Here is a 90971-nt window from a genome sequence, read left to right on the forward strand (position 1 = left end):
GTGGGCGGCATCACCACGGAGTTTTTCTGGCAAGGCGACAAGCTGGTGGCCGAGCATCACGCCGAGCGCCATCGCAGCTATATCTACGAACCGGGCAGCTTCCGCCCATTGGCGCTACTGGAAGGCTTTGGACCGGACCACACCCAGCCCTACCACTACCAACTCGACCACCTGGGGACACCGCAGGAACTTACAAACACCGAAGGCGAAATCGTCTGGTCCGCGCACTACCGCGCCTACGGAGAAATCAGCCGTCTCGATGTAGGCAAAATCGACAATCCGCTGCGTTTTCAGGGGCAGTATTTCGATCAGGAAAGCGGGCTGCACTACAACCGGCATCGCTACTACAATCCGGATATTGGTCGCTACCTGACACCGGACCCGGTGAAGTTGGCGGGTGGGATCAATGGGTACCAGTACGTGCCCAATCCTACCGGGTGGGTAGACCCGCTGGGCTTGAATACATGCCCAGGTGGTGATGGGTGTAAACCCAGTGCTAGTGCTCAACCCCATACAGAGGGTGTTAACCACGGAGAACCCGCTTTACCGCAACTGAACCGTGCGGAGCGGCAGGCGAGAATTGATGAACTTTCTGAAGCAAACGCATATAGACGCCTGAGAGAGATCGAACAAGCGTTCCCAAGAGCACATTTTTTGGAGAGGCACGGCGCGCAGACGAGCCTGGCGGCTCAACTTGAAAGAGTAAGATCAGGTAAAAATCCAACAACAGGAGAAATTGAAAGATACATTGGTGGAAACAGACATGGACAGCCAAAAATACCTACTGCTGCCACTCGCTACCTCAGCCACAGGGACCAACTTAACGCCATCTACCGTGCCAAACTCATACTTCGGCGCACAAACCTAGAAACATCTCGAGAACCGATGGATATGGGAAAAATAATTGGCGAAGGATACAAAAAAGATAATTTTGCATATGGAAAACAACGCAAAGCTATAGTAATACTAGATAATCACGGCAATCCAATTACTGCATACGCGGGCTTTTAAAAATGAAACTCACCCCAAAACTATCAATTCTCAGAAGCCTACTATTCACCTATAGCATTGAAAACTATGACGACCCCGAAAAGGAGCATTTCATCGCATCAAAAAATGTTAATGATGAGACAGAACTTACGGAACTCTTTGACAAACTAACCAAGCCTGAATTTCTCTCATATAAACTCGAAGAGCGACAATGGCATATCGACACACTTCTGCACTACCTAAATACCGACGAAAATTTTGATTCTGTTTTTTATCTTTTCGACACCTACTTTAATGACGAAATACTTGACCATCGGCAATTCATGAAAATCTTACTACGCTGCTTGCAAAACTACACCCTAGAGATTGCCGCAAGCGAATTAAAACCCTATAAACCATCCCACTAAAAAAGACAACCCCTATGCAGCTAAGCACACAATTTAAAAGTCACCGAATGCAACTCGCCGTACTAAATGAAGCGACCACAAGAGAGAGTCGCAACCTCCCCCCCTTTACCGGTGAGGATTACTATGGAAACCCAATCGTCCGCATAGAAATGCAAGGTTGCGGAAGAGGATATATACCGAACCCGGCTGACCTGAACAACCCAATATTTGATGAACACATGGACGCCGCGATCGCAAAATTCGATCGCGAAACTAAAAAAATTTATACCGTATTCCCTGTGAGTAACGACCAGTGCTAAAACACCCTTTTCTGGATGTGCCGTACGAACCGAAACTTCGATATTTCCTCGGCCCATTCGACACTTACGATCGTGAAGAAACCTTAGGTGAAGCGTTTTCACACTACAACATCAATCTTGACATCGACAGAGAGCAATTAATCAAAAAATACATAATTGATAATGGCTCAGACTTAACCTATCGACACCGAAAGGTCTTATGCGATCACTTAGAGTCCGCACTCAGTGACGAAACCTATGATTTTTCGCAACTCTTTAGCCAGGCTCCCGGCTATTACTGCACGTTGCCTGAGGGGTGGAGTGATATGGAGAATCCAAGAGGCTTTTTCGAAGATATTTACAGGTTAACCAATGAGTGGTGGAAAGACGATCTCCAAAAAGCCAGCCTCGAAAATCAGTCAACCTGGTGATCACACCGCAACGCCCCTAGCGAGCTTGCTCGCGCTGAGCCGCAAAGCGGCTCCAGTCAGGGCGATGGTTCCTTCAGGTAGATAGGCGATACCAGAGTTGGGGCTGCTACGCAGCCCAACGCGAGCAAGCTCGCTCGCCACAAAAGCTCGTCGCTCCCAATTACTAAGCGCTTTGACAGTTCCACGATCATCCGGTCCAACAAATAAATGCACGGCGTCACGCTCGCCACTTCGGCATATTCGTTACTTGGTTCCGGACCCGCAGGGACTAGGGTGTAAGATAGGAAGTAGCGTAATAATAGGAACTCAAAAAACCATACCACCCTATAATTTTTTAGTCATCATTCGAAAATCCAAGATGCCAGATGGCTACCTTCTACTGACAGGATACCCACTAGAAAAATGAACACACCACTGACAGAACTCCAGCAATTCTTTGGCGCCTACTTCAATCAGGACTGGGCAGAGGACTATTCCTCAGCCGACGAGGTTATTGATTCATTTCTACAAGATTCATCTAGCGATGTAATTATCATCGTGAGGAATGAAATCCTAGAGCTAATAAACTCCTATACAGACGAAGCAGACCTCCAAGAAAATTTGCTACACATACAGTATTGTCATTACTACTACCCATGCCAATGGGCGTCAGGCCCCTTATGGCTGAATCACATAGTCGGAAAATTCGACAACCATCTATTGAAAATTAAAATCCCAACTTGAACAGCAGTTTTTTTCAGAAAAGCAAGGGCGATAGCAACGATTTGTATCTGCACGTTCTCGATAGCAACAACCCACCAAGCCATTTCATTAGTACCTCTCCATCCAAAATTTCGCCACTCAATATAGGACTCGAAAAGGTTTTCTCTACGCGCTAAAAAAACATTCCCGCCCGGGATGTAAACAAAGAACTAGGAAAATTGGCACCTTTTGACACTGAAGCTGAAACTGCCATACAAAGCAAGATCAAAACAGAAGACATCTTGGGTGCGACACCCATGAAGCGAGATGGCAGCTACGTGGGTTACTCGATCCCAAACCCTAATAGAAAGATAAAATGAGAACAAAGAAAATCAAGGCCATAATAAACAACGCAAAACAATACGTTACGTTTAAATATGACTCTAGACAAATAAAACTAACATTTTCAGAGGCGGAAAACTTCGCAAGAGTGTATACAGCTGAAGACATGTATATTTGCCTAGCAAAGATTAGAAAAGATTTCCCTCACATACAGCTCCTTTGTAAAGGTGCCAAAATAAATGTGAGACCCTCTAGTATGGCCTCACAAATGAGCGGTGGATTAGTTGCCTATGAATTAACCCTTGGAAAGCGCCCGACACGAGAAAACCTGGTTCATATATTCGACTATGAAGAGCACAACCTTACTAACGACCCACAAGAACAATACGATTTTTATAAAAAATGGCTAGTATCAATAGGTGCAAATAGAGCTGAATTTCCGCCCTCTGAAAAAGAAAGGACTGATGGTTATCGGCCACTTTATGAGCAAAGTAAGCCTACTTTTAGCATTAAAAATTCCGAGTGACACCTCAATAAACAGCCACAGATAGCGGCACGCATAAAGTGTCATTTACCGACTCACTCAATTAAAGGAAAAAATTAAAACTCTAGAATTAACCATAATTAAAAATTCACGCAGAGAGACGACCACAGTTGAATATTACGGGAGAATTCAACGCTTTCCGCAACCTACTTAGACGGTGTAAAAAACATACACCGGCCTAGACGCCTATATCTGCTTCGGGTTATTGAGGAAGGATTTCAGCGACGTAAAATCCCTCTGTAAAGGCTCTAAGATCAATGTATACCCTTCCGCCATGGCTTCACAAATGTCAAACGGGCTTGTTGCTTACGAAGTAAACATGGGAAACCCAGATGCACAACTCGTCCGCATATTTGATTACGAAGAAAAAGACCTAACGAATGATATTAATGAGCAGATTGCTTACCGTAAAAAATGGGCAGACTCTTTCTAAGCTACACCGATGACCTACACTGCACTTTCAGCAGAGACTGAAATATAATGAAATATCAAAAAATTCATGCAATAAAAAACAATCAAAAAATCGAAATCATCGTAAAATACGACCCCGCAAATTGCCGAATGTGGCTTTCAGAATCTGACAACTTCAAGAAGCTCTACCAAGGCAAAGACTTATATGTCTGCTTAGCAAAAGTCAGAGCAGACTTCCCACACATAACATTTTTATGCAAAGGAGCAAAAATAAATGTCAAGCCATCCAGAATGGCGTCTCAAATGAGTGCAGGTCTTGTCGCATACGAAATGACGTTAGGCAAACAAGCCACCAACGAAAACATAGTCCACTTGTTCGATTATGAGGAGGAGAATCTAACAAATGATCCGCAAGAGCAGATCGATTTTTTTAAACAATGGCTGGCGTCGTTAGGTGCTGAAGACTATGAAAAATTCAACTAAGCCTTTGCAAAATAAGAATGAGAGGACACTTCCCCTCTCATCCCGCGACTTGTGGCTTGCTCGCACTGGGCCACGAAGCGGCCCCAGTAAGGGCAGCGTGTGTCTTCTGCTAGAGCGGCGTCGCAAACTTTAGGGCTGCTACGCAGCCCAACGCAAGCAAGCTCGCTCGCCACAAAAAGCTCGCCAGCCCCGCTCACTTACCGCTTCGAAAGCTCCATGATCATCCTGCTAAGCAGATAAATCCGCGGCGCCACGCTCTCCACCTCGGCATATTCCTCCGGGGTGTGTATGTTGCCGCCCACGATCCCGAACCCATCCAACGTCGGCGTCCCTACCCCAGCCGACAGGCTGGCATCCGCCGCGCCGCCGCTGCCTTCAATGGTCAACTTGCGCCCCAGCTCGCCATAAATCCCTTGGGCAATCGCCACCAATTTGTCCGACTCCGGCGTTTGCGGCATCGGCGGTAGGCCGCGATGCAGGCTCGTGGTCACTTCGGTTTCCGGAATCAGCTTATTGGCTGAAACACGGGCCAGGTCTTTCTCGATCCGGTCAAATTCTTCCGGCAACGCCGCGCGTACGTCGGCCTTGGCGGTGGCTTGGTCGGGGATGACGTTGACGCGGTCGCCGGCGTTGAGCACGGTGAAGTTGATGGTGGTTTTCTTCGCTTCGTCGCCCAACTTGCCCAGTTGCAGGATCTGGTGCGCCACTTCCATGGCTGCGTTGCGCCCCAGCTCCGGGGCGACGCCGGCGTGGGCGGCTTTGCCTTTGACTTCGACCACGGCGGTGGCGCTGCCTTTGCGCCAGACCACCAGGCCATCGGCTGGGCGGCCGGGTTCCAGGTTCAGGGTCACGTCATGGGCCTTGGCGGTTTTGCGGATCAGCTCGGAGGCGACCTCGGAGCCGGTTTCTTCGCTGGCGTCGAGCAGGAAGGTGATTTGCGCGTAGTCCTTGAAGCCTTGGTTTTTCAGGACTTTCAGCGCGTAGATACCGGCCACGATGCCGCCCTTGTCATCCATCACGCCGGGGCCGTAGGCGCGGCCGTCCTTGATGTGGAACGGGCGCGCGGCGGCCGAGCCTTCCTTGAACACGGTGTCCATGTGGGCCATCAGCAGGATCCTGGCCTTGCCGGTGCCCTTGAGGGTGGCGATCACATGGCTGTTGTTGGCCGCCTTGTCCGGTACCTGTTCGATGCTGAAACCCAGTTGCTTCAATTCATCGACGGCGATGTCGCGCACTTGAGTCAGGCCCGGCTCGTAGCCGGAGCCCGAGTCGATATTCACCAGGCGCTCCAGCAGTTTCAGGGCTTGGCCCTTGTACTGTTCGGCATCCGCCTGGAGTTGTTTGTGGGGTTCGGCGCTGTAGGCCGGGGCGGCGAAAGACAAGGCCAGGGTCGCGGCCAGGAGGGTACGGGAGAAGGTGAAGAGCATGGACCGATCCTTGTTTTTTTGTTGGAGGGTGCCGTAACACCCTACCCCACTAGACCGATCGCAACCAACTCCCCTGCACGGAACTGACCCGGTTGCGCCCGCCGCTCTTGGCTTCATACAACGCCTGGTCGGCATCGTTGAGCCAACTGGTGGAATCGGCGTGGCTCGGCTGATACGGCGCCAAGCCAATGCTCAAACTGGCACGCAGCGTCGGGTCTTGGGCGTACGCCAATGCGTTGAAACGATCGCGCAAGGCGTCCATCACCTCGGTGGCACGGTTGAGGGGCATGTCCGGCAGGATCACGCAGAACTCGTCGCCACCGTAACGCCCGGCGAGGTCGGTGGCGCGCAGGTTCTGGCGCAGCACTTTGCTCAGTCGGCGCAGCACGATGTCGCCGGTCACGTGGCCGTAGGTGTCGTTGATGGTTTTGAAGTGATCGATATCGATCAGTGCGATGGCGGCACCGGCCGGGCCTCGGCGGCAGCGTTGAAACTCGATTTCCAGGTGGTCTTTCCAGGCGCCATGGTTAAGCAGGCCAGACAGGCTGTCGGTACGGCTCAGGGCCAGTAATTCACGTTTGTGACGGGCCAGGGTCACGGCCTGACGGTAGCAGATCCAGCCCAGGGCCAGGGGGTATAACATCAGGATCGGCAGGCAGGCGTAGAGCTGGGTGTCGGTGGTCACGGCGATAAACGCCGAGGTGAGTACCAACAACGATAGGCCGATGCCCAACGCCTGCGCCACCCAACCTGCCAGCATGAAGCGCAGCCCACCGATGGCAACGTTGTTCATGGTCATCATCGACAGCGTGGTGACGCTGGGCAGCGGGTTGAAGTGCATGGCCCCGACCCAGAAGCCGCCGCAAAACGAATCGAATAACAGGTTACGCCGTTCGCTGCGCAGGGAGTTGCTCGCGCGGCGTGACCATTGATAGGCAAGGTGCGGCCAGACGAAGGCGTTGATCACCATCCAGGCCCACACCCACAGCGATGGGTGCAGGGGGTACATGGCAAATGCCACACACACGAAACCAAGGGTCAGCCCCAGCACGCGCGATTTATACAACCGTGAAGCAAGCGGAAGTCCGTTTCCTCCGGAGGCTGACATGGTGGGCAGTGATCCTGGACGAGTGCCTGGAGTCTATCAGGGCAACGTCAAATCGCCACTACCCCTTAGAGGCTAATACTTCAGTGCGAAAACCCACGCGCCAGCATCAGCGCCACACCCAACAACAGCACGGCGGTGATGCGCTGCAACAACACCCGCCGCTTGGGGTTCTCCAGCACATGCTTGATGCGCTGGCCGAAATAGCAGTACAGGCAACCGCTGGCAAATTGCAGCAGCAGGAAGGTCAGCCCGAGGATGGCGATATCGGCCGACGAGCTGTGCTCCCCCGACCCGGCAAACTGCGGGAATACGGCACTGAACATGATGATGGTCTTGGGGTTGGAAAACCCGGTCAACAAACCTTTGCCGAACAGGCTGCGCGAGCCCTCGACAGCGCCGGCCTTGTTGATCGATACACCACTGCTGGTCCACTGCTTGTAGGCCAGGTAGAGGATGTAGGCCACGCCGACAAACTGGATGGTCTGGGTAATGGCGAGGTTACCCTTGATCAGTTCCGAAAAACCGACGGCAAAGATCAGGATCGAAATCAGGTAAGACACACTGGCGCCGATCTGCGCCGGGATCGAACTGCGCAGGCCGTCCTTCAAGCCCAGGCTCAACAACAGCAGGGTCATGGGGCCGGGGCTGAAGGTCATGGTGGCGCAAAACAGCAAAAAATAGAGAAACGAAGACAGGGTTAACGCACTTGTCATGGCCAGGGACCTTGGATTGATAAAAACAGCAACAACGGGGCGAGCGCGGCAAACGCCCACCCCTGGGCCATCAGGCGACAGCGATTTCAGTCGTCAGGGATTCGCGGTACATCAGGGCCAGGTCAGCCAGGGCAGCCTTGGCTGTCTGGTTGCGGGTTTCGAATGCCACCAGTCCCTTCCAATTGGTCTCGACGATGGCCTGCACCACGTCGGCGTAGTCGCAGTTGCCGTCGTGGATACCGAAGTGCTGGTCTTGCACGCCATTGTTGTTACTGAAGGAAATGCCCTTGATCAGGTGGTGATACTTGCGCACCACTTCGGCGGGCAGGCCGTTCTCGATGTTGGCGTGGCCGGCATCGAGGAAGAAGTACACGTTTTTGTGGGCTTGCAGGCGCTCGAACACAAAGGCGTATTCCGCTTCATGGGTGAAGATGTAGTGGAACGGCCGGTAGTTGACGTAGTTGGACAGGTTTTCCAGGTAGATATCGGTGCCCTTGGCCTCGGCGTAGCTCGCCAGTTCCTGGACCGACTTGAGGTAATGCTCCAGGGCAACCTTCTTGGCCATCAGCACCATTTTCGGCTCGACGATGCAGCCACCATGAATGATCAACGGTGCGCCCAAGCGGCTGGCGATATCGATTTCTTGCTTCACATACGCCACGGCCGCCACGCGGAACGCCTCGACATCACTGCCCAGCGGCGCCTTGAAGTTGCCGTGGAATACCGGCTTGACGCCGGTGGCTGCGATCTGTGCCTGCAGGCTTTCGATGCGCTCATCGGTCCAGTCATCGACCATTTCGCCAAACAGGCTGCCGTCGATATACCAGTGGGTGCAGTCGCCTTCGATGGCGGTTTGCAGGCCCTTTTCAGCCGCCAGGTATTTCTGGTGGGCAACACCGGTACAGAACGGCACGGTGGCGTTGATCAGTTTGCTTTCCATGGGGCGATTCCTTTCGTTGACGGAATGTCAGGCTTCTAGAGATTCAGGGAGTTCGATGGCCATGAAATCGGCCTTGGACACCCCACAATCAGGGCATGTCCAGTCTTCAGGCACCTCTTCCCAAGGGGTACCAGGTGGGATTCCGTCCTCCGGAATGCCCAATTCTTCTACGTACATAAAACCGCAGGGTGCGCACATATAAGTCTTCATGAGAATGCGAAATCCATTGCTCGCCTGTAGGAAATTTCGCCAACTTTCGGCGAGATGGCGCGCAGTCTAGGGGAGTGCCATTGCACAAGGCAGGTAAAGTAATGCCTAATCCCGCCTAACTTCACCGGTAAAAGCACCTGCAAAGACAAGGACGCTGCATGTTTGTATCCGCGATCGACTTCCAAGACGGCATACCCAAGGTCCAGCAGATCGTCGAGGCGTTCAGCCAGGCCATCGAGAACGGTGAGTGGGCGCCGGGCAGCAAGCTGCCGTCAGTGCGTGAATTGACCCAGACCCTGGGCGTCAGCAAGTTCACCCTCAACGAAGCCCTGGACCGCCTGCGCGGGCGCAACCTGCTCACCTCCAGCCAGGGGCGTGGCTATTTTGTGGCGATGGACACTGCGCGCCCCGCCTCGGTGACGTGGGTCGACCTGTTGCCCCAGGACTTGCTCAGCGTGTTGCGCCGCCCCCTGGTCACTGCCAGCGGTGAGCTGCGCCCCGGCGGCGGGCACTTGCCGGAGGAATGGCTGAACGGCGACGCGATCCGCCAAGCCATGCGCAGCGTGGTGCGCGCGCCTTCGTTGCGCATCGCCGGGCTGGGTACGCCAGCCGGGCTGCTGCCGTTGCGCCAGGCACTGCAACAGAAGTTGCACGCCGAAGGTTTGTCGGTACCGGTGGAGCAAATCATCACCACCCCCAACACCGTGCAGGGCCTGGATATGCTCATGCGCCTGCTGGCCCGGCCCGGCGACACGGTGTTGCTGGATGCGCCGTGCTACTTCAACTTCCACGCCAACCTGGCACTGCACGGCGTCAAGGTGGTCACGATCCAACGCCGCCCCGACGGTTTTGACTTCAGCGCCCTCGAACACCTGCTGGCCGAACACCGCCCCAGCCTGTACCTGACCACCAGCGTGTTGCATAACCCCACCGGCCACTCCTTCAGCCCCAGCCAAGCATTCCGCCTGCTGCAGCTGACCCAGCAATACCACTGCCATATTGTCGAGGATGACCTTTACGGCGACCTGCACCCCAACCCACCTCCCCGCCTGGCCGCCCTCGCCGGGCTGGATCAGGTCACCTACTTGTCGGGGTTCTCCAAGATTCTCAGCGCCAACACCCGCGTCAGCTATGTAGTGGCCGCGCCGCAACTGGCCGCCAACCTGACCAACATGAAGTTGATGAGCGGCGGCGTGACCTCGGAGCTGTTCGAGCAGATCGTCTACCGCATGCTCAGCGAGGGCAGCTATACCAAGCACCGCAAGCGCATGGTCCAGCGCTTGATGGAGGCTGGCGGACGCGTCGAACAATGGCTCAAGCGCTGCGGCTGCGAACAGCCGATGGCTTATGAAGGTGGGATGTTTATCTGGGCACGCCTGCCGCCGGGAGTCGATGGTGAACTGCTGGCCCAAGAGGCGTTGAAACGCAGCATGGTGCTGGCGCCGGGCGCGCTGTTCGGCTACGACCCGGCCCATCGCGACTCGATGCGCTTCAACGTGGCCCACAGTGATGAGCCACGGGTGCAGCGGGTATTCGAGGCGCTGTTGTTGCGCGCTGTCGGCCAGGCGCGTGGCTGAGCGACACCCTGGGCAATCACCCCGGCAGCGGAATCACCCGTAACGGTCGCACCGACTTGTAGGAAAAGCTTGAGTAGATTTCTTTGACACACGGCAAGGTCTGCAAGACCTCCCGGGCAAACTCGCCAAACGACTCCAGGTCCTTGGCGACCACTTCCAGCAAAAAGTCATAGCGCCCCGACACGTTATGGCACGCCACAATTTCCGGGATCGCCAACAGCCGTTGCTCGAACGCCCGGGCAATTTCCTGGGTATGGCTCTCCATCATGATGCTGACAAACGCCGTCACTCCATAGCCCAGTGCCTTGGGCGAAAGGATCGCCTGATAGCCGCTGATGACGCCACTTTCTTCCAGGGTGCGCACCCGGCGCCAGCACGGGGAGGTAGTCAGGGCAACCCGCTCGGCCAGTTCGGCCACGGTCAGGCGGGCATTGCCCTGCAACGCGTTTAACAGGGCTTTGTCGGTACGGTCCAGCTTGATGGGCATAACGTGCCTCTAATCATTATTTTTAGGGGTGTTTGATCCACGAACGCGGATTTTTCCGGCATTTTTTGCAAGGTTCATCTGTGGTTATGAGCATAGCATTGTAGGAAATAAGGAGCGCCAGACATGAACAATAAACACAACACCTTCGGCTTTTCTACCCGCGCCATTCACCACGGCTATGACCCCAGGGACCACCACGGCGCGCTCGTACCGCCGATCTACCTGTCTGCCACTTTCGCCTTTCCTACCGTCGAATACGGCGCCGCCTGCTTTGCCGGTGAAGAGCCCGGCCACTTCTATACGCGCATTTCCAACCCGACCCTGGCGCTGCTCGAATCGCGCATGGCCACCCTGGAAAACGGCGAGGCGGCGGTGGCGTTCAGCTCTGGAATGGGCGCGATTGCCGCGACGTTCTGGACCCTGCTGCGCCCCGGTGATGAGGTCATCGTCAGCCAGACGCTCTACGGCTGTACCTTCGCCCTCCTGCACCATGGCATTGGTGAGTTCGGCATCAAGGTGCGGCACGTGGACCTGACCGATCTGGCCGCCCTGCAAGCGGCGCTCTCCCCGGCCACTCGCATGATCTACTGCGAAACCCCAGCCAACCCCACCCTGCGGCTGGTGGACATTGCCGCCATTGCTCAGCTTGCCCATCAACAACCGAATGTCACCGTGGTGGTCGATAACACCTACTGCACGCCCTACCTGCAACGGCCCCTGGAGCTGGGCGCCGACGTGGTGGTGCACTCGGCGACCAAGTACCTGAGCGGGCATGGCGACATCACGGCAGGCATTGCGGTAAGCAGTCACGCCCTGGCGCAACGCATTCGCCTGCAAGGGCTCAAGGACCTGACCGGCGCCGTCATGTCCCCCCAGGACGCGTCTTTGTTGATGCGTGGCCTCAAGACACTGGCCCTGCGCATGGACCGCCACTGCAGCAACGCCTTGGCGGTGGCGCAAGCCTTGCAGGCGCATCCAGCGGTACAGTGGGTGACCTACCCGGGGCTGCGCTCTTTCCCACAATACGAACTGGCGGCACGCCAAATGAAGCTGCCCGGCGGCATGATTGCCTTTGAGCTCAAGGGCGGGATCGAGACCGGTCGGCGCTTCATGAATGCACTCCAGCTGTTCACCCGTGCCGTCAGCCTGGGCGATGCGGAGTCACTGGCCCAACACCCGGCCAGCATGACGCACTCTACCTACACGCCCGAAGAACGGGCGCAGCACGGTATCAGTGAAGGACTGGTGCGTTTGTCGGTCGGGCTTGAGGATGTCACCGACCTGCTGGCAGATGTGCAACAGGCGCTGGCCAAATGCACCCGCGCCACATCACGCAGCACCGTGATGGCGGCCCATGCCGTGAAATAACGCCTCAACGTAGCGTTATCCTTTCCCACAACGGTGGTCGGACTGGTCCGACCACCGTTGTGCGTTTTTAATCTGTTTTTTACGGATTGGATCCCCATGCTTTTGCCAGGCTGTACTAGCATAGGTGTCGGCGGGAAGCATTATCACTGTAGGTTATTCGCACTGGTTACCTCCTTACATCCCGTCGCGATAAGGCTGAATACCTGCACTCGAAATTCATGGACGAACTGATGAACTCACACCTGTTCCCACATATAGGAAAGGTCATCGCCAGCACCGGCAGCCGCCACTTCCCACGCATGCTGCATGACTTGATCCTCACCCAACTGGCAGTGGACGCCACGCATATCACGCAACTACGCGTCAGTTGCGCAGGCCTCACCCGCCGCAAGATCAGCCCGGTCTACACCGACTCGGTAGTGGCCATGGGTGCAGAGCAACCCGCCGCCCAACTGCACCTCACGCGCCGCAAGGACGATGTGCGCTATGTGCTGTCGGTGTACCGCTCGCACCAATCGGAAAGCTTTTCGCCCCAGGAACGCAACATGTTGCAGGACTTCTCCTCCCTGTTAATGCCCATGGTCGAAAAACACATCACGGCGATCCACCCCGCACGCCAGGGCACTGGGCCAGTGGCGCCGGAAAACCTAGGTATTGAAACCTTGCATCGGCGCATTCAGGAACGCCTGGTGCAGTCGGGGCTGACCCTGTCCAACCGTGAACTGGAAGTGTGTGTGGGCCTGTTGGCCGGGCGCACGGCACCGGAATTGGCAGAGCACCTGGCGCTGAAGGTCAACACTATCGAGAGTTACCTCAAGCGCGCGTCGATCAAGTTGGGGATCAGCGGGCGGCATTCGTTGTTGCGGTGGATGTATGCCACCGACGACAGCAGCAGCGTGTAGCTGACACTCCCCCGTCGGTCTCTACACAATGACCGTCGAACGCCCGCGTAGGGCTGCGCAGCAGCCCCAAAACTGTCTCTGCGGAGTGTCGGTTACACCGTATTCGTCCTTCTTTGGGGGCGCTGCGCGCCCCAACGCGGGACAAGCCCGCTCGCCACCAGGGAATATGCTCATGGGGGCAAGCCCTTCTCCCACATTTGATCCTGGTCGGCCGGTAGGGATCAGTCCCTGGCCAACGCCTCGATCGGGTCCAACCGCGCCGCATTCCTCGCCGGCACAAACCCAAACACAATGCCGATCAACGTCGAACAGGCAAACGCGGTGATGATCGAGCCCAGGGAAAACACCATTTCCCACTCCTTCACAAACAGCGAAAACAGATAGCCGATGGCGTAGGACAGCGAGATCCCGATGATCCCGCCGATCAAACACACCATCACCGCCTCCACCAGGAACTGCTGGCGAATGTCCGATTGCCGCGCTCCCACGGCCATGCGGATACCAATTTCGCGCGTACGCTCGGTGACCGACACCAGCATGATATTCATCACACCGATACCCCCCACCAGCAACGAAATCACCGCAATCAACGACAACAACAGCGCCAGGGAGCGGCTGGTTTTCTGCACCGTCTGCATGATGCTGTCGAGGTTGTTGGTAAAGAAGTCCTTGGTGCCGTGGCGTTGCAGCATGAGTTTATTGACGTTGTCTTCCACCACCTTGCTGGGCTGGCCGTCCTTGATGCGCACGGTGATGCTGTCCAGGTGGCGCTGGCCCAAAAGGCGTCCCGCCGCGGTTTCATAAGGCACCCACACGTTCAGCGCCTTGCTGGCGGCGAACATGTTTTTGTTGTCTGCCGTCACGCCGATCACGGTACACGGCAACTTGCCCACCAGAATCACCTGGCCCAGCGGGTCGATCGTCGGGCCGAACAAACGCTGACGGGTGTTGTGGTCGATGACCACCACCTGCGCCTGACGCCGCGCATCACTTTCGCTGAAGGCGATACCGGCTTCGAACTTCAGGCCCTTGACCTTGAAGTAGCGGTCACTGACCCCGTTGACCTGGGCATCCACATCGATATTGCCAAACCGCAGCAGCAGGTTGCGCCCCACCACGGGCGTGGCGCTGTCCACGTAATACAGCTGGTTCAACGCTTCCACGTCCGAGGGCATCAACGTCTCGATCGCCGACGCGCGACTGTCGCCAAAACTGGTGCCGGAAAAGATATCGATGGTGTTGCTGCCGATCGCCTGGATGTCCTTGAGCACATAGCGCTTGGCGCCTTCACCGATGGCCGATATCGACACCACCGACGTGATGCCGATGACGATACCGAGCATGGTCAGCAACGTGCGCATACGGTGGGAAATCAGCGCCACCCACGCCATGTTGAACGCTTCCTTGAACAACCCCAGGCTCGCCACCAGGCGCCGGGCACCGTTGCGCTTGCTTTCAATCGGCGCCTCGCCGGGCAGCGCCAGGCTAGCACTGGCATTGGCCCTGTCGCTGATGATCTCGCCATCGCACACCTCGACAATGCGCTGGGCATTCGCGGCCACCTTGGGGTCGTGGGTGACGATGATCACCGTATGCCCGGCCGCGTGCAGCTCGGCGAGGATGCGCATCACCTCCTTGCCGCTGTGGGTGTCCAGGGCGCCGGTGGGTTCGTCGGCGAGGATCACTTCGCCGCCGTTCATCAAGGCTCGCGCAATACTGACCCGCTGCTGCTGCCCGCCGGAAAGCTGGCTCGGCCGGTGAGTGATGTGCCCTGACAGGCCCAACCGCGCGAGCAGTTCCCGCGCTCGGCCATGACGCTGAGTCTCTGGCGTACCGGCGTAGATCGCCGGCATTTCCACATTGTGCAAGGCACTCAAATGCGCCAGCAGGTGGTAGCGCTGGAAGATAAACCCGAAGTAGTCGCGACGCAGTTCCGCCAGTTGCTCATCGGCCAGCGAGCGGGTTTCGATACCGTTGATCTTGTAGCTGCCGGCAGTGGCGCAATCCAGGCCACCAAGGATGTTCATCAGGGTGGATTTCCCCGAGCCGGATGCCCCGATGATCGCGACCATTTCCCCGGCATGGATCGTCAGGTCGATCCCCTTGAGCGCGATGAACTCACGTTCGCCGGCCAGGAAACTGCGCGTGATGCCCTTGAGTTCCAACAGTGGCTGGGCCATGGATCAACGCTCCGCCACGACAGGCGTTGCATCGCCGATCACCACGTTGTCACCCTCGGCCAAGCCCTCCAGAATCTGCACCTTGACGTTGTTATTGATCCCCGTGCGCACATCGCGCGACACCGCGTTGCCCTTGGCATCCAGCACCCGCAACGCGTAACGCCCATCGGCATTGCGTGGCCCCAGCGCCGCCACCGGCACCATCAACGCGGCCTGGGCGGTGTCGAGCACGATACGCACCTGCGCAGTCATGGCGATGCGCAGGCGATGGTCGGGGTTGGGCACGTCGAACAGCGCGTTGTAGAACACCGCGCTGTTCTGCTTGGGGGTGCCTGCGGTCTGGGTCTCGAGGAAGTTCTGCGGCGCCGGCTCTGTGCCGCACAGCGTGGCGTAGTAGCGTTTATCCGCTTCGCCGAGGATGGTGAAGTACACCTGCTGGCCGGGGCTGATATGGATCACATCCGCCTCCGACACCTGGGCCTTGACCGTCATGGTGTCCAGGTCGGCCAACTTGAGCAGCACCGGCGCCAGTTGGTTGGCAATCACGGTCTGGCCTTCCTGGGTGACGATCCCCACCACATCGCCATCGATGGGCGCATTGATACGGGTGTAGGCCAGGTTGACCTTGGCGGTGTCGATCTGGATATGCGCGCTCTTGATCTGTGCATCCAGGGACACCAGGTTGGCCTGCTGCACCAGGAAGGTGGACTCGGCATCCTCGAAGTCCTGGCGCGACACCGACCCATCAACCTGCAAGCCCTTGTAGCGTTCATACACCGACTGGGCCTGCTTGAGCTGGGCCGCCGTGGCGCGGCGTTGGGCCTGGAGGTTTTCTTCATCCACCTGGGCTTTGCGCAGGGTGTTTTGCAGGATCAGCGGATCGATCTCCGCCAACCACTGGCCCTTCTTCACCTTGTCGCCGACCTTGACCTTCAGGGACTTCAATTGACCGGAGACCTGGGCCCCGACATCGACCTGCTTGACGCCTTCGAGCAGGCCGGTGGCGAGCACGGCGTTTTCAATATCGCCGCGTTCGGCGGTGGCAGTGAGGTACTGAGGGGCATCGGCGGGCGCTTGCACCGTGTAGACGACCAAGCCGATGGCGATGGCCAAAACCGCGAACATGCCAACCTTGCGCAACTTAGACTTTTGCATAGATGACCCTATGGGCTTCTTGATGGGGTACATATCCATGATTCAGGTAACGGCCACTCAGGGTTCCGTCCCTCTCACATTGCAGGCCGAGTTCGACATCCCAAACCGTAAACCTCACGAAACCACCTCCCCAACCACAACACCTTCCAACCACCACTTCGCCAAACCCTGAACATTCGGCGCCTTGAGCAACGTAAAGTGGTTCCCTTGGCCGTACCAAACCTGCAACCCACTGCCCTGGCGCTGCCACCCTTCGATCATCAGCCCTTGCTCACGGCGGTTGCCGGCCGTATCCAGTGTCGGGTCTTGCGCCAGCACCAACCGAACCACGCCGTTGTAACGCTGCCGTGGCCGATACACCGTACGTAACGCCGCCGCATAAGTGCGCGCCGGGCCATACATCGCATCCGGTGTCGAGCGCACCGGCAACAGCCCGCCCTTCACCATCCCCGCGTGCAGCCAGTGGCGCTGTGCGACCTCATCACGCTGGGCAAACTCAACCGGATCGATCCCCAGCGAGCGCCCTGCCGATACCTGCATGGACTCGATCAACCGCAGCAGCGCCGCCGTCGACGTGTAGGGGCGACCCACCACGCCATTGCCACCGGGTGACTCGCTGTCGATCACCGTCAACGAGGCCACCTCACGGCCCGCCGCCTGCAAGCGCAGCGCCAGCTCCAGCGCCACCCAGCCACCAAACGAATGCCCGACCAGATGCACCGGCCCGCGCGGGCACTCTTGCTCCAACGCGGCCAGGTAACACTGCGCCGCCGCCTCGACCTGGCTGTGGGGCACGGCCTCGCCATCCAACCCACGCGGCTGCAAGCCCAACAGCGGCCAATCACGCCCCAGCGCGTCGCTCAGGCCCACGAACCCGGTCACGCTGTCGCCCGCGCCCGGCACACAGAACACCGGGGCATAGCCCGCGCGCCCACTCTGAATGCGCAGCAACGGTTGGTGTTGCGCTGCCATCACTGCCGAACAGGTGGCCAGGGCCTGCGTCATCGCCTGGCCCAGTACCTGGATGTGCGGTGCCTGCATCATGCTCTGGTGATCCCCCGGCACGTCCACCCGACGCAGTTGCCCGGGCGCCAAGGCGTCGCCCCAGCCCAGGGTTTCACTGCGCCGCGAAAGCTCGGCGGGCCGTTGCTCGGCAGTGAACAGGTGCACCGGAACCGGCAGCGGGAACAGGCTGTAATGGGCCAATGCGTGCCCATGCCCGACCTCCCGCTCGATAAAGCTCAAGAGGTCCGCGTCCGTAGCCGCCGCCATTTGCGCGTATAGCAGACCTTGATCGCGACAGCGTTGCAGCAGACCCGCAAAGTCCAGCTGTCCAACCTCCGCCTCCAGTTGTTCAAGACTCGCCAGCTCATCCACACCTTCCTTTGCTTTCCAATACGCTGTGCACTGCAACAGCAAATGCCGCTTGAGTGCGTGCGGCCCACTCCAGCGCGCCTTGCCCTGGTCGGTCATGCGCGGCACATAGCTGTCGATCAGACCGAGGAACGCCACGGCTTCATCCAACCCCAGCAGTTGCATGGCGATTTCATACGCCAGCACCCCGCCAAACGACCAGCCCGCCACCCGATAAGGGCCGTGGGGCTGAATGTCGCGAATCAGCCCGACCATGCGCGCCGCCAGCCCCTCCATCGTGTCCAGATGCGCCTGGCCAAGCGCCAGGCCCGGCAGGCCATAAATGGGATAGTCGCCAGGCAAGTGCTGGCCCAACGCCGGGAAATACACGTCCATGCCGCTGAACTCATGCACCAGAAACAACGGCGTGTGTGAGCCGCTGCCACGCACGGTCATCACCGTGGTCTCGCGCACCGCGTCGTCACCGCGCTGACGCAGCATCGACGCAACAGAGGCCACGCTGGCATGCTGGAACAGCTCGGCCAACGACACCTGCAACCCCGCCTCTTCCATCAGGTTGACCAGGCGAATCGCCAACAACGAATGCCCACCCAGCTCGAAGAAACTGTCATGCCGGCCCACTTGCGCAAGCTTCAACACGTCGGCCCACAGCGGCGCCAGGGTCTGCTCAAGCCCCTCGGCCGGGGCTTCAAACACGCGGCTGCTCACAGCGTCCAAGGCAGGCACCGGCAACGCTTTACGGTCGACCTTGCCATTGGCCGTCAGCGGCAGATAGTCAAGGGGCACATAGGCGGACGGCACCATGTAATCGGGCAATTGGTCTTGCAGATGAGCCCGCACACGGTCGATGCCGACGGGTTCGCCGGCCCAGGTGAAATACGCCACCAAGCGCTTGTCCCCCGGTACATCCTCGCGCGCCAGCACCACCACCTCTTGAAGGTGCGCAAATGTCGCAAGACGCGCCTCAATTTCACCCAGCTCAATCCGGAAACCGCGGATCTTGACCTGGTCGTCATTACGGCCAATACACTCGAGCAAACCGTCTGCCGTCCAGCGCCCCAGGTCGCCCGTGCGGTACATCAAGGCACCCGGGTTGAACGGGTCTTGCACAAACTGTTCCGCCGTCAGTTCAGGCCGGTTCAAATAGCCCAGCGCGACACCGTCGCCGCCGATGCAGATTTCACCAACCAGCCCCAGCGGCACCGGCTGCAACTGCGCGTCCAGCACATGAATCTGCGTGTTGGAAATCGGCCGCCCCACCGGCACGCTGTCCGCGTCATCGGCAATCGCGCGCACTTCATAGGTGGTGGCGTAGGTGGTGGTTTCAGTCGGCCCATAGCAATGCACCAGGCGTAACGCAGGCGCCTGGGCCAAGAGGCTGCGGAACACTGCCGGGTCGGCCCGTTCGCCGCCACACAACAGGATGCGCAAGCCGGCCAGGGCGCCTGGAATCAACTGCACATACTGGTTGAACAGCGCGGTGGTGACGAACAGCACCGTCGCGCCTCGCAGGGCGACACCGAAGGCAGCCGGGTCGAGCAAGGTGGCGTGGTCGATCACCTGTACCTGGCCGCCATTGAGCAATGGCCCCCATACGTCCATGGTGCTGGCGTCGAACGCCGGGTTCGAGGCAAAGGCCACGCGGTCGCTGGCGTTGAAGTCGGCGTAGCCGTTATTGAGCACCAGGCGCGTGATGCCCCGATGGGGCACCAATACGCCCTTGGGCGTGCCGGTGGAACCGGAGGTGTACATGATGTACGCCACGCTGTCGGAGCCCTGGGACAGATCCGGGTTGTGGCTCGGTTGCGGGGCAACGGCCAGCGTGTCCAGGTCCAGGCGGCGCACCGGGTAGTCGATGGCCACATCGCTGCGGGTCAACAGCCACGCCGCGCCGCTGTCCTGCACCATAAAGCCTTGGCGCTCAGCGGGGGCATTGATGTCCAGCGGCACATACGCGGCGGCGCATTTGAGCACGGCCAATTGGCTGACCAGCAACGTCAACGAGCGCGGCAGCAGGATCGCCACGTTGTCGCCAGTGCGTACCCCCAGGGCCACCAGATGATGAGCCAGACGGTTGGCCTGGGTATTGAGTTCGCCGTAGCTCAACACCTGCTCGGCATGCACCACCGCCACGGCGTCGGGGCGCGCCTGGGCCTGGGCCTCAAACAGACGTTGCACCGTGTGCTCACGCGGGAACGTGCGGGTGGTGGTGTTGAAGTCCTGCAGATGCTGGCATTCGGCCTGCGGCAGGATGGGCAACCGGCCGATACCGATTTCGTTGCTGCTTTCCAGCGCCTGCACCAGGTGCTCCAGGGCGATCGACAGGTAGTCGCACAATCGCTGTGCCCCCTGGCCCATGGCTGTCAGGCTGAACCCTTCCCCCAAGTCATCCACACTCACCGAAATGCCGTAATGGGTATGTTCCTCGGCCTTGAGCAACTCAATACCTTGCCATGCCTGGGCCACGCCACGGCTGTGCGGCGCGCTGTGGCGGTAGTTGAACAGCACGTTGAACAACGGCGTTGTCACTGGCACGCCGCTGCAACGCTGGGCCAGGGCCAAGGGTGCGTGTTCATGGCTGAGCAGTTGGGTCAGCCGTGCATGAGTGGCCCGCAACGCCGTACGTACCGAGTGTTCACCCAGGTCGACCCGCAGCGGCAAGGTGTTGATGAACACGCCCATGGCGCGTTCGGCCCCTTCCCCGCCTTGCAAGCGGCCCAGCATCACCGTGCCAAACACCACCTGTTCACGCCCGGACACCTTGCCCAGCACCTGGGCCCAGGCCAGGTGCATCAGGCTGGCGGCGCTGACGCCCGCCTGGCGAGCTTGAATACGCAGGCGCTGGCTCAAGGCGAGCGCCAGGGCCCGGTGAACCTGTTCATCAGCCCCCAACGCCTGGGCCTCAGTCGGCTCGTCGATCTCACCCAGCATCTCGCGGAAAAACCCCTCGTGGTCGTCACTCCCCAGGCAGACCTGGGCCACGTAGTTGCGATACGGCACGGCCGCGCCCAACTCATCCTGGCGCCCCAACAGGAACGCCTGCATTTCGTGCTGCAGGATCTCCAGGGCCATGTGGTCCATCACCAAATGATGGAACAACAACGTGGCGACTGCGCCCTGAGCTTGCGGCTGGTACACCAGGCGCATCAGCGGCGCTTGCGTCACGTCCAGGCGTTGCGGCAATGGGCCGCTTTCGACGCGCAATGACGCTTCACGCCAAACCACCTGCAGCGGTTCTTCCAGGCCCTCCCAATGAAAGGATGAACGCAGGATGTCATGCCGCTGGATCACCGCCTGCAAGGCCCGGGCAAAGGCGTCCAGCCTCACGACGCTGTCGAAGGCAAACTGGGCTTGCAATACATACCCATCGCCCTCCTGCACCGCGCGATGGTGATAGAGGATGCCGGCTTGCAGCGGCGCCAGCGGGTAGATGTCCTGCACATTGGCTGCGCCACCGGGAATGTGGGCGACGATGCGGTCGATGGCCGCTTGATCCAGCGCGATCAATGGCAGCATGTCCGGGGTGATGTGCACGCAATCGGCGGCAATGCCATTGGCCGGCACCGCAACTTCGCGACCGCCCCCCAGCGCCGCCGCCAGCGCCGACAACGTCGGCTGGCCGAACAGCACTTTCACCTCCGCCGACAAGCCCAGGCGTCGCAGGCGCCCCATCAGGCTGACAGCCAGCAACGAATGGCCGCCCAGCGCGAAGAAGTTGTCGTGGCGGCCCACGCGCTCCACGTTCAGCAGCTCGGCCCACACCGCCGCCAAGGTGATTTCCGTGTCGCCGCGGGGCGCTTCGTACTCGCGCACCACCACCGAATCCAGCCCCGGCGCCGGCAACGCCTTGCGATCGAGTTTGCCGTTGGGGCTCAGCGGTAACGCCTCCAGATGCACGAAGATGGCCGGCACCATGAAGTCCGGCAAGTGTTGCAGCAGATGGGCTCGCAGCCCGTCGATTTCACTGCGGGCACCGGTGTAGTACGCGATCAGGCGCTGCTCGCGGGCAATCACCGCGGCTTCATTGACCGCGGGATGCTCGGTCAAGCGTGCCTGGATTTCCCCCAGCTCGATGCGCAGGCCACGGATCTTCACCTGGTCGTCGTTGCGCCCCAGGTACTCGATATTACCGTCCGGCAAATAACGCCCCACGTCACCGGTGCGGTACAGACGCCCGGGGGTGAAGGGGTCGTTGAGGAAGCGTTCGGCGGTCAGCTCAGGACGGTTCAGGTAGCCTCGCGCCACCTGCACGCCACCGATAAACAATTCGCCCACTACCCCCAGCGGCACGGGCTGCAACTGCCCATCCAACAGGTACATGCGCGTGTTGGCAATCGGCTTGCCGATCGGCGTGTTGTCCAGCGTGACCGGACCGGCGCAATTCCACGCCGTCACATCCACCGCCGCTTCGGTCGGGCCGTAGAGGTTATGCAACTGGCTACCTGGCAACTGCTGCTTGAAGCGGCGCACCAGGCTGCCCGGCAAGGCTTCACCGCTGCACATCACCCGCACCAGCCCGGCCGCCTGGCTGACATCACCGTGGGCGAGGAACACATCCAGCATCGACGGCACGAAGTGCAAGGTGGTGACCCGCTCCGCCTCGATCACCTCGCACAGGTAGGCCGGGTCTTTGTGCCCGGCGGGGCGCGCCATGACCAGGCGTGCTCCGGTGAACAACGGCCAGAAGAATTCCCACACCGATACGTCGAAGCTCAATGGTGTTTTCTGCAACACCGTGTCCAGGGCACTCAACCCGTAGGCGTCCTGCATCCACAGCAGGCGGTTGACCACCCCAGCGTGTTCGTTGATCACGCCTTTGGGCTGGCCGGTGGAGCCAGAGGTGTAGATCACATAGGCCGTCACGCTCGCGACCGCCGGGTTGTCACTCGGCAGGTGCTGCCAGGTCGGTTGGTCCAGATCGACCACCGGCACCTCGCCCAGCAACGCGTGCGTGGTGCCTTGGGCCAGCACCACCGTGGGTGCGCTGTCTTCGAGCATGTAGGCGATGCGCTCCCGCGGGTACGCCGGGTCCAACGGTACATAGGCGGCGCCGGCCTTGAGGATCGCGTACAGGCCAATGACCATCTCCAGGCTGCGCTCCACGCAGATCGCCACCCGCGTCTCCGGCTGCACCCCGAGGGCCAACAGATGATGGGCCAGTTGGTTAGCTCGCGCGTTCAGCTCGGCATAGGTCAAGTGCTGCTCGCCGGCCTTGAGCGCAATCGCGTCCGGCGTGCGCTCAACCTGCGCCTCGAACAGCCCGTGCAGGGTCTGGTCGAGGTTGTAGTTCACCGTGGTGGCGTTGAAGTCGAACAGCAGATGCTGACGCTCGCGCTCATCCACCAGCGGCGCATGTTCCAGCACCGCCTGGTCGTTATCGACCATGGCCTGCAACACGCGGGTGAAGTAGCCGACATAACGCTGCATCGTCGACTCGTCAAACAGCGCCACCGCATATTCCAACGCGCCCACAATGGTGCCTTGCACTTCGCCCAGGTTCAGCGACAGGTCGAACTTGGCAAAATGGCTGTTCTCCACAATGCCTTCCAGGGCCAGGTCGCCCAACGCCAGGGTCGGTGCGCTGCTGTCCTGCCAGCTCAGCAAGGTCTGGAACAGCGGGCTATGGGCCAGGCTGCGCACCGGCCGGGTCATTTCCACCACCTGTTCGAATGGCAGGTCCTGATGGGCCTGGGCTTGCAGGGTGAGTGACTTGACCCGAGCCAGCAACGCCTCGCTGCTCAACTCGCCCGAGGTGTCGATGCGCACTGCCAAGGTGTTGACGAACAGGCCGATCAGCCCCTCCACTTCACTGCGCGCGCGGTTGGCCACGGGCGAGCCGATCACCACGTCCTGTTGCCCACAAAGCCGCGACAGCAGCGAAGCCCAGGCGGTCATCAAGGTCATGTACAGCGTGGTGCCATGGCGTTGGCTCAACGCTTTGAGCCCGGCGGTCAGGCGTTCATCCAGGTGCACGGCGACGCTGCTGCCGGCGTAGTCCTGCTGCGCGGGGCGTGGGCGATCCGTGGGCAAGGTGAGCAACGCCGGTGCGCCGGCCAGGGCTTGTTGCCAGTAGGTGCTCTGGCGGTGCAGCACCTCACCACTCAACCACAATCGCTGCCACACGGCGAAGTCGCCGTACTGGATCGGCAAAGGTGGCAGCGGGTCGGGCTGGCCGTGGCTGAAGGCTTGGTACAGCGCCATCAGTTCGCGGGTCAGTACGCCCATCGACCAGCCATCGGAAACGATATGGTGCAGGGTCAGCAACAGCACATGGTGATCGTCGGCCATGACCACCAGGCGCCCGCGCAGCAACGGGCCACGCTCCAGGTCAAACGGCGCGCTGGCTTCACCGTGGATCAACGCGTCCAGCGCCTGTTGGGGTTGCGGGTGGCGGCGCAGGTCCTGCACTTGCAGGGCCAGGATGTCTTCGGCCGGCACAATCAGCACCTGGGCGTCGTCGCCGTGCTGGGCGAAACGGCTGCGCAAGGTTTCATGCCGCGCAACGATACGTGCCAAAGCACGTTGCAGCGCTTCGACATGCAATTGCCCACGCAGGCGCAGGCCGATGGGAATGTTGTAGGCCGTGTTGGCACCTTCCATCAGGGCCAGGAACCACAGGCGTTGCTGGGCAAACGACAGCGGCACGTCTTCATCGCGATTGGCCGGGAGAATATCCGGCAAGGTGCTGCGGCCAGCCTGCGCGAGCACCGCGGCGACCGCCGCCAGTTCAGCATTGGCAAACAGATCACCGAGCGCCAACTCCATGCCAAGACGCTGGCGCACCTGGGACACCATGCGCATCGCCAGCAACGAGTGGCCGCCCAGCTCAAAGAAGTGATCCCGACGCCCGACGCGGTCGACCTGCAGCACCTCGCCCCAGATCTGCGCCAAGACGCTTTCGATTTCGCCCTGGGGCGCCTCGTATTCACGGGTGAACACCGCCGCCCTGTCCGGCGCGGGCAAGGCTTTGCGGTCGAGCTTGCCATTGGCGGTCAGCGGCAACGCCTCGAGTTTCACGAAGGCCACCGGCACCATGTAGTCCGGCAGGTGCGCCACCAGATGGGCGCGAATGTCACCGACGACCAGCGGGTCGAGCTGCGCGTGCTCGGTGAAATAAGCCACCAGCCGCTCCTCACGCACCAGCACGACGGCTTCCCGAATCCCCGGCAGTTGGTTGAGCTGGGTTTCGATTTCGCCCAGCTCAATGCGCACGCCGCGAATCTTCACTTGGTCGTCGTTGCGCCCCAGGTACTCGAGAGTGCCGTCCGGCAACCAGCGCGCCAGGTCGCCGGTGCGGTACATGCGCCCCGCGTTGAACGGGTCGTGCAGGAACCGTTCGGCGGTCAGCTCGGGACGGTTCAAGTAACCACGCGCCACGCCTTTGCCGCCCACGTACAGCTCACCGGCCACCCCCAGCGGCACCGGGCGCTGCTGTTCGTCAAGCAGGTACACCGTGGCATTGGCGATGGGCTTGCCGATATGCAGCAGCTGGCCGGCTTCGACCTTGCCGGATGTGGCGACCACCGTGGCTTCGGTGGGCCCGTAGTTATTGATCAGATCAAAACGCTGCGCACGCCCGAACTGACGCAGGCGATCGCCGCCGATCAGCAAAGTCCGCAACGTCGGGTGTTCGATGTTCTGGCTGAACGCGTACTCGGCCACTGGCGTCGGCAGGAAGCACACGTCCAGAGGTTGCGCACACCACCAGGCCAGCAACGCGTCGATGTCTTCGGCCCCGTCATTGGCCGGCGGCAAGTGCAGGGTCGCGCCCACACACAGCGCCGGCCAGACTTCCCAGGCCATCGCATCAAAGCCAAAACCTGCCACGCTCGCGGTGTGACGCCCGGCCCGCAGGTCGAACGTGCTGCAATGCCAGTCCACCAGGTTGGCCACGGTGTGGTGCTCCACCATCACGCCTTTGGGCAGGCCGGTGGAGCCGGAGGTGTAGATCACATACGCCAGGTTCGACGCGGTGACCGCCACCTTCGGATTACTCGCCGAATGGTGCTGCCAGGTGTAGCGGTCCAGGTTGATCACCGGCACATCCAGCGTCGGCAGGCGTGCAAGCAACGCGTGCTGGGTCAGCACCGCCACGGGGGCACTGTCACTGAGCAAGTAGCTCAGGCGCTCGGCCGGGTGGGCCGGGTCCACCGGCACATAACATGCCCCGGCCTTGAGGATCGCCAGCAAGCCGGCCAGGGTGTCGAGGCCCCGGCGTGCAACGATGGCCACACGGTCGTCGGGTTTGACCCCCAACGCCAGCAGGTGATGGGCCAGCAGGTTGGCCTGCTGGTTCAGTTCCGCATAGGTCAGCTGCCGCCCCTGGTGCACGGCGGCAACCGCATCCGGCGTGAGGGCCGCCTGGGCTTCAATGCGCCCATGCAAGGTGGTGCCCTGGGGGAAAATCGCCTGGGTGGTGTTGAACTGTTCCAGCAGCAGGCGCTGTTCGGCGGCGGGTACCACCGAGAGTTGGTTCAACGCCGTGTACGGTGCGTGTTCCAGTGCGGTGACCAGATTCTCCAGGGCGGTTTGCAGGTAGGCGCAGACGCGATGTGGGTCGACCAGCGTACTGGCCAGCAGGCTCAAGCCGAACCCCTCGCCCAAGTCATCCACACTCAGGGTCAGCGGGTAATTGGTACGTTCCTCGGCGCTGAGCGCGGCGATGCCCTGCCAGGCCGATACGGCCTCGGCACTGGCGGCCGGTGCGCTGTGCCGGTAGTTGAGCAGCGCACTGAACAGCGGCGTCGGGGCGGTTACGCCGCTGCACCGTTGGGCCAGGGCCAGCGCCGCATGTTCGTGACGCAGCAAGGTGGTCAACCGGGCATGGGTGGCCTTGACCCCGGCGCGTACGTCCTGGCTGTCCACATCCACGCGAAACGGCAGCGTGTTGATGAAGATACCGAGGGCGCGGTCGGTGTCATGACTGCCCTGCAGGCGGCCCATCAATACGGTGCCGAACACCACATGGGCCTTGCCGGCCAACGCCCCGAGCACCTGGGCCCAGCCCATATGGAACAGGCTGGCGGCGCTCACGCCCAACTGCCGGGCTTGCGCACGCAAACGCTGGGCCAGCGCCGGCGCCAATGGCAGGCTGACCTCGGCAATGCCCCGCGCATCCCCCTGCACATCCTGCAACCCGAACGGCAGCGTCGGCTCGCTGATATCACTGAGCATCTGGCGGAAAAAGCCTTCGTGTTCCGTCTCGCTGATCCCCAGCCGAGCCTGCGCCACATAGTTACGAAACGGTACCGCACGCCCCAGCGCCGCGCCCTGCCCCAACAGGCACGCCTGCATTTCATGGCACACCACTTCCAGCGCACTGTGGTCCAGGGCCATGTGATGGAACAACAAGGTCGCGACGAGACGCTGGTTGGCCGGGTCATCGGCGCGCACCAGGCGCAACAGCGGGGCCTGGGTCACGTCGAGACGGTAATGACGGGCCTCGAACAGCCCATGCAACTGCGCGGCGATATCACCGTCAGCCGGGTCCAGTTGCAAGGCTTGCACCGGCAACCGTGCCTGGCGCCACACCACTTGCGACGGTTCTTCCAGGCCGTCCCAGACCACGCCGGTACGCAGGATGTCATGGCGGTCCATCACGGTTTGCAGTGCCTGGGCAAACGCCTCGAAGCGCTCCAGGCTGTCGAACGCAAATTGTGCCTGCATCACGTAGGGGTCGCCCTGTTCGGCGCTGACGTGGTGGAACAGAATGCCTTCCTGCAACGGTGCCAGCGGGTAAATATCCTGGATATTCGCCACACCGCCGTCGACGCTGGCGACGATACGCTCGATCGCCTCCTGACTCAGCCGCGACAACGTCAGCATTGCCGGCGTGATGCGCTCGGCGCCCGCCGGGATGCCGTTGGCCGGCACCTCGACGCTACCGGCTTTGCCGGCCGTGTATTCGCCGGCCCTGATCAGTTCGATCAAGGCCGGTTTGTGCTCGCGCAGCGCGGCGAGTATCGCCGGGTCGCTCAAGGCTTGCTTGTTGCCTTGTACCGACAACTGCTCGCCCTTGAGCGCCAGTTGAACATCCTTGGTTTTCAGTGTCGCCAGCAGCTCAATGATATTCACAGGACGATCTCCATTTGTTCGATCATTGCGGCGTAGCCGGCCAGGCTCGGCTGTTCGAACAACGCCCGCACATCAGCTTCCATGCCTTCCTGGCGCAAGCGCCCGATCAAGCTCACGGCCAGCAGCGAGTGCCCGCCCAGTTCAAAGAAATGGTCATGGCGCCCCACCCGCTCCACGTTGAGCAGTTCGGCCCAGAGCCTGGCCAACAGGATTTCGATATCCCCTTGGGGCGCCTCGTACTCACGCACCACCACCGAATCCATACCCGGCGCCGGCAATGCCTTGCGATCGAGTTTGCCGTTCGGGCTCAGGGGCATTGCATCGAGGTGCACGAACAGCGCGGGCACCATGAAGTCCGGCAGGTGCTGCAAGAGCTGGGCGCGCAGGCTTTCGATATCGGTGTGCACGCCGGTGTAGTAGGCAACCAGCCGCTCTTGGCGGGCGACCACCACCGCTTCCTTGACCGAGGCGTGCTCAAGCAGGCGCGCCTGGATTTCGCCCAGTTCGATGCGCAAGCCACGGATCTTCACCTGGTCATCGTTGCGCCCCAGGTATTCGATCGTGCCGTCGAGCAAGTAGCGGCCGATATCACCGGTGCGGTACAGACGCCCGTGGCTGAACGGGTCGTCGAGGAAGCGTTCAGCGGTCAGCTCAGGACGGTTCAGGTAGCCTCGCGCCACCTGCACGCCACCGATAAACAACTCGCCCACCACACCCAGCGGCACGGGTTGCAACTGCCCATCCAGCAGGTACATGCGCGTGTTGGCAATCGGCTTGCCGATGGGGGTGTTGTCGGGTACTTCGGGGTGTGCGCAGTTCCACGCGGTCACGTCCACCGCCGCCTCGGTCGGGCCGTACAGGTTGTACAAACCACTGGCCGGCAGTTGCTGTTTGAAGCGGCGTACCAGACTGCCCGGCAAGGCTTCACCGCTGCACATCACCCGCACCAGCCCGGCCGCCTGGCTGACCTCACCATGGGCCAGGAAGACGTCGAGCATCGACGGCACAAAGTGCAACGTGGTGATCTGCTCCGCCTCGATGACGTCGCACAGGTAGGCCGGCTCTTTGTGGCCACCCGGACGCGCCATGACCAGGCGCGCGCCGGTCAACAGCGGCCAGAAGAACTCCCACACCGACACGTCGAAGCTGAAAGGGGTTTTCTGCAAGACCGTGTCGTGGGGCTTGAGGCCATAGGCGTCCTGCATCCACAGCAAGCGGTTGACCACCCCAGCGTGTTCGTTGATCACGCCTTTGGGCTGGCCGGTAGAGCCTGAGGTGTAGATCACATAGGCCGTGTGCTGGGCGCTCAGGCCCGACACCTGGGGATTGCTGGCGCTCTGGTGTTGCCAGGTGCGGTGGTCGAGGTCGATCACCGGCACTTCACCCAGCAACGCGCGTGTTGCGCCTTTGGCGAGCACGACCACTGGGGCGCTGTCTTGCAGCATGTAGGCAATGCGTTCCAGCGGATAGGCCGGGTCCAGCGGCACATAACCGCCACCGGCCTTGAGGATTGCGAACAGGCCAATGACCATGTCCAGGCCGCGCTCCAGGCAGATCCCCACCCGCGCATCCGGCTGCACGCCGAGTTCACACAGGTGATGGGCCAGCCGGTTGGCGCGCTCGTTGAGCTGTTGGTACGTGAGGTATTGATCCCCCGACTTCACCGCCACCGCGTCCGGGGTGCGCAGGACCTGGGCTTCAAACAGCCCGTGCAAAGTCTGGTCGAGGTTGTAGTTGACCTCGGTGGCGTTGAACTCGACCAACAGGGTGTGCCGCTCTTGCGCGCCCAGAATCGGCAGCCGATTCAGCGCCAGGTGCGGCGCGTGTTCAAGCGCTTCGACCAAACCGCACAAGGCGTTCTGCATATACCCACACACCCGCTGGGCCTCCACCTGCGCCAAAGCGGTGACCTCATAGCCATCGCCCAAATCATCCACGTTCAGGGTCAATGGGTAGTTGGTGCGCCCGTCATTGACCAGCGTCTGCATGCCTTCCCAGGCCCGCTGCGCCTCAGCGGAACGGGTGGCGTTGCCGCGATGGCGATAGTTGAGCATCGAGCTGAACAGCGGCTGCGGTGCGGCAACGCCACTGCAACGCTGGGCCAGGGCCAGGGACGCGTGTTCGTGCCCGAGCAATTCGGTCAGCCGGGCATGGGTCGCCCGCACAGCGGCACGCGCGCCCTGATCGTCGATATCCAGGCGCAGCGGCAAGGTATTGATAAACACGCCCAGGGCACGGTCGGCGCCCTCGCCGCCTTGCAGGCGGCCGACCAGTACCGTGCCGAACACCACGCTGTGGCGACCCGAGGTGGCCGCCAGCACTTGGCCCCAGGCCAGGTGGAACAGGCTGGCCGCACTCACCCCCAGCAAGCGTGCCTGGGTACGCAGGCGACGGTTGAGGTCACTGTCCAGGTGCAGACGGTGTGCTTCGATGGCACTGCCGTCGCCGCGTACATCCTGCAAACCGAACGGCAGTGTGGGTTCCTCCACATCGCCGAGCATCTGGCGGAAGAACTGTTCGTGTTCCTGTTCGCTGACGCCCAGGCGCGCCTGGGCGACATAGTTGCGATACGGCATCGGTACGGCGGTCGGTGCAGCGTGACCCAACAGGTAGCCCTGCATTTCCCGCAGTACGACGTCGAACGCGGTGTGGTCCAGGGCAATATGGTGATAGAGCAACACCACCACCACACGCTGATTGGCCGGGTCCTGGGCGTACATCAGGCGGATCAGTGGCGCCTGGCTGATGTCCAGGCGATAGCGCCGCGCATCGAAACGCGCATGCAAGCCGGCGAGCACATCGCCCTGCAGGTGCAGTTCCATCACCGTCAGCCGGGCCTTGCGCCACACCACTTGCAGCGGTTGCGCCAGGCCCTCCCAGACCACCCCGGTGCGCAGGATGTCGTGGCGGTCGATCACCTGTTGCAGCGCCTGGGCAAAGGCGTCGAGACGTTCGAGCGTGTCAAACGCCAGTTGCGTTTGCAGCAAGTAGGGGTCGCCCTGCTCAGCGGTGATGTAGTGGTAGAGGATGCCCTCCTGCAACGGCGCCAGAGGGTAGATGTCCTGCACATTGGCAGCGCCACCCGGCACCTGGGCGACCACCTGGTCAATCGTCTCTGGGGGGAGCGTGACCAGCGCCAGCATGTCCGGGGTGATGCGTTGGCAGTCGGCAGGGATACGGTTGGCCGGCACCTGCACTTCGCGACCACTGCCGACGGCGGCGGCCAGCGCGGCGAGGGTCGGCTGGCTGAACAGCACGCGCACGTCAGCACTCAGGCCGACCTGGCGCATGCGTTCGATCAAACTCACCGCCAGCAGCGAATGGCCGCCCAGTTCGAAGAAATGGTCATGGCGGCCGACTTGCTCCACTTGCAGCACCTCGGCCCACAGACGCGCCAGGGTGGTTTCGACCGCGCCTTGAGGCGCTTGGTAGTCGCGGGTCAGCAGCGCCGCCGGGTCGGGGGCCGGCAGGGCCTTGCGGTCCAGTTTGCCGTTGGCTGTCAGCGGCAGCGACTCCAGCCGCACATAGGCGACCGGCACCAGTGCTTGGGGCAGTTGCGCCTGCAATTGCGCGCGCAGGGCCTCGATCTCCAGCGGTTGCCGTTGCGTGAACCACGCCACCAAACGCCCTTCGCGCACCAGCACCACGGCTTCCGCCACGCCCTCCAGGGCCGCGAGGCGGCTTTCGATTTCACCCAGTTCGACACGCACACCGCGCAGTTTGACCTGGTCGTCGTTACGGCCCAGGTAGTCGAGGTTACCATCGGGCAACCAACGCACCAGGTCTCCCGTGCGGTACATGCGCCCGGCGTTGAACGGATCTTGCAGGAAGCGTTCGGCAGTCAGCTCCGGGCGGTTCAGATAACCGCGTGCCACGCCGCTGCCGCCGACATACAACTCACCGGCGACACCGACAGGCACCGGCCGCAACTGCGTATCCAGCACGTAGGCGCGGGCATTGGCGATGGACCGGCCGATATGCAACGCCTGCCCGGCCCGCACGCGGCCGGAGGTGGCAACCACCGTGGCTTCGGTGGGGCCATAGTTATTGATCACGGCAAAGCGCCGCTCCTGGGTGAACTGGCGCAGGCGGTCGCCGCCAATCAGCAGGATGCGCAACGTGGGGTGCTGCAGGTGCTGGCTGAACGCGTACTCGGCCACCGGCGTTGGCAGGAAGCTCACGTCCAACGGCTGCGCCAGCCACCATGCCAGCAGTTCATCAATGTTTTCATTGCCCACGTTGGCAGGCGGCAGGTGCAGGGTCGCCCCCACGCACAAGGCAGGCCAGACTTCCCAGGCCATGGCATCGAAACCGAAACCGGCAACGCTGCTGGTATGGCTGCGCGCATCCAGGCCAAAGGCTTCGCAGTGCCAGTGCACCAGGTTTTCCACCGTCTGGTGTTCCACCATCACGCCCTTGGGCTGGCCGGTGGATCCGGAGGTGTAGATCACATAGGCCAGGTGTGCCGGGGTCAGCTCGGCCAACTGCGGATTGCTGACCGCGTGGTGCTGCCAACTGTCGCCCTGCAGATCGACGACAGCGACCGGCCCGAGCAGGTGGCGTGTGCCGGCCTGGGCCAATACCGCCACCGGAGCGCTGTCCTGCAACAGGTAGGCGATACGCTCGACGGGGTACGCCGGGTCGATCGGCACGTAGCCCGCGCCAGCCTTGAGAATGCCCAACAGTCCTACCAGCATCTGCGGGCCACGGCGGCAGCAGATCGCCACGCGGTCATCCGGCTGCACGCCCAGTTCCAGCAGATGACGGGCCAACTGGTTGGCGCGCTGATTGAGTTGCTGGTAGGTCAGCGAATCACCGTCTTGCTTCACGGCAATCGCCTGGGGTTGGCGCTCGGCCTGAACCTCAAAGGCGCCGTGTACCGTCTGACCGTACGGGAAATCCTGGGCGGTGGCGTTGAACTCGCGCAACAAGGTGTCGCGCTCCGCCGCCGGCAGCACAGGCAGCCGGTTCAATGGGCTGTCCGGGGCACTTTCCAGGGTGGCGACCAACTGCTCCACGGCGTTGTGCATGTAGTCGCACAACCGCTGGGCGCCAACCTGTGGCACGGCCAGCACGCTCAAGCCAAAGCCGGCACCCAGGTCATCCACACTCAAGGTCAGCGGGTAGTTGCTGCGCTCTTCCCCGCCGAGCAGTTGCACGCCTTCCCAGATGCCGTGGCCGTCACGGGCCATTTCGCCAGGAGTGGTATGCCGGTAATTGAGCAAGGCGCTGAACAACGGTGTGGCGGCCGGTACGCCGCTGCAACGTTGCGCCAGTGCCAGTGACGCATGCTCATGCCCCAGCAAGGCGCTCAGGCGTGCATGGGTGGCCTTGACCGCGGCCGCCGCTCCCGCCGCGACATTCACCCGCAACGGCAGCGTGTTGATGAACATGCCCAGCGCCCGGTCCGCGCCCTCGCCGGCCTGCATGCGGCCCATCAACACGGTGCCGAACACCACGTCATCGCGGCCGGCCACCACGCCCATGACCTGCGCCCAGGCCAGGTGCATCAGGCTGGCCGCGCTGACGCCCAATTGCCGCGCCTGCTCACGCACGCGCAGCGCCAATGCCGCGTCCAGGGGCCGTTCGGCCTCTTCGATATCACGGCCATCGCCCTGCACATCTTGCACCGCAAACGGTAGGGTCGGCTCGTCGAGGTCGGCGAGCATCTCGCGGAAGAACTGCTCGTGCTCCGCCACACTCACCCCCAGGCGTGCCTGGGCCACGTAGTTGCGAAACGGTGCGGCGGCGGGCAAGCCCTGCGCCTGCTTGAACAGGAACGCGCGCATTTCCTGGCCCACCACTTCCATGGCGGTGTGGTCCAGCGCCAGGTGATGGAACAGCAGAATCGCCACGACGCGTTGATGGGCCGGGTCCTGGGCATAGACCATGCGCAACAGCGGCGCCTGGGTAATATCCAGGCGGTAGTGACGGGCGTCGAAACGGGCGTGCAGTTGCGCGATGACGTCGCCGTCCGCCGGGTCCAGTGTGACTTCTTGCACCACCAGCCGGGCTTCGCGCCACACCACTTGCACCGGGCTGTCCAGGCCCTCCCAGACCACACTGGTGCGCAGAATGTCGTGGCGCGCGACCACCTGTTGCAGCGCTTCCATAAAACGGTACAGCCGCTCAAGGTTGTCAAACGCCATACGCGATTGCAGCAGGTACGGGTCGCCCTGCTCGGCGCTGATATGGTGATAGAGAATACCTTCCTGCAACGGCGCGAGCGGGTAGATATCCTGCACATTCGCCGCGCCACCGGGCACGGTTGCCACGATGCGGTCGATGGCGGCTTGGTCCAGCTGCACCAGCGTCAACATCGACGGCACGATGTGCGTACAGCCCGGCGCAATGCCATTGGCCGGTACCACGATCTCACGGCCACTGCCGACCGCCGCCGCCAGCGCCGCCAGGCTTGGTTGGCTGAACAGCACGCGGACATCGGCGCTCAGCCCCACTTGGCGCATACGCTCGATCAGGCTGACGGCCAGCAACGAATGCCCACCCAACTCAAAAAAGTGATCGTGACGCCCTACGCGCTCAAGCTTGAGCACGTCTTGCCAGATCTGCGCCAGCAAGGTCTCCACCTCGCCTTCGGGCGCCTCGTAGCCACGGCTGAGCAACGCGCTCTGGTCGGGCACCGGCAGGCCCTTGCGGTCCAGCTTGCCATTGGCGGTCAGCGGCAGCAGCGCCAGCCAGACATAGGCCGAGGGCACCATGTAGTCCGGCAGATGGCCTTGCAGATGGGCACGCAGCGCTTCGATGTCCAGCGGCGCGTCGCTGGTGTAATAGGCGACCAGGCGCTTGTCGCCGGGTTCGTCTTCACGGGCCAGCACCACAGCCTCTTTTACCCCGGCACACGCGGCCAGGCTCGCTTCGATTTCGCCCGGCTCGATGCGAAAACCTCGGATCTTCACTTGCAAGTCGTTGCGCCCCTGGTAGCGCAAGGTGCCGTCGGCCTGCCAGCAGGCCAAGTCGCCGGTGCGGTAGAGCACGCCATCGCCGAAGGGGTTGGGCACAAATTTTTCAGCGGTCAGTTGCGGCTGGTTCAAGTAGCCCTTGGCAACACCCGCGCCGCCGATGTACAGCTCACCGGTCACGCCCAGCGGCAACGGTTGTTGACGGGCATCGAGCACGTAAGCCTGTGCATTGGCGATTGGCCGGCCAATCGGAATACCGCCCTTGCCCACCGCAGTGATTTCAAAGGTGGTGGAGAACGTGGTGGCTTCGGTCGGCCCGTAGCCATTGAGCAGGTGCTGGGGTTTGCCGTGCTTGAGCACGCGGTCAATGACCTGCGGGTCGAGGACATCGCCGCCCACGATCAGGTAACGCAGCTGGCGGAACACCGGCATCAGCGCATCGGCGTACTGGTGGAACAGGCCCGCCGTCATCCACAACACGCTGACGGCCTGCTCCTGCAACAACGCGGCAAACGCGGCCTGGGACAACAGCACCGCCTGTTCGACCACCACCACGCAGCCGCCATTGAGCAACGGCGCCCACACGTCGAGCGTGCTGGCGTCAAACGCCGGGTTGGAGGCGAAGGCAACGCGGTCGTGCTCGTTGAAGTCGGCGTAGCCGTTATTGAGCACCAGGCGCGAGATCGCGCGGTGGGGCACTTGCACGCCTTTGGGCGCGCCGGTCGAGCCGGAGGTGTACAGGATGTAGGCGACGCTTTGCGCGGATTGGACCAGGTCGGGATTGTGCGGCGACAGGGCGTCCAGATTCAGGTCCGCCAGGTTATCCAGCACACGGCGTGCGCCGCTGTCCTGGAGGATGAACGCCTGGCGTTCAGGTGGCGCGTTGACGTCCAGCGGCACGTACACCGCCGCGCATTTGAGGATGGCCAACTGGCAGACCAGCAAATCCAGGGAGCGTGGCAACGCTATCGCCACACTTTCGCCCGGTTGCACGCCTTGCTCGAGCAAGTGATGAGCCAGGCGATTGGCGCGGCGGTTGAGCTCGCGATAACTCACTGTGTGCTCGCCCTGCACCGCCGCCAACGCTTCGGGACGGGCCAATACCTGGGCCTCGAACACTTGATGCACACCGAGCTGCGACGGGTACTGGCGGGCCGTGGCGTTGAAGCCCACCAGCACTTGATGACGCTCGTCGGGCGGCAGGATCGACACCGCTTGCAAAGGCGTGGTCGGCGCTTGTTGCAACGCGCTCACCAGGTTGCGCAGCGCGGTGAGCATGTAATCGCCCACGCGCTGCACATCCAGTTCGGCCACACCTTGCACGGTAAGGGTGAAGCCGGTGCCCAGGTCATCGACGTTGAGCACCAGGGGGTAGTTGCTGCGCTCCTGGGAACTGAGGATCTCAATGCCGGATGCGGCGAACGGGCTGTCTCCCGGCGCCTCACCCGGCGCACTGTGGCGGTAGTTGAGCAAGGTGCTGAACAGCGGCAACGAACCCGGCACGCCGCTGCAACGCTGGGCCAGGGACAGCGAGGCGTGTTCGTGCCCGAGCAGTTGCGCCAGCCGTGCGTGGGTGGCGCGCACGCCGGCTTGCACACCGACCGTGCCGAGGCTGACCCGCAGCGGCAAGGTGTTGATAAACATCCCCAGCGCACGGTCGGCGCCCTCGCCGCCCTGCAGGCGGCCGAGCAGTACCGTGCCGAATACCACGTCTTGCTGGCCGGACACCTGACTCAACACCTGCGCCCAGGCCAGATGCACCAGGCTGGCCGGGCTGACGCCCAGTTGCCGCGCCTGTTCGCGAAGGCCCAGGCTCAGCGCCGGCTCCACTGGTACGTGCGCTTCGACGATACCGCTGCCGTCGCCATTGACGTCCTGCACGCCAAACGCCAACGTCGGCTCGTCGATGTCGCCCAGCATCTCACTGAAAAACGCTTCGTGTTGCGCCTGGCTGACGCCCAGGCGCGCCTGAGCCACATAATTGCGGTACTGCACCGCGTCGGGCAGTTGCACGCGACTGCCGGACAGGCTGGCGCTCATCTCTTCGACCAGCACTTGCAACGCCGTGTGGTCGAGCAGGATATGGTGCAGCAGCAGGATGCCGACGAAGCCGCCGTGCGCTTGGGTGTAGCCCAAATGCATCAGCGACGCCCGCGACAGGTCGAGGCGGTAGTGGCGTGGGTCGAAGCGTTGTTGCAGCTGCGCCAGGGCATCAGTGCCGTGGGTGTCAATACGCTCGACGACCAGCGGTGCCTGGCGCAAGACTACCTGCACCGGCTCATCCAGGCCCTCCCAGAGAATGCTCGTGCGCAGGATGTCGTTGCGCTCGATCACGCTGTGCAGGGCACGGATAAACCCATCCACCGCCGCTTGATCGTTGAAGCGCAACTGCACCTGCAACACGTAGGGGTCGCCCTCGGTGGTCGCCAGATGGTGGTAGAGAATGCCGGCCTGCAGCGGCGCCAGGCCATAGATGTCCTGCACGTTAGCCACACCGCCCGGAACGCTTTGCAGGATATGGTCGATAGCGGCTGGGTCGAGATCGATCAGCGGCAACATGTCCGGCGTGATGCACGCGCTGGTGTCACTGATGAGATTGGCCGGGACTTGTACCTCGTGGCGCCCGCCCACCGCAGCGGCCAGTGCGGCCAGGGTTGGCTGGCCAAACAGCACGCGCACATCGGCACTGAGGTCCACCTGGCGCATGCGCTCGATCAACTTGACCGCCAGCAGCGAATGGCCGCCGAGTGCGAAGAAGTTGTCGTCGCGGCCCACGCGGTCAAGCTTGAGCAGCTCTTGCCAGAGGGTGGCGATGGCGGTTTCCACCGCGCCTTGGGGTGCCGCGTAACCACGTCGGGCCAGGGCGTCGGCATCAGGTGTCGGCAGGGCCTTGCGGTCGAGCTTGCCGTTGGTGGTCAGGGGGAACTCATCCAGCAACACGAAGGCGCTGGGCACCATGTGTTCGGCCAGGCTTAGCAGCAAGTGGTCGCGTAAGGCGGCAACGCTGGGCTCGCCGTCGGTGAGCACGTAAGCCACCAAACGTTTGTCACCCGGTTCGTCTTCACGGGCAATCACCACCGCGTCGCGCACGCCGTTCGCGGCGGCCAGGCGCGCCTGGATTTCGCCCAGTTCGATACGGAAACCACGGATCTTGACCTGGTCATCGTTACGCCCCAGGTACTCGACACTGCCGTCAGCCAGCAGGCGGCCGAGGTCACCGGTCTTGTACATGCGCAGGCCCGTGGCCGGGTCCGCCAGGAAGCGTTCGGCGTTCAGGGCAGCACGGTTCAGGTAACCGCGCGCCACCCCGGCACCTCCCACATATAACTCACCGACCACACCGAACGGCACGGGCTCGCACTGCGCGTCCAATACATACAGCTGCAAGTCGGGAATACGTACGCCAATCGGGCTGACCCCAACCAACTGAGCATCTGCCGCTTCCAGTGCGCGATAGGTCACGTGCACGGTGGTTTCGGTGATGCCGTACATGTTCACCAACTGCGTACCGGCATTGATCGCACGGGCATACCACGGCTTGAGCATGCCCGGTTCCAGGGCCTCACCGCCGAAAATCACCTGGCGCAATGAATGGGCCTGCGCGCTATTGCCCTGGGCCGCGACCAACTGGCGAAACGCGCTCGGCGTCTGGTTGAGGATGCTCACCCCGGCCTCGCAGAGCAGCGTGTAGCACTCGTCCGGCGAGCGGCTGACCAGTTGCGGCACGATCAGCAACTGGCCGCCATGCATCAATGCCCCCCAGATCTCCCACACAGAGAAGTCGAAGGCGAAGGAATGGAACAGCGCCCACACATCGTTTCGGTTGAAGCCAAACCAGTGTTGGGTGGCAGTGAACAGCCGCGCCACTTGGCGGTGTTCGATCATCACGCCCTTGGGTTGGCCGGTGGAACCGGAGGTGTAGATCACGTAGGCAAGAGTGGCCGGGCTCAGGTTGAGCCGTGGGTTGGCAATGGACTCGCTGCGCAGGCCACTGAGGTCGATCTGCGGCAGGTTGCCGACCAGATGACGAGTGCCGGCTTGCACCAACACGGCCAACGGCTCGCTGTCGGCCAAGGTGTAGGCAATGCGCTCCAGCGGGTAAGCCGGGTCAATCGGCACATAGCCGGCACCGGCCTTGAGGATGCCCAGCAGGCCGATGATCATCTCGGGGCCGCGCTCGGCACAGATCGCGACACGGTCGTCAGCACGCACCCCCAGGGCCAGCAGGCGATGGGCGACCTGGTTGGCCCGTTCGTTGAGCCGGCGGTACGTCAGGCGCTGGTTGTCAAAACGCAGGGCAATGGCTTCGGGTTGGGTGGCGGCATGGGTTTCGAATTGCTGGTGGATCAGCGCGTTATCGGCGTAATGCGTGGGGCTGTGGTTCAGCGTGTGCAGCAGGGTGTGGCGTTCGATGTCAGGCAGGATGTTCAGGCCGCAGAGCGGCGTATCCGGTCGCTGTTCCAGGGCTGCGGCCAGGCTTTCCAGCGTGGTATGCAGGTAGCCGGCCACACGCTGGGCGCCGATGGACGCGTCGATCATCACCGTCAGCGCCAAATCTTCGCCCAGGTCATCAACGTTGACCGTCAGCGGGTAGTTCGTGCGCTCCTCGGCGCCCAGCACCTGGATGCCTTCGGCGACGTCAATCACCTGGGCCATGTCGGCGGCGGCGCTGTGGCGATAGTTGAGGATGGCGCTGAACAACGGCATGGGTGCCGCCACGCCACTGCAACGCTGGGCCAGCGCCAGGGAAGCGTGCTCGTGCTCAAGCAAGGTGGCGAGGCGTGCATGGGTGGCCTTGACGGCGGCACGGACGCCTTGCGCGCCCACATCCACCCGTAGCGGCAGGGTGTTGATGAACATGCCCAAGGCTTGCTCACCACCCTCGCCTGCGCCCATGCGGCCCAGCATGACCGTGCCGAACACCACGGCCTCGCGACCGGACACCACGCCCAACACCCGCGCCAGCGCCAGGTGCATCAGGCTCGCCACGCTCACCCCCAGCGGGCGCGCCAGGGTGCGCAGGCGGCGGCTCAGCGCACTGTCGACGGGCAGGCGGGCTTCGTCGATCCCCAGGCCGTCGCCCTGCACATCCTGCAGGCCGAACGGCAGGGTCGGCGCATCGATATCCGCGAGCATCTCGCGGAAGAACGCCTCGTGTGCCTGCTCGCTGACGCCCTGGCGCACTTGGGCGATGTAGCTGCGAAACGCTACCGGCTCAGCCGCCAGGGCTTGCTGGCCGGCCAGATACAGCTGGATTTCATGGCGCACGACATCCAGGGCGGTGTGGTCGAGGATGCTGTGATGAAACACCAGCATGGCCACCACTCGCTGGTGGGCCGGGTCGTGCGCGAATACCAGGCGCAACAACGGCGCCTGGGCCAGGTCCATGCGATAGGTGCGCGCGTCATAACGCGCGAGCAACTGGGCCAGGCAATCGCCGCCGTCAAAGTGCACGGCTTCACAGCTGAGCAACGCCTTGCGCCACACCACCTGCAGCGGCTCGTCGAGGCGTTCCCAGGCCATCGAGGTGCGCAGGATATCGTGGCGGTCGATCACCCATTGCAGCGCTTGGGCAAACCCTTCAAGGCGTGCGCGGCTGTCGAAGGCGAACTGCGCGTGCAGCACGTAAGGGTCGCCCTGCTCGGCCGAAAGATGGTGGTAGAGCATGCCTTCCTGGAGCGGCGCCAGGGGGTAGATATCCTGCACATTCGCCGCGCCGCCGGGAATGGCCGCGACGATCCGGTCGATGGCCGGCTGATCAAGGCTGACCAGGGGCAGCATGTCCGGGGTGATGCGGTAAGCCGGGCTCAACCAGTCCCCACCGTGTTCGGCAACCAGCTCAAGCAGTTGGGTTTTGTGCGCGATCAGTTGATCCCACAGCGCATCATCCAGCGCGTCATCATCGCCCAGGATGATCAGGTCGCCGTCTTCAGTTTGCAGACGGATCGCATGGGTAGAGATCGCTGCCAATAATTCGCTGAACTGCATGGGGTAACCTGCCTGATATGTCACGGTTGAAGAGAATGTCCGTATTCAGTTGCCGCTTGGATCGGCGGTGCTGGGCGCCCTGAAAAAAACGGGCGCAGCCGTGGGCCTGGAGAGGCTCGCGACAGGATTGGAAAACTAAGGGATTTGCGCGGTGGGCGGTGACATGGGAAGCGGGGACACGCCCGGGCTTTTGGGGGGGCATTTGCGTCACTGCGCGAATGCACAGGGAAGGTAAACAAGGCACCCGAGAAGTGGTACAACAGGAACCCTCGCCCCCCCTTTCCCGGAGACCGCCGCCCATGACGTCCAAGCTCGAACAACTCAAGCAATTCACCACCGTGGTTTGCGACACCGGCGACCTGGAAGCCATCAGCCGCCTGCGCCCGGTGGACGCCACCACCAACCCGTCGCTGCTGCTCAAGGCTGCCGCCATCCCGCAATACGCCGAGCTGCTGCGCAATGCTGTGAACCTGTCCAAAGGCAACGTCGCGCTGGCCTGCGACCACTTCGCCGTGTCGGTGGGTGCGGGCATTCTCAAGGTCATCCCGGGGCGCATTTCCACCGAGGTCGACGCGCGCCTGTCCTTCGACGAAGACGCGCTATGGGCCAAGGCCAACCAGTTGATTGCGCTGTACGACCAGGCCGGCATCGGGCGTGACCGCGTACTGATCAAGCTGGCCTCCACCTGGGAAGGCATCCGCACCGCCGCGCGCCTGGAAAAAGCCGGTATCCAGACCAACCTGACCCTGTTGTTCTCCTTCGCCCAGGCCGTGGCCTGCGCCGAGGCCGGGGTGTTTTTGATCTCGCCGTTCGTGGGCCGTATCTATGACTGGTACCGCAAGAACACCGGCCTGGACTACACCGGTGCCGAAGACCCGGGCGTGCAGTCAGTGACGCGTATCTACAACTACTACAAGGCCAACACGATCGACACCGTGGTAATGGGCGCCAGCTTCCGCACCCTCAGCCAGATCGAACAGTTGGCCGGGTGTGACCGCCTGACCATCAGCCCGGACCTGCTGCAAAAACTCGCTGACGATAACGGCCCGCTGCCGCGCGCGTTGGTGCCCGGTGCCGCAGGGGAAACGCGTCAGACGCTGACCGAAGCGCAATTTCGTTGGGCGTCGAATGAGGATGCGATGGCCACCGAGAAACTGGCCGAAGGCATCCGGCAGTTTGCGCGGGATCAGGAGAAGTTGGAGGCGATGCTGACGGCCCTGCGATAAGCATAGGCGTCTACATAACTTTTGAAGGCAGTCATATTCCCCTGTGGCGAGCGGGCTCGCCCCGCGTTGGGCTGCGCAGCAGCCCCAAACCTGGCGCTGAGTTCTTTCAGGAAGCATTTCAGTGCCTTTACTGGGGCCGCTCTGCAACCCAGCGCGAGCAAGCTGTTTCGGATCCCCGAATCAGTCCAGGTACTTTTTGCAAAACTCAGATTCAACGATCTTTTCCCAAAACGCCCGCCACAAAGCAGCGCTCGATCTGAAACACGTGCTCTTCATGGTTCTCGCACCCTGTCAGTGAAAGGGCAGCGGTCACGATGAGCAAAGCGAGCTTCATGTCCTTGATCATATTCAATCCTCCTGAAGTGCCGCATCCATCAGCTTGGTGTGCGGGCCACCCCCGTCCCAAACCGCCGAATCGCCAGGCAATAGCCGATCAACGCCAGCGCCGCCAGCAACCCGCCCGCCGCGCCGATCCAGGCGAAGCCGAAGTGGCTGCCGACCCAGCTGCCCATCAGCGCCCCGCCACCGATACCGATGTTGTAGATGCCGGAGAACATTGCCATGGCCACGTCGGTGGCGTCCGGCGCCAGCACCAGCACCTTGGACTGCATGGCCAGGCCGAAGCCCATGATCGCCAGGCCCCAGAACACGCTCAGGCCAATGAGGTAGGACTCGGCGCCGCTTAACGGCAACAGGAGTGCCAGGCACGCCGCGAGCAGGAAGACGGCACTGACCACGAAGAGGTGCGGGTTGAAGCGATGCACCAGGCTGAACAGCAACGAGCCGATGATGCCTGCGCCGCCGAACACCAGCAGGAACAGGGTCACCACATTACCGCTGAGGCCGGCAACACCTTCGACGAAGGGTTCGATATAGCTGTAGGCGGTGAATTGCGCGGTGACGGTCATGGCGGTAAGGACGTAGAGCGCCACCAGCGCCGGACGCTTGAACAGCAGCGGCAGGCTGCGCAGGGAACCGGAGTTCTGGCTCGGCAACCGCGGCAAGGTACGCGCCAGCCAAAACACCAGCGCGGCGGCGAATGCGGCAATCACCAGGAACGTGGTGCGCCAGCCCATGGCTTCGCCGAGCAAACGGCCGAGGGGAATGCCCAGCACCATCGCCAGGGAGGTCCCGGTGGCGAGCAGGCCGAGGGCTTGCACCTGTTTGCCCTCCGGTGCCAGGCGCACGGCCAGGGACGCGGTGATCGACCAGAACAACGCATGGGCCAAGGCGATGCCGATTCGGCTGACCATCAACAGGCCAAAACTGGTGGCCACGCTGGAGAGGATATGGCTGGCGATAAACAGGCCGAACAACACGATCAGCAATTTGCGGCGCTCGACGTTACGCGTGAGCAACATCACCGGCAGCGAGGTCAAGGACACGATCCAGGCATAGATGGTGAGCATCAGGCCGACGCTGGACACGGGCATGTCAAAGCTGGCGCCGATGGCACTGAGCAGCCCGACAGGGACGAATTCGGTGGTGTTGAACACAAACGCGGCCAGCGCGAGGGCGATGACCGGTTGCCAGTTGGCGTGGGGCGTTGCGGCTGAAAGGCTCATTGACGGACGCGGTACTCTGACGATGATCGAACGGCCACCCAGGACAAGCGCCGCCGCCGAGCATTCTATAGGTTTCTCGGGCCGCTGTTGACGCAGATCGTCGCCCCTGGGCTTATGGGGACGTCAGGGTGATCACGTAGTTGCCTGACCGGATGGGCTTGCCCGCACCGTCCACCAACAGGTAGCGCTGGTCGTAATAACGCCCTTCGCCGCTGTCCGTCACCAGCCGTAGATGGGGCGCGTTGACGCTGGCCACCGGGGCCAGGCTGCGCACATCGAGGCGGCTGCCACGGCTGGCATTGGAGCAACCGTTCAATTCCATCACCGCGCCACTGCGCGCATTTGCCGCACACACCGGCTCGACGATACTGCCCTTGAACTCAATGACGCCCTGCCCCACGGTCTGGGCTGCACCACCGGTACTTGCGCCGAGGCAAAGAAGACCCGCCACTACCGAAATACCGCAAATGTTCATGCCGACACTCCTTCCTGGATGATTAAGAAGGTAGTCGTCGGCGTGGGGGTTAACTTGAAGTCATTGCGCTGTGAATGAGACCTGGGTCACGGATCCACCTGCCCCATCAGCTCAGGAATGCTCTCCGGCCGCTTGGCATAGCGCTGGGCCAGGGCCGCACACACCATCAACTGGATCTGGTGGAACAGCATCAACGGCAGAATCAACACGCCCATGGTGGCCCCGGCAAACAGCACCTGGGCCATCGGCACGCCGGTGGCCAGGCTTTTCTTCGAACCGCAGAACAGGATGGTGATGCGGTCTTCCTGGTTAAAGCCCAATGCCTTGCCCAACACGGTGGACGCCACCAGCACCAGTGCGAGCAGTACGCAGCAAGCAACCACCAGCCCGCCCAGTTCCCACAGCGGGATCTGGTGCCAGATGCCTTCGTTGACCGCTTCGCTGAACGCGCCATACACCACCAGCAGGATCGAGCCTTGGTCGACGAATTTCAGCCAGGACTTGTTGCGCCCGACCCAGTCACCGATCCAGCGCCGCGCAATTTGGCCGGCGACGAAAGGCAGCAACAACTGCACGCTGATCTTGAGGATCGCATCGACCGTGGAGCCGCCGTCACCGTGCACGTTGAGCAGCAGGGTCACCAGCAGTGGTGTCAGGAAGATGCCGAACAGGCTTGAGGCCGCTGCGCTGCAGATCGCCGCCGGGATGTTGCCGCGCGCCAGCGAGGTGAACGCAATCGCCGATTGCACCGTGGCCGGCAAGGCGCAGAGGTAGAGCATGCCCATGTACAGGTCTTTACCGATCAGCGGCGACAACACAGGCTTGAGCGCCAGACCCAGCAACGGGAACAGTACGAAGGTCAGGCTGAACACCAGCAGGTGCAGGCGCCAGTGGCCGGCACCGGCGACGATGGCCTGGCGTGACAGCTTGGCGCCGTGCAGGAAAAACAGCAGTGCGATGGCCAGGTTAGTCACCCAGCCGAAGGCCACGGCGGTCTGGCCGCTGGCGGGCAGCAGCGAGGCGAGGATCACCGTGGCGATCAGGGTCAGGGTGAAGTTATCGGGTAGAAAGCGCGGGCGGGTCATAAGCAAATCTTCCAGGGGTTGCCAAGAGCATCGTCGCAACTCTAACGTAACGGTTTATTACCGACTAACGCCAATGAGCCAGTAAATGCCGCCTAAAGGACACGACAAGACCGTCCGACGCAGTGTGCCCGGGCTGTCCAGCCTGCCACGGCCGGTGTATGGGCGCACCGAATCCTTGCCCAACCGGGCGTTGACGCGCCGGCACAGTCACCCGTGGGTGCAGTTGTCCTACGCGATTTGCGGGGTATTGGAGATCCAGACCAGTGTCGGCCGCTTCGTCGCGCCCCCCCAGCGCGCGGTGTGGATCCCGGCGGGCGTGCCCCACCGGGTGTTCAGTTCGCCCCATACGGAAATGCGCAGCCTGTACCTCGATTGCAGCGTCACCGCCTGGGCGGCCGAGCGTTGCCAGGTGCTGGAGGTCAGCAGCCTGTTGCGCGAGTTGATCCGCAGTTTCAGTGAGTTACCGGTGGAATATGCCGAGGACGGGCCGGATGGGCGCCTGGCCCAAGTGGTGCTCGACCAACTCGCTGCCGCGCCCCAGGTGGACCTGATGCTGCCCTTACCCCACGACGTGCGGCTGCGGCAGATCTACCGCAGCCTGAACCTGCATCCGGAACAACAGACCACCCTGGGGGATTGGAGCCAGAAACTGGGGGTCAGCGAAAAGACCCTGAGCCGGTTGTTCCTGAGTGACACCGGGCTGACCTTTCGGGCCTGGCGCCAGCGCCTGCGCTTGCTGAGTGCCCTGCCCGCCCTGGAGCAAGGCGAGCGGGTGACGGATGTGGCGCTGGGGTGTGGCTATGAATCGACGTCGGCGTTTATCAACGCGTTTCGCCAGCAGTTCGAGAGCACACCCGGCGAATTCTTCCGCTAATTCTCGGGCAATGCGGTTCAAATGTGGGAGGGGCTTGTGCCAATGCCAGTCAGTTAAGAAGGAGCGCTGTCACTGTGGCGAGCGGTAGCTCGTTCTAGCGCTTAACTGACTGGCATTGGGGGATGCTGCGTAGCGGCGATGTTTAAGACGGGAAAAGAATACTGGGATCTATTGTTATGCAAATAATCCCCAAACAAGCGCACGGCTGCTATTGTGCCGCGCTTTGAAATACCGCCACTGACTGCGAGGAAATGGACGTTGAACACTGACGATAAAATGACCGGGGACCTGTTCGAGGTCGATAAGCGCCTGTCACTCAAACCCGTGGTGGACTTCAACGCCTACCTGCGCAGCGCGTTCGTCGATGGCCCGTGCACGTGCGTGCGTTGCGCCGCCGGCAACGGCGATGAAACCGGCTACGCGTTCCAGCACACCTTTAACTTCGAGGCCAAACCCGTCCAACGGCGCTTCGCCTCAACGGCGGGCAGCGATGTGTTGATGGCATTGAAGAAAGCGTGGTTGTCCTACACCAAGGCCGAGTTGCCGCTCAGTGGCGTGCTGGCACTGGAGACGGTCAAAGCGTTCGTCGAGCCGCAGCTGCACAAGCGCCTGGCCCCACTGTTTCTGGCCAGTGGGCTGGTCAAGGATGTCGAGGGCAGCCTTTGCCTGCTGCCACAGGCGGCTTAGAGGCCTGGCCATCTGCGTCGGACAGGGATGATCCGGCGTCAAACACAAAGGACTGAGATTGATGAATCAAGAAACCATCACCCGCTACTGGCACGCCGTCGAGTTGCTGCAACCCCAGTCGGCACCGAAAATCGAAAAGCGCGACAGCCTGTCTTCATCATTCCTGCATGACTGCAACGCGACACGGCCGGTGATGCCGTGGTCTGAAGACAGCCCCGTGAGCCGCCAGCAAAGGCCCAAGGGCCGGGTCTGGAGCCACACCCTGTTTGCTCACCTCTATGACAGCCGCACGGTGGCGGAGGCGCTCAAGCAACTCTACGGCGCCGACCAGGGGTACAAGGAGCCGGCAAAAGGCCGAGAGTCCGCACTCTTCGCGCTGAAGTTCACCGCCCAGGGGCTGATGGTACAGGACAGCCTGGTGCTTTCCAGCGAAGCCTGGTTTCTGGGCCGCGCCCTGGCGGGGACGGATTGGACACGCGGCTTCGACGACGATCAGAAATACCTGCGCGACGACATCAAGGCCCTGATGGGCGGCCAGGTCGATGCCGCGACCCTGGTCACGCTGACGGACAAGATTCGCGGTTTCCTTGGCCTGGATGATTTTTTCCGCGAGCCGAGGCTGTTCAGCCACCGCTGGCGCTCCACGCCGATCAAGGAAAAGAACCCCGAACCGGAAGACGACCCGCTTAACAGCTTCCTGCTCGCAGACCTGGCCGATGTGTCCGACAGCCTGCAAAAAGGCATCGCGAGCCAACCGCTGGCGCAGTATCTGGCACGACACGCCCCGGACAAGCGCCTGCATGTCGATGATGATGACGCCTCCCTGGCCCTCATCGAACGATTGGCGCCCAAGCATTACCCCGCAGGCTGCTGGCCGGCCGAACACCACTTGGGGCTCGTGCATTCACAGCAGCTGGCGGTGAACACCCTGATGCACACCTTGAGCGACGGCGAAGGCGTGCTCGGTATCAATGGACCGCCAGGCACCGGCAAGACGACCCTGCTGCGCGATTTGCTGGCGGCCGTCGTCAGCCAGCGCGCCGATGCGCTGGCCAGCCTGCCTCGTGCGTCTCAGGCATTTGTCGATGGCCCTCCGGAACGCGTGGGCGACGGCAACGACTTTCAGAACATTCACACACTCAACCCGTGCTTGTTCGGATTTGAAATGGTGATCGCCTCGTCCAATAACGGTGCCGTTGAAAACGTCACCCTGGAACTGCCGCAACTCGACAAGATCGACCCCAGCTGGTTGCCGGATGCTGACTACTTTGGCGAACTGGGCCAGTTGGTCAGCGGCAATCCCGCCTGGGGCCTGATCTCGGCCGCCCTGGGCAGCAAAGCCCGGCGCAGAACCTTTATCAGCCGCTACTTCTACGGCGAGCCGCCACGCAAACTCAAGGCCGGCAGCCCGGAGGAGGATGAAAACGACTGGATGTCGGCACTCGATGCCGACGCCCTCGATGATGATCAGGAAGCGGAGGACGACGTGTCGGACGAGGCCGATGAGCCAGGTCCGCGTGGCTTCCTGGGGTGGCTCGGGATCCAGGCCGAGATCCACCGCACGACCGCACAACGCCAGAGCACATGGCAACAGGCGGTGGCGACTTACCAGGCAGCCAAGGCTCACGCCGAGCAATTGAGTGCTGACGCGCAACACCTCAATGATCACCTTCAGGTCTTGCATGCGTTGCGCCGGCAGATCACCGAACAGGTCGAGGCGCTCAAACAGTTGACCCACAGGATCAGAGAGGCGGATGTTCGAGTCGCGCAACTTGACGACCATGAATTCAAACCCGCACAAGAGGCACTGCAACAGTGCCTGAATGAGCGGCAAGAGCACCTCGCGGTCAAGCCCGGCTTCTTCGCCAACCTATTGAGCCTGTGGGGCACACAGCGCCGCTGGAGTGCGGTACACCAGCTTGTCAACGACAGGCACCGCCTGGCCGAAGATGGCTTTGAACGCGTCAGGCGCACGGCGTTGCGCCTGGCCGCTGAGCGCAAAGTGCTCAGCGACCTGAGCGATGAGCAGCAGCTTTCACTGAGCAGCCTGCGTGAGCGTCAAGGCCAGCAGACCGCGCAGATCACCGCCCTGGCTCAAGCGTGCAAGGCCGATCACCTGCTTGCCTGGCTGCGCCACGGCATCATCGGTCGCGGTGACGCCATCGAGCTGATTGAACCGTGGGCAATCAAAGGCTGGCGGCAGGCTCGCGCCCGCGTGTTCATCCAGGCGCTCAAGCTGCATCAATGCTTCTTCGAGCTGGAAGCCAAGCGCATTCGCGCCAACCTGTATTTCATCAACAGTGTGCTGCAGGGCGGTCGCTTTCAGGGCGTCTCGCGCGACGCCATCCGCTCGAGCTGGGCCTCATTGTTCATGCTCGTGCCGGTTTTGAGCAGCACCTTCGCGTCCTTTGCACGCTCATTCGGTTCGCTGGGTGTCGGCGAAATCGGCTGGCTGCTGGTGGATGAAGCGGGCCAGGCCACGCCGCAGGCGGCTGTGGGAGCATTGTGGCGGGCCAGACGTGCCGTGCTGGTGGGCGACCCGTTGCAACTCAAGCCCATCGTTACCGTGTCGGAAGCGGTCCTGGAGCACATGCGTACCCGCTACCAGGTGGACGAATACTGGGTACCGACTCGTCAGTCCGCGCAAACCCTGGCCGACGAAGCCACCCACTGTGGCCGCATGATGGGCCCTGCGCACGACAAGCGCTGGGTCGGCTTGCCTTTGGTGGTGCACCGCCGCTGCGACCGCCCAATGTACGCGCTGGCGAACCGAATCGCCTACGACGGCGTCATGGTCTTCGGCACCCTCACCCCGCCCCCCGCCAAAGAGACTTCGGCAAGCCTGGCATCGGGCTGGATCCAGGCCAGCGGCCCTTCGTCCGGCAACTGGGTGGCGGCCGAAGGCGAGGCGCTCAAGCACCTGCTGGCAATCCTGCGTGACGACGGCGTAAGCATTGCCGACATCGCGGTGATTACGCCCTTCCAGGCGGTACGTGATCGCCTCAAGGACCTGCTGCCGCGCAAGATGGTCTACGGCACCATCCACACCATGCAAGGCAAGGAAGCGCCGGTGGTGATCATGGTGCTGGGTGGCAGTACCGAAAACCCGGGGGCGCGAGATTGGGTCGTCAGTGAACCCAACTTGCTGAACGTCGCCGCCACGCGGGCCAAGCGCCGGTTTTATGTCATCGGCGACCGTAACGACTGGCAAAAACGCTCATTGTTTTGTGACGTGATGAGCCTGCTTCCACAGCAGCGGCTGGCGCCGGGGGTCTCGACCGTCAGCGAGGAGCATCAGCTGGATTAGCCGCTCAACGCCAGCTCCACGACACACCGGTGTAAATGCCTCGGCCGTCTGCTGGAGTGGAGCGAGCAACGTCCATGCCCTTGTCGTCGTAGCCGGGCGTGACGGTGTTGGCGTAGCGGCGGTTGGTGAGATTACGCAGGTCGACCCAGGCTTGCCAGTCCTGTTGGGGCGCGTCGTAGCCGAAGGTGGCGCCCAGGGTGGTATAGGCTGCGGCGTAATAGGAGTTGGCGTAGTCCACCGCCACTCGCGAAGCATGCTCGGTGTTGAGGCTGGTGTAGAACCCCGTCGGGTGGCTGTAGCGCAGTTGCGCCTGATAGTAATGCTTGGGAATGCCGGGCAAGGTGTTATCACCGAAACGGTCGTCGTCACGGTAGTGGAAATCGCTGAAGGTGTAGGCTTGGCGCAGTGCAAGCTGCCCCCTGCGGCCGCCATCCCACAGTGGGCTGAGCAGGCTCATCTCCACGCCCTGATGCACCGTGGGGCTGGCGTTGGCTTCGGCGATGATGGCATTGCTGGTCGAGGTCTGGGCCTGGGTTTCCACGCTCAACAGCTCATGGCGCACTTCGGCGCGGTACAGTGCCAGGTCCCACTGGCCGAGCCATGCCTCTCCTCGTCCACCGACCTCCAGGGTGGTGGCGGTCTGGTTACGCAACTTCACCCCTTCGCGCTGCAACCCGGTGGCCGGGCCGCTGCCCGGGCCGAAGTATTTGTTGGAGCCCCAGATCATCGACCAGGCATGCGGCGGCTCTACCGAGCGGCTCAGGTTGCCATACACCTGCAATTGCGGGGTGAAGTCATAACGCAGGCCAATGCGCGGCGCATAGTCCCAATCATGCTGACTGAGCGGCACCTGGCCCTCGGGGTAAGTGACCTGGGTCTCTCGCCGGGTGTAGATCGCAGCCAGGCCGGTGGTCAGCCATAAGTCCTGAACCAGCTCCAGGTCGTTGCCCACGTGCAGCACGGTGTCGGCCCCCAGGTAACTGTAGTCGCGGGTCTTGGTGCCGGGCGCATAGGGAGCGGTATTGCCGGCAGGGATTCGCACGTATTCCGACGCGCCATTGTTCGGCATCGCCTGGGTGGTGCGCAGGCCAACGGTGGTTTTGCTGTCGTGCCCGAACAGGCTGTCCTGGCGGATGTAGTTCAGGGTGCTGCTGATATCGGTGTAGGCGACTTTCAGGCGGTTGGTGCCTTCGCGCAAGTCCATGGGGTAGTCGTGATAGGCCAGCCCGACTTCGACCCGGGAATAGTCATCCAGCTGCAACGTGGTCTTGTTGGCGATCCAGGTGGAGCCTGGCTGCAGGCGCTTGGAATCGCGAGCGGCGTTAAGGCTGTTGGCGGCACGTGGGTCATGGCTGATCTGGTAACGCGTGAGTTTGCCAGGCGTGTCGTTGGTGGTTTCGCGGTAACGGAAATAGAAGCGTGTTTCCAGGTCTGGGTTGAAGCGATAGCCGAAGTTCGCTGCGACACCCTTGCCCGTGCCGGCGCTTTGATGCTGCTCACCGTCGGAGGCCGAATCGGTGAGGCTGATGTAATAGTCGGCATCCCCCAGCACCTGGCCCGAACTGATCTCGCGCTGGGCATAGCCTCGGCTACCGGCTTCATAACGCACTTGCAACTTCGGTGCGTCGTAGCCCGTGTGGGTGACGTAGTTGACCGCACCCCCCAACGCCAATGCGCCCTGATCAAACCCATTGGCGCCACGCAGCACTTCTACCCGGCTTTGCCACAACGGGTCCTTGAGTTCATAGGGTGTGCCACCTGGACCGGTGAGCGGCAAGCCGTCGAGCATTTCATACAGCCCGGAGGCATGGGCACCTGGGCTGCGGTTCAGGCCCGAGCCACGAATGGACAGTTTCACCCCTTCGTTATTCGCGGCCTTGGCATACACCCCGGCCTGATACTTGAAGACATCCTCGTTGGTGCTCACCCGTCCCTGTTGCACACCGCTCATATCGATGTAATTGGTGCCGCCGGGCACGCTCTTGAGTTGCTCCTGGGCGATTTCGCCGGCGCTGGCCTGCGTTGCGGTCACCTCGACCGGCGCCAATTGCAGGTCTTCAGCCTGGACCAGCGAACTGAGGGTCAGGGCGGCAAAAAGAAACGGAGGTGGGCGCAGCAGCATGGGGCAGGTCCTTGGGATTCGGGAGCGTGGAAGGCTGGCCCCACCACGCGAACAGTGATGGGAAGCCAGGCATGCCCGCCAGGTCACGCCGGATTGACCGTTCCCACAACAACCTCGGACCTGGTTTATGAGCTCAGCCGTCGGGCGCCTCCAGCGTCTGCATCAGATCATCCGCCTCCGACCCCACCGGGAACCTGAAGCCATACATTTCGTCTGTGGCCAGAATAGCGTGCAGCGCCTCGCGCAACCGGGCTTCGTTGGGGGCATCACGCAGCAGTTTGTGCGCCGTCAACAACACCTCGGCACAGACGCCCTGAGCACTGGCGGCGTCAATCACTGCAAACAGGATAAACCGCAGCCGAACTTCGCGATCCGTGGGCCAAACCGTTTTTCGCTTACCCAAAATAGGGCCTCGTGTTTAGGAAAAATCCGAGGCTATTGCCGACAGGTAAGTGTTTCAAGCGGCAGTGCCCAAGATAGGCCACTTCCTACACGGGAAAGGGAAACACCGTACTGGCTGAGCATTTCACGCAGAGCATGAGCGCGGTCAAGCTGCCCGCCGGTCAATCCGCGCCCCCCACGCTTCACTGCACTGGCAGGAAATTCATCAGCAACAGGCTTTGTGCGTAATTGAGGCCAATGCGTCGGTAACGTTCATCGAGCATCTGGGCCAGCAGGTCGAGCCGCGCGACGATCTTGCCGAACTCGACGGCGAAACTGAGGTTGCTGCCCTCCTCCGATATCTCATTGGAAAACAGCAGCAATACCCCATTGGCATCCTGGCGCTGGCTGAGCAGCCAGGTGGCCTTCTCGATATTGCGCGCAGCATTGCTGACAAACTGTGGGTTGATCGAGTCGGTCATATAGAACTGGGTCCGCCCGCCGTGGGCAGTCACCAACATGCTGCCAATCGCGTAGATGAATGCGCCGACTCGGTCACCCCGAAACTCAGGACTCAAGGAATAACTCAGGGCAGCCAAATCACGTCGATCACCCAGCGCAGGCAACGGTTGGCGATTTTCGATGGCTTGCCGGATTTCCCGGGCAGCACTCACGGCATCCACATAGCCCGACTGACGCCACTGGTTGGGGTTACGCAGGTAGAGCTTGTTCATCAGCAGGTACAAGCTTTGCAGATTGTCGCGCATGCCCAGCGTCGCCATGCGGTCGACGCTGGTCTGGAAAAACTCATCGGGATTGCCGTTGCTCAATTGCCGGGCGATATCGCGCCCCTGCTGCTGGCTGCAGCCGGTGGCGCAGCATGCCAAAACGGCTATCAGCAGCAACGGCCAACGCGTCCATCGAGGGGTAAACAGTGTGAACGTACGATCCATCGGCACCAGGTCTGGTTCTTATGCCCACACAAGAAAAGAGTGTGGCCGGGACAGGCATAGATCCAGAGAATGAAAAAAAGTGCGATGCAGACACCGACACTTACCTTTCAATAGGTGGCGCCTGCACGTCCTTGCCGCCAAACAGCCAGCCCCCGGAGCGCATCACGGGGGGCGGTGACGCTGGCCCGCGTTGTCACTATCAACGGAACTCAAAGAGCTCGAAATGCAGGTTCGCTTTCGGAATCCGGTTGATCTCCATCAGCTCATGCACCTTCGTCAACAAGCCTTTTGGCCCGCAAAAACTGACGTGAATCTTGTGCGGCTGGGTGGTTACCGTCGCTTGGCGCAAGGTTTCGGCCAACTGTTCGGTGCCGCCGGTATTCCCCACGAATTGCGCCCCGCGCGTCTTGGCCATGGCTTGCAGCTCGTCGGCAGGCGGGAAGGCGCGCGAGGGGGTAAAGCAATAGACCAGCGTGGCTTTTTCGAAGTCCTCGCCCGCAGGATCTTGCAACCAGGAGATGAAGGGTGAAATGCCCACACCTGCACCGATCCATATTTCCCGCTCGGCTTGAGCCACGCGTTTAAACTTTCCATACGGGGCATATACCGTGGCACGCATTCCGGCTTTTGCAGACTCGCACAGTTTTTGCGTGTAATCGCCCAGCCCTCGGATCATGAATGCAATCTGCCCATTCACGCTGTTGGCGCTGGCGATAGTAAAGGGGTGTGGCTCTCGCAAACCTTTTTGCTGCATCGCCAGAAACGCGAACTGCCCGGCATTGAAGCTGAACCCTTGATCAATCGGCTCCAGTATCAGATGCACTGCGCCTTTTTCTCTATTCACCGCCGTCACCTGGTATTCGCCGGCACGGGCGATGAAGGGATACAGCACCCATTTATAGAGGGCGGCCACCACACCCAGCCCGCAGCACAGCGTCAACCAGATACCCGAGGGGCTGAACAGGGTGATCGGTGATTTGAAGCTCAGCCAATGCAGGATCACGATCAGGAACAACGGACCGCTGAGTTTGTGCCACCACCGCCACACGCGGTAAGGAATGTTGCGGTTCAGCGCCAACAGCACAATCAGGCCCAGCGCGACGTAGCTCAATTGGCGTACCAGGCGAGTCCAGTATTTGGGCAACTCCAGGATCGGTACGCTGTTCCAAACGTCGAGGTTCGCCTTGAATACAAAATGATAACTGGCCAGGACAAGCGCCCAGACACCTAGCCACTTGTGGGCCTCATACACACGGTCCAGGCCACCGAACAGATTTTCCACCACACGCCAGCGACTGGCCAGAAGACAGGAGGCGGCCATGTAAACAAGTGCACTCGTTCCGAATATCAAGCTCAGGCTCGCTGACGTCAGCCAGGTGCCCACAGGTATTTCAATCAACAACGTCAGGGCCGTTATCAGCAACAGGCCAAGAATGCAGTGCGAGGTCTTCACCGCAAAAGCTCCAATCATGAATGGGGGGGGGCCAAGACTCATATCGCCCCTCCCTGGCGTCTCAGCAGGATAGGACGTTAACAGCCGGCTGAAATTGGCGGATGACTCAGGTCAAGTCAGGGTCGGTTACTGCCATCCGCTCGGCTACGCCCTGGCCGCCAAAGAAAATAATGTCATGAACCGGTGCATCCACTTTCAGTGTTGGCTCGTAGATTCATTACCCTCACTCGGAGGGCCTAAGCGCCAAGGAGATACACCATGCACACTTTTTACAAAAAACTGGCTGCAGCCGCCTGCTTCGCGATGCTCTCCACTGCTGCAACGCTCAGCGTTGCCGCAGACACAGTGATGGTCGGAGGCGCCGCGATGTACCCCAGCAAAACCATCGTAGAAAACGCGGTCAACTCGAAGGACCACACCACACTCGTCGCAGCAGTCAAGGCTGCCGGGCTGGTGGATACGCTAAACAGCAAAGGCCCTTTCACCGTATTCGCCCCCACCAACGAAGCCTTTGCCAAGCTGCCGGCCGGTACCGTCGACACGCTGGTCAAGCCTGAGCACAAAGCCGATCTGACAAAAATCCTGACTTACCATGTGGTGCCTGGCACTCATACCGCTGCGCAATTGATGGCCGACGCGAAAAAGAACGGCGGCACCGTTGTACTGAAAACCGTGCAAGGCGAGTCACTGACCATCAAGCTGCACGATGGGAAACTGTGGTTGGTGGATGCCAAGGGCGGCAAGGCCGGGATCAGCATCGCAGACGTGATGCAGTCCAACGGCGTGATCCACGTTATCGACTCGGTCTTGATGCCTTAACGTTAGCCAATCCCGGCAGACGCACGGTCTGCCGGGTGCCGGCAGCGCCCTGCGCGCTAACGGGTCAATTCAGATAAACAGAAAATCAAGGCGGATTTTTTTCGAACAACTCCCTATCGGCAACTGAATGGCTGCATGCGGCGAACCGCACCTGACGAAGGTACGAGATTTCGAACACCACATCGCTGGAGCCCCCAGCACTGTCGCAGCGCAACGGTTATTGAACTGTAAATCCGACCTTCACGGTCAACGGCTATAGCGGCAGGACGACGTCATACCGGTGGGCAATAGGTGCCTGCTCAGCATCTGGATAGTGAATTTGGGGAGTCGAATACCCAGACGCCCAGCAGGCAAATCGAGACTACGCCGTAATGGCACAAGCAACATGGCACGCCATATTTGTTCAGAGTTGGGGAAATGACGACGGGAGGCAATGGAGCGGGCCTTGCAAGACGCCAAAGACCCGGGCGCTCACGATATTGAGCCGGCCCAGCGTTTTACGGCCGGGCCAGAGAAAGCGGTTACAACAATACTGTGGAAAGCATCCCCAGAGCCCCCAGGCAGAACCCGATCAATGCGCCCCGACCGGGTGCTTCATGAAACAGCGACCAGACCACCACAGGCTCAAGCAGCAACAAGGAAGTGACTGAAACCACGGTGACGACCCAGATGTCACCGACAGCAACGTACCCCAGCCAATAGGCGCCCAGCAGACAAAACCCTGCAAAACACATCAGTACAACGGGAACTATGAACCCTTCCCACGAGCCACTTCCTGTCTGGGCAAGCTTGGCGGCTACCACCTCACTGTAGATTGCACAAAACTCACCGATCACCATCAAACCTAGAGCAGAAACTCCGAGTAATTCTTTGGACATATCAAAAACTCCTTCGTATTCAGCGCACTATTGTTCAGCTCCCAGCGCGCAATGCCGCCGCCCAGGGAGTCGTTGCAGTGATACGAAGCAGCCTTGAACAGGCCCGAGTTACCGAAGTGCTTTTCCATGCTCATGTCCTTCAAAGGGTGTGAGTCTCAGCACCGGAATAAGGTGCTCGCCCCGATGATACGTTTAGTCATTGCGAACAACCAGCCCTACTCACCCAGGATCATCGCGACTCAACAACACTGCGGACATGGGGCGACGGCCCGATCGTCCGCCACTGCGCTACGGGTGTGATTAACGCTGAAGGATTTCTGAGTATTGAGAACCAGCCGGATACGGCTGGCTCGGCTGGATAATCAGGTAGCCGGCTTACACCGAATGCCCGCCGTCACGAATGTGTTGTTTTCTAACGCGTTTACCCGTCTTTCGTTCGTATTGGTGATGAATGAACCAGACGACCAAAAGTAGACCAGCCATACCGAAAATCAACAGTAGAAGTTCTATTGCGGGACCTTCGTGTGAAAACATTTTTCGTTCCTCATCCTGAAGTCGTGCGACCTTAAAAAAGCCACAACCGAAATTGTTCGTAATAATTCGAACATTTTCAGGGTAGTCGGCAAAGCCGTTGCTGACAACCCTCATTCGCCTCAGAACCCTTGATCTAGACACGTCAGTCGTCTAAAAAACGCCCCGACTTCTTCCTTAAAGAAGAGGCTTTAGTCCAAATATGGTGCGAAACGCCCACCTGCCCACCCATCCCGTGACGATCGAACTCGGCAGTTTGACTCACCGAGCACAAGCACTCACGACACCCGATATTTTGTCTGATGGCGACTGCCACGTACGGAAGAAGTGGTATCGCACTACGGCTCCTGCCCCTTTCGGATCGACGTCAGCCAGATGCCATGGGTTCTCGGGGTTGGGCGCTATCACCGTGTACCGGTCACCGGTAGTCTGCAAGATCCCTCCGAGGCTGCCGCCTACCAGGTTCGTGCCCTGCCACCCATCTCGGATGCACTCAGCGACAGCCCTGGGCGAACGAGGCGAGTCAATTTCAAGTAGCGGAGGATTCTTCCTGATATCGCCGACACTTGAACACCCGACCAACATCACAGCGGCCATTGCAGCCATCAAAATCCGCATGTTGTTCCCTCATCTGATTTGGCCGGACTGTAGCACTGCGGGAGGCGAGCAAAAAGCCCAGCACTTGGCTGGGCTTCCTGGATGACGACAGGCTAATTGCCAGGGTTCCAAACGACAGCCTGCGCCACTACGACGTACTCGCCATTGAACGTTACAGCTGGCGAACCATAGAGTTGGTAGCCCAATGCAAGGGCTTCAGAGACTCGATGACAGAAGGAGGCATCATCTTTGCCGGTCAGAACCCGATAGATGGGTAGTCCTTCAGGAGGGGGATTTTGCATTGGCGCACCTACACGGACGGTTAAAGAAAGCCACTTGGCTATGCAGCATCACTTTACTGGATCAAACGACGATGAAGCCTGCCTGATTTAGCCACTCGGCCCAGCGCCGAGCGCTTTGTACTGCCCTTCGTCGTGCCACCATTGAGCTGGCAATCCGCATGATTGCAAACTGACGGTGCTGAAGGATCGGCGCCCCAAGTGTTACAGAAAGCCCGCCACGTGCGGGCTTTCTGCTTTTACGACATTCTTTTCACCTGGCATTCACAGGGCCTGGCGCACAGTCGCCCTACTCCTTTGAAGAATCCCCATTAGGCCCGCCCGCACGCGGGCCTTTTTTTTGCCTGATGGCGACCCTGTAATGGGTATCGAGTAGGCGGTCGGGGGTGGTCTTCAGAGGACTTGACGACTGCCTGCACGCCCATTTGATCGATGTAGAGGCAAGCAAATACCTGCGAGCGTGTTCTCGGCTCCACCCGCAAGGTATTGAAGCGTTTCACGAACCCCGGCAACCACGCCCACGCAGTAGCCCATATCCACTTGATTGTCGTCTGCCGCCATCCGCTTTGTTTCCCAAAAGCGCAAAGCAACCTTGCATCCGTTTACAAACTTTGGCCCGGCACTGCTCTGCGCAAACACAACGCTGCTTGCCGACACCCCAATGGCCGCTACGCCGCCGCGATCAAAATCCGCATGTCGTTCCCTCTATGGTCTGGCGGGACTGGAGCCCGACCTAGGCTACTAGACCTGGCTGGTCAGCGCTGATCGATTTCAATCTTCTGTGTGGGGTCTGGACTGTATTTTTGGCGTTTCAACTGCGGGTCCCCCTTGGCCATACAAAAGAAAAAGATCTCCGCCTCGCCACACCCACCATGCAATGCGCACTCACTGGCCTGCATGTGATCGAGCAGTATCTCTCGGCCTTGAGACTCGCAGAACGTGTTCGCCTCTTTTAGCGCTTGCCCTTTCGCAGATGCAGGTCCACCGAACGGAACACGGGTTGAAATCGTGTACGTATCTGGCCCGACCTTTATAGGCCCGCTGTCCGCACAACCGGTGAGTACCGTCGCAGTAATAGCGACCAGCCAAATTTTCATCGTTGTCCTCCCCTCGTAAGTAGCGACTGTACGCTTGGCCTGGCCCATCGGTTTCCCCTGTCAACGCGTCACCCTGCACCTCACGGTGCAACATGCATGACTCGGGGCCTGGTTGATTCGCCATTTCTTACCAGTATCGAACATTCATCGACTATCCTCCGCCAGCTTTAACTGGCGCACTAAGCGTCCGCGGAATACACCTTGCTTAGTTAAACGGCCGCCCATTTATGGGGCAGTAACTCCGTAATAGCTTAGCCAAGGTGCCTTCGGCAGGCGCTTACGGCAAAACGGCCAATGCGTGCGTTTGGCTTCAACACGCAAGCACGCAAGTCCCCATATGGAGATGGAGTTGAATCTAGTCCTTGCCGAATTAATGCTAAGCCGCCAAGAGCGCTTGCCGGAGCGTCGCGACAAGCGGCTTGGGGTCGTCCTTGCGCCAGATAGCATAGACCCTGACCCGTGAAGGAAACCAGGGCAGCTCGCGAAATATGACGCTATCTGCAAGAAAATCCCGAAGACTCGCCTGGACAAAGGTAATGCCCAAACCTGAGGCCACCAGCCGCAAGGCTGCCAGCAGGTCATCCGCCTCTACCTTGATGTCAGGCAAGAAACCGCAAGCGGAGCAGTTCTCAAGAAAACGCTGGCGGGCCGCAGGATTTTTTGACCGGGCCAAGGCAACCCAACGCTCCCCGTTCAAGTCTTGAGGAGCAATGCTCGCTTGCGTGGCCATAGCATGTCTTTTTCCCAGAACAAGCAGTAGCGCTTCGCTTGAAACCTCCATGGACTCTATGTCTGCGCTCTCAGGAACTGAATAAACCAGTCCGAAGTCGAGCGCCCTACTGAGCAGGGCCTCGGATTGTTCTGAGGAGCCCATGGGACGGAGTTCGAAGGTAGCAGCCTGATGGCCTGATTGCAGACCTGCAAGGGCACGCGGTAATACATTGGAGTGCATGGCCGCTTCGACATAACCCACGGCAATATGGCCTGTCTCACCAAGAGCGATACTGCGCGCCGCTGCTTCGACTTCAGATGCATGGGCGACTAGGCTGCGCGCCTCCTGAAGGAAAAGACGTCCTTCGTCAGTCAGGCGCATGCGCTGACGTGCGCGTTCGAACAACCTCAGACCAAGCTGCGCTTCAAGCTGAATGATTTGTCGACTCAAAGGCGACTGCGAGATATGTAGACGGCTGGCGGCTTGACCGACATTTTCGGTTTCAGCGACAGCGATAAACGCAACAAGCAATCGAAGATCTAAGGTCATGTGAATCGGGTCTCAAGTCATGCAGAACGCGTCTTGGACCAGAATAATATTTTTTGCAATTATCCGTGAACTGTTTAAACGACGAACGCCTTGAAGGGGATATATATGCAGTTCATCACGCTTTCGCGTCGAGTCTCGGAGCGTTTTTCCGATGCGGATTTTGCGCCTCATCTCGAAGCCGAAGCCCAGCGTGCCAGGGCTCTCTATCTGGAGGGATTTATCCGCACTATCTGGCACCGTGGTGACATGGGTGGCGCCTGCCTGCTGGTTGAAGCCGAAAACGAGACTGCCGTTCGGGAAAAGCTGGCAACGCTGCCACTGGTAAACTCCGGGATGCTGGAAGTTACTTCTGTTGTACCGTTGAAACCTTATGGTGGATTTGGCCCAAGAATCCAGTAATCGCTCTTCGTCCGATAATATTTCGTACAGAGCCCAAGGAGGCACTCGGTGCAATTCGTCAAACTAGAGTATGCGTCCGGGCCTCCCGCCTTGCGTCACTAAACCGTTTGTCACCGATGCGAAGGCTCGCTTCGATCATCTTTTCGATGTCGGCGGCGGCTGGCCTCTTCCAGTTTGTGATCTGGCCTGTCTCCAGGTCGATATTCAGGATCAGGTAGTCGCCGTAGTGCTCACCGGGGAAGAAGTCGGGCACGTAGCTTTCATAGCTGCCGACTTCTTCGCCTTGGGCATCTTTCAGGCCAGCAGCGACCCCGTCGCAGACCTTGATGTGCATGTGCAGGTGCAGCTCAGTCACGTCGACCCGCACCGTTTTCTGCTGATTGATTTGCATGCCGATGTCTCCGGGCTGATTTCCCGTCAGGCCCTCTTGCGAAGGCCTGTCGGTGAAATCGCGGCCACGCTACTGGCGCCAGACCGGGTTTGTTACATCAGCGGTGTTGGCCCGCTGCTGATTGCAGGGCTGGCCGGTCGTCTTCGTGGGTGGGCAGCGAGCTTCCTGCTCATGGCGTCAAACAGCATCTGCGAGCTGAAGAGCGCGCGAGACGATTTTCCGATTTGCACCAGCTCACCCAGGATATGAATTATGGGCAGAACCAGAAAACGCTGGTTCTGTAGCAGCGTTTAAGAATATCAATATGCAGCCGATAGGGTCTTTAAGCACAGACATCATGGAGGATCATCAGTGACGTTAATAATCGGAACAGCTTCCCTGTCTAAGCAGGCAGCAGCATATGTAATCAACAATCCTCACGAGACAAAAAACGCGTTCACCGTAAAAAAAACGGACGAAGCGGCAAATATCCTCAATCTCTCGGGCTCTAAAGCCATCGCTGACCTGAAGGACTCTTTGAAAGGGTATGACCTGACGTCGATCAGTACGCGTGACTTGGCAACGATCGGTTCCAAGCTTTATAAGAGCGGCTTAATCGACGAAAGCGTTGCAGCGCGATTTACGTCTGGCACCATGGCCTTCGACAAGAATGGACAGCAAACCGATAAGGATACGAAGTTTAACGCTATCGCAATGTTTAACCAGATGCTGGGTGATATCACCCAGCTCGGGCAGGCCGAACCCGCGAATTTAGCTCAACAGGGTTTTAAGAACTCGATCAGTTCTCTGGTAGCTACCAATCATGCCGTCAACGCATTGGCCTATTTCGTGACCTCTGCGCAGAGCGACTTATCAGTCAAGGAGCGTGCTTGATCAACGCAAACTCCCTGTTGGCATCGGTGGCCTCTCCGAAAAGCCCACGCGAGGCGCTTTCTTCTTCGGGTTGATGATCGGTTCACCCTTGACGTCCACCAGCACGGCCTTGGCCTTGATGTGCATGTCGCGGCACCTCAGGGTATGCGTCCGGCCAAGTCATCTCCTCAATCCCGCAAAGCCAAGACATGGTGTGCACTTAAATTTGGGTGGACAACATCGCCTCAAGCGACGGTGTCAGGAAGGTGTGTTGCCCGGACGGTTACGGTTGGCCATCACTCCTTCTCAATTAGCAACAGCTGGTATCGCTGGTCGATCCCGCTATGATACAGGGCTTAAATCCCGACTGTAGATAAAGCTATGCCAAGGTTGTCATTAGCCATCAGAGTTTTGTTTGCGTGTTGCCTTTTTGTTGCCACCGCTAATCACATCCGTGCAGATGCTTTACATGGTTTGCTCTGGGACTACGGATACGGGCCTAGCGCTTATTTGGTGAGCCGTATTTTCTGGGGGGCGCTTACATTCTTTGACCCGCTCGCAGCTCTACTCCTGTTCCTCAAGCCAAGAGCCGGAATCGCGCTTACGGCAGCGATCATCTTGGTCGACGTAGCTCATAACACTTTTTACGTCGCATTGAAGCAGCAGTGGCTGGAGCCGTTCTACCTGTCCCAAGTGGCGTTCCTCATCATTGTATTCCTGCTGTCACCCATTGCTTGGCGCGGCCCTATTCGAGACGCTGCAATCACCAGTCCAGCTCGAGCGTGATTCACTCCACTGATGCGGTAGTAGTTGATCGACCTCACTGTCGATGGGCACAGCACCGTCCTCCAGATAGCGAGTCAGCGCTACCCAGCGTCCAGGGCCGTAGCCGTAGCCGTAGCCGTAGCCGAGCCCTCGGGCACCAGTTCGCGTTGGGCCAGCATCCACTCATCCGTCAAAATGGGGACGTCATGGACGGGAGGTAACCGGAGGAGCGCGAAGTAATCACGCCCCTCCCTATCGATGCAGGTTTTGACACAGGACGGCAGTAGCGTGTTCTAAGAATCGCCTGATGCCCATCGATACGTTGATTGATTAGGCTGCAACGCTCTTGCCGACCTTGTAGCCCTCTTCATGAAGCATTTGAATCGACTGAACACCATGTCCACCTTTGTCGCGGCGACGTTACTGGCCTGCGCGTCGGACGCAATGGCGGCGAATTGCACATTCAACGGTTCCCCCAGCACTCAAACGCTCAACTTCGGTGCAAGCCTGGCCAATGGCAGCCTGACAGTCCCCGCCGACACGCCGGATGGCACGGTGATTTACCAGGAAACCTTGCAGCAATCGTCCTCGCACAGTTGGTCGTGCAGTGCGGGCTCGCAATACGGCGTGGCAGTCAATCCCGCACTAGGCACCCCGGCTAGTGTCGTAACCAACTTCCCCCTAGGTAAAACGGGGCTTTCGTTCCGTATCTGGATGGATATGTTAAGTCGCTATGAGCCGTCTCTGTTTGCGATTAGCCCAAAAGGTTATGGTATCGTCTCAGGTGCGGTCCGACTGGAAATCGTCAAGTCAGGCACATTGGCATCGAAAGTTACGATTGCTGCCGGTCATCTGGGCAACCTGCAGTCAGGCGAGCTGATTCTGGATAAATTCAACCTGTCCAATCCTCTGATATTGAATGCCGCCTCCTGCCAGACCCCTTCCGCCCTCGTAGCCATGGGTGATGACTATCAATTGCAGGAGTTTCGCGAGGCCGGCGCAACATCACGAACGGTGCACTGGAACATCGCTTTGAACCAGTGCCAGACCGGTATCAAAAAAGTCACCTACTCGCTCAAGGCCACCACTCCCATCATCGACGCGACAAAGGGTGTCGTCGCACTCAATAATACCTCGACCGCCACTGGCATCGGCCTGCAATTGATGAACGACGCCGGGCAACCGATTGCCTTCGATACCCTCTACCCGTTCAACGCCTTCACCACTACCGGCACCGACTTCAAGATCCCGTTATCAGCAGCGTACTACCGCCTGCCAACAGGCGATCTCAAGGCCGGCAGTGCCAATACCGAAGTCACCTTCATTGTGAACTACCTGTAATGCGCCGGGCTTCCTCAGTGCCTGTAGAAACCCACACTTTTCAAGCACACGGCATGACGAAACACTCCCATCAGTAACACCTGCTGAGAGTTTATTGAGCTGCAACGTATCGCTTGAATACGCAACTACTCTATTTAGCGACTCGGTGCCATACCTCTTGCCATGTTGCTCCGACAAAAGAAGGTATCCGACCTCTGCTTCTGATTCCCCTTCGTCACGTCGAATTATCTTTAATCCGGTTACGCCTAGTAGGCTGGCCGCTCTGCCTTTCAGAGATAACAAGACACATCCAGTGATCTGAACCCGCCACCTACTCAGAGCGCCCTCTCACCCCTGCAATACTCTCGTTACAAGACACCACCATCACTAACAACGCCCGCGTGCCGTCCGCCTTTAACGCGGAGAAACTACTCCCATAAAGCCGCACAGCCAGCCTATGAGGTTACGGTTTCAACCCGTCGCCACAAAAACAAAAAAGGCGCTACCCAGAGCGCCTTTTCTGTTATCACTGACTTACTGCAAACTAACCTGACGTCGTTCCGGCGTCCCTTCGCCACCGATAGTAATTCTCTTCGGTTTGGCTTCTTCAGGAACCACACGCAGCAAATCAATGCTTAACAGGCCGTTGTTCATCGAAGCGCCGCGCACCTCAATGTGATCTGCCAGACGGAACGACAACCGAAATGCTCGTTGCGCGATGCCCTGGTGCAGATAGGTGACTTCTTTATCGATTTCGCGCTTCTCGCCAACGACTGTCAACACGCCCTTCTCGACCTGAATATCCAAGTCCGCTTCAGTGAGTCCAGCTACTGCAATGACAATGCGATATTCGTCATCACCGTGCTTTTCCACGTTGTGAGGCGGATAAGTGTTTGGAGCCTCGCTGCGAAGCGCCGACTCAAACAGGTCATTGAAGCGATCGAAGCCCACGGATTGACGGAACAAAGGGGCTAGCGAAAGGGTAGTAGCCATCTCAAAATCTCCTGATTAAATCCAAGTGATTAAGTACGCAACCCGCATTCGGCGTCGCGTGATAAAAATCTATGTGCACCGGAAAAATTTTCAAGAGCGCAGATAAAAATTTTTACAATAGCCACGCCCAGACTTGGTCAACGGACACTCTAGCTTGCGAGGCTGAGCGAGCTGGAACGTTCGCGGGGTATGCGTCCCCTACCCGATAATCACCGAGAACGGCAGGCACGCTGCAGCCACTGGCTGAATCCGTTGCGTCGCCGGCAGCGATCACCGCACGCCTTTCGCCAGCACCGCATCAGGGTAAGCATGCCCTGCGTTCTCATGATGAATGATCGCTTTGGCGAAGCCGGTCATAACGTTCGACGCGGTCAAAACGGTCTCTGCGCCTGGCTGGGTGCCAGTGCTCAGCCGCCGAACACTTTGCAGGGTAACCCTGGAGTTCGGTATCAAGTTCAAGAAGGCGAACCGCGGTGGCAATCAAGGCGCTGAGCGTAGAAAGCAGATGGAGGAACGAGACGCGCAGGTCGCTGAGCGGATCATCGCTGCCCACGGCATCCACTACCCCATAACGCGCAAAGGATGCACTTCATAGCGCGTATCACGATGTAGTAGTTCATTTGTCCAGATTCAGGGGTTCCTGCATCCGTGAGCCAATTATTCCTCGCAACCACGCAGCATGAAACGCCATTTCTTCCAGAGAAGTCCCCTCAGCCAATCGATATACGAACTCCCTGCCCCTCGGCCCCTGACACACAACGCTAAAATGCCCATCGCGGTCATAACTGGCGAGCACGTAAGGGCAGATACAAATAATGTCGCTAAATGGCACCTGCACTTCGGTGGGCTTACGACCGCGACGGGTGACAGTGAGGGTAAGCAGTTGCTGTTTTTCGTCGAACGTGAAGGCCAGCACTCTAGCCGCAGAGAAGATCCACGCGAAGACCAGCCCCATGAGCACAACACCACCAATCAGCATCAGAATGAACGTCGACATTGTGAAACTCGACCCATCGCTGCGCGGTTCACCTTGCATCGCTTCGAACCCGAGAAGGAGCAATATCGCCAGCACTAAGCCCGGCAACAACCAAAGCACCAAAAAGCAGAACCCCAAAATGGCCGAACCCGTGCTGCCAATGATCGGTAAGTCCGGGCCGCGATGCCAAATAGGGGGGTGGGCGACGGGGCTGTCAGTGCTTGACGCGACTAAAGGCGCTGCGGCGCGGTGAGGTGGACTTTGACGACTCATCGAGCAGGCTCCAGGGGTGCTGCGTAGACATTACCACTACTGCCGGACAGTCTGCCCCACAGACATCCGGCTTTTTCACGCCCTCCCCAGCCCCCAAAAGCAAACGCCAGGCAATCAGGGTGCTAACGAATGAGCGTACACACCGGAATAGAAGAGGTAGGCCATGGAGCGTATCCGGTTGCGCGGCCAGGTGCCGATCATCAGCGAGGTTTTGCAGATCGCCATCATGAAGATGGACTTGATGAGCGACGGCGAGTTGATCAAGCTCTTGCGTTATCCGCACCACGAAATCGTTATTGACGAAAACGTGGCGCTGGAATTCAGAAATCAAAGCCTGACCGAGATTAGGCGCGACCCGGGTGGACGAGGTTATAGCTCCAGATCAGCTTCAATCGGGGCGCCATGATTGATGGTGCCAAACCATTCAAACTGACCGATCGTTTTTAAAGCTGCACGCTTGATGCCTTCAGCGACCTCATCGAATTCTTCAACTGAGGGGCACAGCTCGAATGTGCAGCAGCAGCTATTGGAATCGTAGAACAGGCTAATCACCCGGCTTTGCAATCCCGTTTTTGCAATAGCAACACAGAAACTCAGCATCTGCACTAACTCATTTGCTTTGCCATGCCTTGTATCGATTTCGATGCCAAATGCTTTCATCGAGTCTACGGACACTTCACCTGCATACATTTTTTAACTCCTTGAGTCGGCTCCATGCCGGCCACTTGAAATCAGAAAATCACCAAGCGTGTTTACAGGAGGCTTGGCGCCACTGCCAAGCCTTCAAAATAGGAAAATTCTGGAACGCTACAATACAGCGGAAAGCTGAGTATTGCTGATAGCCCGAACCCACGGCGGGCCGCTGCGCAGCTCAGTGCTGATCGTACGAGGGGATGCCCTGGATAGGTGCTGCTCAGCAAGCCTCAGCACCTCTGTCTTTGTGTCGGCTTCGATTACCGGCCGAGCTCTCCCGGTCTTGAACATTGCCCATCCTGTATCTGTTTTCTCGATTCGGTAAGTGTCCATAACCCTAAGCGCTCCCCATGCCGGTCTGAATGGCTTTGGGCTAGCGACTATTCCGGAATTCAATGCAGTAGCAGGAAACTGTGACCAAGCAGAAAACAACAATCAGCATCCCAAAAAAATCGCCCATAGAAAAAATCGCTCATCACATAAGAAAGAGCTCGCTCGGTCATGGGACTCATCAGTTCGATCAGCAATCGTCAAACCAAGCAAGATCCGCAAAAGTAGACCGGCGGCAGAAGGCCTGTCTCTAAGACGAATCTGATAGTTCAATCGAAAACTCTGTGATAGAGCAAACAAAAGCCTACTAGCTGGAGGACTGCGGCTTTAGCCGGAACAGGCCGAATGTGTAGGCTTACGGTGAACAGGCCGCATCTTTTGCCATATGCCAAAAGGCCCGAATGTGCGGGCTTCTTGTTGCCTGCGCGCCCCGCCCTTCGATGGTGGCCGTACGCCACGGATGGTAAAGTGCAGTCTCAATTTTGGGAGGGAAACCATGCGGTCCATTTTTCTTGCAGGATCTTTTTTTCGTTGCGACAATGGTAGTCACTGGGTGCGCACAAAAGCAGATGGTGAGCTATCCGCCGTTCCCCGCAGCTGAATATGCAAAACTGGAACGTTCGGGCACTGGCACAGTTGCCGGCCAGGCGTTTCTGCGGACGCAGGGAGGAGATATCAAAACTGGAGCTGGTAACGAGATTCAACTGATTCCGGCCACCTCCTACTCGGCTGTTTTTTACAACGCGTATAAGACGCGGTCGCCCGCAAGCGATCCCGACCCTCAAGTCAAACAGTACACCTTCAGGACGCAAGCAGATGCATCAGGCGGCTTTGAGTTCAAAAATATTCCGAAGGGGCGTTACTACTTAGCGGGGAATGTTATTTGGATGGCCCCCGGCCCGTACGGTCCGTCCAAGCAAGGCGGCCTCATCTTAAAAGAAGTGAATGTCAGCGAAGGAGCACAAACGAAAATAATGCTGACTTGGTGACCTCACCTTGCCCTATAAGCCCGCCAAGCGCGGGCTTTTTAATGGTTCTTCACGGAATCCCGGGAAACACAGAAACAAGAACGCCGATTTGATTGATGATGTTCGTGCGAGCAAACACATCTAACAAACCGGCGTTCTTATGCGCGATATTAATACTTTCCTTCCTTTTTTGGGAGGGCTTTTCTGTCGTCACGATCAAGCCTGATGGCGACGCGCTTCAGATCGACCTGATTCCCCACGCCACCCGATTCCCTTCCTGTAGCGGCTGCCAACAACCCTGTTCAACCACGCATGAGTATTGCGAGCGAACCGTCCGCGATTTACCGATTCTCGGCCGTGCGGTGCGCCTCAGCGTGTTGCTCAGGCGTGTTGGCTGTCGTAACTGCGGTAAACGTATGGAGGCCGTCAGTTGGCTGGACCGCTATGCCCGCATGACGCGGCGTCTGGCCGAGGCGGTCATTCAAGCCTGCGAGCGCCTTCCCACACTGCACGTGGCTCAACTGTTTGGGCCGCACTGGGACACCGTTCGGTTGCTGGAGCGTCGAGCCTTGCAAGCGGCGTTGAGCGTTTTGCCAAAGGCGCAGCCCCGGCGCCTGGTGATGGACGAATTCGCGCCGTTCAAAGGTCATCGTTACGCCAGCGTGGTGCTGGATGCGGATACACGACGAGTGCTGTGGATCGGTGAAGGTCGCAGCCGAGCAGCGGTCAGGCCTTTCTTCGAAGAACTGGGGCCAGAGGGTTGTGCTCGAATCGAAGCGGTGGCGATGGACATGAACACCTCTTTTGACCTGGAGGTTCGTCAGCACTGTCCCAACGCGCGAGTGGTCTACGACCTCTTCCATGTGGTGGCCAAATATGGCCGAGAGGTGATTGATCGGGTCCGCGTCGACGAGGCTAACCGGTTGCGTCACGACAAGCCTGCCCGCGAGGTCATCAAGCAGGCGCGATGGCTGTTGCTGCGCAATCCGCAGAACTTGAAAACGCCGGAACAACAGGTCCGCCTGGAGGATCTACCGGCGGCCAACCAAGCGTTGATGACGGTCTACTTGATGAAGGCTGAACTCAAAACACTCTGGACCCCGAGTACTGCCTGGGGTTGGCGATCGGCCTGGAAGCAATGGCTGCGCCATGCGCATGAAAGCGAAATACCAGCTCTGATCCAGTTCGCCAAACGGCTAAAGGGTTACTGGCGGGGCATCGTGAGCCGGGTTCGCTGGCCGATGCACACCGGTCAGTTGGAAGGAATAAACAATCGAATAAAGGTCATCAAGCGGATGGCGTACGGTTACCGGGATAGCGAATTCTTTTTCATGAAGATCAAGAGCGTCTTTCCCGGTAATCCGTGAAGAACCAAATAAAAGCCAGCCAAATCCAAACCCCAGAAACGCGAAAGCCCCGCAATCGCGGGGCTTTCGTGTAAATCTTGGCGGGAAACCAGGGATTCGAACCCTGGGAACGCTATTAACGTTCGCCGGTTTTCAAGACCGGTGCATTCAACCACTCTGCCAATTTCCCTTTTGCTTCACCGGATAATAGTAGCCTATCCCGTGTCAGCGGGCGCCATAATACCCGAATGAAACACACTGTCAAACTCTCGCCATCGCTTGTTACAGAGCGTCTGTTATGATCTTTGCGACTGAACGTTTCAAAACTGAAGGAGTGTCGCCATGCGCGAACAGAATTACGCAGTGAATGGTAACGCGCAGGCTGAGCAACTTGAAGTCAGCCGCGTCTTGCGCAATACCTACGGCTTGCTCGCCCTTACCCTCGCATTCAGCGGCGTGATGGCGTATGTGGCCCAGCAGATGCACGTCGGTTATCCGAATATCTTTGTCGTGTTGATCGGCTTCTATGGTCTGTTCTTCCTGACCAACAAGCTGCGTGACTCGGCCTGGGGCCTGGTGTCGGCGTTTGCCTTGACCGGTTTCATGGGTTTTATCCTCGGCCCGATCCTTAACCGTTACCTCGGCATGGCCGGCGGGGCGCAAGTGGTCAGCTCGGCGTTTGCCATGACGGCCCTGGTGTTTGGTGGCCTGTCGGCCTACGTGTTGATCAGCCGCAAGGACATGAGTTTCCTGGGTGGCTTCATCACCGCGGGCTTCTTCGTACTGCTGGCGGCAGTCGTCGCAGGCATGTTCTTCCAGATCAGCGGCCTGCAACTGGCGATCAGCGCGGGGTTTGTGCTGTTCTCCTCCGTGTGCATCCTGTTCCAGACCAGCGCCATCATCCACGGTGGTGAGCGTAACTACATCATGGCGACCATCAGCCTGTATGTGTCGATCTACAACCTGTTTATCAGCCTGTTGCAGATCTTCGGCATCATGGGCCGTGATGACTGATCCATTAGCGCAATAAAAAATGCCCCGTATCGCAAGATACGGGGCATTTTTGTTTCCAGGATTAATACTGGTTAGGTTCCATTTCCAGATCAACCTTGAAGCGTTCGGCAATGTCCTGCTGGATTCGCAGCGCCAGGTTTGCAATGTCATGCCCAGTGGCGGCGCCATAGTTGACCAGCACCAGCGCCTGCATCTTGTGCACGCCTGCATCGCCGTCACGGAAGCCCTTCCACCCCGCCTTGTCGATCAGCCAGCCAGCGGCCAGCTTCATTTGCCCATCGGCCTGAGGGTACGCCACCAAGTCTGGATACAGCCCTTGCAGCTGCGCCGCGAGCGCCTGGGAGACCAACGGGTTCTTGAAGAAGCTGCCGGCATTGCCAAGCTCAGCGGGATCCGGCAGTTTCTCGCGGCGAATACTGCAGATCGCCCGGCTCACATCACTCGGTGTAGCCTCGGTGATGCCCTGCCCCGCCAGTCGCTGTTGTACGGGGCCATAATCAAGTTTCAGGTGGCTGACGCGACTCAGGGCAAAGCGTACCCGCAGGATCAGCCAGCGTCCGACCTCGTGCTTGAACAGGCTGTCACGGTAGGCGAACTTGCACTCTTCCAGGCTGAAATCGCGCAGCTCGCCAGTCTGGCGGTCCAGCGCGGTCAGCCCGGCAAACACGTCCTTGATCTCCACGCCGTAGGCGCCAATATTCTGCATCGGCGCCGCACCGACGGTGCCGGGGATCAGGCTGAGGTTTTCCAGGCCACACAAGCCGTGTTCCAGGGTCCATAACACAAATGGATGCCAGGCTTCGCCCGCCTCGGCTTCAACGACCACGTGCACGCCATCGTCGTGCAGCACGCGAATGCCTTGGGTCGCCATGCGCAACACCAACGCAGGAACGTCCTGGGTCAACAACAGGTTGCTGCCACCACCAATCACCAGCAGCGGTATCGCTTGCGCGGCGGCGTAGGCCAGCGCCTCACGGACATCGACATCACTGCGAGCCTCGGCAAACAGTTGGGCGCGCACGTCAATGCCAAAGCTGTTGAATGGCTTGAGCGATACCTGCGCCTGCACTTGCAAGGTCATAACCGCCCCTTCAATTCGATCACCAATAAATCACAGGCGCGCTCGATCAGGTCCAGGACCCGCTCAAAGCCTTGTTCACCTTCATAGTAAGGGTCTGGCACCTCGTCTACTTCACCGTCAAAGCGACGCAGGAACAGGTCCAGTTCTGCCTTGCCCTGCCCCGGCTGCATCGCCTTGAGGTTGCGCAGGTTGCTGTGGTCCATGGCCAGGATGAGGTCATAGCGCGCAAAGTCGGCACGGGAGACCTGCTGCGCACGTTGGGACGACAAATCATAGCCCCGCGCCAGCGCTGCACGCTGGCTACGCTGGTCAGGTGGGTTGCCGATATGCCACTCACCGGTGCCTGCGGACGCCACGTCTACCTGGCCGACCAAGCCTGCTTCGCGCAATTTATGGCGCAAAACACCTTCCGCCGTTGGCGAGCGGCAGATATTACCCAGGCAAACGAACAGAACCTCCATCACGCCCCCAGCAAGCGACGGACGCGTTCAAGGTCTTCCTGAGTGTCAACGCCCGCAGGCGGCGCTTCCAATGCATCGTCCACGTGGATACGCACGCCGTGCCACAGGGCTCGCAGTTGCTCCAGGGATTCGGTGTTTTCCAGCCAGCATGGCCCCCAGCTGACGAAGTCATGCAGGAAGCCGGCACGGTAGGCGTAAATGCCGACATGGCGGCGATAAGGTACGCCCTCCGGCAATAGGTCCGGGTTCTTGGCGAAGGCATCGCGCGCCCAGGGCAGGGTCGAGCGACTGAAGGTCAGCGCCAAGCCATTGAGGTCGCTGACCACCTTCACGACGTTCGGGTTGAACAACGTTTCAATATCTTCGATCGGCTCGGCCAGCGTCGCCATGCGGGCTTCGCCATGGGCCGCCAGGTTGGCGGCCACCTGGTCGATGACGCTCGGCGGGATCAATGGCTCGTCACCTTGCACGTTCACCACGATAGCGTCGGGGGCCAGGCCAAGCTGCGTGGCCACTTCCGCCAGGCGATCGGTGCCGGAATTATGGTCTTCGCGGGTCAGTACCGCTTCAGCACCAAAGCCTTTGCAAGCCTCGATAATGCGCGGGTCATCGGTGGCCACCACCACCCGCTCGGCGCTGCTTTTGCACGCCTGCTCCCACACCAGCTGGATCATCGGCTTGGTGCCGATCATTTGCAGCGGTTTACCCGGCAGGCGGGTTGATGCATAGCGAGAGGGAATGACAACGGTAAAGGCGGTGGTCATTTATCCAGGCGCTCATCGGTGGTCAGAGTACGGGCTTCGCTCTCCAACATTACCGGGATACCGTCGCGGATGGGGTAAGCCAGGCCGGCCCCTTTGCTGATCAGCTCGGTTTTGTCGGCGCTGAGCTTGAGCGGGCCTTTGCAGATCGGGCAAGCGAGGATGTCGAGCAGTTTGGTGTCCATGAGTGTTTCCTGGAAAGAAGCGGTTTAAGGCAAGAGGCGATCGGGTAGCAGACGCATCAGCTGCGTGTCGAACCAGGCGACAAACGCTGGCGACGGTACCGCATCCACCGCAAGGTACCACCAGTCGGGCTGGGCAAAGGCGCGGCACTTCACCGCGTCCTTTTCGGTCATGACCAGCGGCAACGGCGGCGTAAAATTCAAGACCTCGGCGCTATAGGGCGCGTGGTCGGCAAAAGCATGGGGTATCGGCTGCCAGTGTAGCGTTTCGAGGGTATTGAAGAAACGTTGCGGATTGCCGATGCCGGCGACCGCGTGCACCTGCTGGCCCGCCGGGAAGTGCTCGACCGGCTGGCGCTCGCCGCTGTGCAGGTTGACCAGCGCCGTGGGCTGCAGACGAAAGGCAAAGCCATCCTTGCGGTCCGAACCGGCACCGTTATAGAGCAGCGCATCAACGCTTTGCAGGCGCTCGACCGGCTCGCGCAACGGCCCGGCAGGCAGGCAGCGGCGGTTGCCAAGCCCACGAGCGGCATCGATCAGCACCAGTTCGAGATCGCGGGCCAGGCGGTAATGCTGCAAGCCATCGTCAGAGAGAATCAGGTCCAGGGGTTCACTGGCCAGCAGGGCCTTGACCGCACGACTGCGGTCGGGATCGATCACCAGTGGTACCCCGCTGCGCTGCACGATCAGCAGGGGTTCGTCACCGGCCACCTCAGCGCTGTGGCTGGGCTCGACCCGCCACGGTAACTGCGGCGGCTTGGCACCGTACCCACGGCTGACCACGCCTACGCGCAAGCCGCTACGCCGACAGTGTTCGATCAACCACAGGATCAACGGCGTCTTGCCGGTCCCCCCCACGGTGATATTGCCGACCACCACCACCGGCACCGGTGCTTGATAAATCTCACCCTCGCCTGCCAGAAAACGCGCGCGCTTGCGCTGCACCACCCGGCGATACAACGATTCCAGCGGCCGCAACAGCGTGAGTGCCGGATGGCCCTCATACCAGGCTTTAAGCAAACGATCGGAAATAGCCATCAGCGTGGGCTCGCCGCCTCGACAGTGGTCATGCGCAAATGGCTGAAACCGAGCTTGCCGGCCGCGTCCATCGCGGTGATCACGGCCTGGTGCTGGGTCTTGCCATCGGCACTGATGGAAAGCGGCAGATGGGTGTCGCCACCGGATTCCTTCTGCAAGGCCTCCATCAAACTGGTGAGATCGTTTTTCTCCAGCAACTGGTTATTCACCGAAAACACACCATCGGCACTGATGGCGATATCCAGTTGCTTGACCTGCTGGTCTTCAGCAGGCGAGCCACTGACCGCTTCAGGCAAGTCGACGCGCAGCTGGGTCTCCCGGGTGAACGTGGTGGTCACGACAAAGAACAGCAGCAGGATAAACACCACGTCGATCAGCGACGCGAGGTTGATATCGACATTTTCCCGTTGCTTGCGGCGAAATTTCACGCTTTACCCTCGACCAGGTCCACATCACGGTCGCCCTGCACCACTTCTACCAGCTTGATGGCTTCCTGTTCCATGCCCACGACCAGCTCATCGATACGACGTTGCAGGAAGCGGTGGAAGAAGACCGAAGGGATACCCACCATCAGGCCCGCGGCCGTGGTGATCAATGCCTTGGAAATACCACCGGCCAACACAGCTGCGTTGGTGGTCATGCCCGAGCCCATGAACGAACTGAAGATATCGATCATACCCAGCACCGTGCCCAGCAAGCCGAGCAATGGCGCCATGGCAGCGATGGTGCCGAGGGCATTGATGTAGCGCTCCAGTTCATGGATAACCCGGGCCGCCGCCTCCTCGATGCACTCCTTCATGATCTCGCGACCATGCTTGGAGTTGGCCAGGCCGGCGGCGAGGATTTCACCCAGCGGTGAGTTGGCGCGCAGTTCCTTGAGCTTTTGCTTGTCGAGCTGCTTGTTCTTGATCCAGCCCCAGACCTGCCCCAGCAGATGCTCGGGGGTAACGCGACTGGCGCGCAGGGTCCACAGGCGTTCGGCAACGATGCCGAGTGCGGCGATGGAACTCATGATGATCGGCAACATCATCCAGCCGCCGGATTTGACCAATTCCCACACAGTGAATGTCCCCTCGAAAAAGTGCGCCACTTTACCATATCGGTTCAGCAGCGGGGTTCGTCGGCTACGGGCCCGCCTGTCGCAGGCGCCGGTTCGTGGTGACACAGGATTACGGTAGCGGCTCGCGCCAGAAACGACGTTGACCGCGCGCAACAGTCGGTGGCTGGAAGGTCCCCAATTGCAGGCGCACCGCACCGTGTTCAGCGCTGTCATAAACCTGGCTGGCCAACATACGGTAGCGCTCCATCACCTGTGGATGAGGATGACCGAACGCGTTGCCCCGCCCCCGAGAGATCAGCACGGACGTGGGCGCCAGCCGTTGCAGAAAAGGCCAGGACGAAGAACTGCGGCTGCCGTGGTGGGGAGCCTGCAGCCAATCGGTCGGCACGGCCAGAGGCGAGGCGAGAAACGCCCGTTCCGCAGCGCGATCAATATCGCCGGTAAGCAGCAAGCGTTCGCCACTGGCCTGTACCTGCAACACACAGGATTTCGGGTTGCCGTCGATCGCATCGGGCCACTGCCACAGTTCAAATGAAACGCCGTCCCACACCCAGCGCTCACCGCGGGTGCACGGTTGAGTACCGAGAAACGCTGGCAACCCCTCGGTTTCGCCACCCACCACGCGCTTGATGGATAGCCCTCGGGCCACCGCTGCCGCACCACCGGCATGATCGGCATCGGCGTGGCTGAGTAGCATCATGTCCAACTGCCTGACACCGAGCTTTTGCAACGCTGGCAAGACCACGCGCGCGCCCAGGTCGACAGGGCCTGACCGAGGCCCGGCATCGTAGAGCAAGGTGTGGTGACGGGTGCGCAGAATCAGCGCCTGCCCCTGGCCGACGTCCAGTTGCACCACCTCCACCTGGCCATGGGGCACCGATGTCTTGGGTGGGAACACCGCTAACAACAGCATGGGCCACCCGAGCAAACGAAACGGCACGCCCTTGGGCAGCAGCAGCATCACCGTACCCGCCAGGCTCACCAGCCAATACCCCAGAGGCACTTCGGCTGGGATCCAGGCGGGTAATTGCCCAGCCAGCAGCGCCAAGCCCTTGAACAACCCGTCCAGCGCCCCGCCCGCCAACCACAGCGAACCCTCGCCGACGAACGGCACCGACACACAGGCAGTCCCCACCAGCGCCAACGGCAACACCACAAGGCTGATCCACGGCACGGCAAACAAATTGGCCACGGGCGCGCTGAGGCTGATAGGCAAACCCAACACCAGTAAAATGGGAAACAGACCGACGGCAATCAACCACTGGGGACGGGTCCATGCCTGCCAGAAGCTCCACGAGCCCAGGCGCCCGCTGAACGCCAGGATCAACACCCCGACGGCCGCAAACGACAACCACAACCCTGGCTGCAAACTGGCCAAGGGCTCCAGCACCAGCACGCCATCAAGCGCCAGCAACCAAGGCCACCACGCGCCCAAATGCCGAAAACGCAGACGCCACAACAACACCAGCCCAACCATCACACAGGCCCGCTGCACCGGTACGCCGAACCCCGCCAGCAAGCCATAGCCCAGCGCCGCAGCAAATGCCAGACCGCACGCCCACGGTAGCCACGGCAAGGTTCTGGGCCAGCAACCGTAGCGGGCCAGTAATGCGACCAGGCCGTAGATCAAACCGGCCAACAAGCCAATGTGCTGGCCGGAAATCACCAGCAGATGCACCGTGCCTGTGTCCTGCAATACCTGCCAGTCCTCGGCCGCCAGCCCAGAACCGTCCCCCAGTACCAACGCCGCCAAGCCCGCCTCGCGGCCTTGGGCATCCACAGCCATCAGGCGCTGGCGAACCGTATCGCGCCAGGCATCGCGGGCTGGCGCCAGGCGCTCGCCGTCCTTGACCGTGCCGGTGGCGCCAATACGCTGGGCGAGCAACCAAGCCTCATGGTCAAAACCGTGAAAATTAAGCAGGCCGGACGTCCGCTTGAGCGTCACCGCCAGCCGCCAGCGCTCACCACTGCGTACCAGCGGCCCGCCGTGCCAGGACACTCGGATACGCTTGGGCAGGCGCGCATTGCGCGAGCGGCTGTCGGCCAGTTCAAAACGTATGCCGGTCCCCGTCTGCTGCGGCAACCCGGTCACACGCCCTTCCACCCAACGCGTCTGCCCATCCAGCGCCGGGAGCAACCGGTCATCCAGTGCACGCTGCGCGCTGATGCAGGCCCAACTCAAGCCGAGCAAAAAGAACGCCAGGGGGTAGCTGCGAAAGGGCAATAACATCAAGGCCACCACCAGCATGGCCAGCAACCCTGCACCGGGCGGCAGCGCCGGTAGCCAGCGTAATGCAAGTAAGCCCAGCGCGAGCGCAAACATCCCTGTTCTCATGGATCATCCTTTTCAAGTGATCCACTCAGTCTTAGCCGCAGAGCAGGCACGGCCTATGATGTTTTGTCACAAAGTCTGAATTTTCTGTTTATAGAATCCGGGCATACTTGCCTCTCGAATTGACCTGGACCCCTTATGCCACGGCGCTTATTCAAACGGTACATGCCCGATCCCACGCGTATCAGGGAACATAAGTCATTACAGTTTCTTGGCACGCTGCTGCATGACCCGAACCTCTGGCACCTGAACCGACACTCGGTAGCCCGCGCCATGGCCGTGGGTTTGTTCGCGGCGTTTATTCCCATTCCCTTTCAGATGTTGCTGGCGGCTATCCTGGCGATCGTGGTGCGCGGCAATATGCCCATCGCCGTCAGCCTGGTGTGGCTGACCAACCCGGTCACCATGCCGGTGGTGTTCGTCTGCACCTACATGACCGGCGCCTGGTTGATGAACGTGCCGCCGCGCAGCCTCCCGGACAACCTGACCTGGGAATGGATCAGCGGCCAGTTGAGTACGCTCTGGCAGCCGTTCCTGCTGGGCTCGGTGGTGCTGGGCCTGGTGCTGGGGGCGCTAGCGTATTGCCTGACCATGGCCTACTGGCGCTGGTGGGTTGCGCACCAGTGGAAGAAACGCAAATTGCGTCGTAGCTGAAACCTAGCGGGCAAGGAGCCGCAAGTTCACCCGCAGGCCGCGCCCCGCATTTTCCGCCCATAAGCGTCCGCCTTGGCGCTGCACGGCGTTACGCGCGATGCTCAAGCCCAGGCCAAAACCACCGTCGCCGGGCCTTGAGCCGTCCAACCGCGTGAAAGGCTCGAAGATGCGCTCCAGGTCACATTCATCAATGCCCCCGCCCTGATCCTCCAGCCAGAGATGCCAGCAGCCCCCCTCACGATACCCATCGAGTGTCACCACCCCATGGGCGGGAGAGTGCCGTATGGCATTGCGCAGGATGTTTTCCAGGGCCTGGGCCAGCGCATTCAGGTTGCCACGCACCCAGCTGTCCACCGGCAACAGGCACGGTAGGCGCGAAGCCGGCCAATCGCTTTCAAAGCAGGCGTTCTCCCTGAGCATGTCCCACAACGCCTGGAGCTGGATGTCCTCTTGAGGCAGCAGCGCTCTTTCGCTGTTCAGCCAGGCCAATTGCAGGCTGTCTGATACCAGCCGCTGCATGGCGTCGACTTCCCGCCCCAGCCGCTCGCGCAACGGCGCCAGGTCCTGCTCGCTGTCGCAGGCCACCCGCAGGCGACTCAAGGGCGTACGCAATTCATGGGACATGTCGCGCAGCAACTGCTGTTGCATACGCACCGTGCCCTGCAACCGTTCGGACATATGGTCAAACGCGCGGCCCAACTCACCCAATTCATCCTGACGGCTGGTGGCATCCCGGGACAGCCGAGTGTTCAATTGATCAGCCCGCCACGCATTGGCCTGCTCGCGCAATTGATTGAGCGGCATGATCAGCAGCCGATACAGGCCGACACACAGCAACAGGGTAAACAGGCCGGGAATCACGCCATTGGTGACCACCCGCCAGAACAATTGATAACGGCCTGGCATAAAGCGCTGCGGCAGCTCGATGACGAGCGAGCCCGCACTTGGGTCCACGGGAAACGGGACCTTCATCCAGGGCAAGCCTTTGACATGCCGACTGACCGGCCACTCCAACCCGCGCAAAAAGGTTAAGCGCTGGTTTTCGTTGCCGTTCAGCGGTGTGCTGCTGAGGGATTGCAGGTCTTTACCGATCACGCCGACCCAAGTGGGTTCACGTGTGGCCATCGCCTGCAGCCACGCATCCACACCGGCACGGCCTTGCGTACTCCATGCCAGCTCGGCCCCTGCCGCATACCCGCGGAGCACTTCGCGGGACTCGTCGGCCAGGTAGGCATTCTGCTCTTCCATGTAGCGACCCCAGGACCAACTGAGCCAAATCATCAGCAGGCAGAAGGCGATCAACAGGCAGGCCAGTTTCCAGAACAACGAATGCTTGCCGGGCAATCGCTCAAACCCCTTCATCGTGACCGCTCAGTACATAGCCCTTGCCCCACACCGTGCGCACTTCCCGCTCGCCGTAGCCAATAGCCTTGAGCTTGCGCCGAATCTGGCTCACGTGCATGTCGAGACTGCGATCATGGGGCGCATAACCACGCTGCAGCACATGCTGATAAAGGAAAGCTTTACTGAGGACTTCTTCAACATTGCGGTGCAAGGTTTCCAGCAGGCGGTATTCGCTACGCGTCAGCCCGGCCCAGTGTGCCTGGTAGAGCACGTCACACAGTTCATCGTCAAAACGCAGGACGGGTGTATCGCTGCGTACCGGCAGGCGGGGCGGCTGGGGGCGGCGATCCAGGGCCACCCGTCGCAGAATGGCTTCAATACGCACCCGTAGCTCGATCATGCTGAAGGGTTTGGGCAAATAGTCGTCCGCCCCCAGGCGAAAACCGCTGATACGATCGGCTTCGGCGCCCAGGGCCGACATCAGGATCACCGGGATTGCCTGGCTCTGGCGCAGATGCGTGAGGATCGTCAGCCCATCCATGCCCGGCAGCAGGATGTCCATCAACACGACGTCGAACGCCTGGTCGCGGGCCATGTCCAGGCCCTGCTGGCCGTTCCGGCACCACGTCACCTGGAAACCACAGCGGCCGAGCTGCTCATGCACGTAGGCACCCAACACAGGGTCATCTTCGATGGTGAGGATACGGGGTAGGCCAACTGCTGCGGGATTCATTAGCGTCTGCAAGTCATTCTCAATGACTGATTATTCAAGATTAAGCAGTCACAGGCAATCACCGCCCGGCCCGAATGGCCCGAAGATTGCCATCTGTCATTAATTTGCAAGATTCCTGGCCGCGCAAATGGCTACACTGCGCAAGTGGCAAGGGCCGGATGCCCGCGTGGATTATTGAAAACAATGTGGTAGCAGGAGAGTGGCGTGCTTAGAAGAATGGGGATAAAAGGCCGCGTACTGTTGCTGACCTTATTACCGACCAGCCTGATGGCGTTGTTGTTGGGAGGCTATTTCACCTGGATGCAACTGTCGGAACTGCAGAGCCAGTTGCTGCAACGCGGCGAAATGATCGCCGAGCAATTGGCGCCGCTGGTAGCGCCGGGCCTGGGTACCAAGAACACCGATCTGCTGGAGCGCATCGCCACCCAATCCCTGGAACAGCCGGACGTGCGTGCCGTGTCGTTCCTCGCAGCAGACCGCTCGCCCCTGGCCCATGCGGGCCCGACCATGCTCAACCCACCGCCCACCGGTAACAGTTCCCACCTGCTGCAGCGCACCGGCAACGACGCCACCCGTTACCTGCTGCCGGTGTTCGGCCGCCATCGCAACCTGGCGGGTGACCTGATACCCGACGAATCCGACCGCCTGCTGGGTTGGGTCGAAGTGGAGCTGTCCCACAATGGCATGTTGCTGCGCGGCTACCGAAGCCTGTTTGCCAGCCTGTTGTTGATCGCCATCGGCTTGACGTGCACCGCCGCCCTGGCCCTGCGTATCAGCCGCACCATCAATTCGCCGATCGGCCAGATCAAGCAAGCCGTGGCCCAGCTCAAGGACGGTAACCTGGAAACACGCCTGCCGCCACTGGGCAGCCAGGAGCTGGACCAGCTCGCTTCGGGCATCAACCGCATGGCCGCGACCCTGCAAAACGCCCAGGAAGAACTGCAACACAGCATCGACCAGGCCACCGAAGACGTGCGCCAGAACCTGGAGACCATCGAAATCCAGAACATCGAGCTCGACCTGGCGCGCAAGGAAGCCCTGGAAGCCAGCCGTATCAAGTCGGAGTTCCTGGCCAATATGAGCCATGAGATCCGCACGCCGCTGAACGGCATCCTCGGTTTCACTCACCTGCTGCAAAAAAGTGAGCTGTCGCCGCGCCAGCTGGATTACCTGGGCACCATCGAAAAGTCTGCCGATAACCTGCTGGGCATCATCAACGAGATCCTCGACTTCTCGAAGATCGAGGCCGGCAAGCTGGTACTCGACAGCGTGCCCTTCAACCTGCGGGACTTACTGCAGGACACCCTGACCATCCTCGCACCCGCCGCCCATGCCAAGCAGCTCGAACTGGTGAGCCTGGTGTACCGCGACACCCCGTTGGCGCTGGTGGGCGACCCGCTGCGCCTCAAGCAGATCCTGACCAACCTGATCAGCAACGCGATCAAGTTCACCCGCGAAGGCACCATTGTTGCCAGGGCGATGGTTGAAGACGAGCAGGAAGACAGCGTGCAACTGCGCATCAGCGTACAAGACACTGGCATCGGCTTGTCCAACCAGGATGTCCGCGCGCTGTTCCAGGCATTCAGCCAGGCCGACAACTCACTGTCGCGCCAACCCGGCGGTACCGGCCTGGGCCTGGTGATTTCCAAACGGTTGATCGAGCAGATGGGCGGTGAAATCGGCGTCGACAGCACGCCGGGCGAAGGCTCGGAGTTCTGGATCAGCCTGAACCTGCCCAAAACCCGCGACGACGCCGAAGACCTGCCCGCCCTACCGCTGCTCGGGCGCCGCGTGGCAGTGTTGGAAAACCACGAACTGGCGCGCCAGGCCCTGCAACATCAACTCGAAGACTGCGGCCTGGAAGTCACGCCGTTCAACACGTTGGAAAGCCTGACCAACGGCATCACCAGTGCCCACCAGACCGAACAGGCCATTGACCTGGCAGTGCTCGGCGTCACCGCCAATGATATTCCGCCCGAGCGCCTCAACCAGCATTTGTGGGACCTCGAACACCTGGGCTGCAAGGTGCTGGTGTTGTGCCCGACCACCGAGCAGATGCTGTTCAACCAATCGGTGCCCAACCCCAATAGCCAGTTGCAGGCCAAGCCGGCCTGTACGCGCAAGCTGCGCCGGGCCCTGGCCGACCTGATCAGCCCGCGCCCATCGCGTTGCGAGCCGGGTGAACCGTTGTCCAGCCGTGCGCCACGGGTACTCTGCGTAGACGACAACCCGGCGAACCTGTTGCTGGTGCAAACCCTGCTGGAGGACATGGGCGCCAAGGTGCAGGCGGTAGAAAGCGGCTATGCAGCCATTGATGCGGTGAAGCAGGAAACCTTCGACCTGGTGCTGATGGACGTACAAATGCCCGGCATGGACGGCCGCCAAAGCACCGAAGCGATTCGTCAATGGGAAAGCGAACGCCACGGCACGCCGCTGCCGGTTGTCGCCCTGACCGCCCACGCCATGGCCAACGAAAAACGCGCGCTGCTGCAAAGCGGCATGGATGACTACCTGACCAAGCCCATCAGCGAGCGGCAACTGGCCCAGGTGGTCTTGAAATGGACGGGCCTGGCCCTGCGCAACCAAGGGCCGGAACGCAGCAACGACGGCCTGGGCCCGGGTGTGCAGTTGCTGGTGCTGGACCACGAAGAGGGCCTGCGCCTGGCTGCCAACAAGGCGGACCTGGCCGCCGATATGCTTGCCATGCTGTTGGCTTCTCTGGAAGCCGACCGCTTGGCGATTACGGTTGCCCGCGAAGCCAATGACAACCACGCCCTGATCGAACGCGTCCACCGCCTGCACGGCGCCACGCGCTACTGTGGCGTGCCACAACTGCGCGCGGCGTGCCAACGTGCCGAGACCCTGCTCAAGCAGGACGACGCCAAGGCCATGGCTGCGCTGGACGAGCTGGACATGGCCATTGCCCGGTTGGCCAGCGAAGCACGGGTCAGCGCCTGACAAACAAAAATGTGGGAGCGGGCTTGCCCCCTCCCACATTCAGCCAGCATTCCAACTTGTAAACTGCAGGGAGCCGTTTCAATGCGCGTCATTCTTTTCAGCAGCCAGGCCTACGACCGCGAGAGTTTCCTCGGCGAACCACTGCCCCCAGGCGTGGCACTGCAATTCCAACCCGCCCGCCTCAACCTCGACACCGTGGCGCTGGCCGAACACCACGAAGTGGTCTGCGCGTTTATCAACGATGACCTCAGTGCGCCGGTGCTGGAACTCTTGGCCCAGGGTGGCACCCGCCTGGTTGCCTTGCGCTCGGCGGGTTACAACCATGTCGACCTGCCAGCCGCCAAGCGTCTGGGGTTGACCATCGTTCGCGTACCGGCCTATTCGCCTCACGCCGTGGCCGAACACGCCGTGGCGCTGATCCTCGCGCTCAACCGGCGCCTGCATCGCGCCTATAACCGCACACGCGATGGCGATTTCAGCCTGCATGGGCTCACCGGTTTCGATCTGGTCGGCAAAACCGTCGGTGTGGTCGGCACCGGGCAGATAGGCGCGACCTTCGCCAAGATCATGACCGGCTTCGGCTGCACGCTGCTGGCTTATGACCCCTTCCCCAACCCCCACGTCCAAGCGCTTGGCGCCCGCTACGTGAGCCTGCCCGAGCTGCTGGCCGAGGCGCAAATCATCAGCCTGCACTGCCCACTCACCGCCGACAGCAAGCACTTGATCAACGCCGGCTCCCTGGCCCACATGCAGCCCGGCGCAATGCTGATCAACACCGGCCGCGGCGGTTTGGTCGATACTCCGGCATTGATCGAAGCCCTCAAGGATGGCCAATTGGGCTACCTGGGGCTGGACGTGTATGAGGAAGAAGCGCAGTTGTTTTTCGAAGACCGTTCGGACCTGCCCCTGCAAGACGATGTGCTCGCCCGCCTGCTCACGTTCCCCAATGTGATCATCACCGCGCACCAGGCATTCCTCACCCGCGAGGCCCTGGCGGCGATCGCCGGCACCACACTGGCCAACATCGCGGCGTGGGCCGATGGCCGCGTACAAAACCAGGTCGAGGGATGATCAGCGGTCACATACCACGCTCATGATTGGCTGGCACCCGTGATAGGATGCCGCGCCTATTTGGAGGATCCATGGCCGAACACGATTTCCGCTTCAGCTTGCTGAGCCCGCAACACACTCTGATCGAATGCCGCGCCTTGGTGCCGGGCCGTTACCAGGTCACCGGCAACGGTGGTTCGATCAAGCATGGCGACGTCTTGATCGTCACCCTGCGTGGCAGTAAAACCCTGTCGATGCGCCTGACGGTCGAAGGCGACGCGCGCTACTCCATCCGCCCAGCGGGCCAATGGGTCGCCATGGCCCAAGGGCCGAAATTCGGCGAATTGGAGATTCACACCTGGAAGGTCAACTGCGACAGCTGCGAAGCCGTGCTGGAGTTTGAATTCGCGGTAGAAACCAAGCTGACCAAGGAGCCGCTGCAACCTGCCGCCAACGCGCGCATCAAGGAGCTCGGCTGGGCCAGCGAAGGCGACAAACACCGCTGCCCGAAATGCCAGCAGGCCGCACAATGAAAGGCCCACTGCTGCTCGCTGCGGTCGGTGTTGGCTTGTCGGGCTGCGCCGGCGATGCGGTGAAGCTCGAGCAGGACCACAGCTACGTGGTGGAGTGGATCGGTGAGCGGCCGTTGATGGACTATGCACACCTGACCGTCACCCTCGGCGCCGATGGCCGTGCCTATGGCAACGGCGGCTGCAACCACTGGTTTGCGCCGTACACGCTGGATGGCGAAAAACTCAGCTTCGGTAAAATCGGCAGCACCCGCAAGCTCTGCGCCGAGGCCCTGATGGAGCAGGAACATCGCTTCTTCCAGACCCTGCAGACCGTCGAGCGCTGGGACATCTCGCCGATTGAACAAACCCGCTTCTGGCCGGCTGAAGGCAAGCCCATTCGCTTGTGGCTTGAAGAAGGCTGATAGCGCCGACCGCAGGCTCAATGGGCTCTAACTGTGGGAGGGGGCTTGCCCCCTCCCACAGTTTCAACCGCGCAGGGCCTTGAGCTTGGCCAGTACACCTTGCGCCGTCTGCTCACCCATCAACTGTTCGCGCACCTTGCCCTTGTCATCGATGATGTAGGTCACCGGCAACGCCTCGCTGCGCGGTATATCAAAAATCCCCTCCGGGTTCTGCGCCAGCACGGTGAACTTGATGCCCAGCTTATCACTGGCTTCCTTCAGCTCTGCACCCTGCACATTATCGAAATTAACCCCGAACACGCCGACCTTCTGCCCCTTCAACTGCTCGGCCAACGCATTGAGCTCAGGGATTTCCGTACGACACGGGCCACACCATTCCGCCCAGTAATTGACCACCAGCCATTGCTTGTCCAGGCGTTCGGCCGCCACTTTCTGGCCATATTGATCAACGCCGTAGTCGTTACCGCAGCCGCTGAGCAGCAGGGTTGTGATGATCGCCAATGCACCGATCAGTCGCCTTGTCATGGGGTAATCCTTCGCAAAAATGAACGTTGGCTGCGACCTATCGCCTCTTACGGTTTAAGGACGGGCCGCAGCGCAGGTAGAATACCCGCCACCTTACGCAAGATGCGACCCGCACATGACCGATCTGACGCTTTATCACAACCCGCGCTGCTCGAAATCGCGCGGTGCGCTCGAACTGCTGGAAGCCCGCGGCCTCACCCCAACCGTGGTGCGCTACCTGGAAACCCCGCTGGACGCCGCGAAAATCAAAGCCCTGCTCGGCAAACTGGGGATCGGCGCACGCCAACTGCTGCGCACTGGCGAAGACGAATACAAGACCCTCAACCTGGCCGACGCCAGCCTCAGCGAAGCGCAGTTGATTGCCGCCATCGCTGAACATCCCAAGTTGATGGAACGCCCGATCCTGGAAACCGCCGACAAAGCCATCATTGGCCGCCCGCCGGAAAACGTGCTGGAGATCCTGCCGTGACGACGCCGTATGTGCTGGTGTTGTATTACAGCCGCAATGGATCGGTGAGTGAAATGGCCCGCCAGATTGCCCGGGGCATTGAACAAGCCGGGCTGGAGGCGCGACTGCGCACCGTGCCGGCGATCTCCGCCGAGTGTGAAGCGGTGGCGCCCAGTATTCCAGACGAAGGCGCGCTGTATGCCAGCCTGGATGACCTGAAGCACTGCTCGGGCTTGGCCCTGGGCAGCCCAACGCGCTTCGGCAACATGGCGGCGCCGCTCAAATACTTCCTCGACGGCACCAGTAACCTGTGGCTCACCGGTGCTCTCGTCGGCAAGCCGGCCGGGGTTTTCACCTCCACTGCCAGCTTGCACGGCGGCCAGGAAACCACGCTGATGTCGATGCTGTTGCCACTGCTGCACCATGGCATGCTGATCACCGGCCTCCCCTACAGCGAGCAGGCATTGCTCGATACCAAGGGCGGCGGTACGCCGTATGGCGCCAGCCACCATTCCGGGCCGGATGGCAAGCGCATGCTGGACCAACATGAAATCGCACTGTGTCGTGCCTTGGGCTTGCGCCTGGCAAACACCGCCATCCTGCTGGAGGGCGGTCGTGGCCAGGAAGCCTAAGGTCCTGCCGGCACAGGCGTGGCTGGAGCCGCGCGTCAAGGTCGCACGCGCAGTGAGCCTGTTGGCATTCTTCGGCCTGGTGGGTTTGCTGTGCGGGTATTACCTGTTTGTCGCCGACCTGCACGGTGCACGCCCGTGGGTGATCCTGCTGATCGAACTCGTGCCGCTGCTGATACTGGCACCGGGGATGCTGCTCGGCAGCGCACGCGGGCATTCGTGGATGTGCTTTGTGGTGAACCTGTATTTCATCAAGGGCGCATTGGCCGCGTACGACCCGAACCGACAGTGGTTCGGGGTACTGGAGATGTTGGCGAGCCTGGCGGTGTTTTGTACGGCGTTGCTGTATGTGCGCTGGCGGCATCAGTTGAACCGGCGGTTGGCCGATTGACTTACCCTTTGTAGGAGCGAGCTTACTCGCGAAGATCGTTAACGATTACGCGCTTATGCGGGTTTAACGCGTTGCCCTCAGGTTCTTCGCGAGCAAGCTCGCTCCTACAGTGGTCAATGGTTGACGGTGTACGCCAACATCATCGACAACTGGCACATCGGCCGCCCACTCTCGGCATGCCACTGGTTGAACGCGCCCTGCACCGTCGCCAAGTCACGCAGGCTGGTCGGTGCCTTGTCGACGATCTTCTGCGCGTTCAGTGCCGCCACCACATCATCGCTCGGTACAAACGTGTCCTTGCCCACCATGCGCAGGAAACGCGGCGCCGACAGCCCGCCCAACTGGTGGCCGTGCTTGCTCAGGTACTTCCATAGGCCAACGATGTCGGTTACCGGCCAATCGGCGATAAACGCGCCGAAGCTGCCCTTTTCCTGCTCAATATCCAGGATCATCTGCGCATTGCGCGGCACACTCTTGAGCTTGCCCAGGTGCCGGATGATGCGGGTGTCCTGCATCAGGCGCTCCAGGTGCTCGGCCCCCATCAACACGACTTTCTGCGGGTCAAAACCGAAAAACACCTGCTCGAACGCCGGCCACTTGGCATCCACTACGCTGTGCTTCAAGCCCGCACGAAATACCCGCAGCGCCAAGGTCGACAGGTAGCGGTCGTCGCTGATCTTGCGCAATTGCGCCGGGGTCTTGGGCACAGGCAGATGGGCGTCCAGCTCGGCCGCCGAACCAAAGCGATTCAGACAATATTCGTGCAGCCACTTGTAATCGCGCATGCCCTCTCCTGGCAATTGAATTGAAAACGGCGCCCGCAAGCGCCGTGTGTCAGAGCGTTGAATGGGCTCAGAGGTTCACAACATTGACGAAGCGCGAAGCGGCAGTCTCATCAATTTTCAGGCTGGTGAAGTCGAACAGGTTGCGGTCGGCCAACTGCGAGGGGATCACGTTCTGCAGGCTGCGGAAAATGCTTTCGGTACGACCCGGCGTCTTGCGCTCCCAATCCACCAGCATTTCCTTGACCACCTGGCGTTGCAGGTTTTCCTGGGAGCCGCACAGGTTGCACGGGATGATCGGGAATTGCTTGAAGTCGGAGTAAGCCTGGATGTCCTTCTCGTTGCAATACGCCAGCGGGCGGATCACCACGTTACGCCCGTCATCGGCGCGCAACTTGGGCGGCATGGCCTTGAGGGAGCCGTTGAAGAACATATTCAGGAAGAAGGTCTCGACGATGTCGTCCCGGTGGTGCCCCAGGGCCATCTTGGTCGCGCCGATCTCATCGGCAAACGTGTAGAGCGTGCCACGGCGCAGGCGCGAGCACAGCGAGCAGGTGGTCTTGCCTTCCGGAATCAGCTCCTTGACCACCGAATAGGTGTCTTTTTCGACGATGTGGTACTCGATGCCCAGCGCTTTCAGGTAGGCGGGCAGCACATGCTCGGGGAAGCCCGGTTGTTTCTGGTCCATGTTGACGGCGACGATCTCGAACTTGATCGGCGCAACCTTTTGCAGGTGCAGCAGCACGTCGAGCAGGGTGTAGCTGTCTTTACCGCCGGAGAGGCAGACCATGACCTTGTCGCCCTCCTCGATCATGTTGAAATCGGCGACTGCTTCACCGGCCAGGCGGCGCAGGCGTTTTTGCAGTTTGTTCTGGTTGACCGTAAGAGTGCCCATGGCGCTTGGATCCACTGGAGGTGTGTGACGAAAAGCCGGGTATTTTACCGATATGAGCGACCGAGTTCCAATGTGGGAGGGGGCAAGCGCCCCTCTCACCTCTGCCGGCGCCGCCATTGACAGACCGAGCGGCGATTAGGGCCAACGTTTACAGCGCGATTTGCTCTAAAGCCCTACAGTTTTTCCGGTCATCACTTTCTATACTGCGACTTGAGGTCGCACATATATCCAGACCTTTGCGGCCATTTGGCCCGTAGGCGCTCCGATGGGGGGCGATGGTAATAACGACAGGAGTGACTGGCATGATCCATCACGTCGTGGGGCTTTTTACCCATCCCGACCAGGAATGGCGGGAAATTCGTGGCGATAAAGAAGAAAGCATCGGCCACATGTACCTCACTCACACCTTGATCCTGGCGGCGATCCCCGCCATATCGGCCTTTATCGGCACCACCCGGGTCGGCTGGGTCATCGGCAGTCGCGCGCCGGTCATGCTGACCCAGGAAAGCGCATTATGGATGACCCTCATGTCCTACGCCGCCATGCTCGGGGGTGTGGCGGTGATGGGCGCGTTCATCCACTGGATGGCCCGTACCTATGATGCCAGCCCAAGCATGTCCCGCTGCGTGGCCTTTGCCACCTACACCGCGACACCGCTCTTCATCGGCGGGCTGGCGGCGCTCTATCCGCACATGTGGCTGGGCATGGCCGTGGGCACGGCGGCGATTTGCTACACGGTGTACCTGCTGTATGTGGGGCTGCCGACCTTCATGAGCATCGACCCGGACGAAGGCTTCCTGTTTTCCAGCTCGGTGCTGGCCGTGGGCCTGGTGGTACTGGTGGCGATCATGGCCTTTACCGTGATCGTCTGGGGCCTGGGTGTCGGCCCGATCTACACAAACTGAGCGTTCCAACCACAGGCAAGGCCACCGCAAGGTGGCTTTGTGCGTTATGCATGACCATTCGGCGCCTGACAGATTCGGAAACACCCAGCTTTGCGGCATACTGGGCGTCTCTGGAGATATGTACAGCATGCCCGAGCAACTCAATACCCGCGTCGAAGATTGTTTCCTGCAAGCCGAATCCTTTTTCAAACGAAGTTTCAAACGCCCTCAGGTCAGCCTCAAGCTGAGGGGCCAGAAAGCCGGTGTTGCGCATTTGCACGAGAACCTGCTGCGTTTCAACCCCCAGTTGTACCGTGAAAACAGCCAGCACTTCCTGAAACAAACCGTGGCCCACGAAGTGGCGCACCTGATAGCCCACCAGTTATTTGGCGAACGCATCCAGCCGCATGGTGAGGAATGGCAGTTGATTATGCGCGGCGTCTATGAACTGCCGCCGGACCGTTGCCACACCTACGAAGTCAAGCGTCGCCAGGTGACCCGGTACATCTACCGCTGCCCGTGTGCCGATAGTGATTTTCCGTTTTCGGCCCAGCGTCATGGCTTGGTGAATCAGGGGCGGCGTTATCTGTGTCGCCGCTGCCGGCACACCCTGGTGTTTACCGGCGAAACCCGCGTCGAGTAATTTTTCGCTGGTTCTGGGGGGGCATCGCGGGCATCGATATCGACACAATTACCGTCGAACGCAAAATCTGTGACAAATCGGCTGTTGTGGCGAGCGGGCTTGTCCCGCGTTGGGGCGCGTAGCGCCCCCTAAGAAGGACGAATGCGGTGTATCCGATACTGCGCAGAGACAGTTTTGGGGGCTGCTGCGCACCCCAACGCGGGACAAGCCCGCTCGCCACAGGGGAATATGACTGCCCTTCAAAAGTTGTGTAGATACCGATGTTC

The 90971-nt window shown here is 60.4% G+C and carries 72 protein-coding genes, 1 tRNA gene and 1 pseudogene; 31 read left to right on the plus strand and 43 right to left on the minus strand.

Going from position 1 to position 90971, the window contains the following annotated elements; all coding sequences use genetic code 11:
• From M5B43_RS18700 to M5B43_RS18725, 6 genes are all read left to right on the plus strand, one after another.
• On the plus strand, positions 1-1011 hold a 1011-nt coding region (locus M5B43_RS18700; protein ID WP_248751489.1), incomplete at its 5' end, for an RHS repeat-associated core domain-containing protein.
• Between the two features lie 2 nt (positions 1012-1013).
• Positions 1014-1397 carry a hypothetical protein gene (locus M5B43_RS18705; protein ID WP_248751490.1) on the plus strand — a complete coding sequence of 128 codons (384 nt, stop codon included), beginning with the start codon at positions 1014-1016 and terminating at the stop codon, positions 1395-1397.
• 292 nt (positions 1398-1689) lie between these two features.
• Positions 1690-2106, plus strand: a complete 417-nt coding sequence (locus tag M5B43_RS18710) for a hypothetical protein (protein ID WP_248751491.1) — start codon at positions 1690-1692, stop codon at positions 2104-2106.
• 402 nt (positions 2107-2508) lie between these two features.
• A complete protein-coding gene (locus M5B43_RS18715; protein ID WP_248751492.1) occupies positions 2509-2829 on the plus strand; it encodes a contact-dependent growth inhibition system immunity protein in 321 nt (106 codons plus the stop codon).
• A 334-nt stretch (positions 2830-3163) separates the two neighbouring features.
• Positions 3164-3655 (plus strand): hypothetical protein, encoded by a 492-nt coding sequence (locus M5B43_RS18720; RefSeq protein WP_248751493.1) that lies wholly within the window; start codon positions 3164-3166, stop codon positions 3653-3655.
• Positions 3656-4153: 498 nt separating this feature from the next.
• Complete coding sequence (locus M5B43_RS18725) at positions 4154-4567, plus strand: hypothetical protein (RefSeq protein ID WP_248751494.1); 414 nt, start codon at positions 4154-4156, stop codon at positions 4565-4567.
• 197 nt (positions 4568-4764) lie between these two features.
• Here the strand turns inward: M5B43_RS18725 and M5B43_RS18730 are convergent, their stop codons facing one another.
• From M5B43_RS18730 to M5B43_RS18750, 5 genes are all read right to left on the minus strand, one after another.
• Positions 4765-5994, minus strand: a complete 1230-nt coding sequence (locus M5B43_RS18730) for a M20/M25/M40 family metallo-hydrolase (RefSeq protein ID WP_248751495.1) — start codon at positions 5992-5994, stop codon at positions 4765-4767.
• A 49-nt stretch (positions 5995-6043) separates the two neighbouring features.
• On the minus strand, positions 6044-7102 hold the full coding sequence (locus M5B43_RS18735) for a diguanylate cyclase (RefSeq protein WP_248751496.1): 1059 nt from the start codon (positions 7100-7102) through the stop codon (positions 6044-6046).
• A gap of 80 nt (positions 7103-7182) precedes the next feature.
• Positions 7183-7815, minus strand: coding sequence for a LysE family translocator (locus M5B43_RS18740; protein ID WP_248751497.1), 633 nt, complete (start codon positions 7813-7815; stop codon positions 7183-7185).
• Between the two features lie 70 nt (positions 7816-7885).
• A complete protein-coding gene (locus tag M5B43_RS18745; protein ID WP_248751498.1) occupies positions 7886-8755 on the minus strand; it encodes a sugar phosphate isomerase/epimerase family protein in 870 nt (289 codons plus the stop codon).
• Positions 8756-8782: 27 nt separating this feature from the next.
• Positions 8783-8965, minus strand: coding sequence for a rubredoxin (locus tag M5B43_RS18750; protein ID WP_248751499.1), 183 nt, complete (start codon positions 8963-8965; stop codon positions 8783-8785).
• Between the two features lie 158 nt (positions 8966-9123).
• Here M5B43_RS18750 and M5B43_RS18755 point away from each other — a divergent pair, with 158 nt between their 5' ends.
• Positions 9124-10542, plus strand: a complete 1419-nt coding sequence (locus tag M5B43_RS18755) for a PLP-dependent aminotransferase family protein (RefSeq protein ID WP_248751500.1) — start codon at positions 9124-9126, stop codon at positions 10540-10542.
• A 16-nt stretch (positions 10543-10558) separates the two neighbouring features.
• Here the strand turns inward: M5B43_RS18755 and M5B43_RS18760 are convergent, their stop codons facing one another.
• Positions 10559-11029, minus strand: a complete 471-nt coding sequence (locus M5B43_RS18760; protein WP_014718112.1) for an Lrp/AsnC family transcriptional regulator — start codon at positions 11027-11029, stop codon at positions 10559-10561.
• A 123-nt stretch (positions 11030-11152) separates the two neighbouring features.
• Here M5B43_RS18760 and M5B43_RS18765 point away from each other — a divergent pair, with 123 nt between their 5' ends.
• Both M5B43_RS18765 and M5B43_RS18770 read left to right on the plus strand, forming a co-directional pair.
• A complete protein-coding gene (locus M5B43_RS18765) occupies positions 11153-12397 on the plus strand; it encodes a methionine gamma-lyase (RefSeq protein ID WP_248751501.1) in 1245 nt (414 codons plus the stop codon).
• Positions 12398-12627: 230 nt separating this feature from the next.
• Positions 12628-13299, plus strand: coding sequence for a helix-turn-helix transcriptional regulator (locus M5B43_RS18770; RefSeq protein ID WP_248751502.1), 672 nt, complete (start codon positions 12628-12630; stop codon positions 13297-13299).
• A gap of 221 nt (positions 13300-13520) precedes the next feature.
• Here M5B43_RS18770 and M5B43_RS18775 read toward each other — a convergent pair whose 3' ends face one another.
• From M5B43_RS18775 to M5B43_RS18790, 4 genes are all read right to left on the minus strand, one after another.
• Positions 13521-15479, minus strand: coding sequence for a MacB family efflux pump subunit (locus tag M5B43_RS18775; RefSeq protein WP_248751503.1), 1959 nt, complete (start codon positions 15477-15479; stop codon positions 13521-13523).
• Positions 15480-15482: 3 nt separating this feature from the next.
• Positions 15483-16634 (minus strand): macrolide transporter subunit MacA, encoded by a 1152-nt coding sequence (macA, locus tag M5B43_RS18780; RefSeq protein WP_248751504.1) that lies wholly within the window; start codon positions 16632-16634, stop codon positions 15483-15485.
• 114 nt (positions 16635-16748) lie between these two features.
• On the minus strand, positions 16749-28082 hold the full coding sequence (locus tag M5B43_RS18785; RefSeq protein ID WP_248751505.1) for a non-ribosomal peptide synthetase: 11334 nt from the start codon (positions 28080-28082) through the stop codon (positions 16749-16751).
• Positions 28079-40990: a non-ribosomal peptide synthetase gene (locus M5B43_RS18790; RefSeq protein ID WP_248751506.1), complete on the minus strand. Its 12912-nt coding sequence runs from the start codon at positions 40988-40990 to the stop codon at positions 28079-28081. Before M5B43_RS18790 ends, M5B43_RS18785 begins: the two co-directional genes overlap by 4 nt.
• A gap of 299 nt (positions 40991-41289) precedes the next feature.
• Between M5B43_RS18790 and tal the strand changes: the two genes are divergently transcribed.
• On the plus strand, positions 41290-42216 hold the full coding sequence (gene tal / locus M5B43_RS18795; RefSeq protein ID WP_248751507.1) for a transaldolase: 927 nt from the start codon (positions 41290-41292) through the stop codon (positions 42214-42216).
• A gap of 211 nt (positions 42217-42427) precedes the next feature.
• On the opposite strand, the gene M5B43_RS27295 is transcribed toward tal, so the two are convergent.
• From M5B43_RS27295 to M5B43_RS18810, 4 genes are all read right to left on the minus strand, one after another.
• The gene (locus tag M5B43_RS27295; protein WP_283099536.1) at positions 42428-42562 is read right to left on the minus strand and encodes a hypothetical protein; all 135 of its coding nucleotides are present in this window, start codon (positions 42560-42562) and stop codon (positions 42428-42430) included.
• A gap of 28 nt (positions 42563-42590) precedes the next feature.
• Positions 42591-43781: a sugar transporter gene (locus M5B43_RS18800; protein ID WP_248751508.1), complete on the minus strand. Its 1191-nt coding sequence runs from the start codon at positions 43779-43781 to the stop codon at positions 42591-42593.
• A gap of 112 nt (positions 43782-43893) precedes the next feature.
• A complete protein-coding gene (locus tag M5B43_RS18805) occupies positions 43894-44256 on the minus strand; it encodes a type 1 fimbrial protein (protein WP_248751509.1) in 363 nt (120 codons plus the stop codon).
• A gap of 86 nt (positions 44257-44342) precedes the next feature.
• A complete protein-coding gene (locus M5B43_RS18810) occupies positions 44343-45341 on the minus strand; it encodes a bile acid:sodium symporter family protein (RefSeq protein ID WP_248751510.1) in 999 nt (332 codons plus the stop codon).
• Positions 45342-45426: 85 nt separating this feature from the next.
• Between M5B43_RS18810 and M5B43_RS18815 the strand changes: the two genes are divergently transcribed.
• From M5B43_RS18815 to M5B43_RS18825, 3 genes are all read left to right on the plus strand, one after another.
• On the plus strand, positions 45427-46215 hold the full coding sequence (locus M5B43_RS18815) for a helix-turn-helix transcriptional regulator (protein ID WP_248751511.1): 789 nt from the start codon (positions 45427-45429) through the stop codon (positions 46213-46215).
• Positions 46216-46473: 258 nt separating this feature from the next.
• Complete coding sequence (locus M5B43_RS18820) at positions 46474-46902, plus strand: hypothetical protein (protein ID WP_248751512.1); 429 nt, start codon at positions 46474-46476, stop codon at positions 46900-46902.
• Between the two features lie 61 nt (positions 46903-46963).
• Positions 46964-50209 carry an AAA domain-containing protein gene (locus M5B43_RS18825; protein WP_248751513.1) on the plus strand — a complete coding sequence of 1082 codons (3246 nt, stop codon included), beginning with the start codon at positions 46964-46966 and terminating at the stop codon, positions 50207-50209.
• A 4-nt stretch (positions 50210-50213) separates the two neighbouring features.
• On the opposite strand, the gene M5B43_RS18830 is transcribed toward M5B43_RS18825, so the two are convergent.
• From M5B43_RS18830 to M5B43_RS18845, 4 genes are all read right to left on the minus strand, one after another.
• Positions 50214-52331, minus strand: coding sequence for a TonB-dependent receptor (locus M5B43_RS18830; protein WP_248751514.1), 2118 nt, complete (start codon positions 52329-52331; stop codon positions 50214-50216).
• Positions 52332-52464: 133 nt separating this feature from the next.
• Entirely contained in the window at positions 52465-52734 is a 270-nt protein-coding gene (locus M5B43_RS18835; protein ID WP_248751515.1) for a hypothetical protein, read from the minus strand.
• Positions 52735-52915: 181 nt separating this feature from the next.
• On the minus strand, positions 52916-53665 hold the full coding sequence (locus M5B43_RS18840; protein ID WP_248751516.1) for a hypothetical protein: 750 nt from the start codon (positions 53663-53665) through the stop codon (positions 52916-52918).
• A 199-nt stretch (positions 53666-53864) separates the two neighbouring features.
• Complete coding sequence (locus M5B43_RS18845) at positions 53865-55118, minus strand: ferredoxin reductase family protein (RefSeq protein WP_248751517.1); 1254 nt, start codon at positions 55116-55118, stop codon at positions 53865-53867.
• A 258-nt stretch (positions 55119-55376) separates the two neighbouring features.
• Between M5B43_RS18845 and M5B43_RS18850 the strand changes: the two genes are divergently transcribed.
• Positions 55377-55937, plus strand: a complete 561-nt coding sequence (locus M5B43_RS18850; protein WP_248751518.1) for a fasciclin domain-containing protein — start codon at positions 55377-55379, stop codon at positions 55935-55937.
• A 521-nt stretch (positions 55938-56458) separates the two neighbouring features.
• Here the strand turns inward: M5B43_RS18850 and M5B43_RS18855 are convergent.
• The 5 genes from M5B43_RS18855 to M5B43_RS18875 all read right to left on the minus strand — a co-directional run bounded on the left by M5B43_RS18855 (position 56459) and on the right by M5B43_RS18875 (position 60600).
• Entirely contained in the window at positions 56459-56776 is a 318-nt protein-coding gene (locus M5B43_RS18855) for a hypothetical protein (RefSeq protein WP_248751554.1), read from the minus strand.
• Between the two features lie 5 nt (positions 56777-56781).
• Positions 56782-56943, minus strand: a complete 162-nt coding sequence (locus M5B43_RS18860) for a hypothetical protein (protein ID WP_248751519.1) — start codon at positions 56941-56943, stop codon at positions 56782-56784.
• A gap of 1113 nt (positions 56944-58056) precedes the next feature.
• Positions 58057-58245, minus strand: coding sequence for a DUF1737 domain-containing protein (locus M5B43_RS18865; protein WP_248751520.1), 189 nt, complete (start codon positions 58243-58245; stop codon positions 58057-58059).
• A 752-nt stretch (positions 58246-58997) separates the two neighbouring features.
• The gene (locus M5B43_RS18870) at positions 58998-59339 is read right to left on the minus strand and encodes a hypothetical protein (RefSeq protein ID WP_248751521.1); all 342 of its coding nucleotides are present in this window, start codon (positions 59337-59339) and stop codon (positions 58998-59000) included.
• 376 nt (positions 59340-59715) lie between these two features.
• Complete coding sequence (locus M5B43_RS18875) at positions 59716-60600, minus strand: LysR family transcriptional regulator (RefSeq protein WP_248751522.1); 885 nt, start codon at positions 60598-60600, stop codon at positions 59716-59718.
• 105 nt (positions 60601-60705) lie between these two features.
• Here M5B43_RS18875 and M5B43_RS18880 point away from each other — a divergent pair, with 105 nt between their 5' ends.
• Complete coding sequence (locus tag M5B43_RS18880) at positions 60706-60999, plus strand: muconolactone Delta-isomerase family protein (protein WP_248751523.1); 294 nt, start codon at positions 60706-60708, stop codon at positions 60997-60999.
• Between the two features lie 58 nt (positions 61000-61057).
• On the opposite strand, the gene M5B43_RS18885 is transcribed toward M5B43_RS18880, so the two are convergent.
• Complete coding sequence (locus M5B43_RS18885) at positions 61058-61390, minus strand: hypothetical protein (RefSeq protein ID WP_248751524.1); 333 nt, start codon at positions 61388-61390, stop codon at positions 61058-61060.
• A 351-nt stretch (positions 61391-61741) separates the two neighbouring features.
• Here M5B43_RS18885 and M5B43_RS18890 point away from each other — a divergent pair, with 351 nt between their 5' ends.
• Complete coding sequence (locus tag M5B43_RS18890) at positions 61742-62263, plus strand: hypothetical protein (protein ID WP_248751525.1); 522 nt, start codon at positions 61742-61744, stop codon at positions 62261-62263.
• On the opposite strand, the gene M5B43_RS27300 is transcribed toward M5B43_RS18890, so the two are convergent.
• Entirely contained in the window at positions 62264-62389 is a 126-nt protein-coding gene (locus M5B43_RS27300; protein WP_283099537.1) for a hypothetical protein, read from the minus strand.
• Between the two features lie 675 nt (positions 62390-63064).
• A pseudogene (locus tag M5B43_RS18895) lies at positions 63065-63192 on the minus strand (transposase); the annotation flags it as partial.
• Between the two features lie 184 nt (positions 63193-63376).
• On the opposite strand from M5B43_RS18895, the gene M5B43_RS18900 reads away from it, so the two are divergent.
• On the plus strand, positions 63377-64348 hold the full coding sequence (locus M5B43_RS18900) for a fimbrial protein (protein WP_248751526.1): 972 nt from the start codon (positions 63377-63379) through the stop codon (positions 64346-64348).
• A gap of 513 nt (positions 64349-64861) precedes the next feature.
• On the opposite strand, the gene M5B43_RS18905 is transcribed toward M5B43_RS18900, so the two are convergent.
• Positions 64862-65320 (minus strand): Hsp20 family protein, encoded by a 459-nt coding sequence (locus tag M5B43_RS18905; protein WP_248751527.1) that lies wholly within the window; start codon positions 65318-65320, stop codon positions 64862-64864.
• A gap of 616 nt (positions 65321-65936) precedes the next feature.
• Positions 65937-66569, minus strand: coding sequence for a hypothetical protein (locus M5B43_RS18910; RefSeq protein WP_248751528.1), 633 nt, complete (start codon positions 66567-66569; stop codon positions 65937-65939).
• Between the two features lie 163 nt (positions 66570-66732).
• On the opposite strand from M5B43_RS18910, the gene M5B43_RS18915 reads away from it, so the two are divergent.
• On the plus strand, positions 66733-66975 hold the full coding sequence (locus tag M5B43_RS18915; protein ID WP_349292379.1) for a hypothetical protein: 243 nt from the start codon (positions 66733-66735) through the stop codon (positions 66973-66975).
• On the opposite strand, the gene M5B43_RS18920 is transcribed toward M5B43_RS18915, so the two are convergent.
• Positions 66939-67259, minus strand: a complete 321-nt coding sequence (locus M5B43_RS18920) for a hypothetical protein (protein WP_248751529.1) — start codon at positions 67257-67259, stop codon at positions 66939-66941. The genes M5B43_RS18915 and M5B43_RS18920 overlap by 37 nt on opposite strands.
• An 845-nt stretch (positions 67260-68104) precedes the next feature.
• Here M5B43_RS18920 and M5B43_RS18925 point away from each other — a divergent pair.
• Entirely contained in the window at positions 68105-68581 is a 477-nt protein-coding gene (locus tag M5B43_RS18925) for a hypothetical protein (RefSeq protein WP_248751530.1), read from the plus strand.
• Between the two features lie 95 nt (positions 68582-68676).
• A complete protein-coding gene (locus tag M5B43_RS18930; RefSeq protein WP_248751531.1) occupies positions 68677-69927 on the plus strand; it encodes an ISL3 family transposase in 1251 nt (416 codons plus the stop codon).
• Positions 69928-70005: 78 nt separating this feature from the next.
• Here M5B43_RS18930 and M5B43_RS18935 read toward each other — a convergent pair.
• Positions 70006-70096: transfer RNA gene (locus M5B43_RS18935), tRNA-Ser, on the minus strand.
• A 152-nt stretch (positions 70097-70248) separates the two neighbouring features.
• Here M5B43_RS18935 and M5B43_RS18940 point away from each other — a divergent pair.
• A complete protein-coding gene (locus M5B43_RS18940) occupies positions 70249-70920 on the plus strand; it encodes a Bax inhibitor-1/YccA family protein (RefSeq protein ID WP_248751532.1) in 672 nt (223 codons plus the stop codon).
• A 61-nt stretch (positions 70921-70981) separates the two neighbouring features.
• Here the strand turns inward: M5B43_RS18940 and murB are convergent, their stop codons facing one another.
• From murB to M5B43_RS18980, 8 genes are all read right to left on the minus strand, one after another.
• A complete protein-coding gene (gene murB / locus M5B43_RS18945) occupies positions 70982-72001 on the minus strand; it encodes a UDP-N-acetylmuramate dehydrogenase (protein WP_248751533.1) in 1020 nt (339 codons plus the stop codon).
• Positions 71998-72462, minus strand: a complete 465-nt coding sequence (locus M5B43_RS18950) for a low molecular weight protein-tyrosine-phosphatase (protein WP_248751534.1) — start codon at positions 72460-72462, stop codon at positions 71998-72000. Before M5B43_RS18950 ends, murB begins: the two co-directional genes overlap by 4 nt.
• Entirely contained in the window at positions 72462-73226 is a 765-nt protein-coding gene (gene kdsB, locus M5B43_RS18955) for a 3-deoxy-manno-octulosonate cytidylyltransferase (protein ID WP_248751535.1), read from the minus strand. Before kdsB ends, M5B43_RS18950 begins: the two co-directional genes overlap by 1 nt.
• Positions 73223-73408 (minus strand): Trm112 family protein, encoded by a 186-nt coding sequence (locus tag M5B43_RS18960; protein ID WP_003174668.1) that lies wholly within the window; start codon positions 73406-73408, stop codon positions 73223-73225. The genes kdsB and M5B43_RS18960 overlap by 4 nt, the downstream gene beginning before the upstream one ends.
• Positions 73409-73432: 24 nt before the next feature.
• Positions 73433-74443 (minus strand): tetraacyldisaccharide 4'-kinase, encoded by a 1011-nt coding sequence (gene lpxK / locus M5B43_RS18965; protein WP_248751536.1) that lies wholly within the window; start codon positions 74441-74443, stop codon positions 73433-73435.
• Positions 74443-74871 carry a biopolymer transporter ExbD gene (locus tag M5B43_RS18970; RefSeq protein WP_248751537.1) on the minus strand — a complete coding sequence of 143 codons (429 nt, stop codon included), beginning with the start codon at positions 74869-74871 and terminating at the stop codon, positions 74443-74445. The genes lpxK and M5B43_RS18970 overlap by 1 nt, the downstream gene beginning before the upstream one ends.
• On the minus strand, positions 74868-75503 hold the full coding sequence (locus M5B43_RS18975) for a MotA/TolQ/ExbB proton channel family protein (protein ID WP_122676958.1): 636 nt from the start codon (positions 75501-75503) through the stop codon (positions 74868-74870). The genes M5B43_RS18970 and M5B43_RS18975 overlap by 4 nt, the downstream gene beginning before the upstream one ends.
• Before the next feature lie 109 nt (positions 75504-75612).
• On the minus strand, positions 75613-77838 hold the full coding sequence (locus tag M5B43_RS18980; protein WP_248751538.1) for a DNA internalization-related competence protein ComEC/Rec2: 2226 nt from the start codon (positions 77836-77838) through the stop codon (positions 75613-75615).
• A 135-nt stretch (positions 77839-77973) separates the two neighbouring features.
• On the opposite strand from M5B43_RS18980, the gene M5B43_RS18985 reads away from it, so the two are divergent.
• A complete protein-coding gene (locus M5B43_RS18985; RefSeq protein ID WP_248751539.1) occupies positions 77974-78489 on the plus strand; it encodes a DUF2062 domain-containing protein in 516 nt (171 codons plus the stop codon).
• Between the two features lie 3 nt (positions 78490-78492).
• Here the strand turns inward: M5B43_RS18985 and M5B43_RS18990 are convergent, their stop codons facing one another.
• Entirely contained in the window at positions 78493-79851 is a 1359-nt protein-coding gene (locus M5B43_RS18990; RefSeq protein ID WP_248751540.1) for a sensor histidine kinase, read from the minus strand.
• Entirely contained in the window at positions 79838-80566 is a 729-nt protein-coding gene (locus tag M5B43_RS18995; RefSeq protein ID WP_248751541.1) for a response regulator transcription factor, read from the minus strand. The genes M5B43_RS18990 and M5B43_RS18995 overlap by 14 nt, the downstream gene beginning before the upstream one ends.
• A 204-nt stretch (positions 80567-80770) precedes the next feature.
• Here M5B43_RS18995 and M5B43_RS19000 point away from each other — a divergent pair, with 204 nt between their 5' ends.
• From M5B43_RS19000 to M5B43_RS19015, 4 genes are all read left to right on the plus strand, one after another.
• Complete coding sequence (locus tag M5B43_RS19000; protein WP_248751542.1) at positions 80771-83524, plus strand: response regulator; 2754 nt, start codon at positions 80771-80773, stop codon at positions 83522-83524.
• Positions 83525-83605: 81 nt separating this feature from the next.
• Positions 83606-84595 carry a 2-hydroxyacid dehydrogenase gene (locus tag M5B43_RS19005; RefSeq protein WP_248751543.1) on the plus strand — a complete coding sequence of 330 codons (990 nt, stop codon included), beginning with the start codon at positions 83606-83608 and terminating at the stop codon, positions 84593-84595.
• A 71-nt stretch (positions 84596-84666) separates the two neighbouring features.
• Entirely contained in the window at positions 84667-85107 is a 441-nt protein-coding gene (locus M5B43_RS19010; RefSeq protein ID WP_248751544.1) for a hypothetical protein, read from the plus strand.
• Complete coding sequence (locus M5B43_RS19015) at positions 85104-85508, plus strand: META domain-containing protein (protein WP_248751545.1); 405 nt, start codon at positions 85104-85106, stop codon at positions 85506-85508. The genes M5B43_RS19010 and M5B43_RS19015 overlap by 4 nt, the downstream gene beginning before the upstream one ends.
• Before the next feature lie 63 nt (positions 85509-85571).
• Here M5B43_RS19015 and M5B43_RS19020 read toward each other — a convergent pair whose 3' ends face one another.
• On the minus strand, positions 85572-86033 hold the full coding sequence (locus tag M5B43_RS19020) for a TlpA disulfide reductase family protein (RefSeq protein WP_248751546.1): 462 nt from the start codon (positions 86031-86033) through the stop codon (positions 85572-85574).
• A gap of 115 nt (positions 86034-86148) precedes the next feature.
• Here M5B43_RS19020 and arsC point away from each other — a divergent pair, with 115 nt between their 5' ends.
• The 3 genes from arsC to M5B43_RS19035 are packed head-to-tail and all read left to right on the plus strand — an operon-like array spanning position 86149 to position 87501.
• Positions 86149-86502: an arsenate reductase (glutaredoxin) gene (gene arsC / locus M5B43_RS19025; protein ID WP_248751547.1), complete on the plus strand. Its 354-nt coding sequence runs from the start codon at positions 86149-86151 to the stop codon at positions 86500-86502.
• Positions 86499-87113 (plus strand): NAD(P)H:quinone oxidoreductase, encoded by a 615-nt coding sequence (gene wrbA, locus M5B43_RS19030; protein ID WP_248751548.1) that lies wholly within the window; start codon positions 86499-86501, stop codon positions 87111-87113. Before arsC ends, wrbA begins: the two co-directional genes overlap by 4 nt.
• The gene (locus M5B43_RS19035) at positions 87097-87501 is read left to right on the plus strand and encodes a DUF2069 domain-containing protein (protein ID WP_248751549.1); all 405 of its coding nucleotides are present in this window, start codon (positions 87097-87099) and stop codon (positions 87499-87501) included. The genes wrbA and M5B43_RS19035 overlap by 17 nt, the downstream gene beginning before the upstream one ends.
• A gap of 113 nt (positions 87502-87614) precedes the next feature.
• On the opposite strand, the gene M5B43_RS19040 is transcribed toward M5B43_RS19035, so the two are convergent.
• Both M5B43_RS19040 and ttcA read right to left on the minus strand, forming a co-directional pair.
• On the minus strand, positions 87615-88286 hold the full coding sequence (locus M5B43_RS19040) for a DNA-3-methyladenine glycosylase I (protein WP_248751550.1): 672 nt from the start codon (positions 88284-88286) through the stop codon (positions 87615-87617).
• A gap of 67 nt (positions 88287-88353) precedes the next feature.
• Positions 88354-89178 (minus strand): tRNA 2-thiocytidine(32) synthetase TtcA, encoded by an 825-nt coding sequence (gene ttcA / locus M5B43_RS19045; RefSeq protein ID WP_248751551.1) that lies wholly within the window; start codon positions 89176-89178, stop codon positions 88354-88356.
• A gap of 302 nt (positions 89179-89480) precedes the next feature.
• On the opposite strand from ttcA, the gene M5B43_RS19050 reads away from it, so the two are divergent.
• Together M5B43_RS19050 and M5B43_RS19055 are read left to right on the plus strand one after the other, a co-directional pair.
• Positions 89481-90083, plus strand: a complete 603-nt coding sequence (locus tag M5B43_RS19050) for a Yip1 family protein (protein ID WP_248751552.1) — start codon at positions 89481-89483, stop codon at positions 90081-90083.
• Between the two features lie 127 nt (positions 90084-90210).
• Positions 90211-90705 (plus strand): SprT family zinc-dependent metalloprotease, encoded by a 495-nt coding sequence (locus M5B43_RS19055; protein WP_248751553.1) that lies wholly within the window; start codon positions 90211-90213, stop codon positions 90703-90705.
• Positions 90706-90971 lie beyond the last annotated feature (266 nt).

It is taken from the genome of Pseudomonas sp. MWU15-20650 (genome assembly GCF_023242475.1).
Taxonomy (GTDB): domain Bacteria; phylum Pseudomonadota; class Gammaproteobacteria; order Pseudomonadales; family Pseudomonadaceae; genus Aquipseudomonas.

What these genes read in the sequence shown, in the direction of transcription:
- M5B43_RS18705 (WP_248751490.1), top strand. Translation starts at nt 1,014, where the DNA reads ATGAAACTCACCCCAAAACTATCAATTCTCAGAAGCCTACTATTCACC.
- M5B43_RS18715 (WP_248751492.1), top strand. Translation starts at nt 2,509, where the DNA reads ATGAACACACCACTGACAGAACTCCAGCAATTCTTTGGCGCCTACTTC.
- M5B43_RS18720 (WP_248751493.1), top strand. Translation starts at nt 3,164, where the DNA reads ATGAGAACAAAGAAAATCAAGGCCATAATAAACAACGCAAAACAATAC.
- M5B43_RS18725 (WP_248751494.1), top strand. Translation starts at nt 4,154, where the DNA reads ATGAAATATCAAAAAATTCATGCAATAAAAAACAATCAAAAAATCGAA.
- M5B43_RS18730 (WP_248751495.1), bottom strand. Translation starts at nt 5,994, where the DNA reads ATGCTCTTCACCTTCTCCCGTACCCTCCTGGCCGCGACCCTGGCCTTG.
- M5B43_RS18735 (WP_248751496.1), bottom strand. Translation starts at nt 7,102, where the DNA reads ATGTCAGCCTCCGGAGGAAACGGACTTCCGCTTGCTTCACGGTTGTAT.
- M5B43_RS18740 (WP_248751497.1), bottom strand. Translation starts at nt 7,815, where the DNA reads ATGACAAGTGCGTTAACCCTGTCTTCGTTTCTCTATTTTTTGCTGTTT.
- M5B43_RS18745 (WP_248751498.1), bottom strand. Translation starts at nt 8,755, where the DNA reads ATGGAAAGCAAACTGATCAACGCCACCGTGCCGTTCTGTACCGGTGTT.
- M5B43_RS18750 (WP_248751499.1), bottom strand. Translation starts at nt 8,965, where the DNA reads ATGAAGACTTATATGTGCGCACCCTGCGGTTTTATGTACGTAGAAGAA.
- M5B43_RS18755 (WP_248751500.1), top strand. Translation starts at nt 9,124, where the DNA reads ATGTTTGTATCCGCGATCGACTTCCAAGACGGCATACCCAAGGTCCAG.
- M5B43_RS18760 (WP_014718112.1), bottom strand. Translation starts at nt 11,029, where the DNA reads ATGCCCATCAAGCTGGACCGTACCGACAAAGCCCTGTTAAACGCGTTG.
- M5B43_RS18765 (WP_248751501.1), top strand. Translation starts at nt 11,153, where the DNA reads ATGAACAATAAACACAACACCTTCGGCTTTTCTACCCGCGCCATTCAC.
- M5B43_RS18770 (WP_248751502.1), top strand. Translation starts at nt 12,628, where the DNA reads ATGAACTCACACCTGTTCCCACATATAGGAAAGGTCATCGCCAGCACC.
- M5B43_RS18775 (WP_248751503.1), bottom strand. Translation starts at nt 15,479, where the DNA reads ATGGCCCAGCCACTGTTGGAACTCAAGGGCATCACGCGCAGTTTCCTG.
- macA (WP_248751504.1), bottom strand. Translation starts at nt 16,634, where the DNA reads ATGCAAAAGTCTAAGTTGCGCAAGGTTGGCATGTTCGCGGTTTTGGCC.
- M5B43_RS18790 (WP_248751506.1), bottom strand. Translation starts at nt 40,990, where the DNA reads ATGCAGTTCAGCGAATTATTGGCAGCGATCTCTACCCATGCGATCCGT.
- tal (WP_248751507.1), top strand. Translation starts at nt 41,290, where the DNA reads ATGACGTCCAAGCTCGAACAACTCAAGCAATTCACCACCGTGGTTTGC.
- M5B43_RS27295 (WP_283099536.1), bottom strand. Translation starts at nt 42,562, where the DNA reads ATGATCAAGGACATGAAGCTCGCTTTGCTCATCGTGACCGCTGCCCTT.
- M5B43_RS18800 (WP_248751508.1), bottom strand. Translation starts at nt 43,781, where the DNA reads ATGAGCCTTTCAGCCGCAACGCCCCACGCCAACTGGCAACCGGTCATC.
- M5B43_RS18805 (WP_248751509.1), bottom strand. Translation starts at nt 44,256, where the DNA reads ATGAACATTTGCGGTATTTCGGTAGTGGCGGGTCTTCTTTGCCTCGGC.
- M5B43_RS18810 (WP_248751510.1), bottom strand. Translation starts at nt 45,341, where the DNA reads ATGACCCGCCCGCGCTTTCTACCCGATAACTTCACCCTGACCCTGATC.
- M5B43_RS18815 (WP_248751511.1), top strand. Translation starts at nt 45,427, where the DNA reads ATGCCGCCTAAAGGACACGACAAGACCGTCCGACGCAGTGTGCCCGGG.
- M5B43_RS18825 (WP_248751513.1), top strand. Translation starts at nt 46,964, where the DNA reads ATGAATCAAGAAACCATCACCCGCTACTGGCACGCCGTCGAGTTGCTG.
- M5B43_RS18830 (WP_248751514.1), bottom strand. Translation starts at nt 52,331, where the DNA reads ATGCTGCTGCGCCCACCTCCGTTTCTTTTTGCCGCCCTGACCCTCAGT.
- M5B43_RS18840 (WP_248751516.1), bottom strand. Translation starts at nt 53,665, where the DNA reads ATGGATCGTACGTTCACACTGTTTACCCCTCGATGGACGCGTTGGCCG.
- M5B43_RS18850 (WP_248751518.1), top strand. Translation starts at nt 55,377, where the DNA reads ATGCACACTTTTTACAAAAAACTGGCTGCAGCCGCCTGCTTCGCGATG.
- M5B43_RS18855 (WP_248751554.1), bottom strand. Translation starts at nt 56,776, where the DNA reads ATGGTGATCGGTGAGTTTTGTGCAATCTACAGTGAGGTGGTAGCCGCC.
- M5B43_RS18860 (WP_248751519.1), bottom strand. Translation starts at nt 56,943, where the DNA reads ATGGAAAAGCACTTCGGTAACTCGGGCCTGTTCAAGGCTGCTTCGTAT.
- M5B43_RS18865 (WP_248751520.1), bottom strand. Translation starts at nt 58,245, where the DNA reads ATGCAAAATCCCCCTCCTGAAGGACTACCCATCTATCGGGTTCTGACC.
- M5B43_RS18870 (WP_248751521.1), bottom strand. Translation starts at nt 59,339, where the DNA reads ATGAAAATTTGGCTGGTCGCTATTACTGCGACGGTACTCACCGGTTGT.
- M5B43_RS18875 (WP_248751522.1), bottom strand. Translation starts at nt 60,600, where the DNA reads ATGACCTTAGATCTTCGATTGCTTGTTGCGTTTATCGCTGTCGCTGAA.
- M5B43_RS18880 (WP_248751523.1), top strand. Translation starts at nt 60,706, where the DNA reads ATGCAGTTCATCACGCTTTCGCGTCGAGTCTCGGAGCGTTTTTCCGAT.
- M5B43_RS18885 (WP_248751524.1), bottom strand. Translation starts at nt 61,390, where the DNA reads ATGCAAATCAATCAGCAGAAAACGGTGCGGGTCGACGTGACTGAGCTG.
- M5B43_RS27300 (WP_283099537.1), bottom strand. Translation starts at nt 62,389, where the DNA reads ATGCACATCAAGGCCAAGGCCGTGCTGGTGGACGTCAAGGGTGAACCG.
- M5B43_RS18900 (WP_248751526.1), top strand. Translation starts at nt 63,377, where the DNA reads ATGAAGCATTTGAATCGACTGAACACCATGTCCACCTTTGTCGCGGCG.
- M5B43_RS18905 (WP_248751527.1), bottom strand. Translation starts at nt 65,320, where the DNA reads ATGGCTACTACCCTTTCGCTAGCCCCTTTGTTCCGTCAATCCGTGGGC.
- M5B43_RS18910 (WP_248751528.1), bottom strand. Translation starts at nt 66,569, where the DNA reads ATGAGTCGTCAAAGTCCACCTCACCGCGCCGCAGCGCCTTTAGTCGCG.
- M5B43_RS18915 (WP_349292379.1), top strand. Translation starts at nt 66,733, where the DNA reads ATGGAGCGTATCCGGTTGCGCGGCCAGGTGCCGATCATCAGCGAGGTT.
- M5B43_RS18920 (WP_248751529.1), bottom strand. Translation starts at nt 67,259, where the DNA reads ATGTATGCAGGTGAAGTGTCCGTAGACTCGATGAAAGCATTTGGCATC.
- M5B43_RS18930 (WP_248751531.1), top strand. Translation starts at nt 68,677, where the DNA reads ATGATGTTCGTGCGAGCAAACACATCTAACAAACCGGCGTTCTTATGC.
- M5B43_RS18940 (WP_248751532.1), top strand. Translation starts at nt 70,249, where the DNA reads ATGCGCGAACAGAATTACGCAGTGAATGGTAACGCGCAGGCTGAGCAA.
- murB (WP_248751533.1), bottom strand. Translation starts at nt 72,001, where the DNA reads ATGACCTTGCAAGTGCAGGCGCAGGTATCGCTCAAGCCATTCAACAGC.
- M5B43_RS18950 (WP_248751534.1), bottom strand. Translation starts at nt 72,462, where the DNA reads ATGGAGGTTCTGTTCGTTTGCCTGGGTAATATCTGCCGCTCGCCAACG.
- kdsB (WP_248751535.1), bottom strand. Translation starts at nt 73,226, where the DNA reads ATGACCACCGCCTTTACCGTTGTCATTCCCTCTCGCTATGCATCAACC.
- M5B43_RS18960 (WP_003174668.1), bottom strand. Translation starts at nt 73,408, where the DNA reads ATGGACACCAAACTGCTCGACATCCTCGCTTGCCCGATCTGCAAAGGC.
- lpxK (WP_248751536.1), bottom strand. Translation starts at nt 74,443, where the DNA reads ATGGCTATTTCCGATCGTTTGCTTAAAGCCTGGTATGAGGGCCATCCG.
- M5B43_RS18980 (WP_248751538.1), bottom strand. Translation starts at nt 77,838, where the DNA reads ATGAGAACAGGGATGTTTGCGCTCGCGCTGGGCTTACTTGCATTACGC.
- M5B43_RS18985 (WP_248751539.1), top strand. Translation starts at nt 77,974, where the DNA reads ATGCCACGGCGCTTATTCAAACGGTACATGCCCGATCCCACGCGTATC.
- M5B43_RS18990 (WP_248751540.1), bottom strand. Translation starts at nt 79,851, where the DNA reads ATGAAGGGGTTTGAGCGATTGCCCGGCAAGCATTCGTTGTTCTGGAAA.
- M5B43_RS18995 (WP_248751541.1), bottom strand. Translation starts at nt 80,566, where the DNA reads ATGAATCCCGCAGCAGTTGGCCTACCCCGTATCCTCACCATCGAAGAT.
- M5B43_RS19005 (WP_248751543.1), top strand. Translation starts at nt 83,606, where the DNA reads ATGCGCGTCATTCTTTTCAGCAGCCAGGCCTACGACCGCGAGAGTTTC.
- M5B43_RS19010 (WP_248751544.1), top strand. Translation starts at nt 84,667, where the DNA reads ATGGCCGAACACGATTTCCGCTTCAGCTTGCTGAGCCCGCAACACACT.
- M5B43_RS19015 (WP_248751545.1), top strand. Translation starts at nt 85,104, where the DNA reads ATGAAAGGCCCACTGCTGCTCGCTGCGGTCGGTGTTGGCTTGTCGGGC.
- M5B43_RS19020 (WP_248751546.1), bottom strand. Translation starts at nt 86,033, where the DNA reads ATGACAAGGCGACTGATCGGTGCATTGGCGATCATCACAACCCTGCTG.
- arsC (WP_248751547.1), top strand. Translation starts at nt 86,149, where the DNA reads ATGACCGATCTGACGCTTTATCACAACCCGCGCTGCTCGAAATCGCGC.
- M5B43_RS19040 (WP_248751550.1), bottom strand. Translation starts at nt 88,286, where the DNA reads ATGCGCGATTACAAGTGGCTGCACGAATATTGTCTGAATCGCTTTGGT.
- ttcA (WP_248751551.1), bottom strand. Translation starts at nt 89,178, where the DNA reads ATGGGCACTCTTACGGTCAACCAGAACAAACTGCAAAAACGCCTGCGC.
- M5B43_RS19050 (WP_248751552.1), top strand. Translation starts at nt 89,481, where the DNA reads ATGATCCATCACGTCGTGGGGCTTTTTACCCATCCCGACCAGGAATGG.
- M5B43_RS19055 (WP_248751553.1), top strand. Translation starts at nt 90,211, where the DNA reads ATGCCCGAGCAACTCAATACCCGCGTCGAAGATTGTTTCCTGCAAGCC.